The 115,343-nt window shown below is 25.9% G+C and carries 112 protein-coding genes, 2 tRNA genes and 1 riboswitch (1 of these 115 running past the window's edge); of the genes, 48 read left to right on the top strand and 66 right to left on the bottom strand.

Features of this window, described 5'->3' with window-relative positions; translation table 11 throughout:
- The 8 genes from rplM to IGS63_RS05225 all read right to left on the bottom strand — a co-directional run.
- Positions 1–98: the start of a 50S ribosomal protein L13 gene (gene rplM / locus IGS63_RS05260; protein WP_190615953.1), read on the bottom strand. Its footprint begins 349 nt before the window's first position; 98 of the gene's 447 nt are visible here — the first part of the coding sequence; its start codon is at positions 96–98; the stop codon falls past the left edge of the window.
- 15 nt (positions 99–113) lie between these two features.
- Complete coding sequence (locus tag IGS63_RS05255) at positions 114–689, bottom strand: ECF transporter S component (protein WP_190615952.1); 576 nt, start codon at positions 687–689, stop codon at positions 114–116.
- On the bottom strand, positions 689–949 hold the full coding sequence (gene rpmA, locus IGS63_RS05250) for a 50S ribosomal protein L27 (RefSeq protein WP_190615951.1): 261 nt from the start codon (positions 947–949) through the stop codon (positions 689–691). Before rpmA ends, IGS63_RS05255 begins: the two co-directional genes overlap by 1 nt.
- Before the next feature lie 3 nt (positions 950–952).
- On the bottom strand, positions 953–1,240 hold the full coding sequence (locus IGS63_RS05245; RefSeq protein WP_190615950.1) for a ribosomal-processing cysteine protease Prp: 288 nt from the start codon (positions 1,238–1,240) through the stop codon (positions 953–955).
- The gene (gene rplU / locus IGS63_RS05240) at positions 1,237–1,551 is read right to left on the bottom strand and encodes a 50S ribosomal protein L21 (RefSeq protein ID WP_190615949.1); all 315 of its coding nucleotides are present in this window, start codon (positions 1,549–1,551) and stop codon (positions 1,237–1,239) included. Before rplU ends, IGS63_RS05245 begins: the two co-directional genes overlap by 4 nt.
- Positions 1,552–1,684: 133 nt before the next feature.
- Positions 1,685–2,176 carry a hypothetical protein gene (locus IGS63_RS05235; RefSeq protein ID WP_190615948.1) on the bottom strand — a complete coding sequence of 164 codons (492 nt, stop codon included), beginning with the start codon at positions 2,174–2,176 and terminating at the stop codon, positions 1,685–1,687.
- Positions 2,173–2,952 (bottom strand): hypothetical protein, encoded by a 780-nt coding sequence (locus IGS63_RS05230; protein ID WP_190615947.1) that lies wholly within the window; start codon positions 2,950–2,952, stop codon positions 2,173–2,175. Before IGS63_RS05230 ends, IGS63_RS05235 begins: the two co-directional genes overlap by 4 nt.
- Positions 2,952–5,042 (bottom strand): transglycosylase domain-containing protein, encoded by a 2,091-nt coding sequence (locus tag IGS63_RS05225; protein WP_190615946.1) that lies wholly within the window; start codon positions 5,040–5,042, stop codon positions 2,952–2,954. Before IGS63_RS05225 ends, IGS63_RS05230 begins: the two co-directional genes overlap by 1 nt.
- A gap of 56 nt (positions 5,043–5,098) precedes the next feature.
- On the opposite strand from IGS63_RS05225, the gene IGS63_RS05220 reads away from it, so the two are divergent.
- From IGS63_RS05220 to IGS63_RS05180, 9 genes are read left to right on the top strand one after another with little or no spacing between them, the layout of a single operon-like run.
- Positions 5,099–5,644, top strand: coding sequence for a TIGR03936 family radical SAM-associated protein (locus IGS63_RS05220; protein WP_190615945.1), 546 nt, complete (start codon positions 5,099–5,101; stop codon positions 5,642–5,644).
- 23 nt (positions 5,645–5,667) lie between these two features.
- A complete protein-coding gene (locus tag IGS63_RS05215) occupies positions 5,668–6,027 on the top strand; it encodes a response regulator transcription factor (RefSeq protein WP_190615944.1) in 360 nt (119 codons plus the stop codon).
- 1 nt (position 6,028) lies between these two features.
- The gene (locus IGS63_RS05210; protein WP_190615943.1) at positions 6,029–7,429 is read left to right on the top strand and encodes a SpoIIE family protein phosphatase; all 1,401 of its coding nucleotides are present in this window, start codon (positions 6,029–6,031) and stop codon (positions 7,427–7,429) included.
- 17 nt (positions 7,430–7,446) lie between these two features.
- Entirely contained in the window at positions 7,447–8,196 is a 750-nt protein-coding gene (locus tag IGS63_RS05205; RefSeq protein ID WP_190615942.1) for a YebC/PmpR family DNA-binding transcriptional regulator, read from the top strand.
- Between the two features lie 55 nt (positions 8,197–8,251).
- A complete protein-coding gene (locus IGS63_RS05200) occupies positions 8,252–8,998 on the top strand; it encodes a hypothetical protein (RefSeq protein WP_190615941.1) in 747 nt (248 codons plus the stop codon).
- A gap of 21 nt (positions 8,999–9,019) precedes the next feature.
- Positions 9,020–9,832, top strand: a complete 813-nt coding sequence (locus IGS63_RS05195; protein ID WP_190615940.1) for a CheR family methyltransferase — start codon at positions 9,020–9,022, stop codon at positions 9,830–9,832.
- Positions 9,833–9,835: 3 nt separating this feature from the next.
- Positions 9,836–10,267 (top strand): signal peptidase II, encoded by a 432-nt coding sequence (lspA, locus tag IGS63_RS05190; RefSeq protein WP_190615939.1) that lies wholly within the window; start codon positions 9,836–9,838, stop codon positions 10,265–10,267.
- On the top strand, positions 10,260–11,165 hold the full coding sequence (locus IGS63_RS05185; protein WP_190615938.1) for an RluA family pseudouridine synthase: 906 nt from the start codon (positions 10,260–10,262) through the stop codon (positions 11,163–11,165). Before lspA ends, IGS63_RS05185 begins: the two co-directional genes overlap by 8 nt.
- A 4-nt stretch (positions 11,166–11,169) precedes the next feature.
- Complete coding sequence (locus tag IGS63_RS05180; RefSeq protein ID WP_190615937.1) at positions 11,170–13,560, top strand: DNA polymerase III subunit alpha; 2,391 nt, start codon at positions 11,170–11,172, stop codon at positions 13,558–13,560.
- Positions 13,561–13,586: 26 nt separating this feature from the next.
- On the opposite strand, the gene IGS63_RS05175 is transcribed toward IGS63_RS05180, so the two are convergent.
- From IGS63_RS05175 to IGS63_RS05150, 6 genes are all read right to left on the bottom strand, one after another.
- On the bottom strand, positions 13,587–14,231 hold the full coding sequence (locus IGS63_RS05175; protein WP_190615936.1) for a hypothetical protein: 645 nt from the start codon (positions 14,229–14,231) through the stop codon (positions 13,587–13,589).
- A gap of 117 nt (positions 14,232–14,348) precedes the next feature.
- Entirely contained in the window at positions 14,349–15,896 is a 1,548-nt protein-coding gene (locus IGS63_RS05170; protein ID WP_190615935.1) for a diguanylate cyclase, read from the bottom strand.
- A gap of 1 nt (position 15,897) precedes the next feature.
- Positions 15,898–16,845 (bottom strand): transporter substrate-binding domain-containing protein, encoded by a 948-nt coding sequence (locus tag IGS63_RS05165; protein ID WP_190615934.1) that lies wholly within the window; start codon positions 16,843–16,845, stop codon positions 15,898–15,900.
- Positions 16,846–16,939: 94 nt separating this feature from the next.
- Positions 16,940–17,140, bottom strand: coding sequence for a heavy-metal-associated domain-containing protein (locus tag IGS63_RS05160; protein WP_190615933.1), 201 nt, complete (start codon positions 17,138–17,140; stop codon positions 16,940–16,942).
- A 13-nt stretch (positions 17,141–17,153) separates the two neighbouring features.
- Entirely contained in the window at positions 17,154–19,322 is a 2,169-nt protein-coding gene (locus tag IGS63_RS05155; protein WP_190615932.1) for a heavy metal translocating P-type ATPase, read from the bottom strand.
- A gap of 72 nt (positions 19,323–19,394) precedes the next feature.
- Complete coding sequence (locus IGS63_RS05150; protein WP_190615931.1) at positions 19,395–19,667, bottom strand: metal-sensing transcriptional repressor; 273 nt, start codon at positions 19,665–19,667, stop codon at positions 19,395–19,397.
- Positions 19,668–19,867: 200 nt separating this feature from the next.
- Between IGS63_RS05150 and IGS63_RS05145 the strand changes: the two genes are divergently transcribed.
- The 9 genes from IGS63_RS05145 (at position 19,868) to IGS63_RS05105 (ending at position 28,568) form a co-directional block, all read left to right on the top strand.
- Positions 19,868–20,449 carry a hypothetical protein gene (locus tag IGS63_RS05145; protein ID WP_190615930.1) on the top strand — a complete coding sequence of 194 codons (582 nt, stop codon included), beginning with the start codon at positions 19,868–19,870 and terminating at the stop codon, positions 20,447–20,449.
- Between the two features lie 73 nt (positions 20,450–20,522).
- Positions 20,523–20,691, top strand: a riboswitch (Lysine riboswitch).
- Between the two features lie 66 nt (positions 20,692–20,757).
- A complete protein-coding gene (locus IGS63_RS05140; protein ID WP_190615929.1) occupies positions 20,758–21,729 on the top strand; it encodes an aspartate-semialdehyde dehydrogenase in 972 nt (323 codons plus the stop codon).
- Entirely contained in the window at positions 21,722–22,945 is a 1,224-nt protein-coding gene (locus IGS63_RS05135) for a diaminopimelate decarboxylase family protein (RefSeq protein ID WP_190615928.1), read from the top strand. The genes IGS63_RS05140 and IGS63_RS05135 overlap by 8 nt, the downstream gene beginning before the upstream one ends.
- A complete protein-coding gene (gene dapA, locus IGS63_RS05130; protein WP_190615927.1) occupies positions 22,938–23,810 on the top strand; it encodes a 4-hydroxy-tetrahydrodipicolinate synthase in 873 nt (290 codons plus the stop codon). The genes IGS63_RS05135 and dapA overlap by 8 nt, the downstream gene beginning before the upstream one ends.
- Entirely contained in the window at positions 23,807–24,460 is a 654-nt protein-coding gene (locus IGS63_RS05125) for a 4-hydroxy-tetrahydrodipicolinate reductase (protein WP_190615926.1), read from the top strand. Before dapA ends, IGS63_RS05125 begins: the two co-directional genes overlap by 4 nt.
- On the top strand, positions 24,457–25,146 hold the full coding sequence (gene dapD, locus IGS63_RS05120; RefSeq protein ID WP_190615925.1) for a 2,3,4,5-tetrahydropyridine-2,6-dicarboxylate N-acetyltransferase: 690 nt from the start codon (positions 24,457–24,459) through the stop codon (positions 25,144–25,146). The genes IGS63_RS05125 and dapD overlap by 4 nt, the downstream gene beginning before the upstream one ends.
- A 7-nt stretch (positions 25,147–25,153) precedes the next feature.
- A complete protein-coding gene (locus IGS63_RS05115) occupies positions 25,154–26,338 on the top strand; it encodes an aspartate kinase (RefSeq protein WP_190615924.1) in 1,185 nt (394 codons plus the stop codon).
- Positions 26,335–27,468, top strand: a complete 1,134-nt coding sequence (locus tag IGS63_RS05110) for an aspartate aminotransferase family protein (protein WP_190615923.1) — start codon at positions 26,335–26,337, stop codon at positions 27,466–27,468. Before IGS63_RS05115 ends, IGS63_RS05110 begins: the two co-directional genes overlap by 4 nt.
- Positions 27,465–28,568, top strand: a complete 1,104-nt coding sequence (locus tag IGS63_RS05105) for an amidohydrolase (RefSeq protein WP_190615922.1) — start codon at positions 27,465–27,467, stop codon at positions 28,566–28,568. Before IGS63_RS05110 ends, IGS63_RS05105 begins: the two co-directional genes overlap by 4 nt.
- A 20-nt stretch (positions 28,569–28,588) precedes the next feature.
- Here the strand turns inward: IGS63_RS05105 and IGS63_RS05100 are convergent, their stop codons facing one another.
- The 26 genes from IGS63_RS05100 to IGS63_RS04975 all read right to left on the bottom strand — a co-directional run bounded on the left by IGS63_RS05100 (position 28,589) and on the right by IGS63_RS04975 (position 52,415).
- Complete coding sequence (locus IGS63_RS05100; protein ID WP_190615921.1) at positions 28,589–29,914, bottom strand: sensor histidine kinase; 1,326 nt, start codon at positions 29,912–29,914, stop codon at positions 28,589–28,591.
- Positions 29,901–30,563: a response regulator transcription factor gene (locus tag IGS63_RS05095; RefSeq protein ID WP_190615920.1), complete on the bottom strand. Its 663-nt coding sequence runs from the start codon at positions 30,561–30,563 to the stop codon at positions 29,901–29,903. Before IGS63_RS05095 ends, IGS63_RS05100 begins: the two co-directional genes overlap by 14 nt.
- Positions 30,564–30,646: 83 nt before the next feature.
- The gene (locus tag IGS63_RS05090; RefSeq protein ID WP_190615919.1) at positions 30,647–31,255 is read right to left on the bottom strand and encodes a hypothetical protein; all 609 of its coding nucleotides are present in this window, start codon (positions 31,253–31,255) and stop codon (positions 30,647–30,649) included.
- A gap of 115 nt (positions 31,256–31,370) precedes the next feature.
- Positions 31,371–31,736 (bottom strand): DUF6672 family protein, encoded by a 366-nt coding sequence (locus IGS63_RS05085; RefSeq protein WP_190615918.1) that lies wholly within the window; start codon positions 31,734–31,736, stop codon positions 31,371–31,373.
- A 13-nt stretch (positions 31,737–31,749) separates the two neighbouring features.
- Entirely contained in the window at positions 31,750–32,844 is a 1,095-nt protein-coding gene (locus IGS63_RS05080) for an ABC transporter permease (RefSeq protein ID WP_190615917.1), read from the bottom strand.
- Positions 32,841–33,887, bottom strand: coding sequence for an ABC transporter permease subunit (locus IGS63_RS05075; protein WP_190615916.1), 1,047 nt, complete (start codon positions 33,885–33,887; stop codon positions 32,841–32,843). The genes IGS63_RS05080 and IGS63_RS05075 overlap by 4 nt, the downstream gene beginning before the upstream one ends.
- Entirely contained in the window at positions 33,884–35,479 is a 1,596-nt protein-coding gene (locus tag IGS63_RS05070; RefSeq protein WP_190615915.1) for a sugar ABC transporter ATP-binding protein, read from the bottom strand. The genes IGS63_RS05075 and IGS63_RS05070 overlap by 4 nt, the downstream gene beginning before the upstream one ends.
- Before the next feature lie 47 nt (positions 35,480–35,526).
- Positions 35,527–36,705, bottom strand: a complete 1,179-nt coding sequence (locus IGS63_RS05065) for a DUF3798 domain-containing protein (protein ID WP_190615914.1) — start codon at positions 36,703–36,705, stop codon at positions 35,527–35,529.
- A gap of 294 nt (positions 36,706–36,999) precedes the next feature.
- Positions 37,000–38,973 (bottom strand): methyl-accepting chemotaxis protein, encoded by a 1,974-nt coding sequence (locus IGS63_RS05060; protein WP_190615913.1) that lies wholly within the window; start codon positions 38,971–38,973, stop codon positions 37,000–37,002.
- A gap of 84 nt (positions 38,974–39,057) precedes the next feature.
- Positions 39,058–40,425: an aspartate ammonia-lyase gene (locus tag IGS63_RS05055; protein ID WP_190615912.1), complete on the bottom strand. Its 1,368-nt coding sequence runs from the start codon at positions 40,423–40,425 to the stop codon at positions 39,058–39,060.
- The gene (hydF, locus tag IGS63_RS05050; RefSeq protein ID WP_190615911.1) at positions 40,415–41,617 is read right to left on the bottom strand and encodes a [FeFe] hydrogenase H-cluster maturation GTPase HydF; all 1,203 of its coding nucleotides are present in this window, start codon (positions 41,615–41,617) and stop codon (positions 40,415–40,417) included. Before hydF ends, IGS63_RS05055 begins: the two co-directional genes overlap by 11 nt.
- 11 nt (positions 41,618–41,628) lie before the next feature.
- Positions 41,629–42,687 carry a [FeFe] hydrogenase H-cluster radical SAM maturase HydE gene (hydE, locus tag IGS63_RS05045; protein WP_190615910.1) on the bottom strand — a complete coding sequence of 353 codons (1,059 nt, stop codon included), beginning with the start codon at positions 42,685–42,687 and terminating at the stop codon, positions 41,629–41,631.
- Between the two features lie 42 nt (positions 42,688–42,729).
- Positions 42,730–42,951, bottom strand: coding sequence for a hypothetical protein (locus IGS63_RS05040; protein WP_190615909.1), 222 nt, complete (start codon positions 42,949–42,951; stop codon positions 42,730–42,732).
- Positions 42,938–44,362, bottom strand: a complete 1,425-nt coding sequence (hydG, locus tag IGS63_RS05035) for a [FeFe] hydrogenase H-cluster radical SAM maturase HydG (RefSeq protein WP_190615908.1) — start codon at positions 44,360–44,362, stop codon at positions 42,938–42,940. Before hydG ends, IGS63_RS05040 begins: the two co-directional genes overlap by 14 nt.
- An 11-nt stretch (positions 44,363–44,373) precedes the next feature.
- Positions 44,374–44,622: a TM1266 family iron-only hydrogenase system putative regulator gene (locus tag IGS63_RS05030; protein WP_190615907.1), complete on the bottom strand. Its 249-nt coding sequence runs from the start codon at positions 44,620–44,622 to the stop codon at positions 44,374–44,376.
- A gap of 193 nt (positions 44,623–44,815) precedes the next feature.
- Positions 44,816–45,391 carry a LysO family transporter gene (locus IGS63_RS05025; RefSeq protein ID WP_190615906.1) on the bottom strand — a complete coding sequence of 192 codons (576 nt, stop codon included), beginning with the start codon at positions 45,389–45,391 and terminating at the stop codon, positions 44,816–44,818.
- A complete protein-coding gene (locus IGS63_RS05020) occupies positions 45,388–45,654 on the bottom strand; it encodes a LysO family transporter (protein WP_190615905.1) in 267 nt (88 codons plus the stop codon). Before IGS63_RS05020 ends, IGS63_RS05025 begins: the two co-directional genes overlap by 4 nt.
- A gap of 40 nt (positions 45,655–45,694) precedes the next feature.
- Positions 45,695–46,240, bottom strand: coding sequence for a metal-dependent hydrolase (locus tag IGS63_RS05015; RefSeq protein ID WP_190615904.1), 546 nt, complete (start codon positions 46,238–46,240; stop codon positions 45,695–45,697).
- Positions 46,233–46,904, bottom strand: coding sequence for a redox-sensing transcriptional repressor Rex (locus IGS63_RS05010; protein WP_190615903.1), 672 nt, complete (start codon positions 46,902–46,904; stop codon positions 46,233–46,235). The genes IGS63_RS05015 and IGS63_RS05010 overlap by 8 nt, the downstream gene beginning before the upstream one ends.
- On the bottom strand, positions 46,904–49,396 hold the full coding sequence (gene leuS, locus IGS63_RS05005) for a leucine--tRNA ligase (protein ID WP_190615902.1): 2,493 nt from the start codon (positions 49,394–49,396) through the stop codon (positions 46,904–46,906). The genes IGS63_RS05010 and leuS overlap by 1 nt, the downstream gene beginning before the upstream one ends.
- Before the next feature lie 143 nt (positions 49,397–49,539).
- Positions 49,540–50,151, bottom strand: coding sequence for a hypothetical protein (locus tag IGS63_RS05000; RefSeq protein WP_190615901.1), 612 nt, complete (start codon positions 50,149–50,151; stop codon positions 49,540–49,542).
- Positions 50,148–50,762, bottom strand: coding sequence for a sigma-70 family RNA polymerase sigma factor (locus IGS63_RS04995; protein ID WP_232521306.1), 615 nt, complete (start codon positions 50,760–50,762; stop codon positions 50,148–50,150). Before IGS63_RS04995 ends, IGS63_RS05000 begins: the two co-directional genes overlap by 4 nt.
- A 14-nt stretch (positions 50,763–50,776) precedes the next feature.
- A complete protein-coding gene (locus IGS63_RS04990; protein ID WP_190615899.1) occupies positions 50,777–51,526 on the bottom strand; it encodes a class I SAM-dependent DNA methyltransferase in 750 nt (249 codons plus the stop codon).
- A gap of 45 nt (positions 51,527–51,571) precedes the next feature.
- A tRNA-Gly gene (locus IGS63_RS04985) sits at positions 51,572–51,646 on the bottom strand.
- Positions 51,647–51,649: 3 nt separating this feature from the next.
- Positions 51,650–51,726 (bottom strand) — tRNA-Thr (locus IGS63_RS04980).
- Positions 51,727–51,833: 107 nt separating this feature from the next.
- The gene (locus tag IGS63_RS04975; RefSeq protein ID WP_190615898.1) at positions 51,834–52,415 is read right to left on the bottom strand and encodes an HD domain-containing protein; all 582 of its coding nucleotides are present in this window, start codon (positions 52,413–52,415) and stop codon (positions 51,834–51,836) included.
- A gap of 139 nt (positions 52,416–52,554) precedes the next feature.
- Here IGS63_RS04975 and IGS63_RS04970 point away from each other — a divergent pair, with 139 nt between their 5' ends.
- The 5 genes from IGS63_RS04970 to pduL all read left to right on the top strand — a co-directional run bounded on the left by IGS63_RS04970 (position 52,555) and on the right by pduL (position 56,920).
- Positions 52,555–53,835, top strand: a complete 1,281-nt coding sequence (locus IGS63_RS04970) for a PhoH family protein (protein WP_190615897.1) — start codon at positions 52,555–52,557, stop codon at positions 53,833–53,835.
- A gap of 66 nt (positions 53,836–53,901) precedes the next feature.
- The gene (locus IGS63_RS04965; RefSeq protein ID WP_190615896.1) at positions 53,902–54,159 is read left to right on the top strand and encodes a DUF4911 domain-containing protein; all 258 of its coding nucleotides are present in this window, start codon (positions 53,902–53,904) and stop codon (positions 54,157–54,159) included.
- Positions 54,134–55,213, top strand: a complete 1,080-nt coding sequence (locus tag IGS63_RS04960) for a YqeG family HAD IIIA-type phosphatase (RefSeq protein WP_190615895.1) — start codon at positions 54,134–54,136, stop codon at positions 55,211–55,213. The genes IGS63_RS04965 and IGS63_RS04960 overlap by 26 nt, the downstream gene beginning before the upstream one ends.
- Entirely contained in the window at positions 55,203–56,306 is a 1,104-nt protein-coding gene (gene yqeH / locus IGS63_RS04955; protein WP_190615894.1) for a ribosome biogenesis GTPase YqeH, read from the top strand. Before IGS63_RS04960 ends, yqeH begins: the two co-directional genes overlap by 11 nt.
- 23 nt (positions 56,307–56,329) lie before the next feature.
- Positions 56,330–56,920 (top strand): phosphate propanoyltransferase, encoded by a 591-nt coding sequence (gene pduL, locus IGS63_RS04950; RefSeq protein ID WP_190615893.1) that lies wholly within the window; start codon positions 56,330–56,332, stop codon positions 56,918–56,920.
- A gap of 32 nt (positions 56,921–56,952) precedes the next feature.
- Here pduL and IGS63_RS04945 read toward each other — a convergent pair whose 3' ends face one another.
- Genes IGS63_RS04945 through IGS63_RS04930 form a run of 4 tightly spaced genes read right to left on the bottom strand, consistent with a single transcriptional unit; the run spans position 56,953 to position 59,701 of the window.
- On the bottom strand, positions 56,953–57,771 hold the full coding sequence (locus tag IGS63_RS04945; RefSeq protein WP_190615892.1) for a metal ABC transporter permease: 819 nt from the start codon (positions 57,769–57,771) through the stop codon (positions 56,953–56,955).
- Positions 57,764–58,510, bottom strand: a complete 747-nt coding sequence (locus IGS63_RS04940) for a metal ABC transporter ATP-binding protein (RefSeq protein ID WP_190615891.1) — start codon at positions 58,508–58,510, stop codon at positions 57,764–57,766. The genes IGS63_RS04945 and IGS63_RS04940 overlap by 8 nt, the downstream gene beginning before the upstream one ends.
- Positions 58,486–58,863, bottom strand: coding sequence for a Fur family transcriptional regulator (locus tag IGS63_RS04935; RefSeq protein ID WP_190615890.1), 378 nt, complete (start codon positions 58,861–58,863; stop codon positions 58,486–58,488). The genes IGS63_RS04940 and IGS63_RS04935 overlap by 25 nt, the downstream gene beginning before the upstream one ends.
- The gene (locus tag IGS63_RS04930) at positions 58,838–59,701 is read right to left on the bottom strand and encodes a metal ABC transporter substrate-binding protein (RefSeq protein ID WP_190615889.1); all 864 of its coding nucleotides are present in this window, start codon (positions 59,699–59,701) and stop codon (positions 58,838–58,840) included. The genes IGS63_RS04935 and IGS63_RS04930 overlap by 26 nt, the downstream gene beginning before the upstream one ends.
- Before the next feature lie 253 nt (positions 59,702–59,954).
- On the opposite strand from IGS63_RS04930, the gene IGS63_RS04925 reads away from it, so the two are divergent.
- The 12 genes from IGS63_RS04925 to IGS63_RS04870 all read left to right on the top strand — a co-directional run bounded on the left by IGS63_RS04925 (position 59,955) and on the right by IGS63_RS04870 (position 70,578).
- Complete coding sequence (locus IGS63_RS04925; RefSeq protein WP_190615888.1) at positions 59,955–61,364, top strand: cobyric acid synthase; 1,410 nt, start codon at positions 59,955–59,957, stop codon at positions 61,362–61,364.
- A complete protein-coding gene (gene cbiB, locus IGS63_RS04920) occupies positions 61,361–62,269 on the top strand; it encodes an adenosylcobinamide-phosphate synthase CbiB (RefSeq protein ID WP_190615887.1) in 909 nt (302 codons plus the stop codon). Before IGS63_RS04925 ends, cbiB begins: the two co-directional genes overlap by 4 nt.
- Entirely contained in the window at positions 62,197–63,150 is a 954-nt protein-coding gene (locus IGS63_RS04915) for an aminotransferase class I/II-fold pyridoxal phosphate-dependent enzyme (RefSeq protein WP_190615886.1), read from the top strand. The genes cbiB and IGS63_RS04915 overlap by 73 nt, the downstream gene beginning before the upstream one ends.
- Positions 63,151–63,331: 181 nt before the next feature.
- Complete coding sequence (locus tag IGS63_RS04910; protein WP_190616107.1) at positions 63,332–64,192, top strand: RnfABCDGE type electron transport complex subunit D; 861 nt, start codon at positions 63,332–63,334, stop codon at positions 64,190–64,192.
- A complete protein-coding gene (locus tag IGS63_RS04905; protein ID WP_190615885.1) occupies positions 64,189–64,794 on the top strand; it encodes an FMN-binding protein in 606 nt (201 codons plus the stop codon). Before IGS63_RS04910 ends, IGS63_RS04905 begins: the two co-directional genes overlap by 4 nt.
- Complete coding sequence (locus IGS63_RS04900) at positions 64,791–65,393, top strand: NADH:ubiquinone reductase (Na(+)-transporting) subunit D (RefSeq protein ID WP_190615884.1); 603 nt, start codon at positions 64,791–64,793, stop codon at positions 65,391–65,393. Before IGS63_RS04905 ends, IGS63_RS04900 begins: the two co-directional genes overlap by 4 nt.
- Positions 65,390–65,983 (top strand): electron transport complex protein RnfA, encoded by a 594-nt coding sequence (locus tag IGS63_RS04895; protein ID WP_190615883.1) that lies wholly within the window; start codon positions 65,390–65,392, stop codon positions 65,981–65,983. Before IGS63_RS04900 ends, IGS63_RS04895 begins: the two co-directional genes overlap by 4 nt.
- A 9-nt stretch (positions 65,984–65,992) precedes the next feature.
- Entirely contained in the window at positions 65,993–67,090 is a 1,098-nt protein-coding gene (locus tag IGS63_RS04890) for an NADH:ubiquinone reductase (Na(+)-transporting) subunit F (protein WP_190615882.1), read from the top strand.
- Between the two features lie 12 nt (positions 67,091–67,102).
- On the top strand, positions 67,103–67,561 hold the full coding sequence (locus IGS63_RS04885; protein WP_190615881.1) for a hypothetical protein: 459 nt from the start codon (positions 67,103–67,105) through the stop codon (positions 67,559–67,561).
- 2 nt (positions 67,562–67,563) lie between these two features.
- A complete protein-coding gene (locus IGS63_RS04880) occupies positions 67,564–68,061 on the top strand; it encodes a ferritin family protein (RefSeq protein WP_190615880.1) in 498 nt (165 codons plus the stop codon).
- Positions 68,062–68,292: 231 nt separating this feature from the next.
- Complete coding sequence (locus IGS63_RS04875; RefSeq protein ID WP_190615879.1) at positions 68,293–68,982, top strand: hypothetical protein; 690 nt, start codon at positions 68,293–68,295, stop codon at positions 68,980–68,982.
- Between the two features lie 63 nt (positions 68,983–69,045).
- Positions 69,046–70,578 (top strand): ATP-binding protein, encoded by a 1,533-nt coding sequence (locus IGS63_RS04870; protein WP_190615878.1) that lies wholly within the window; start codon positions 69,046–69,048, stop codon positions 70,576–70,578.
- Between the two features lie 313 nt (positions 70,579–70,891).
- Here IGS63_RS04870 and IGS63_RS04865 read toward each other — a convergent pair whose 3' ends face one another.
- On the bottom strand, positions 70,892–71,809 hold the full coding sequence (locus IGS63_RS04865) for an AEC family transporter (protein ID WP_190615877.1): 918 nt from the start codon (positions 71,807–71,809) through the stop codon (positions 70,892–70,894).
- A 128-nt stretch (positions 71,810–71,937) separates the two neighbouring features.
- Here IGS63_RS04865 and IGS63_RS04860 point away from each other — a divergent pair, with 128 nt between their 5' ends.
- Positions 71,938–73,233 (top strand): FAD-dependent protein, encoded by a 1,296-nt coding sequence (locus tag IGS63_RS04860; RefSeq protein WP_232521303.1) that lies wholly within the window; start codon positions 71,938–71,940, stop codon positions 73,231–73,233.
- A gap of 102 nt (positions 73,234–73,335) precedes the next feature.
- Positions 73,336–73,776 (top strand): hypothetical protein, encoded by a 441-nt coding sequence (locus tag IGS63_RS04855; protein WP_190615876.1) that lies wholly within the window; start codon positions 73,336–73,338, stop codon positions 73,774–73,776.
- 25 nt (positions 73,777–73,801) lie between these two features.
- On the opposite strand, the gene IGS63_RS04850 is transcribed toward IGS63_RS04855, so the two are convergent.
- Positions 73,802–75,322, bottom strand: coding sequence for a sensor domain-containing diguanylate cyclase (locus tag IGS63_RS04850; RefSeq protein ID WP_190615875.1), 1,521 nt, complete (start codon positions 75,320–75,322; stop codon positions 73,802–73,804).
- A 186-nt stretch (positions 75,323–75,508) separates the two neighbouring features.
- Here IGS63_RS04850 and IGS63_RS04845 point away from each other — a divergent pair, with 186 nt between their 5' ends.
- The 4 genes from IGS63_RS04845 to IGS63_RS04830 all read left to right on the top strand — a co-directional run bounded on the left by IGS63_RS04845 (position 75,509) and on the right by IGS63_RS04830 (position 81,263).
- The gene (locus tag IGS63_RS04845) at positions 75,509–76,243 is read left to right on the top strand and encodes a metallophosphoesterase family protein (protein WP_190615874.1); all 735 of its coding nucleotides are present in this window, start codon (positions 75,509–75,511) and stop codon (positions 76,241–76,243) included.
- 1 nt (position 76,244) lies between these two features.
- Entirely contained in the window at positions 76,245–78,122 is a 1,878-nt protein-coding gene (locus IGS63_RS04840) for a BMP family ABC transporter substrate-binding protein (RefSeq protein ID WP_190615873.1), read from the top strand.
- A 76-nt stretch (positions 78,123–78,198) separates the two neighbouring features.
- Positions 78,199–79,923: an adenine deaminase gene (ade, locus tag IGS63_RS04835; protein WP_190615872.1), complete on the top strand. Its 1,725-nt coding sequence runs from the start codon at positions 78,199–78,201 to the stop codon at positions 79,921–79,923.
- 14 nt (positions 79,924–79,937) lie between these two features.
- The gene (locus IGS63_RS04830; RefSeq protein WP_190615871.1) at positions 79,938–81,263 is read left to right on the top strand and encodes an NCS2 family permease; all 1,326 of its coding nucleotides are present in this window, start codon (positions 79,938–79,940) and stop codon (positions 81,261–81,263) included.
- A gap of 45 nt (positions 81,264–81,308) precedes the next feature.
- On the opposite strand, the gene IGS63_RS04825 is transcribed toward IGS63_RS04830, so the two are convergent.
- Positions 81,309–83,057 carry a M3 family oligoendopeptidase gene (locus tag IGS63_RS04825; RefSeq protein ID WP_190615870.1) on the bottom strand — a complete coding sequence of 583 codons (1,749 nt, stop codon included), beginning with the start codon at positions 83,055–83,057 and terminating at the stop codon, positions 81,309–81,311.
- A 126-nt stretch (positions 83,058–83,183) separates the two neighbouring features.
- On the opposite strand from IGS63_RS04825, the gene IGS63_RS04820 reads away from it, so the two are divergent.
- On the top strand, positions 83,184–84,218 hold the full coding sequence (locus IGS63_RS04820) for a GGDEF domain-containing protein (protein ID WP_190615869.1): 1,035 nt from the start codon (positions 83,184–83,186) through the stop codon (positions 84,216–84,218).
- Between the two features lie 254 nt (positions 84,219–84,472).
- A complete protein-coding gene (locus tag IGS63_RS04815; protein ID WP_190615868.1) occupies positions 84,473–88,237 on the top strand; it encodes a J domain-containing protein in 3,765 nt (1,254 codons plus the stop codon).
- Between the two features lie 21 nt (positions 88,238–88,258).
- On the opposite strand, the gene IGS63_RS04810 is transcribed toward IGS63_RS04815, so the two are convergent.
- The 5 genes from IGS63_RS04810 to IGS63_RS04790 all read right to left on the bottom strand — a co-directional run bounded on the left by IGS63_RS04810 (position 88,259) and on the right by IGS63_RS04790 (position 91,487).
- Entirely contained in the window at positions 88,259–88,996 is a 738-nt protein-coding gene (locus IGS63_RS04810) for a substrate-binding periplasmic protein (protein WP_190615867.1), read from the bottom strand.
- A 74-nt stretch (positions 88,997–89,070) separates the two neighbouring features.
- Positions 89,071–89,796, bottom strand: a complete 726-nt coding sequence (locus IGS63_RS04805; protein ID WP_190615866.1) for an ATP-binding cassette domain-containing protein — start codon at positions 89,794–89,796, stop codon at positions 89,071–89,073.
- An 8-nt stretch (positions 89,797–89,804) separates the two neighbouring features.
- Positions 89,805–89,960 carry a hypothetical protein gene (locus IGS63_RS04800; protein ID WP_190615865.1) on the bottom strand — a complete coding sequence of 52 codons (156 nt, stop codon included), beginning with the start codon at positions 89,958–89,960 and terminating at the stop codon, positions 89,805–89,807.
- A 160-nt stretch (positions 89,961–90,120) separates the two neighbouring features.
- Complete coding sequence (locus tag IGS63_RS04795; RefSeq protein WP_190615864.1) at positions 90,121–90,798, bottom strand: thioredoxin family protein; 678 nt, start codon at positions 90,796–90,798, stop codon at positions 90,121–90,123.
- A 20-nt stretch (positions 90,799–90,818) separates the two neighbouring features.
- Positions 90,819–91,487 (bottom strand): cytochrome c biogenesis CcdA family protein, encoded by a 669-nt coding sequence (locus IGS63_RS04790; RefSeq protein ID WP_190615863.1) that lies wholly within the window; start codon positions 91,485–91,487, stop codon positions 90,819–90,821.
- A 196-nt stretch (positions 91,488–91,683) separates the two neighbouring features.
- Between IGS63_RS04790 and IGS63_RS04785 the strand changes: the two genes are divergently transcribed.
- The 4 genes from IGS63_RS04785 to IGS63_RS04770 are packed head-to-tail and all read left to right on the top strand — an operon-like array spanning position 91,684 to position 94,689.
- Entirely contained in the window at positions 91,684–92,097 is a 414-nt protein-coding gene (locus tag IGS63_RS04785) for a hypothetical protein (RefSeq protein ID WP_190615862.1), read from the top strand.
- 55 nt (positions 92,098–92,152) lie between these two features.
- Complete coding sequence (locus IGS63_RS04780; protein ID WP_190615861.1) at positions 92,153–92,746, top strand: hypothetical protein; 594 nt, start codon at positions 92,153–92,155, stop codon at positions 92,744–92,746.
- Between the two features lie 42 nt (positions 92,747–92,788).
- Positions 92,789–94,201 carry a GGDEF domain-containing protein gene (locus tag IGS63_RS04775; RefSeq protein ID WP_190615860.1) on the top strand — a complete coding sequence of 471 codons (1,413 nt, stop codon included), beginning with the start codon at positions 92,789–92,791 and terminating at the stop codon, positions 94,199–94,201.
- Positions 94,198–94,689, top strand: a complete 492-nt coding sequence (locus tag IGS63_RS04770) for a hypothetical protein (RefSeq protein WP_190615859.1) — start codon at positions 94,198–94,200, stop codon at positions 94,687–94,689. The genes IGS63_RS04775 and IGS63_RS04770 overlap by 4 nt, the downstream gene beginning before the upstream one ends.
- A gap of 42 nt (positions 94,690–94,731) precedes the next feature.
- On the opposite strand, the gene IGS63_RS04765 is transcribed toward IGS63_RS04770, so the two are convergent.
- The 8 genes from IGS63_RS04765 to IGS63_RS04730 all read right to left on the bottom strand — a co-directional run bounded on the left by IGS63_RS04765 (position 94,732) and on the right by IGS63_RS04730 (position 103,810).
- Complete coding sequence (locus IGS63_RS04765) at positions 94,732–96,714, bottom strand: sodium-translocating pyrophosphatase (protein WP_190615858.1); 1,983 nt, start codon at positions 96,712–96,714, stop codon at positions 94,732–94,734.
- Between the two features lie 121 nt (positions 96,715–96,835).
- Positions 96,836–97,876, bottom strand: a complete 1,041-nt coding sequence (locus IGS63_RS04760; RefSeq protein WP_190615857.1) for an AfsR/SARP family transcriptional regulator — start codon at positions 97,874–97,876, stop codon at positions 96,836–96,838.
- A 19-nt stretch (positions 97,877–97,895) separates the two neighbouring features.
- On the bottom strand, positions 97,896–98,747 hold the full coding sequence (locus IGS63_RS04755) for a hypothetical protein (RefSeq protein ID WP_190615856.1): 852 nt from the start codon (positions 98,745–98,747) through the stop codon (positions 97,896–97,898).
- Positions 98,744–99,868 (bottom strand): type II secretion system protein GspD, encoded by a 1,125-nt coding sequence (locus IGS63_RS04750; RefSeq protein ID WP_190615855.1) that lies wholly within the window; start codon positions 99,866–99,868, stop codon positions 98,744–98,746. The genes IGS63_RS04755 and IGS63_RS04750 overlap by 4 nt, the downstream gene beginning before the upstream one ends.
- The gene (locus tag IGS63_RS04745) at positions 99,865–101,358 is read right to left on the bottom strand and encodes a COG1470 family protein (RefSeq protein ID WP_190615854.1); all 1,494 of its coding nucleotides are present in this window, start codon (positions 101,356–101,358) and stop codon (positions 99,865–99,867) included. The genes IGS63_RS04750 and IGS63_RS04745 overlap by 4 nt, the downstream gene beginning before the upstream one ends.
- Before the next feature lie 150 nt (positions 101,359–101,508).
- Positions 101,509–101,817, bottom strand: a complete 309-nt coding sequence (locus IGS63_RS04740; RefSeq protein ID WP_190615853.1) for an STAS domain-containing protein — start codon at positions 101,815–101,817, stop codon at positions 101,509–101,511.
- Positions 101,818–101,829: 12 nt separating this feature from the next.
- Positions 101,830–102,834 (bottom strand): alpha/beta hydrolase, encoded by a 1,005-nt coding sequence (locus tag IGS63_RS04735; RefSeq protein WP_190615852.1) that lies wholly within the window; start codon positions 102,832–102,834, stop codon positions 101,830–101,832.
- Entirely contained in the window at positions 102,824–103,810 is a 987-nt protein-coding gene (locus tag IGS63_RS04730) for an alpha/beta fold hydrolase (RefSeq protein WP_198423087.1), read from the bottom strand. Before IGS63_RS04730 ends, IGS63_RS04735 begins: the two co-directional genes overlap by 11 nt.
- Positions 103,811–103,903: 93 nt before the next feature.
- On the opposite strand from IGS63_RS04730, the gene IGS63_RS04725 reads away from it, so the two are divergent.
- A complete protein-coding gene (locus IGS63_RS04725; protein ID WP_190615851.1) occupies positions 103,904–104,782 on the top strand; it encodes a hypothetical protein in 879 nt (292 codons plus the stop codon).
- A gap of 29 nt (positions 104,783–104,811) precedes the next feature.
- On the opposite strand, the gene IGS63_RS04720 is transcribed toward IGS63_RS04725, so the two are convergent.
- From IGS63_RS04720 to IGS63_RS04695, 6 genes are all read right to left on the bottom strand, one after another.
- The gene (locus IGS63_RS04720) at positions 104,812–106,092 is read right to left on the bottom strand and encodes a Glu/Leu/Phe/Val family dehydrogenase (protein ID WP_190615850.1); all 1,281 of its coding nucleotides are present in this window, start codon (positions 106,090–106,092) and stop codon (positions 104,812–104,814) included.
- A 200-nt stretch (positions 106,093–106,292) separates the two neighbouring features.
- Positions 106,293–106,742, bottom strand: coding sequence for a SoxR reducing system RseC family protein (locus IGS63_RS04715; protein ID WP_190615849.1), 450 nt, complete (start codon positions 106,740–106,742; stop codon positions 106,293–106,295).
- 29 nt (positions 106,743–106,771) lie between these two features.
- Entirely contained in the window at positions 106,772–107,332 is a 561-nt protein-coding gene (locus IGS63_RS04710; RefSeq protein WP_190615848.1) for a sigma-70 family RNA polymerase sigma factor, read from the bottom strand.
- A gap of 117 nt (positions 107,333–107,449) precedes the next feature.
- Positions 107,450–112,645, bottom strand: a complete 5,196-nt coding sequence (locus tag IGS63_RS04705; RefSeq protein WP_190615847.1) for an Ig-like domain-containing protein — start codon at positions 112,643–112,645, stop codon at positions 107,450–107,452.
- 11 nt (positions 112,646–112,656) lie between these two features.
- Positions 112,657–114,438: a hypothetical protein gene (locus tag IGS63_RS04700; protein ID WP_190615846.1), complete on the bottom strand. Its 1,782-nt coding sequence runs from the start codon at positions 114,436–114,438 to the stop codon at positions 112,657–112,659.
- Positions 114,439–114,548: 110 nt separating this feature from the next.
- Positions 114,549–115,313 (bottom strand): N-acetyltransferase, encoded by a 765-nt coding sequence (locus IGS63_RS04695; RefSeq protein WP_190615845.1) that lies wholly within the window; start codon positions 115,311–115,313, stop codon positions 114,549–114,551.
- Positions 115,314–115,343 lie beyond the last annotated feature (30 nt).

Below are 115,343 nucleotides of genomic sequence, written 5' to 3'. Positions count from 1 at the left end.
CTTCCTAATGTTTTACCTTCTGCATCTACTAGATACCATTTTCTTTCTATTTCCGTTGGCTTTGCCACATAAGTCTTTTGTGTCATTTTGGAAGCCATTATTCCTTCCTCCTTTCATTTCTCAAGTATATTTTTAGTTTTTCTATAAATAAAATGTGCGATAATCGAGTCTATCGTAAACTTTATAAAATTAAATGCCATTAAAAATTCAAAAAAAGTAAGTATATCCATATAATATTGTTTTTTAAATTGAACAGCAATATCTCCTATACTTTTAACATCATTTAACCAAAATGGTAATGCTACAAAATAATTGAAAAAACACATAACAAGACCAACAGTCAAAGATGTAATAAGATATAAAAAATAACTTTTTATTTTTTTCTCTTCATTAATTGATTTCTTTACAAAATACAAGCCTGAAATATAAGCAAGTCCAGCAGAAAATCCCATTAAAATACCTATTGGTCCTCCACTACCAGCCTTTAATAAAAATAAAATACTTTTTACACTCAAAGTAAAAAAAGCCGGTATCCATCCATAAAGTAAAACAACTAATGCAATAAGAGAATCACTTGGATCAAATTTTAAAAAACCTACTGCAGGAAATATAGGGAATTCTATAAAAGTCAATAAAAAAGATAATCCTGCAACTATACCTGAAATCGCTAATTTTTTAGAGCTATTCATTATTCTGTTATTATACTTACATACTTTCTGTTATTTTTATCAAAAAACTTTACTTTTCCATCTGCTGTAGCAAATATTGTAAAGTCTTTTCCAAGTCCAACATTTTTACCTGGATGGATTTTTGTTCCTCTTTGTCTCACAATTATACTTCCAGCTTTAATGAATTTTCCTTCTGGACTCTTTATACCTAAATATTTAGGATTACTATCATGTCTATTGTGGTCAACACTTTTAGCAAAAAGTTGCAAATTCATTTTCATTTATTATTTCACCTCCACTTTCAAATGTTTCGGATAATCTTCTTCGATTCCCATTAAGGCTTCTTTCATGTACTTTACAAGTTTTATAGTCATTTCATCATTAGATATTATTTTTATCTTTAAATAACCTTCTTTGATTTCACAATTAGCTGTTTTTTCTTCTAACAAAATTTGAGCTACAAATTGAGTTATTGAACTAACAGCACTGCAAACTATATCTTGTCCTACGTTTGCGTACATTGCATGACCTTTTACTAAAATTTCATTTCCTTTAAAAATAGCTTTTATCATCCAACAATTTTTGTTATTTTTAAAGCTGTATAATTTTGTCTATGGCCCATTCTTCTTCTATACATTTTTCTTCCTCTAAATTTAACAACTAAAATTTTGTTGTCTCTTCCGTGTTCAACAACTTCTGCCTTTACACTTGCACCTTCAACAAATGGTTTTCCCATTTTTGCTCCATCTTCGCTCTTTAGGAATACTACTTTGTCAAAAACATATTCTGATCCTGCCTCTATACCTTTTACTGTTTCGGTATAAAGAACTTGACCTTCTTCTACCTTGTACTGCTTACCACCAAAGTCAATAATAGCGTACATAGTGTCACCTCCTGTTTTATGGAATAATAAGTTGGGACTAAAGGTACCAAAAAAAATTGGATTTAAAACCACAGTCCACTCGCTAATTCTATCATATTAGAAAAACAATTTTTATGAAAAATATGTAAATTTTTCATTGTTTTATCTTGTACACATCATCCACTAATTCAATTTTTTCTTCATTTATTAAATTCTCTATTCCCATATCTATTTTTAATTCATCTATAAATTGCTTTGGTATACCTTTTATTTTTCCAGAATTCATTTTTATCTTTTTTAAACAAAAATAAAATACTTTTTCTTTCTTTTCATTTGAAAAAGCGAGTAATTCTAGCATTTGATTTTTAAGCATCTTTTCAAACTTATCAGATTCATTTTCATTCTTTAATTGACTAAAAAAATCAGTATCTTGAATAATTTCATACTCAAAATCATCTAGTCCATAATAATCTATTATTCCTATATTATAATAAAATTTATCTATACCAATTATATCCCCTTTAGTATAAACCATTATAATACTTGAAGAATCTTCTGAAAATATTACTCCTATCGCTATACCAGATTTTATTTTATAAACTCCATCTATTTTAATTCCAAAATTTTCAATTAACGAATAATTCATTTGTTAGCCTCCGATAAGAAAATCTTATTATTCATATAGCTCATAGCATAATCCAACCAATTATTTTTACCATGAAATCTTAAAACCTCCCAATTTTTCTTTAAAAACTTGTTTATTATTTTTACATCATTAAATTTCATAGCAGCTATATAAACAACATAAAGCATTAAAGCTCTATCTTCCATAGTTATTATTCTATCAAACAACTCTAATAACATTGGTTCCCACTGTTCTTCTTCAAACTCATTCAGTGCTGATTTTAATAAATTAACAAATTTCATTATTGAAAACTCTTGTAAATATTGTTTTAAAAGACTTTCAAATTCATCAAATTTTTTTGGAACTTCAACTTCTTCTACATTCATTAAAAAATCAAAATTATCAATAAAATCTATAACATCCTCATCATCTTCAACTGCATATTCTTTTTCAGTTTTTCCAGATTTACATAAAAATACTTCTTCGGGATTTGGGAATTTTTTAGTTAATCCATAATATGCTAATGATATATAATTTTTGGATATATCTTTTAAAAGAAAATTCATATTTTCTTCTGATATATCAGAAATTTTTTCATATTCTTCATATTCAATATCTTCAACTACTTTATACGATGAAATTATTGGTATTTGTAATAAAAATGGAATAAACCCTATAAAATTATTAGAAGAATATTTTGTTTTTGAATCTGAAACAATCCCAGATTTTATATAAATAAATTTTTTTGGAACTTCATTTTTTTTCAATAAAGTTTTTCCTTTTTTTAATTTATTCATTATTTTTTCTCCTTTAATTTTAAAAATAAATCTATCTTTTTTGCAATATCTGGATAAAGATCTTCTAATTGTGACTTGACCTTTATCAATTTATCTTTTAATTTTTCAGTCCAAACCATTTTATTTAAATAATCATCTATATCATATCCATTTTGTATAAAAACAAAAGGATTATTTAAAAAATCAACTAAATTTTTATCTTTCCACTCGTTCAGATTTTTTGCAATGTCTGGATAAAGATCTTCTATTTGAGATATAACTTTGTTTATTTTTAGTTTAAGTTCATTAATATTGAATTTAAGTTTAGCATATTTCAAATATTGAATAACATCAAACCCTTTTGAAATAAAGGTTATTGGATCATCAAAAAAATCTGTTTTTTGAAAAACGTTTTTTACATTTATATATAATGGAACTTCAAAATTATTACCAATATATATAAAATTTTTTATTATTCTTGAAGCAACTGGTACTGATGAAGTTGTAGATAAAAGCCCTTTACCATCAACTCTAACCGAAACTCCTTTTGAACCAGTAAATCCAGTAAACCAAGTTGCATATTCTGCAGTACCCGTTTTTCCATGTATATCAATTCCATCAACATTGGCTTTTTTTCCACTTCCATTTTCAATAACGCCTCTTAAAAGTTGATTCATAGTGGAATAAGTTTCATTTGAAATGTTTACTTTTTTTTCTATTTCTGGATATTTTTTATAAATTAAATTTCCTTTTCTATCATATATTTCTGAAATAGAATAAATTTTAGGTATCAATCCATAATTTGGGAAAATACAAAAAGCTCTAACCATATTGTATGGATTACTTTCAAGTGTTCCTAAAGCTAAAGTTAAATCTGATGTATACTTTCCTTTTAGATTTATATTATTTATTAAAAAATTTTTTATTTGATCAATTGATTCTGTTGGAGAATTACCTATATGAGTAGCTAAATATATAGAAGGAACATTTAAAGAATGTATTAATGCATCTTTTAATTTAACTTCGCCTCTAAACTTATTATCAAAATTTTGTGGAGACCAACTACCAAAATTAATTGGTTTGTCTGGTAATATTGTATCTGGAGTATATCCTTTTTCAATAGCAAGTAAGTAATAAAATGGTTTTATATTAGACCCAATTTGTTTTAAAGACATAAAATTAGAGTATTGACTTCCCCAAAAACTTAATATTTTTCCATTTTTATTATTTATAACTATAGAAGATGTACTTGCATTTAAAGTAACTGATTCATAAACATCTTTATTAAAGGTAGTTTTTATTGTATATCCACCACCTTTTAATCCTATCTTACTTTCTTCTGATTTAGCTTGATATATAAAATTTAAATACTCTTTCTTATAATCCAACGGATATATTGTCATTTCATTTATTCTTTTTTCTATCTTAGCCTTATCTTTTATAAATGGGTTATTTTCTATAGAATATAAAAGTTTTATGGCTTGTTTTTTTGCTCTATCTGGATATCTATAAGGATTATAAAGTTCTGGACCATTTATTATTCCTACAAGAAGTAACATTTCTTCTGTATTTAATTCAAAAATATCTTTTCTAAAATATCTCATTGATGAAGCACCAAAACCAGATATATCATTTCCTTGATAAACACTATTTATATATCCTTCTAATATCTCATCTTTTGAATAAGATCTTTCTATAAAAAAAGCTAACATCATATCTAAAATTTTTCTTTTAAAAGTTTTTTCGTGTGAAAGATAAACAGTTTTAGCCAATTGTTGAGTTAGTGTACTTCCACCTTGAGAAAAGTTTTTTTCTTTGATATTTATGTAAAAAGCTCTTAATATAGCTTTTGGATTAACTCCAAAATGTTCAAAAAAATTTCTGTCTTCGGACCATATCAAATAGTATATTAATTCTTCAGGCACGTTCTCTAATTTAACATATTTGTATTTTGTTGGTAAAATCATCTCATTATCATCAAATAAATAGGTGTTATAATTTGAATTGACAAAAAATATAGATTTTGTATTTTTATAAAAAGAATTTGTATAAAAAAATATTATTAAAAAAGATATAAAAGTTAAAATAAAGCCACTTATAAAACTTTTCAAAATAATTCCTCCATTCACTAAAAGTCTAAAAATATTATACCATAAAGGAGCCTAAAATGAGATATTTATTAAAAATTAAAAAGCACGGAAAGTTTATTTATACATCACATCATGATACTAATAGAGCAATAGAGTATACCTTAAGAAGATTAAATTGTCCTATGAAATTTTCAAAAGGGTACCATCCAATACCTTCTTTTTCATTCTCTCCTCCAATACCTCTTGGATATATGGTTAAAGAATTATACATTGCTGTTGATACAATAAAAAATTTTGATTTTTCTAATTTTAATAAAAAATCTCCAAAAGGTTTAACTTTGATGGACGCAAAAATAGTTGATGATAAATATACTCCAGTAAATGAAATCAAAGGTTATTACATAACCGCTTATTTATCTAAAAATATGTATGAAAAATTATTAAAAATCAATCCTGAATTTTCAAATTTAAAAGCTTTCAAAAACAAAAAAAATATTTTTGTGATAGAATATTATAGAGATATAAAAAATTTTCATAATATTTTAAAAGACTTAAAATATGAAGAATATCAAAGAGAATTTGTTTATTTAATCTGTAAAAAAACATTATTAAAAAATAATTAAAACAATTATTTGGAGGGATCTATATGAAAAAAGTTCTTGTTGTTGATGATTCTGATGTTCTTAGAAAAATAATAACCTTTAATTTAAAAACCGCAGGTTATGAAATTTACGAAGCAACAAATGGAGAAGAGGGCTATAATAAAATAAAAGAAATAAAACCAGATGTCGTATGTTTAGATATAATGATGCCTATAATGGATGGCTTCACTGTTTTAAAAAAATTAAAAGAAGAAAATATAAACATTCCTATAATTGTTTTAACAGCTAAAGGCGGAGAATCAGATGAGGTTTATGCTATTTCTTTGGGTGCAAAAAAAGTAATGACAAAACCTTTTAGTCCAAAACTTTTATTAGATACAATAAAAGAAATCGCAGGTGAATGATGTGATAAATATTATTGATATATATTTAAAATTAAATAATATTCTAAACATTTTCAAAGATGATATAAAAAATATTTCTAATGAAGAAATTTCAAATAGAATAAATACTTTAATAGATAATTACATTGTGGAAATGAATAATTATAAATCTCAAATTGAAGAAACAACTATGATCTTACAAGCTCAATTCGAAGAAATATCAAGAACATATGAAGAACTCACAACCATATTAGATATAAGTAAACTCATTTTTTCTGTTAAAGATCCAAGATTAACTATTGATAAAATTGTTAATAGATTAAAAGATATAGTTGATTTTGAAAATGTAGTAATAGGAGAGTTTAACAATTCTACATTAGATCTTTCATTTAAACCTTTATTTTTAGAATTAACAACAACTGGTTTTGAAACTATCCCTAATTTAATAAATTATTTTTATAAAGAAAAAAATTTCAAAACAATTTTATCTGAAACCGATCCTTTAAATAAAAGCGAAAAATCTATATTATTAATTCCTATAAAATCAGATGTAAAAATTTGGGGCTTTGTTTTATTATATGGAAAAAAAGATAATTCTTTTTTCTTGGCTTCAGATAAAAAAATAATGGAATCAGTTACCGAACAATTATCTTTTGGATTTGATACAATGGATTATCTAAATGATCGAATAAAACAAGAAAAAATTTCAAATCAATTAAAATTTGCAAAACAAATACAAGAATCTCTTTTACCTCATGAAATTCCTAAATTAAAAAAAATAGAATCGTCAGCATTTTATCGTTCTGCATTTGATGTTGGAGGAGACTATTATGATCTTATAAAATTGGATGAAGATAGACTTTTTGGAATACTTGCCGATGTATCTGGAAAAGGTGTTCCTGCTGCATTAATAATGAGTTCCGTTAAAGCTGTTTTAAAAAGTCGTATAGAAAAAAGCGAATCAATAGAAGAATTAGCAATATATTTAAATCATTATCTTTCTCAAAATATTCCCGATGACACTTTTGTAACAGCAATATTTATCCTATTGAACTCTAAAGAAAAAAGTGTTAAAATAATAAACGCAGGTCATAATAATACTCCAATATTTATAGATGGAGAATATAAAATTTCAAAAGCATCTGGATTACCATTAGGCATCATCGAAGAAAATCCTTTAATAGTTGAAAATTACAACTATAAGGATTCGTTTTTGTTTGTAACTTATACAGATGGAATAACAGAGGCAAGAAATGGTGCTGGTGATGAATTTGAATATGAAAGACTTGAAAAATTAATAAAACAGAAAACACAAGAAAATATGGATGTAATAGTTAAAAGTATAATAGAAGCAGTAGATGATTTTGTAAAAGAAGCACCACAACACGATGATACTACTTTGTTAGCAATAAAAAGTTATTAAATATAGGAGGGATTCACATGTCAGGACATAATAAATGGTCCAACATTCAACACAGAAAAGGCGCACAAGACGCTAAGAAATCAAAAATTTTCACAAAGCTCATTAGAGAATTGACAGTTGCTGCAAGAGAAGGTGGCGACCCAGAATCAAATGCAAGATTGAGATCAGCAATAGAAAAAGCAAGAGACGCTAATATGCCAAAAGATAAGATTGAAACTGCTATAAAAAAAGGTACTGGTGAATTAGGTGGAGAAGAACTTTTCGAACTCATGTATGAAGGATATGGGCCAGAAGGAGTTGCATTAATAATTTCTGTTGTTACAAACAATAAAAATAGATCAGCTCAAGAAGTAAGACATATTCTTTCTAAACATGGTGGTTCATTAGCTGAAAGTGGTGCTGTTGCTTGGAACTTTGAAAAAAAAGCTTTAATAACTATACCAAAAGAAGAAATTGCTGATATGGATGAATTCATGATGGAAGCTATTGAAGCAGGAGCAGAAGACGTTGATGATTCAACAGATCCAGTAGAAATAACAGCAGCTCCAGATGCTCTTGGTACAGTAAGAGATGCTTTAAAAGATAAATATACAGTAAAAGCAGATTTAACTTATAATCCAAAAACAACTGTAAAATTAACAGGAAGCCCTGCTGAAAAATTATTTAAACTTTTAAATGCATTAGAAGAAAATGACGATGTACAAAATGTTTATGGTAATGAAGATATAGATGATGAAGAAATGGAAAGAATTGCAGAAAATATGTAATTAATAAAAACAAAAGGCGGGGACATTCCCCGTTTTTTTACTATTGGGGGATAAAATGATTAAAAAAATTATTTTTATTCTTTTTACTATAATAATTACACTATCCTTTTCTAATAATAATTCTAATAAAATTTTTTTAGTTCAAGACTACGGAAAAACTTTCAAATATTCTTTTGATTTTAAATTTAAATTAGAAGATATTTATTCAGCTTCTATAAATTATGAATTCAAATTTATAAATAATACTGTTGAAACATCAAAAATTAATGATATAATTAAATATGTGGAATTTTCACAACCAGGATTTGAAATAACTTATAGAAAATTAAACAGTATAACCTCTCCAGATTTTTTTAAAAAAAATTTTTTTGGCTATACAATCGTTATGGATAATTATATACTTTTATCTTTGAATGACCTTTATGCTGGAATAAACTTCCAAAAAGGCTTATTTCACACTTCTTATTGGATAAATACACAAAATTTTGAAAATTCCGAGATAAATATTGGTATAAATAATAATGAAATTGGAATTGATTTGAATTTATTTAATATAAACAAAAAAATAACCTTGTATTATAAAGGGTTATATATTACTATGTTAAAAGATAATTATGAACTTTATATTTTAAATAGAGACTTTAACTTCTACTTTAATAAGAAAAATAACACTTTAAATATAAATTCAAAATTTTTCTCTATAAATGAAAATAAATTCAATATTAGATTTCCTCTTATTGAAAATATTTATTTATTATATTCAAATAATGGTTTTGGACTTTCATTTTATTTAAAAATTTAAAAATAAATACGGAGGTGTCATATGAACGAAAGCTTAATTTACAAATCACCTTACAATGACAAAGATTATGAAAAATTATTAAAAGATTTAAATACGTATTTTGAAGTTGATTTGAGTGGATACAAACAACACAGAGTACGCAGGAGAATAGATATGCTCATGAGAAAACATTCATATAAAACATATGGAGAATATATGAATAATCTCAGAAAAGATACTAAACTTTGGGATGAATTTTTAGATAAATTAACAATAAATGTTACTGAATTTTTTAGAAATCCAGAAAAATGGGAATATTTAAAAAAAGAAATACTTCCTAAACTTTTAAAAGAAAATCCAATGAAATTTAGAGCTTGGAGTGCTGGATGTTCAACTGGTGAAGAACCACATACTTTATCTATTGTTTTAGATCAAATTAATGCTCCTTCATCTGCAAAAATATTAGCTGCAGATTTTGATAAATTTGTTCTAAAAAAAGCACAAGAAGGTATTTATGATAAAAGAAGTTTAATTAATTTTTCTCCATCTGATATTGATAAGTATTTTATGAAGCTTGAAAACGGAAAATTTAAAGTAAAACCACAATATAAAACAAGAATAACCTTTAAAAGGTTAAATCTATTAATGGATACATTTGATAAAAATTTTGATTTAATTATTTGTAGAAATGTTGTTATATACTTTGATACAGACGCAAAAGATATGTTGTATAGAAAATTTGTAGATGCTTTAAAACCTGGTGGTGTGCTATTTGTAGGATCAACTGAAAGAATATTTAATTATAGAGAATTAGGCTTAAAAACAATAGCGCCATTCTTTTATCAAAAGGTATAAGCTATGACTTGGATAATTCCAATATCAATATTTCTTGATCAAATTTCAAAAATTTGGTCAAGAGATTTTTTATCTTTAAACCCTATAAATATTTGGTTTATTAAACTAACCTATGCACAAAACACCGGAATGGCTTTTGGAATGTTTAAAAATAACGCTTTTTTATTAGGTATTTTTTCAACATCTGCAATATGTATTGCACTTTTATTTAGAGAATGGTATTTAAAAAAAGAAAAATCAAAATTATTTGATTTAGGAATAAACATGGTAATAGGTGGAGCACTTGGTAATATGTATGATAGAATTAGAATAGGATATGTTGTAGATATGGTATATGTTCCTCATTTTGCAATATTTAATGTAGCAGACTCTTTTGTAACTATTGGTGGAATAATATTAGCAATATATTTTCTTTGGAGAAGTAAACATGATTGAAAAAATAGAATCAAAAGATTCTGGCAAACGCTTAGATTTATTTATAAAAAGTATTGTTCCAGATTGGATATCGAGAACACACATACAAAAATTTATAAAAGATAAAAAGATCTTGATAAATAATAAAAAGTCAAAACCCTCTTATAAATTAAAAGAAAATGACATTATTTATATTGATATACCAGATAAACCAGAACCAGTAGAAGTACTAGCTGAAAATATACCTTTAGATATAATATATGAAGATTCAGATATAATTGTAGTTAATAAACAACCAAATTTAATAGTACATCCTGCCTACAGCATTGTATCAGGAACACTCGTAAACGCCTTATTGTATCATTGTAAGGACTTAAAAGGCATTGGCGGAGAATTGCGTCCTGGAATAGTTCATAGATTAGATAAAAATACCTCTGGAACAATAGTAATAGCAAAAAATGATATTGCAATGAACTCACTTGCAAAACAATTTAAAGATAGAGTAACAAAAAAGACCTATTTAGCTTTAGTAAAAGGACATCCCCAAAAAGAAGGAAAAATAAATGCTCCTATTGCAAGGCACCCAACAATAAGAATAAAGATGTCTGTTGTTGAAGATGGAAAAAATTCACTAACTCTTTATAAAAATATAAAATCTTTTAAAGATGGTTCTTTAATGTGGATAACTTTAAAAACAGGAAGAACACATCAAATACGTGTACATTTTAAACATATAGGTCATCCTTTATTTGGTGATGAAGTCTATGGAAAACACGATAATGAATTAGGGATATACAGACAAATGTTGCATGCATTTACTCTTGGATTTTACCATCCACGATCTGAAAAATGGATGAGATTTGTTGCTAAATTACCAAATGATTTTAAAAAAGCAATAATAACTTTAAATTCAAGGTGATAACATGGCTATATTAGGACCAGTTTCAACAAATAAAAGTAATTCTTATATACAAATAAGAGATTTATTTAATTTAGCAAAAAAATATAAATTTAATACGATAATACTTTGTGAACCTCATCCAAAATCTTGGATGAAGTTTATTTATTTTTCAAAACAATACAACATAAAACCAATAATTTTGTATAAAGTACATAACACAAAATATATTATAAAAAATGAACAAGATATTTTAATTGCAATAAAACATTATAATAAATTAAAAAAAGATTTAAATCTTGAAGAAATAAAATTTAACTTACCAACAATTTTTTATCCTACAAAAATACTTAAAAATTTATTAAAAGATGATAAAAATCTTTCAATTTCTGAAGGGCATTTAAACTCTGAAAAATTAAAAATATTTGAAAATATAAAGACAAATTATAACTTAAATATTTTTAATATAAATATTCCTAATTTTGGAGGATATCAAAAATTAACTGAACTATTAAATAAAAAAAAATATACTGAAAAAGAATTAAATAGATTAAAAAAAGAATTATCTCTAATAAAAGAATTAAATACATCAAATTATATATTAACAGTAAAAAAAATAATAGATACTGCAAAACAAAAAAATATAACTATTGGACCAGGAAGAGGATCTTCGGTTAGTTCTTTAGTTGTAAAATCTTTAGGAATAACTCAAATTAACCCTTTAAAATATGATTTATTATTTGAAAGATTTTTAAATAAATATAGAAAAGAACTGCCAGATATAGACATAGATATAGATGCTGAAAAAAGAAATGAATTAATACAAGAATTAGAGAATGTTTTTGGAAAGTATCATGTTGCTCAAATAAGAACCACATCAACAATGAAAAAAAAATCTGTATTAAAAAAATTAACTGAACTTACTAAAGTAAAAGAAATCCCTAATATGACTGCTCCTATAAGATCAAAAGAAAATTTAATGAAATTTAAAAAATTATCTAAAGATAAAAAAATATTATACAACATATCTTATTATTTAGAAGGACTTGAAACAGCTGAATCAGTTCACGCTGCTGGAATAATAATATCTGATAAAGATTTAAGAGAATATTTACCATTAGAGTATAGAAAAATTCCTGTAATAGAATGGGATATGAATGATTTGAAATTATTAAATATAGAAAAATTTGATTTATTATCCTTAGATACTATAAGTTTCATGAATAAATTAAACATAGAATATCATTATGAAAACTTAAATAATAAAATCGTTTATGAAAATATATCAAAAGGATTAACAAAAGGTATTTTTCAACTGGATTCAAAACTTGGTAAAATCCTTTCACAAAAAATAAAACCTTCAAATTTTGAAGAATTAATTCTTCTTCTCTCAATAAATAGGCCGGGGCCTTTAGAATCTGGGATGATAGATGAATATATAGAAAAAAGTTCTCCTAATTACTTAAAAAAATTATTTCCAGAAACGAATGGAGTTTTAATTTATCAAGAACAAATAATGAAACTTGCACAAAATACAGCAAAATTTACGCCAGAAGAGTCAGATGAATTAAGAAAGGCACTTTCTAAAAAAAACAATGAAAAGTTGCTTCCATTAAAAAACAAATTTATAGAAAATACAACCTTACCAGAACCACAAATACTATTTGAAAAAATAGAAAATTTTGCAAAATATTCATTTGTAAAGTCTCATGCAACCGCTTATGCTCATATAAGTTATTGGCTTGCTGAAAAAAAATTTACAAACCCAGAAAAATTTTTTCTTGAATACATAAATTCAAAAGGATTAGATATTAATATAATAAATGAATGTAGTATTTTAAATATAAAAATAATATCTCCATCAATTGAATATTCAACTGGAATTTATAAAAAAAATGAAATACTTCTTCCACTTCATACAATAAAAGGAATTGGAAAAAATATATCAAAACTATTATTTAATAACAAAATAAAAACCTTAGAAAGTTTTGTTGAATATTGTAAAAAAAATAATATTAATAAAGGTATAATGGAAAATTTAATAAAAAGTGGAAGTCTTGATTTTATAAATACAAATAGAAAACAAATGCTTAGAAGTTTAACTAAATTAATTCAAGGAGAACTGTATGACTTAAAAGAAATACAGAATAGTATCTTTGGAAATAATGAAAAAGAAGATAAAAAAGTAGAAACAACAATAGAAGATAAATTGCTTTATGACTGTGAAACAATTGGATTTCCAATAACAGCTTTAACTATTAAAAAATTATCTAATACTTTAATAAAAAAATATTATAATAATGACCAAATTCACTTTAATGGATATCAAATAAAAAATTTTTTAGTTGATAATTCATCAATAATTGAAGTAAAAACATATTCAAAAAAAGCTAAAAGAATTTTAACTACATTATAAAAAAATACCTCAAAAGAGGTATTTTTTTAATATCCAAACAATAAAGAAACTCCTAAATTATATGTATTTAAATAATTTGATTCATCAACATCTACTTTATTACCATTAGAATAAATCCAACCATTTTCTGTATATCCAAAAATATATCTTGCTTTTACATTTAATGCAAAAAAATCAGTAAAATGTAAGTACAAAGATGTATAAGGAGAAGCAATGTAATAATCTATTTTCATACTTGAAACACCTGATGAATGTCCAGTTAAAAAGTCATTTATTGTATCTCCACCCAATAAATTTCTTGAAATTCTAATTGAATACGTTCCAATACCAAAACCTGCATCTAAAACAATTGTATCAAATATATTTATTAAATTTCTTCCTATATCAAAAGTTCCATATTCAAAAGAAAATGTTAAAGATGTTCCAGAAACTGTAAAATCTTTTTTTCCAGTAAATCCATCACCGCCAATATAAAAATCATTAAAAATGCCTCCATGACCTTCTCCACCAAAGCATAAAACTCCATCATCTATTTTAAAATTTGTATCAGTAAATGGGGAAATTATTTGAACGCCAGGAATATAAACTATTTTTGATCCTCCAGCACCAAAGTTAAATGAAAACGAAATAATTGTAACCGTTAAAATTAAAAAAAGAAATAATTTTTTCATTATAATGCCTCCTTAAGTTTCTTAATTCAAATATATTATAAAATAAAAATCGTATATTAAACTTTTAAAATGATAAAACGTCATTTTTTTAAAATTTAAAGGTTTAAATAAAGATAATCAGTTTTTTCTTAAAATAATTCTATTCCTACCTTTTTCTTTTGCATCATAAAGAGCTTCATCAGCTTCCTTTATAAATTTTTCATAAATATCTTCATATTTAGGTTTTGCTATACATGCTCCAATACTAATTGTGACCTTTATCTCTAATTCATTTATTATGCATTTACTTTCTTCTACTTCTTTCCTTATTTTTTTCAATAATTTTTCAAAATTTTCATTTTTATTTGAAATATCATAAAAAACAAATTCTTCTCCTCCATATCTAAACGCCTTATCTGTATATCTTTTTAAATTTTCTTTCAATATTGTTGTAACACTTTTTATACATTCATCACCAATAAGATGCCCATATGTATCATTTATATTTTTAAAATGATCTATATCTATTATACACATTTGAAAGTACATACCATTTCTTTTTGCTAATTCAAAATCCTCTTCTACTTTTTCATTAAAATATCTTCTATTGTATAATCCCGTTAAACCATCTCTTACTGAGGTTTCTTCTAATTTTTTATTAATTTTTTCTAATTCTTCATTTTGAGTTTCAAGTTCTTCATTTTGAGCTTCTATTTCTTCAGTTCTTTCTGCAACCAATTGTTCCATATTTTTAGTAAATATTTCTATCTTTTTAGACATATTATTAAAAGCACTTGAAAGTTCTTTTATTTCATCCTCATCATCTTCATTTGGAATAAATTGTTTAAAATCCCTTGAACCAATACTCTTTGAAAAAACCATGAATTTATTTAATGATCTCACTAAATTATTTGATAATTTATTTGAAACAATTATTAACATTAAAATTGAAAAAAGAAAAAGAAATATAAAAATAAAAAAAATCCAGAATAATAAATTATTGATATAATTTTTTGAAAAAATTATATTGAATTCTAAATTTTTAGTAACGGAACTCGAATAAAATCTATCTTTTAGAAATAAAAAATTATTAATATTTTCAAGTTTACTCATTTCATTCATGTTTAAATTATAAAATTCATTATCCGTTTTAATTAATAAATAATAATACTTATTATCTTTCAAATTATTAATAAAATTTTCATAAAATTTTTTTAAATTAAACAGTAATAATAACTTTCTATTATTATCAGACTGCAAAACTTTTTCTATTTGTATATATGGAGTATCATTCTTAATAAAAAAATTTGTTTTATTTTCTTCATAATCTCCAACAATAGTTTTACTGTTTTGAATTAAAGACATATTTTCTATACAATATTTTGAATCAATTATTTCATTAAATTTCTTATTCAAAGTTTTCTTAGCATAACCACTTATTATAGGATTATTATCAAAAACAAAAATTGTGTCATTATTTTCTAAAATGTTTTTTAAGGTTTTTTCAATATAAGAAAAACACTCTTCAAAAGAATTATTCAAAGAGGTATTCACTAAATAAATATTATTTAAAGTAGATCTTTTTAAATTACTTATAAAAAAAATTAAAAATAAACTTGAAATTATTATTATTATTATTAAATTAATGCTCAAAGTATATTTAAAGATCTTATGTTTTAACTTCAAATTAGTCACCTACATTAAGTATATTTTTATAATCATTATAACCTATTCCTATATATTTTTCAAATAACAAGTTATATTTATCTGTTTTTTTCATGAAAGATATAAAATTACTCAAAGATTTATTCAACTCCTTTGTTTCATACGATGTACAAAAAGACAAGTAACCTATTTTATCTCTTTCTGGAAAAAGTGGTTTTAAATTTTCTTTAAGAGAGTATGTATTGAACCACTTTGGAAAAAAAGAAAAGGAATCTAAAATGCTAACATCTGTATTTTTTAAAAGAACTTGATAATAAAATCCAAACTTTGGTATTGTATAATCTTGAGGAATCAATAATATATTGACTTTATCTTTAAAAAATACATTGTTTTTTTCAAAATAATGAAGTGAATTATCTTTTTCAAAATAAACCTTATTGAATCCATACCTTATACTTCTCTTTTTTAATTCATCAATAAAAATTGTATAAAATGACATACTTTCTAAAAGAAGTACTTTTTTCCCCTTTAAATCTTCGTATTTTTTTATATTTGATTCCTTTCTACCAAACAATAATTCTGTATTTTCTGCAAAGGGAATCATATTCACATATTTTTTCCTTTTATCTGTAACTGTTATAATATCTGCAACAATATCTACTTTATTATATATATCCGGCGTAACATTTTTATCACTTTTAAAAATTAATTCACCATCTTTTTTCCAATAATCAGAAAACAAATTTACAATATGAACCTTTAATTTTACATTTAAATAATCAGCATATGTTTTAGCAAGTTCATAACAAAAACCTGGATTTTCTTTGTTTTCAGGCTGATATATTGTTGAAGTACGTAAATTTCTTATACCTATAATTAAGTATCCAGAATCAATAATTTCTTTTAAAGTCCTTGCTTGAAATACTTGAGATAAAAATAAAACAACAATAATGAATAATACTTTTTTCATAAAATCACTCCTCTCCAATCTTTATTATAATTATAACATTTTTAACAAAAAATTTATAATTTATATAAATAATAAAAGCATCCGAAGGATGCTTTTATTTTATTATTGCAGTATATCCAATTTCATCAATAATTGAAACTATTACATTTTCTGAAAGTTCCGAATCAACCTCCACTATCTTATTCTTTAAATCAACATTAAAACTTTTTATATCTTCTGCTTCACTTAATGCCTTTTCTATCCTCATTTTACAATGATTACATGTCATATCTTCAACTTTAAAAATATACTTCATTTACACACCTCCATCATTTAAAAATTTTATTTATTCTCGAAGAGTTCATAATTACATTTATTGAACTAAAAGTCATTGCTATTTCAGCAATAGCAGGATGTAAAATTCCACTCAATGCAAGAGGAATTGCTATTATGTTGTAGAAAAATGCCCAAAATAAATTTTGTCTTATTTTTTTAAAGGTAACTTTTGAAATTTCAATTGCATCAAATACTTTTGATAATTTTCCTTTAACTATAACAATATCAGCACTTTCAATTGCTAAATCAGTTCCAGTTCCTATTGCTATACCTATATCTGCTGATTTAAGTGCAGCTGCATCATTTATACCATCTCCTACCATACCAACCTTTTTCCCGTTAATTTGATACTCTCTAATATTTTTAACTTTTTCGTGTGGTTTTACACCAGATATAAACTTATCTATTCCAACACTATTAGCCACTGCTTTAGCTGTAATTTCATTATCTCCTGTGAGCATAATTGGTTGTATACCTGAATTTTTTATCTTTTTTATTGCATCAATGGTATCTTCTTTTATAGGATCAAAAATAGAAATGTATCCAGCTACACTTTCATCAACACTAACTTCTATAACTGTATGACCTTTTTCCATTAAGTTTTTGTATTTATTAGAATCTTTTGACTTACCAATATAGTATTTTTTGTTATCCAAAACACCAATTACTCCACTTCCAGAAATTTCTTCTATACTATCAAAATCATAATTTTTTATTGAATTTTTCCTTTTTGCATAATTAACTACAGCTTGAGCAAGAGGATGAACTGAATTTTTTTCTATCGAAGCAACTATTTCAAATAAATCATCACTTATATTTGTTTCAACAACTTCTGGTTTTCCCTTTGTAATTGTTCCTGTTTTATCTAAAAATAAAGTATCTATGTCTTTTGCAAGTTGTATTGCTTCTCCATTTTTTATTATTAATCCTTTTCTTGCAGCAACTCCACTTCCAGCAACCAACGCCATTGGTGTTGCCAATCCCAATGCACAAGGACATGCTATTACAATAGAAGCAACAAAAACAAATATTGACGTAGACAAAGCTCCAGCATTTGGATTTACCCAAGGTATAACATTAGACATTGAAACTAAAAAACTTTGTAAGTTATCATAATTAAAGTACCAAATCAATGCACCAATCAAAGATATAAAAAACACGACTGGTATAAAATACATAGTTACTCTATCTGCAAATCCTTGTATAGGAACTCTGGAAGACTGAGCTTCTTCAATTAATTTTATCATTTGACTTAAAAATGTATCTTCTCCAATTTTTTCAACTTCAACCTTAATGACTCCTGAATTTAATATTGTTCCACCAATAACCTCAGCATTAATATTTTTTTCTACTGGTATTGGTTCGCCAGTAATCATTGATTCATCAACAGAACCTTTACCTTCTATTATTTTTCCATCAGCAGGAATCTTTTCACCCATTCTAACTATAACTATATCTTTTTGTTTTAAAGTTTCAGTTGGAACTGATACTATTTCTTCATCAATTACAAGATTTGCATTTTTTACTCGCATTTCTAATAAACTTCTTATATCTTTTGAAGCTTTAAACTTTAATTTTGATTCAATGTATCTTCCCGTAAGTTGAAACCCTATTAACATTGCTGCTATTGTACCAAAAGAAAGTATATTTAAACCAAGAATTGCAAATACAGTAGTTATCCAAGCAGCAATAGCTCCTAAAGATACAAGAGTATCCATGTTTGCATGAAAATGAGTAACTGCTATTTTAGCTCCATTTAAAGTTTTTCTACCAGTAAAAAAAACTACAAATCCACCAAAAAATAATTCTATCCATTCAAAGTATGGGATTTTTACACCACTCATGTTAAAAATCATTAAAACCATCAATGGAATTGTGATATAAAGGGCTAATTTCATATTTTTAAAATCACTTTTAAACCTTTCTTCTAAAATATCAGAAGTTGGTATTTCTTTTGACATCTTATACCCAGCATTTTCTACTGCCTTTTTAAAATCTTCTTCATTAACACTATCATCAGATATTATAAAAGCTTTTTCAGTAGCTAAATTAACAGATACATACTTTACACCATTTATTTTCTTTAAATTCTTTTCAACTATTCTAACACAAGAAGCACAAGTCATCCCTTTTACTGCAAATGTAGAATTTTTTTCTTTCATGATTCACCTCCGATAATTTTTATCGTATTTAAAAATTTGATTATCATTAATTATATTAAAAATTATTTTTTATTATAAAGGTTTATTTATATATTCAATCACTTCTTCTAATTCTTTTATTTTTGTTTCAATTTCAGATGTATTATTTGAATATGCAGCATCTCTAACACAAGTTTCAAGATGTGTTTTTAATATTTGCGTATGAGCTTTTTTTAAAAGTGCTATTGTAGCCAATAATTGTTTTGAAATATCAATACAGTATCTTTCATCTTCAATCATTCTTATCGAAGCTTCAATTTGACCTTTTGCTGTTTTTAAAACATTTAAACTCTTTGAGTGTTTCATCTTTACCCCCTCCCATATACGGGTGCTTATCTATATAAATAATAACTCATATTTATTTCAAAAATAAATATAAAATGTTAAATTTAAATATTTTTATTTACAATTTTTCTTAATATTAGATTTACATAATTTTATTTTATAATTAACAAGATACTTGTACAATTACAAGTGATTGTATAATTTGGAAAGGAGATGATGGTATGACTAAGATTGAACAAGTTAGAAACAATTGGATAGAAATTCTAAAGTTATTAAATTCAGGTAAATCTTATGAAGAAATAGTGAAAATATTTGAAAATAAAAGTATTTATTTTGATACAAGATCATTAGAAAAAGTAAAAAAAGAATATGATAAACTTTATGAAAAGGAAGCAGAAAAGGAAAAAAAATTAAAAGAATATGAAAAACAAACAAATGAAGAATTAATGAAAAAAATAAAAAAATTAGAAAAAAAAATGATTGAATTTGAAGAAAAAACGAATAAAAAAATAATCGAAATAGAATATGAATTGGCACCAGAAGATAAAAAAGATACAAGTAGTAATGATTATTTAGAAAAAACATTTAAAAAACCTTATAGAGAATCTATTTTAAAAGAAAATGCAACTTTTAGAATCCCAAAAGAATGTCGTGATATATTAAAAAAATATTGTGGTAATGGTATTGGAAAAGAAAAAGAAAATGGAATTTTAAATATTTCAAGAAATGAATTTATTACGGGATTAATTTTAGAATTTGATAAAAACTTCAAAAAAAATACCTCAGAAAAGAAATCAAATTAACAATAAATTATTAATTAAGCAAAGTTTTTTTTACTTATATATGTTATTTTTGTTTTAAAATTAAATAACACACTCAACAAACGGAGGTGCAACCAAAATTAGTAACTCATTTATCGCCTGGGTAGGCTTGGAATGAGTGAAAGGTGCGGTTGCCGAAGGAATTAAAGCTTACCCACTTTAATTACCTGGTTGTATGGGAAATACTCATATGACTGTCGCATATGCGGAGAGCCGTTTGAAATATGTTTATAAAAAATATTTCAAAAAGTCTTCCGTATGGAAGACTTTTTCTTTATGGAGGGATAAAAATGAAAATTGGAATTGTTGGTGCAACTGGTGAAGTGGGTAGAACCATGGTCAAAGTTATTGAAGAAATGAATATTAATATAAAAGAATTACATTTATTTGCAAGTAAAAAATCTGCTGGTACCCACATAAAATTTAAAAAAAATGAAATAATAGTTGAAGAATTAACAGAAGATTCTATGAAAGAAAAGTACGATTATTTATTATTTTCTGCTGGTAGTGAAATATCTAAAAAATATGCTTTAATTGCTCAAAATCATGGGAATATCATAATAGATAATTCTTCTGCCTTTAGACAAGAAAAAAATATTCCTCTTGTAATACCAGAAATAAATTATCAAAAATTGAAAAATTATAAAGGAATAATAGCAAATCCAAACTGTTCTACTATTCAAATGTTGCTTGCATTAAATAAAATACACAAACAATTTCAAATTAAAGATATTTATGTAAGTACCTATCAGGCAGTTTCTGGAGCTGGGAAAAAAGGAATGAATGAACTTTTATTCCAACAAAATGGCTCAAAAGCTGTATCTCATTTTCCAACAATAATTTCAAACAATGTAATTCCTGTAATTGGAGATATTGAGGAAAATGGATTTACAACTGAAGAAATGAAAATGATAAATGAAACACAAAAAATATTTGAAGATAATTCAATAAATATATATCCAACTGCTGTTAGAGTTCCTGTTTTATATGGACATTCAGAAAGCATTCTATTTAAAACAAATAAAAAAACAACTTTAAATAAAGTAAAAGAATTACTTGAAAATTCTGAAAATATAATCTATACAGATGAACTCATTACGCCACTTAAAGTTGAGTCAAGTAATATGACATATGTATCAAGATTAAGAAAAATGAATGATTCATTTTTAATATGGGTTGTTGCAGATAATGTTAGAGTTGGTGCTGCTACAAACGCAGTTAGAATTTTATTAAAACATAAAGAGTTGAATAACATTGAATAAAATTATTCCATTTTCTTTAAATGAAATTAAAAAAATAAAACATGATACTCCTTTTTATATATACGATGAAAAAGGGATAATAAGTTCACTGAATGAATTAAAAAATTCTTTTAATTGGTGCAAATTTAAAGAGTTTTTTGCTGTTAAAGCAACTCCAACTCCATATATATTAAATTTGTTAAAAAAAAATGAGTGTGGAATGGATTGTAGCTCTTTAACAGAATTACTTTTAGCTCAATGTATTGATTCAAAAGATATAATGTTTACTTCAAATAATACACCTATGAAGGAATATCAAAAAGCAAAAGAATTAAATGCAATAATAAATTTTGATGATATAGATCACATAGATAAATTCAATAAAAAATTTGGAATGCCTAAAATCGCATCTATACGATATACACCAAACAATATTTATGGAAATAAAATAATAGGTTTTTCTGAAAATTCAAAGTTTGGAATGCCTCTTGAAAAACTATTAATTGGCTATCAAAAATTAAAAAATCTAAATGTAAAAATTTTTGGATTACACGGAATGCTTGTTTCTAATTCTCTTAATGAAATAGAAATAATAAAAAATATAGAACTTTTATTTAAAACAGCAAAAAAAATAAAAGATGAATTAAACATAAACTTGAAATTTATAGATATAGGTGGAGGTTTTGGTATTCCTTATAATCCTAAAGAAGAACCATTAAATTTATCTTTAATTTCAAAAGAATTAAAAAAGTTATACAAAGAGATATTAGAAAAAAATAATATATTTCCAGAAATATATTCAGAAAATGGCAGGTATGTAACAGGTCCACATGGATATTTAATAACTAAGGTTTTACATATAAAAAAAAGTTACAAAACTTATATTGGCGTTGATGCAAATATGGCAAACTTAATGCGTCCAGGAATGTATGGTGCTTATCATCATATAACAGTATTAAATAACTCAAAAAAATTAAAAAAATATGATGTAGTAGGTTCATTATGCGAAAACAATGATAAATTTGCAATTGATAGAGAGTTACCAGAAATAAATGAAGGTGATTACTTAGTAATACACGATGTTGGAGCTCATGGACATTCAATGGGATTTAACTATAATGGAAAATTAAGGTCTGCAGAATTTATTTATTCTAATAATGAATTTAAATTAATAAGAAGAGCTCAAACAATAGAAGAGTATTTTTCAACAATAAAAGGAGATGATATTTATGTTTAAAGGCGTTGGTACAGCTATAATAACTCCTTTTGATTCCGAATTAAATATTGATTATGTTTCATTAGAAAAATTAATTAATTTTCAATTAAAGTATGTTGATGCATTAATCGTTCTTGGAACAACAGGAGAAGCTCCAACAATAACAGAAAAAGAAAGAGAAAAACTAATTAATTTTGTAATTGAAAAAACTAATAAAAAAGTTCCAGTTATAATTGGAACTGGAAGTAATGATACCAAAAAAATTTTAAAATACAATAAAATTTCAGAAAAAGCTAATGCTGACGGACTTTTAATAGTAACTCCATATTATAATAAAACAACCCAATTTGGCTTAAAAGAAAATTATAAGTATATTTCAGAAAGAACTTCTCTTCCTATTATATTGTATAATGTTCCTTCAAGAACAGGTGTTAATATTTTACCAGATACAGCAATAGATATATTCAATAAAAATAAAAATGTAATTGGAATAAAAGAAGCTAGTGGAAATATTTCTCAAATAAATACATTAATTTCAAAAAAGCCGAATAATATGTTAGTTTACTCTGGAAATGATGATCAAGTAATTCCTATAATGTCTCTTGGTGGAGATGGCGTAATTTCTGTAATATCTAATATACTCCCAAAAATAATGAAAAATCTTACTACTTCTATTTTAAATAACGATTATATCACAGCAAAAGATATAAATAAAAAATATAATGAATTAATGAATAAATTGTTTATAGAAGTAAATCCAATACCAATAAAATATGCAGCATCAAAACTTAATTTGTGTAAAAATAAATTAAGGCTTCCTTTAGTTTCATTGAGTTCTGAAAATCAAAAAATATTAGATGAATTATTAAAGGAGATTAAAATATGAAATACGGATTAATAGGAATAAATGGAAGAATGGGAAGAGAAATACAAAACTTATTTGATGAAAATAATCATGAATTAGTTTTTTCATATGATAAAAATGGTGAATTCTTTAAAGAAAATCCAGATATTTTAATAGATTTTTCTCTTCCTAAGGTTTTTAATACAACTATAGAATATGTAAAAAAGTATAATACTCCATTAATAATCGGAACAACTGATTTAGATGAAAAAAGTTTTAATGTTTTAAAAGATATATCCAAAAAGGTACCTATAGTTCAAAGTTATAACTTTTCAATAGGAATACAAATCCTTTTGAAGTTAGCAAAATTAACTAATGACTTCTTACCTAATTCAGATATAGAAATAATAGAAACACATCATAGATTTAAAAAAGATAAACCATCTGGAACTGCTAAAATGATAAAAAATGAATTAAATAAAAACATAAATATTTCTTCATTAAGAATAGGTAATATACCAGGAGATCATAAAATAATATTTGGTACACTTGGTGAAACAATTGGAATATCTCACAGAGCACTTTCGAGAAGAGCTTTTGCAGAAGGTGTTTTAAAATCAGCATTATTTTTAAAGAAAGTTTCAAAATCAAAAATATATACTTTTTCAGAAGTAATGGAGGGAAAAATATGAATTCACAAGAAATAATAAACTATATAACAACTTCAAAAAAAGAAACACCAATAAAAGTTTATTTAAAAGGAAGTTTAAAAATTTTATTAAATAATGATAATTTTTTTGGCAATGAGTATTTTGGAACATTGTTTTGTACACTCAAAGAGTTTGAATTATTAAAAAGTAAAATTATAATAAAAAATTATAAAATTGAGATTGATAGAAGAAATTCTGCAATACCACTTTCAAATTTGGAAAAGTTTAATGCTAGAATAGAACCCGGAGCATTAATAAGAGAAAAAGTTGAAATAGGAGATAATGCTGTTATTATGATGGGAGCAGTATTAAATATAGGGGCAAAAATTGGTAAAAAAACTATGATAGATATGAACGCTGTAATTGGCGGAAGAGCAATTATTGGTGAAAACTGTCATATTGGAGCAGGTGCAGTTATTGCTGGAGTTATAGAACCCCCAAGTGCTAAGCCAGTAATAATTGGTAATAATGTATTAGTAGGTGCAAATGCAGTAGTTTTAGAGGGCGTTGAAATAGAAGATGATACTGTTGTAGCAGCAGGCGCAATTGTCACAACAAATGTAAAAAAAGGAACAGTTGTTGCTGGATCACCTGCAAGAGTAATTAAAAAAATTGATGAAACAACAAAAGAAAAAACTAAATTAATAGATGATCTAAGAAAATTGTAGGTGATATATGAATATAATAGTACAAAAATATGGTGGTTCCTCAGTTTCAGATAAAAATAAAATAATAAAAGTAGCTAAAAAAATAAAACAAAAAGTTAGTTTAGGATTTAAACTTATTGTTGTTGTATCAGCAATGGGAAAAACAACAGATAATCTTTTGAACCTTGCAAAAGAAATATCTAAAAATCCCAATCCACGTGAATTAGATATGTTATTAACTACAGGAGAACAAATGTCTGTATCGTTATTAACAATGGCACTTCATGAAATTAATATAAAAGCTAAATCTTTAAATAGTTTCCAAGCCGAAATAAATACATTAGGTAATCACAACAATGCAAAAATAAAAGATATAAAAAAAGATAAAATAATAAAATTTTTAAAAGAAAATGATGTTTTAGTTATAACAGGATTTCAAGGAATAAATCCCAATGGTGATTTAACAACACTTGGAAGAGGCGGATCTGACACATCAGCAGTTGCACTTGCTGCAGCTTTAAAATCAAATTGTGAAATATATAGTGACTATCCAATATACACAATAGATCCAAAATTATATAAAAATGCTAAAAAAATAAACAAAATAACTTATGATGAAATGCTTGAAATGGCAAGTTTGGGTTCAAATATACTTCATAGTAGAGCCGTTGAAATAGCTAAAAAGTTTAATGTAAAACTTTATTGTGCATCCACATTTTCTAATGAAGGAGGAACTTATGTGATTTCAAATACAATAGAAAATCCAGTTGTTACTGGAATGAGTTTGATGAAAAATCAAACTAGAGTAAATATTACAAACTTACCAGAAAATCATCCTTTATTACATGGAATATTTGAAAATTTATCTCAAAAATTTAATGTAGACATGATATCTTTGATAAGCATTGATAATAAAATAAATGTATCTTTAAGTATAATAGAAGAAGAAATGAAAGACTTTGATAAATACCTACAAAAAGCTCTTCAAAATATTGACAATAGTAAAGTGAGTTATGAACATGGATATGTAAAACTTTCTGTAGTAGGAATTGGTATGAAAACAGAAAAAGGAGTAGCTTCAAGATTTTTTAAGTCACTTCAAAATATTCCAATAAAATTAGTAACAACATCAGAAATAAAAATATCTTGTTTAATAGAAAAAGAAAATACCGCAAAAGCTATTGACTGTTTAGTAAAGGAGTTTGACTTATGAATCTAATAAAAATGTATAATAATTATAATTTTAAAGTAACAAAAGCTAAAGGTATTTATATTTATTCAAATGAAGAAAAATATATAGATACTTTTGCAGGAATAGGCGTTATGTCATTTGGTCACTCCTATGAACCTTTAAATAAAGTTCTAAAATTTAAAATAGATAAATACACACATCTTTCAAATTTTTTTATAGATAAAGATGCTGAATATGTAGCAAAAAAACTAATAAACTTTACTGAAACTGACGGAAAAGTTTTTTTTACAAATTCAGGTACAGAATCAACAGAAACCGCTTTAAAAGCTATTAAAAAAGTTTCATCTATTAAAAAAAATAAAATAATATACTTTAAAAATGGGTTTCATGGTAGAACAACAGGTGCATTATCAATAACTGGTTTTGATAAATTAAAAGATCAATTTTTACCGTTGTTTCAAAATACTATAGAATTAAAATTCAACGATGAAAAACAATTTGAAAATTATATAGAAAATAACTCTGAAAATGTTATTGCTGTTTATTTAGAAGGAGTTCAAGGTGCAGGCGGAGTTGTACCAATGACAAAAGAATTTGCTGAAACCATTAAAAATTATCATGAAAAACTTAAATTTATACTAGTTTGTGATGAAATACAAGCAGGACTTGGTAGAACAGGAAAAATCTTTTCTTATCAACATTATAACTTAAATCCTGATATTGTAACTGTTGCAAAATCACTTGGAGGCGGCTTACCTCTTGGTGCTGTACTCTTTTTAAATCAATTTCAAAACATATTAAAAAAGGGAGATCATGGATCTACTTTTGCTCCCAATCCCATATCTCTTGCTGGAGCTCATTTTATAGTTGATAATATAGAAAATATCTTAAGTGAAGTTTCAGAAAAAGGTCTTTATTTTATTGACAAATTAAAAAATATAAAATCAAATAATATTAAAGAAATTAGAGGAAAAGGATTAATGATAGGTATAGAATTAAAAAATGCTCAACCAAATTTAAGAAATAAAGCGCTTAAAAAAAATTTATTGATAAATATTTTAGCTGATAAAGTAATAAGATTATTACCATCATTTACTATATTTTATGAAGAAATAGATAAAATATGTAATATTTTGGAGGAAATATTATGAAATCACCAATTGAACTAAGACATTTACTACATCAAAACCCAGAAACATCATTTAATGAAGTTAAAACAACCAAACTTCTAATAGAATCCATAGAAGATTTAGCAAAAGAGTATAATATAAAATTAAATGTATTAACACCATTAAATACTGGTTTAATTGTTGTTTATAATCCATCATTTCAAAACTCATATACTTTATTTAGGGCAGATATAGATGCATTACCTATAAAAGAACAAACCAATTGTGATTTTTCATCTAAAAATGATAATATGCATGCATGTGGTCATGATGTACACATGTCTATTTTATATGGATTTATGAAATATATATTTGAAAATAAAATACAAAAAAACTTTATTTTTTTATTTCAACCTGGAGAAGAAGGTGGTGGAGGTGCCAAGTTAATCTTAGACAGTAAAGTATTAGAAAATTTTGATATAAAAAATGCCTATGCACTCCACGTAACAGACGAATATTCTATTGGAACTATTGCAACTACAAAAGGAGTTCTTTTTGCATCTGCCATGGAAATAGATATAGAGTTTTATGGAAAAGCTGCACACATAGCTTTTCCTCAAGATGGATTGGATTCTTTTAAGGCAGCAAGACTTTTTTTTAATGCGGTAGAATCACTTCCTAAAAATCCTATTGAACCCTTTGTTTTTGGTATAGGAAAAGTAAAAAGTGGTAATGTTAGAAATGTTATATCTGATTATACTAAACTAGAAGGAAGTATTAGAACATTAAGTATGAAAAAAGCTGAAAAATTTAAAAACAAATTAATAAAAATATTAAATGGAATAAAAGATATAACAAATGTAGATTTCAAAATAAGTATAGGATCTTTTTATAAAGAAGTAATAAATGATGATAATATGTACAATAAGCAAATTGATAAAATTAAAAATTTTAAAATAATAGATTGTGGATACAAAATGACAGGTGAAGATTTTGGTTTTATAGCGGAAAAATACCCTTCATTAATGTTTTGGCTTGGAACAGGCGGAAAAAAAGTAGGGCTTCATTCACCAAAATTTTTACCAAATGATGATGTAATAGAAATAGGAATTAATTTATTCAAAAACTTAATAAATGAATAGGTAGCATAAAAATTTTTATGCTACCATTTAATTTCATATTCCACTCCATCTTCTTTATTTATTATTTCTATGGTACCTCCATGTATTTCTATTATACGTTTAACTATTGAAAGTCCTATACCATTTTCACCATTTTTCCCTTTTTTAAATGGTTTAAATATTTCTTTTAAAGTATCTTCTTCTATTTTTTCTCCATCATTAAAAATTATTATTTTATTTTCAATAAATTTGATTTTTATCTTTGTATTTGCATATCTTAATTGATTATCTAAAATATTTTCAAAAACTATTTTTATTTGATTTTCATTTCCTTCTATAAAATAATCATGCAAATCTAAGTCAAAGTTTATTCCGCCTGGTTTATTCAAACTTTTAATAACATCAAAAATTATATTTTTTATATTTATTGTTGTTTTTTTATTTTCGTGTTTAGACAAATAATCTAATTTAGAAAAATAAAGTAAATCTTTTATTCTTCTTTCTAATCTTAATGTTTGTTCGTCTATTGTTTTTAATGAACTGATTAAATTACCTTCTGGAAATATTCCATCTTCAATAGACTGTAAATAACTTCTTATTATCATAACAGGTGTTTTTAATTCATGTGAAATAAATTGTAATGATTCTTGCTGACTTTTATCTTTTTTTATTAATTCTTTTCTCATTTTCTCAATAGTAATTGCAAGTTCTCCTATTTCATCATTTCTTACAACTTTTACTTCTTCATTCCAGTCATACCTAGAAATTTTATTTACACTATCCTTTAACTTAACTAATGGCAATGTAAGTTTTTTTGAAAATCTAATGGAAAAAAATATAGATCCCAAAAATGATCCAATTATTATTATAATTACTTTTAATAACAAATTATTTTCAATCTCTTTTTTATATGTATTCCACATAAATGAAGTTAAATAAATATTTTTATTTATTTTTCTTATTACAACAAACAAATCTTCATTTTCAAAAGTTATTATGTATTTTTTTATACTTTCTTTTTGTTCAAAAGCAATTTTTTTTATTTTATCTAATATATTTTTATCAACAGTTGGTCTTTCCATCATTTTAATTCTCAATTCATTTTTATCTTTTATATAAATTCCATGTTGAACAATTCTAATATCTTGAAGCGTTTGAGATAATTCCGGATTATTTAAATTATTCTTCATATCATTAATATCTTTTGTTAATACAAATTTTTGAGCATTTTCAATAGTTTTAAATGCTTCTTCTTTAAAATAATTTTTTAATGTATATATATATAAAAAAGAAGATATTATTGTAATAACAAGTATTATAGATATAAAGGTTATCCATATTTGAAAAGACAAATTATTTTTCTTCATTTTTTATCATCCTATATCCAAAACCATAAATAGTTTCAATATTTATTTTAGGTATTTTTTTTCTTATTCTTCTTATAGTATCATCTACAACTCTATCACTACCAAAATAATCATCTCCCCATACTTCATCTAATATTTGTTCTCTTGAAAATGCAAAATTATTTTCTGAGAGTAAAATCAATAAATCAAATTCTTTTGCAGTAAAATCTATTTCTTTTCCATTATAATAAACTGCTCTCTTTTTTTTATCAATTGTATACGGAAATAAATTTATTTTTTTATTTCCATAATTTCTTTCTAAAAGTTTTTTAACTCTTATTATTAACTCTCTTGGAAGAAAAGGTTTTGGTATATAATCATCACTTCCCATATCAAGTCCTATAACTCTATCTATTTGTGCATCTCTTGCAGATATAAAAATAACAGGTGTTTTTATATCATATTCCTTTATCTTTTTTATTAATTCAAATCCATCTATATCAGGAAGCATTATATCAAGTATCCATAAATCTGGTTTATCTTCTATCACTTCTAATGCAGTTTTTCCATTAAAAAAACTTTTAACTATCCAACCTTCATTTTTTAAATAAGAAGTCAAAACATTGTTTAATTTTTCTTCGTCATCAACAAGATATATTTTATAACTCATAAAAACACCTCCATCCATAATAATTATAAATCATTTTTTTAAATAAACAAAGAGCCTTTAGGCTCTTTGTTTATTTAAAAAATTTATTTAATTGATTTTAAAATTTCATCATATGCATTTTTAATATTAGTATTCATATCTTTTTCAAGAACAAGCATTTTATTTAATATGTTTTTAATCATATCTGAATCATCATACTTTATTGCAGTTATTAAATCATTTTGATATTCTCTCATTTTTTCAATGTTTCCATTATCAAACTTACTTCTAAAGTATTGAATTTTTCTTTGATCTTGTGAATACATTACTTTTTCTCTTAATTCTTGTATTTTTTCATCGCTTCTAATAGTATCAATTAATTTTTCTCTATCTATAAAAATTGTTTTCCATTCATTAGAAGTATCTGGTGTATATTTTTCAGCTAAAAGTTCTATAAATTCTTGATTCTTAATTTGTGCATCTTTATTACCAAAGTTCATTCTTTCACCGTTCATTCTTTTATTATTTCTTCTTCCTCTTTGTTGCATTTGCATATTCATTGGTTGATTATTCCAGTTTTGACCACCTTTTCTGCCATATACTCCATTTGGATTTGTTTGAGGTTGTTGATATCCATATCCATTAGCAAATGATGAAACTGAAAAAACTATCAATACTGCCACTAAAGTTATAATGCTTAAAATCTTTTTCATAGTATCGCCTCCTAATTTATGATTACACTAATAGTATAATAAACAAATGTCGTAAAATTATAATAAAATTATGTGAAATTGTGTGATAAAAAAATCAAAAAATGAGGCTTTCGCCTCATTTCTTCTGTTGCCAGTTTTCGTAACCATCTATTAATTCGGGAAGGTTCACAATTACAATTCCATTTAAATCTAACTTTAAATTTTTTTCAATAGTTGTTTTAGTTCCATCTTTTGTATATTCTACAATAATCTTATGATAAGGACCTTTTGCATAAAGAACCTTTCTTCTTCTACTTCTAACAACTGTACTTTTTCCATCTATTTTTACAGTTACTGATGGGTATGATGCATATTCAACATTATTTACAGTAATAGATTTATTGTCTAAATATACCTTATGTTCTTTACCATATATAAAAAGAAATATAGCAAAAATTATTATCACAACTATTAAAGTACTTTTTATTAAAAAACCTCTCAAAACTCTCACCTCATTATTCAGACGTGTGTCTAAATTGCATTCTTGAAGCTTCTTTTTCTTTGTGTCTTCTCCATTCATGAAGAACAAGAGAAATAGCTATTATTCCGTAAGATACAAAAACTCTGAAAAATTCTCCAAGTTGAGCTTGACCTATTAACTGTTTTCCAGCCATTGGTGATACTATAAACATAGTATGGAAAAGCATAATACCCAAGAAAACATTTGGAATTGTTGCTTTTGCTGCAGTTGCTCCACCTATTAATATGGCTGCTATTGCAAACATCCCTATTTGTTCATGACTATTATATGTATTCATGGTACCTATGTTTTGTAAAAATATTATTTGTCCGTATCCTGCAAGAACCGTAGATATAACTATTGATAAAATTCTTGTTCTTTCTACTTTTATACCTGCAGATCTTGCAACTTCCATATTTTGCCCTATAGCTCTCATATCTTGACCTAGCTTTGTTTTTCTAAACCAAATTATTATTAAACACATTATTCCTATAACTATAAAGGTTAGTACTGGAATAGTAATCGAACCTATTTTTATTTCAAGCATTCTATCCATTACCATTCTTATACCTTTTAAATCAATTGCATTTCTTATTCCATAACCTCTTGGTAAAACTATTTTATTGTTTGTCATAGGTATTACATTTCCCATTGTATATAAAACTATAAATTGATAAACACCATTTATAAAAAAACCAAGTATCATGGAAGTAATCATTTCTCTACCTTTTGCTCTATTTAACACAACACCACCAAGTATTCCAAGAAGTATTGAAAGTGGAGTTGACAAAATCATAGCAAGTAACATTCCATGCATACCAACAATTCCCCAGTCTGTCACAAATATTAATCCAATTTGACCTGCCATTGCTCCCAATACAATTCCAAAGTTCAATCCCATTCCAGCAATAATAGGGATTATTAAGGATAGAACTAAAAATGAATTCCTTGCTAATCTCGTTATAACTTGTTGTATTAAATAAGTTCCACTATATCTAGATGCTGGAACTGCAAAAAGTAACAAACCAACAAACAATACAGGAACTATATTTTTAGTTAAAAAACTCTTTATATTATTTTTTTCACTCATGCTTTACCCTTCTCCCTTCTTGTAAGAGCATAGAGTATCATACCATTAGATACTATTATTCTCATAACTTCTGACATATCTGTTTTTATAATATTGTTTATTACAGAAGGCGTCATTGTTAATATACCCTGAAACAAAAATGTTCCAATAATAACATTTGTTATTGTTGCCTTATGAACAGAAGCTCCACCTATTAATATAGCTGCTACCGCTGGAAAAGCCATATAAAATGGACCCATATAAAGTTGTATAAAACCAAAACTTTGTTCATATACTATAATTCCTATTGCACCAAGTATAGTAGAAAACATTACTGATTGAACTCTTACTTTATCTATATCAACTCCTGAAGCTTTTGCATATTCTGGATTAGATCCAACAGCTGACATAGCTGTTCCTGCTTTAGTTTTGAAAAATAGCCAAACTAAAAAGGCCATAAAAGCAAAAAACAACAGCATTCCAGTAGGAAAGATAAAAGTTTCACCTATTTTTATTTCTAAAAAATTATTTAAAGTATGAATCCAATATTTTTCAACACTTATTGTTGTTCTAAGTCCACTTCCGCCATAAGCCCAAACCATATCAGGACTTTTGTATGGAATTAAAAGCCAAACCATAGACATAAAAGCAACGGAAGAAAAACCTACATACGTTGCAATCATCATTTCTCCGCCCTTAACTTTATTTAAAAGTTTTCCATATCCATAGCCAAGTATTGCTGCTATTGGTATAGCTATTACTAAAGCTGTTAAAAATCCAGAAAAACCACCGATTTTTAATTCAATACTTGTAATTGCACCTAAAAGTCCTGCTATTATACCAAGTGGAAGTCCAAAGTTCAAACCAGTTCCAGCTTGTACCATTGGAACCATTGCAAGAACCAAAACTCCATTCATTCCAAATCTAATTATTGTATCACTTATTGAAGTACTGAGTTTTACACCAACAAATGGAGCTATTATGTAAAGAGAAAGCAAAAACAAGAATATTATTATTCTTGGCCATCCAGCTTTCTCAATAAAAGTGTTTATATTTGACTTCATTTTTCCACCTTCTCTAAATCTTTTTCACCAAGCATTAATTTTCCAAATTCCACTGAGTCAGTTTTTGCTGGCAATATTCCGGCTATTTTTCCTTCGCTAACTATAGCAATTCTATCGCTAACAGAACGCAATTCTTCGAGTTCTGAAGAAGATATAACTATTGTAGTTCCATACTTTTCATTGTATTCTTTTAAAGTATCTAAAACTATTTTTTTTGCTCCAACATCTATTCCACGTGTTGGTTCAGATACAAATAATAGTTCTGGTTCAGTTGTAAATGCCTTTGCCAAACAAACTTTTTGTTGATTCCCACCAGATAATTCTTTTGCTTTTTGTTTTTCACTAACACATCTTATTTCTAATTTTTCTATATATTTTTGAGCATTTTTAGATATAGCCTCATCATCTCTTAATCTTAATCCAAAAACTTTTGTCAAAAAATCATTTTTTACTTGAATTGCAGTAAAAGCAATGTTAAAATCTATTGGTTCGTCTAATAATAAACCAACTCCACGTCTATCTTCTGAAACAAAATTAATTCCCATAGATAAAGCAGACTTTGGATTATTTAACTCTATTTCTTTTTCTTTAAATTCAACCTTTCCACCTGCTGCATGTAGTCCCATTATTCCATTTGCAATACCAAGTTTTCCTTGACCAGCAAGTCCTCCAATTCCAAAAATTTCACCCTTTTTCACTTCAAAAGAAACATCTCTTACAGTTTCTCCAGGCATATCAACCCAAAGTTTTTCAACTTTTAATATTGTTTCATTAAATTTTTTATTTTCATCTCTCTCTTCAGCCTTTTCTAATTTTCTTCCTATCATCCATTCTGTAATTTCTTTTGCATTTGTTTTACTTGTTTCAACCTCTTGAATTAAGTTCCCATCCCTTAAAACAACAACTTTATCACAAACTTCAAGTATTTCAGCAAGTCTATGCGTTATAAATATTATTGCAATACCTTGCTTTGAAAGTTTTTTTATTGTTTTTAATAAAACCTTTGCTTCTGATTCTGTTAAAACAGCCGTTGGTTCATCAAGTACTAAAAGCTTTGTATTACTTCTTTCTATTTCACGAGCTATTTCTGTAAATTGTTTATGTCCAACTGGCATTTCACTAACTAACATATTAGGATCCAGAACAACTCCCAATTCTTTTATTGCTTTTTTAGCTCTTTCTATTATTTTTTCTCTATCTATTTGTTTAATTCTTTCACCAAATATATCTACAAGATAGCTCTTTTTTAATGACTCTCTATTAAAAACTATATTTTCTGTTGCAGTAAATCCAGGAATTAAAGAAAATTCTTGATGTACCATTCCAATACCTGCATCTAAAGCATCAAATGGGCTTTTAAAATTAACCTCTTTTCCATAAATTTTTACTTTTCCTCCATATCCTCCAGTTTCTCTTATAACATCCATACCAAAAATAATTTTCATCATAGTTGATTTTCCAGCTCCGTTTTCTCCAACGAGCCCAATTATTTCTCCCTCTTTAACTTCTAAATTTATATTTTTTAAAACTACATTTCCAAAAAAATCTTTTGAAACCCCTTCTAAGGTTAATAGTGTTTTTTTCTCTTTCATTACTTCACCTCGTACAAAAATGAAAGGGGGACAAGCCCCCTTGCCTATTATTTTATGTTAAAATATTTTTCTGGTACAGTTAACTTGGTCATTCCAAGGAAGCCTTTTCCAAATATGTAAGTATCTTGATAAATCATTAAAAAATTATCTCTTTCAACACCATCAGCATCAACATAATAATTACCATTCCAGTCTGCACCTGGTGTATATTTCTTAAATGCATCCATTATATCGTCTTTATTTAAAAGTTCAGCATCATGAGTTAAAACTCTTATTGCATATTCGCCAAGAGCTGCTGTTGTTGTATAACCAAAAGAATAAGCCCATGTTCCAAGTCTACCTGCTCCACCTCTTTTAACGACTTCATTTTCTACTTTTTTAAGTATTTTTGGCCAATTACCTTTTTCATCTTCTGTAAAAGTTATACCCAAAGCTCCTGGATAGCCCATTGTAGGAGATGGTAAATCTGCTTCTATAAAATAACCGCCAAGTTCTGCTACTTCCTTTATTAATGGTTCTGTATGTGCATCATTTGTACAGAAAAATGCTGTGTCTTTTCCATATTCTTTAAGCCATGCAGGAACTTTTTCTAAGATAAACTGTTGTGCTCCAGCAATACCTATATCGCTTACAGGATCTGGTGAACCCATGTTTATAAATTCTAAACCAAGATCTTTTGCTGCTTCTGCCATAATATCTCTTCTTCTTGACAATAATTCATAGCTCATATGTCTTGGGAAAGATATGTGCATGAATTTTTTTGCGCCAAGCATTTGTGCTGCTTTAATTATTAAGTATCCTCTTGCAACATTATCTGGATTGATTGCAAGATCTGCAACATCAGAAATCATAACAGGATCTTCTGCAGGTGCTCCACAGAAAAGTAATATTTCAGGTCTTTTTTCTCTTATTCTTCTAAAAGCTTCAACTGTTCCTGGTACTGCTTGATTAACAATTATAGCTTTGATCTTTGGATCGTCTGCAAGACCAACTATTTGAGAAATAGTTGTTTCCATTTCTTGCATAAAGTTGTCTGGATATGTAACGTGTTGAATTAATCCACCATGTGCAACATCTCCATACTCTTTTATGAGAGCTTCTGCTCCTCTTAAATCATCTTCAGACTGTGAAACTGTTCCAGTAACAACACCTATATGAAAAGGAAATGCTGAAAAACTAACTAGAGCAGCAAAAACAACAAATAACACAAGTAATACTTTTTTCATAAACCTTCCCCCTTTATTAAGTTGTGTAACCTAATTACATTGAAATTATAACTTACTTAAAATCGTCATTAACTTTAAAGTAACTTTATTTACTTAAAAGTAACTTTAAAACTTTGGAATAAGAAATTAATAAATTCACAACACTTTATTAGAAATTAATCTTTTTATTAATTTTATTATAACATATTCTTTTTTTATTTTTACATTTTAACATTTATTTTATTACAAAATTTGTTTTTTAAATAAAAAAATAGTAATGGATATTATCCATTACTATTTTTTGTATAATTGTAATTAAAATTTAAATTTTTTAACTTCATTTACAAGGTTCTTAGAAAGTATTGAAAGTTCATCTGCATTTGTCGTTATGTTTTGTGTTCCTTCTGATACATTGTTTATTGCTTCGCTTGCATCTGATACTTGATCACTTATCTCTGATACTATTCTTGCCACATTGTCCATTGCTGAACTCATCTCTTCAGCTGATGCACTTTGCTGTTCTGAACTTGCTGTTAGATTTTGTATTCCACTGTTCATTCCATCTACTCTTTCTTTTATTACTTCGAACTTTTCTATTAATCCTTTCATTGCTCCATCTATCTCTTTATTTATATTTACTATCTTTTCTGTTGCTCCTGCTGTTGTTTCTGTTCCTGTTTTTATTTCTCCTAAAATTACTGCTATCTTTTCTGTTGCATTCTTTGATTCTTCGGCTAACTTTCTTATTTCTTCGGCTACTACTGCAAACCCTTTTCCTGCTTCTCCTGCTCTTGCTGCTTCTATTGCTGCATTTAATGCCAATAAGTTTGTTTGTTCTGTTATACTGTTTATTGTATCTACTATGTTCTCTACGTTTGCTGCATTTTCCGAGAGCTTATTTACTTCTTTGTTCGTTTGATCTGATTGCGTTAATGCTTCATTTATTATCCTTTGTACATCACTTATTAATCCTGATCCTTCATTTGCCGCTAATGATGATTCTTCCGCTGCTTCACTCAACTCTTGTGCTGAACGCGATATTGCTTGTGCACTTGCTGCTACTTCTTGTACCCCTGAACTTACCTCTTCTACATTTGCTGCTACATTTTCTGCATTGTCTTTTACTGAACTCATTTGTGCTGTTAATTCTTCGGCTGTTGCACTCAATTCTTCTGATACACCAGAAAGATCTGATGCTGCTATATCATTTTTATTTCCAGCTTCATCTATATTTTTTATTATTCCTCTTAAATTATTACTCATATCATGTAAACTATGAGCCATATCTCCTATTTCATCTTTAGAATTTGCTTTAAACTCTACTAACAAATTACCTTTTCCAAATTCTACTATTTTTTCTGATAATTTTTTCAAAGGAACCGACATAAACTTATTTGCAAAATAAATTCCAAATATTAGAACAAGAACAATTATAATAATAGATATGATTAAAGAAGTATAAAAGTGCTTCATAGGAGAAGCTAAAACTTCTTTTTGATCTACTACCGTATAAAATATCCATCCTGTATCTTTATCTTTTTTATAATAAGCAAGCTTTTTTACTTTATCGTATGTATATTCTATTTTCCCTTCCTCATTAACTGCTTTTTTAAATAAATCATCATTTGAAATATCTACTCCTAATTTTTCAGGATCAACATGAAATAAAGTTATTCCCTTTCCATTTAAAACAAATGAATAAGCTGTTTTATATGGTAAATCCGGTTTCATTAATTTAACAAATTCATTCATTTTTAAATCTAATCCAAATACACCTATTAATTTTCCATTTTTTAAAACTGTTTTTGCAATAGTCATTGTAACTTCTCCTGTACTGGCATCTGCATATGGATCAGTTACAACCGCCTTACCACTATTTTCAACTGCAAGAGTATACCATGGCCTTGCTCTTGGATCGTATGTTGATGGTATTTCCCAATAAGGCTCTATTATGTAAACACCATCTTCGAGTCCTATATATGCATAATTTAAGTTTGTATAAGCATCCGTTATTTTTTTAAATATTGTATCTGCTAACTCTCTTTCATTATTTTTATTTTCAAGTGCATTTATTAAAACAGGACTTTCAGTTATATAATTTTCAAATAAACACATATTTCCAACAAAATTTTGAAAATATGTATATACATTTTCTGTATAGAGGTGTAAATCCTTGTCAACATCATTTTTTGTAGTTCCAAAAGATTTCAAATCAAGGTTTATAACATAAATAACAAAAGGTAAAATAACCATAAGTATCATTAATGCGTTTTTCCATTTTAACTTCATACTATCACCCCTTTTTAAAAATTTATTTTTTATTAATATAATTATAACACAAGTAAAGATAAAAAAAAAGTAAAATCAAAGATTTTACTTTTTTCCAAGCCCAGTTATATTCTGTATATCAATTTTTTCAATGACCTCTTCTTCTGTTAAATTAAAAGTTTTAGAAACTTCTTTGATTATATCTTTTAATACATAATCATTGCTTTTTATTATTTTAGATAATTCATCATGCCCAAACTCCTCTATCAATGGAGTTAATAACGATGTCGATTTTTCTAAATTTTCTCTACACTTCTTTTCATTAACCTTTATTAATTTTATGTATTTTGTTAATGATTCTAAAGAGTTAATTAAATACTTAAAACTTTTTAAAGTATGATGAACTATAGTTGGAGATAAATGATTCAATTCTAAAGTTCCATTTGCTGTACAATTTGTTATCATAGAATCGTGTGCAAAAACAGAATAACAAAGTTGTATAACATATTCAGGTATAACAGGATTTATCTTCCCAGGCATTATAGAACTTCCACCTTGAATCTTTGGTAAAATAATTTCTCCAATCGATGTATTTGGTCCACTTCCTAAGAGTCTTATATCATTTGAAATCTTTAATAAATTTACAGAAAGAGCTTTTAATAAACCATGAACTTCTACAAAAACATCTAAATTTTGTGTGTTGTCTATTAAATTTTCTGCTTTAGCAATTTTTACACCAGATACTTTTTTTAATTCATCCACTATTTTTAAAATATAATCTCTTGGTGCACCAACTCCATTTCCAACGGCTGTTCCACCTAAGTTTATACTTCTTACTCTTTCTTCTACTTTATAAAGTCTCCACCTATCTCTTGAAAGAGCATCAGCCCATGCTCCAAATGTTTGGCCAAATAAAATTGGCACTGCATCCATTAATTGAGTTCTTGCAATTTTTTTTACACTATAATACTCTTTTTCTTTTTTCTGTATTTCATTTTGAAGTAATATAACCTTTTCTACTAAAGTTTGTAAATTTTTTATCACTGCCATTTTTCCTGCAGTAACAAACGTATCATTCGTCGATTGATGCATATTTACATCTTGTAATGGATCTACAATGTATTCACCAAGTTTTCCACCTAAAAGTTCTGTTGCTCTATTTGCTATAACTTCATTTACATTCATATTGACTGAAGTTCCAGCTCCACCAGACAAAGGATCTACAATTATATATTCATACAAAAATTTTTCATCACATGCTTTTTTTATTGCTTTACTTTTTTCATTTGAAAGATATCCAAGTTTATTATTCAATGTAGTACATGCTTTTTTTATTTGAAAATATGATTCTATAAAGTATTCATCAAATGTTTCATTTGTTCTTGGAAAGTTTTCAGTAGCTCTGATTGTATGAATACCATAATAAGTATCTTCTATTTCTTTTTTTCCTAAAAAATCTTCTTCAATCCTCATAGCACACCTCATTAAAAGGTTCTAATGCTCTTTCGAGTACACCATGCAAGTAAGAAATTAATACACCATAATTAACTATTGGAATACCTAATCTTGTTACTGTTTTTATTCTTCTGAGCATCATTTTTCTTGTGAGTGTACATCCACCACAGTGAATTACTAACTTAGCATTTTCAAGTTCTTCTGGATCTGGAAATTCTTTTCCAGATATGAATTTAAAGTTCAAAGACTTACCAGTATGATTTGTAAGCCATCTTGGAATTTTAACAGTTCCTATATCTTCAGTTAATGGCCTGTGTGAACACCCTTCCATGATAATAACCGTATCATTATCTTCAAGTCTTTCCACTACTTTTACACCTTTTACTAAGGTTTGTAAATCTCCTTTATGCCTCGCCTCAAGAACTGAAAAAGTTGTTAAAGGAACTTCTTCTGGTACATCTGAAGCAACTTTCATAACAGCTTGTGAATCTGTTACTACTAATTTGGGAAGTTCTTTGAATTTATCGAGTGTATATCTCAATTCTCTTTCTTTAGTTGCAACTGCAATGGCTTCTTTGTCTAATGTTTCTCTTATTGCAACAATTTGAGGCATTATTAATCTTCCTTTTGGTGCTCCTAAATCTATTGGTATAACCATAACAACAACATCTCCACCATCTATATTATCTGGCAAAAGAGATATTTCTTTTTCTTCTGGTATTAAGTTTACAATTTCTTTTTTAAATTCATCTATATTTATTTTATTTTTTGCAGAAAATCCCATTACTTTCACATCATAGTTGTTTTTATAATATTCAACTATATCTTCTTTATCTTCATCAATTTTATTGACTGCAATTAAATAAGGAATATTCATATCTTCAAATTGTTTCATAATAAAAAATTCATGCTCATTTGGTAAATCATCAACAATTAAAACTGCTACATCTGCTTTATAAAATGCTTTTTTTGCCCTTTTAATTCTCATTTCTCCAAGTAATCCTTCATCATCAATACCTGGTGTATCTATAAATGTAACTGGTCCAATTGGTTGCAATTCAAAAGCTTTATAAACCGGATCAGTTGTAGTTCCCGGATGATCAGAAACTATCGATATATCTTGATTCATTATAGCATTGACCGTTGAAGACTTTCCTACATTTCTTTTTCCTGCAATAACTACGTAATTTCTATATCCACCAAACCCCATAATCTCAGCTCCTAATTACTTTTTATAATTGCTTTTTCTGTTATCGGTGATAATTTAAAACCTAAATTCTTTATTTTACTTATAGTTTCAAAAAATTCTACTTTTCTTTTATTATCATAAATATTATAATTTTTTCTATATATATCTGGTGTAATATTAACCATTATTACATTACATCCAGCTTCAAAAGCTTTAAATTGAAGTTCTTCTGATATCGTTCCAAGAGCAGTTGTAGTTGGCAATTGAACTCTTGGTATTGCAAATCTGGTTGCTGCATAAGCATTTAAAGTTATGTCAGCGCTCCCAATTTTATAATTTTCTAATGGAGTATTTTTAGATGGAATCAATGGTCCTATCCCAATCATTTTTATTTTTTCATCTCTCATAAATATTATGTCATCTGCTATATCTTCAATCGTTTGTTTTGGTAATCCAATTATATTTCCAGATCCAGCAACATATCCCAATATATTCATATACCTCAATAAATTTATTCTATTTTCATAATCTTTATCTGGATGAACTTCATCAAAAATTTTTTTGTTTATTGCTTCATGTTTTAAAAGTGATCTTATTGCACCAGCTCTTTTGAATTTTCTATAAGATTCTAGCGGTCTTTCTCCTATTGATATGGATACAGGTAACTTTGTTTCTTTTTTTATTTGTTTTATTATACTTATCATCATATCATCAGTGAAGAATAAATCTTCACCACCTTGAAGAATTATTGTATCAAGACCCCATTTAGCTGCATTTTTTGATGTTTCAATAATTTCTTCAATAGACATTCTATATCTATTTATATTTTTATTTTCTCTTCTTATTCCACAATACGTACAGTTTTTTTTACAATAATTAGTAAATTCAATTACTCCTTTTACACTTATATATCCAGATGTATATTTATTTTTTATTATTTCTGAAGCTTGAAAGATTATTTCTCTTTCTCTTACTTCTTTTAAATTTAATATGTATATTATATCTTCTTTTTCTATTGTTTCATTTTTAGAAAAATTATCTAAAATGCATTTTATTTTTTTATTTGCATTTTCATATATTTTTGAAAACATATTTTCTCCTTTACAAGTCTTTTATTTTTTATATAAGACTTTTTACCATTCATTCATTATTGTTTTACACAGTTCTTCACTTGCTTCAACAAAAACAATATACTTTTCATCTTCATAAACCTTAGTTGGAGAAAGATTGAATCCATCACCTTTTCCATAGATATAACTAACTCTTTTTTTGATCTTCTCAGTCAAATAAGCTTTGACTGAGAAGGTATCATAAATATAATCTATTTTATTTTTCAAATCATCAAAAGTATACATCTCTAACTCCATCTTTCACCATATCTATATATTTTAAAAGTTGCTGTTTCATTTCAGATTCAGGCATTGCGTCTAATTCTCTTTGAATTTGTATTTCACAAGATTTTTTCGTTTCAGGAGAAGCATAATCAACAACATATTCCATTAAAGTAGTTACTGCATTTGGAGTACAAAATCTTTTAACGAATCCTGGAACAGAAAATTCCATAAAGTGTTCTCCAGTTCTTCCAAGTCTATAACATCCTGTACAAAAAGATGGAATAAATCCATGATCTGTTAATTCTTTTATTACTTCATCTAAACTTCTTTGATCACCTAATACAAATTGACTTTTTTTATAATTTTCCAAGTCATCATGAGAATAAGAACCTATTCCTATACTTGAACCAGCATCTATTTGTGATACACCAAATTTTATTACTTCATTTCTTATTTCAAGTGGTTCTCTTGCTGTTAATATCAAACCTGTATAAGGAACTGCAAGCCTTATTATTGCAACTAATTTTTTAAAATCTTCATCAGAAACAAGATGAGGTGGTCTTTCTGCTATTGGTGTATTTATAGCGGGTTCCAATCTTGGGAATGAAATTGTATGCGGACCAAAACCAAATGTATTTTCAAAATGAATTGTATGATACAAAAGCCCCATAACTTCAAATTTCCAATCATAAAGTCCAAACAATGCACCAATTCCAACATCATCAATACCAGCCTTTATTGCTCTATCGAGTCCATACAATCTCCAATTAAAACTTGATTTTGGACCTCTTGGATGAACTTTTTTGTATGTTTCAAGATGATATGTTTCTTGAAAAATTTGATAAGTTCCTATTCCTGCATCTTTTACAGTTTTAAATTCTTCTATATTTAAAGGAGCTGCATTTATATTTACTCTTCTTATTTCTCCTCTATCTTTTTTTACTGTATAAACTTTTTCTACTGTCTTTGCAATAAAATTTGCATCATATTTAGGATGTTCTCCATAAACCATTATTAATCTTTTGTGTCCTTTATCAACTAATGATTCTACTTCTTTTTCTAATGTTTCCATTGTTAAAGAATTTCTGTATATTTCTGAATTTGATGTTCTAAAACCACAATATTGGCAATCATTTATACATTCGTTTCCAACATAAAGAGGAGCAAAAAGAACTATTCTATTTCCATATATTTTTTCTTTTAAAGTCCTTGCTCCTTCAAAAATTTCTTCTAAAAGATCTTCATCTTTTACATTTAAAAGAGTAGCAACTTCAACAGGTTCAAGACGATTTTTATTTAAAGATTTTTGAATTATTTCTCTAACATATTTTTTATCTGGTTCTTTTGTGTTTTCTAACAAATCAAGTATTTCATCATTTGGTATAAATGATTCTAATTTTTCAGCTTCTTCTATTTCTTTTGCATAAAACATATTTTTTCCTCCTAAATTTTTAATGTGTGTGATTTTACTTTTACACCATTTAACTGACCTAATTTACCATTCAATGCTCCAATTTCATCTGTTGTACCTTCAAAAATAATAAAAATTATTGCAACATTTTTTTCAGTCATTGGATATCCAACTCTAAGATTTATCTTTTCTCTAAAATTGTGAAGAATTTCGTTAACCTGTAAATAAGAATTTTTTCTATCCGTTATTGCTATGGAAATCATGGCAACTTTATTTTCCAATAAAAAACACCCCTTTTCTCATACACTGAGAAAAGGGGTAGATTACCCGTAATTTTACCCCTTCCCTCAATGTTAGATTTTCATCCTTCATCTTAGGAAGATATTAACTTGTTATTTTTTTAACATCACTCATATAATAGCACTACTACTTTAAAAAAATATTTCATTTTTTTTAAAATCAAACGATTAAAAACTAACTAAAAATTATACTTATCAATAACGGAACAGTAATTGACAATACAACACCTTGTCCAAAAGCTACCAATGTATTTTTTTTATTTGTATTTTTTGAAATTATTCCCAAAAGAGTATCCATACTTGTTGCACCACCTATTGAAATTGCACCAAGTTCTGAAAACTTTGAAACTATGGGAATCAAAAGAATGCCCAAAACTTCTCTTATTACATTTGATGTAAAAGAAATAGCTCCAAGAACTGGAGAATACATACCACTAATCATAACTCCAGACAATGAATACCATCCTAATCCGGAAGCTGCACCAATTGCTTCTTTAACTGTTAAAGAAGTAAAAAAAGCAACAAATCCACTAAAGGTTAATGTCCCTAAAATAGTTAGTATAGATTGAATAAGTATAGTCTTGATACTAGCTTTTATTTTTTGAAGTATATTTTCTTCAAGTCCTATATCAACACCAACAGTAAAAACCAATATCATTAATAATACAGTAATTAAATTTCCAGAAATACTAAAACCAGAAAAAAGTCCAAATAAAATTCCTAAAATAACAGCAGATAAAAGTAAAATCATTTTTTATCACTTCTTGCTTTCTCATATATCATAGTAAATAAAATACTACCTATAATAGAAAATATAGCTATAAAAAAAGCTAATAGACCTATTTTAGGAAGTTGAGATATTAATGATTTATTTGCACCTATATCCATTCCCATAAAAAATAAAAGCAAAACAGTAATATATGTTACTGGTTTATATTTTTTTAAAAACCTTAACTTACCTTTTATACCTAATGTTAATCCTGCTATAAAAGAAAAAAGAATTAAATATAACATATTATCACCTTCAAAAAATGAGAGATGAAAATCTAATCTCTCATTTTAATTTAAGTCCATTTTTTCCTTCTTGAAAAAATTTATCTAAAAATAAATGTAGTATATCTCCAAATAAAAAACTAATAGAATAATATACTTTTGCAAAAGACCTATAATTTAAAAAGTATATTAATATACTCCAAAATATGGCCATAAAAATAGAATGCCAAATACCTCTATGTTTTGTTGTCTTATTAAAAATATATCCAATTACTATTCCAAATACAATTGATAAAATTAATATTAAAGTACTTTCAAATAAAAATGGAAGTTTAATGTACTTTAAAAAAAACATTTTATTATCAAACGCATAATAAACAGAAAAAATTAAAAGCAATATTCTAAAAACCTTATTTATTAAAGCGTTTTGATGATCAACATCAGGAAAATCACTACCAAGTATAAACAAAGAAAAACCTAAAGTTATTTGAATTGCATTAAAATGAAAATAATATCCTGTAATGACTTTTCCTAAGTACAAAAATAACAAATAAAATACTGGAAAAGTTATTACTCCGCTCGAAATGTGTGTTTTGAAATTAGGCATTGTTTCTTTTTTCTTGTTCTTTTTTTTCTTGTTCTCTTGAAGTTATTTCAAAAGTCAATGCCTTTAATGAAATTACAAAATCAACATCTTCTATTGATACATTTTCAGGAGCTGATAAAGGAACTGGACAAAAATTCAATATTCCTTTTATTCCATTATCTATAACTTTGTCTGCTACATCTTGTGCAACATTTGCAGGAACAGTTAATATTGCTATTTCTATATCTTTTTCCTTAATTTCTTTTGAAAATTCAGAAAATCTTTTTATAGTTACACCAGGAAGTATTACATTGCCAATTTTCTTTTCATCAATATCAAATGCAGAAACCACTTTAAATCCATTTGCTTCTAATCCTGAATAATTTGCTATTGCAAAACCAAGATTTCCAGATCCAACTATTGCTACATTCCATAACTTTTCTAAACCCAATATTTCTCTTAACTTAAACGAAAGTTTTTCTATATCATAACCTACTCCTCTTTTACCAAATTCCCCAAAATATGATAAATCTTTTCTAACTTGAGAAGCTTTTATACTAAGCCTTTCTGCAATTTCTTTAGACGAAGTTTTTTCAATTCCATCATTACTTAACTTTGTTATACATCTAAAATATACAGCAAGTCTTTTTACTGTCGGTTTAGGTATTTTGCTTCTTTTTAGCATTATTTATCCCCCTTTATAACTATGCTAACAAGCTTTTTAGGAACATAAATTACCTTTACAATATTTTTACCTTCTATAAATTTTTTTACTCTCTCATCATTTAAAGCAATTTCTTTTACTTTATCTTCTTTTTCATCTGGAGAAATCATTATTGTGTTTCTTACCTTTCCATTTACTTGAACTATTATCTTTAATTCATCAACTTCTAATGCTTTTTTATCAACCTTAGGCCACTCTGCTTTTAAAATTGTTTCATTGTTTCCCATTAAACTCCAAAGTTCTTCTGATAAATGAGGAGCTATAGGTGAAATCATTATTGCAAAATCTCTTCCAACTTCTTTTAAAAGTTTCAAATTCCAAGATTCTTCTTTTACATTTTTTAAATAATGTGAAAGTTCATTTGTTATTTCCATCATACCACTAATTGCTGTATTAAATTGAAAACTTCCTTCTATATCTCTAGTTATTTTTTCTATCATTTGATGTAATTTTCTTCTTAGATTTTTTTCTTCTTTTGTTTTTACTTCTACTGTATTTAATTCAATATCTCTTATCTTTTCAATGAATTTAACATAATTATTCCATACTCTATTTAAAAATCTGTATATTCCATCTATACCGCTATCATTCCATTCAGCATCTTTTTCAGGTGGACCTATAAACAGTATATAAGTTCTAAGTGCATCTGTGCCATATTTTTTTATTATGTCTTCTGGAGAAACCACATTTCCTTTTGATTTTGACATTTTTGCGCCATCTTTGTAAATCATTCCTTGAGTAAATAATTTAGTAAATGGTTCATCAAAATCTATTAATTCCATATCGTTCAAAACTTTTGTTATAAATCTAGAATATAGCAAATGAAGAATCGCATGCTCTACTCCACCAATATATTGATCAACAGGAAGCCAATTATTTACATCTTTTTTGTCAAAAATTTTATCTGTCATCTTTGGATTTATATACCTTAAATAATACCAAGATGAATCAACAAAGGTATCCATTGTGTCAACTTCACGTTTTGCCTTTCCACCACAAACTGGACAAGTTGTTTCAACAAATTCTTTGTTCCCTACCAAAGGACTTTTTCCAGTTTCATCAAATTCAACATTTTTTGGAAGTTTTACTGGTAAATCTTTTTCAGGTACTGGTACAGCTCCACACTTTTCACAGTATACAATTGGAATAGGTGCTCCCCAATATCTTTGTCTTGAAATTAACCAATCTCTCAATTTATATTGAGTTGTCATTTTTCCAATTTTTTCTTCTTCTAACCATTTTGCAATTTCTTTTAATGCCTCTTTATTTTTCATTCCATTGAACTTTCCTGAATTCAACATTATTCCTTCAGCAACATGTGCTTCAGTCATTTCTTTCGCATTCAAATCTTTTCCTTCTGGCAAAATAACAACTCTTATTGGTAAATCAAACTCTTTTGCAAATTCAAAATCCCTTTGATCATGGGCAGGAACAGCCATAATAGCTCCTGTACCATATTCAAACAAAATATAGTTTGCAACGTATATTGGAATCTTTTCACCATTCACTGGATTTATTGCATAGCTTCCAGTGAATACTCCGTCTTTTTTTGCACCTTCAGCTATTCTTTTAAATTTATCTTGTTGTGAAAGTCTATTCATAAAATTTTTAACTTCTTCTTTTTGTTCTTTTGTTGTCAAAGTTTCAACAAGTGGTGATTCTGGAGCAAGCGCCATAAAAGTAACACCAAATAATGTATCTGGTCTTGTTGTAAATACTTTAAAAGTTTCATTTGAATTTTCTATTTTAAATTCAACTTCTGCTCCATAGCTCTTTCCTATCCAGTTTTTTTGCATAGTTTTTACATTTTCAGGCCATCCATCTAATTTTTCTATTCCTTGTAATAATTTTTCAGCATAATCTGTAATTTTAAAGTACCATTGTTCAAGTTGTTTCATTTCAACTTCTGTTCCACATCTTTCACATTTTCCTGAAACTACTTGTTCATTAGCAAGAACTGTATTACAACTTGGACACCAATTAACAGCTGCTTTTTTCTTATAAGCAAGACCTTTTTCATAAAATTTTACAAATAACCATTGTGTCCATTTATAATAATCTTCTGAACAAGTCATAATTTCTCTATCCCAATCATAACTTATTCCTAAGTTTTTTATTTGATTTCTTATAATATCTATATTTTTATAAGTCCATGTTTCTGGATGAATATTTCCATTTTTTATTGCAGCATTTTCTGCAGGTAATCCAAATGAATCATATCCAAAAGGATGTAAAACATTAAAACCTTTCATTCTTTTGTATCTTGCAATAACATCCCCTATAACATAATTTTTTACATGTCCAACATGCAATGTTCCAGATGGATACGGAAACATTATTAAGTTATAAAACTTTTCTTTTTCTGAATATTGTGGTGTTTTAAAAATCCCTTCATCTTCCCATTTTTTTCTCCATTTTTGTTCAAATGAACCGGGGTTGTATTCTTTTTCCATGCTTTTCCCTCCAGTCATAAATTCTTATTGTTAATTATAACACATTATCCTTAAAAAATATCAAAAAAAATTTTCACTTCATCACAAAGATTATACATTAAGAAACTTCTTTTTTCAAGAGTAAAAAAATAAGGGCTATGCCCTTATTTTCCTGTTATTGTTGGTATGTAAAGATTTAAAGCTTTTGTTATATTTTCAATTTTTTCTTCAGGATGCTTTTTGATTCTAGATTGTCCAGGTTCTTGAATCAAAAAGTATACTTTATCCATATTACCTGTTTTAAACGAAGAACAATAATCTATCGTATAAGTATACTTTGTATTTATTGATGGTGACTTAAAAAAATAAAATTTTTCTGGATTTAATCCTGGATTTAAATTTCCTTGAAAAATATATTTACCTTCAGGATTTTTAAATGCACACCAAACATTTTCAGAACCAATTATATATATTTGTAAGTATCCCGTTCTTGAATTGCTTTGAAAATCAGTTAAAATTTTGTCTAAATCATCCATATTTTTTTTCAAAAAATTATTTGAAATTATATATTTTTCAACTATTCCATTTGGTTCAAAGTATACTTTTAAATCATTTAATTCTTTATTTACATCTGATAATTTCGAATTAGTAATTTCACTCAATCTATTCATTTGTTTTTCCATAGATCTTTTAAAATTTAACATTCTTATTTCAGTTCCAATTGCAAGTAAAATAGCAACTATAGCAATTGTAAATAAAATAATTTTAGATTTCATTTTCCACCTCCAAAAAAAGTTTGTACTTTATAATAAACACTTTCTTTTTTTGATAAAATTTTTTTTAATTTTTGAATAGTATTGTCTATCTTTTTATTTTTTATTTTAAGTTTTTTAGAAATTTCAGAGTAACTATAACCTTTTCTCCAAAGATTTATCATTTCTTTTTCATCATCTTTTAGAGTTTCAATACTCGAATCAATTATATACGATACAAGTATATTTTTAAATTCATCTTCACCTGTTTCAAAAAAACTTTCTCCATTTTCAGATGAATCATCAAGTGTATTATCTATATCGATAGCTTCTGTTAAAACCTTATTTTTTTGTCTATTCAAATAAGTAATAAAAGACTTTATTTCAGAAGAAATATTTAGATATGCAAATGTAGAAAACTTTGTATTAGAAGTTTCTTTATAATTATAAACTGCTTGTATTAATCCAACAAATCCAACTTGAACAAAATCTTCAAAGTCTGCCCAAGTTCCATAATATTTTGCAGAAACAGATTTAGCCATAGGTTCAAATTTCTCAAGTATCATTCCCATGGCTTCATTATCTCCTATTTGTGCATATTTTATTAGTTTATATATATTCATTCTTCGTAACATATATATATTTCTTTTCATTTTTTACAGATAAACATTAAATGTTCGGCATTGTTTATGTGATTTTTATCATTCATAAAAACTTTTTCAAGTTCATAGATTTCATATGAATATTTATACATTTCCACATCATTTTCAAATGGAAAAACCATTATCCCTTTTAATTCTACTTCATTAAAAAAAGCATTCAATGTAGATTCTAATTCATTAACTGTATAGAGTTTTGAGTCAAAAGACATTTTTTGAGAAAGTCCTATTTGTACACTTTTTTCTCTTTTCATTTTTTTCATAAGATTAAATTCCTTTTGAATAAAAGCATCTTGAATGAATCTTGTCAAATTATCAACAGTTCCAATAAAAAGTCCATCTTTATTTAAATGTTTTCTAACCTCTTCAATTCCTTTTAAAGGATCTTTTGCATAACTCAAAATATCTCCTATTGCAAGTATAACATCAAAAGTTTCTTCAAATTCAATATTTTCTATAAATCCAACCTTTATATTTTTATTTTTCTTTAATCTTTTTTGAGTTATATTAACCATATTTTCAGAAGGATCTATAGCATAAACATCAAATCCAATATCTTTTAAAAGATTAGTCCAAATACCTGTTCCACAACCAATATCTAACGCTTTTTCCCCTTCAAGATTTAAAACTTTTTCCATTATAACTTCTCTTATGAGTTTATTGTGTAATTTCCAATAAACATCTTCATACATTGAATCATACTCATTAGAAATTTTATCATAATATTCATAAGATTTCATAACATCGCCTCCGTAAAAAAAAACTCCGGTTAAAACCGGAGCATATGGAGCGAAAGACGGGGTTCGAACCCGCGACCCCTTGCTTGGCAAGCAAGTGCTCTACCGCTGAGCTACATTCGCACATGGAGCAAGAGATGGGATTCGAACCCACAACCTCTGCCTTACCAAGGCAGCGCTCTACCGGTTGAAGCTACTCCTGCTCGTAAAATCATGTATATTATACTATAAGATTTTTTATTAGTCAAGAGTTTTTATTTTATCACTGTTATTGCATTATATACTTTTAACTACATTTATTTTAAATTAATTAAAAAGTATACTTATTGTTTAATTCTTCTTCTAATCCTTTCACAAATTCTAAAACAATATTATGTTTTTTTTCTGCTATATTTTTTGCGGTTTTAGTATTCATTGTGTCTTTTAACTTCAAAATTTTTTCATAAAAATGATTTATTGAATTTTCTAATGGCCTATTACTATCATGTATTAATGTTCTTACAACACCTATTCTTCCAAGTGCATCCAATCTATCTGCATCTTGTAAAATTCTTGCTTCTAAAGTTTGAGGAATTATTCCTTTTTTGTATCTATGCGTTTTTATACAATAAGCAACTTCTTCGTATTTTTCATAACCTATTTCTCTTAAAAATTTTTTTGATATTTTTGCGCCTTCTTCAGCATGACATGAAATTTTTCCAGATAATTCTAAATTTCTTGCTATATCATGTAATAAAGTTGAAAGAACAATAATTTCATAATCTCCTCCCTCTTTTTTTTGTATATCTACAGCATTTTTTAAAACTCTTAATGTATGATCTAAATTATGTGATCCTTCTTGAAATGAAATCTCTTTTTTTATAAATTCATAAGTTTTTTTTATGTAATCCATTTTTACCTCCTTGCACTTATATTGAATTTTTTAATTGTACCATACTTTTTATTAAATAAAAAACATTAATGAATGTTAAAAAAAAGTGAATAATATGGTATAATTATATTGAAAGAACTTTAATTTCGGAGGTGGTTTTATGGTAAAAAATTATGTACTTGACACCAATACTTTAATACATGATCCAAAAGCAATTTTTAATTTTCAAGATAATAATGTTATAATCCCATTTCCTGTTTTAGAAGAAATAGATAAATTAAAAACCAGACAAGATAAGGTTGCTAAATCAGCGAGAGATGTTAATAGAATCTTAGATAAACTTAGAAAAAAAGGTAATCTTCATTCTGGAATTAAATTAGAAAATGGTGGCATATTAAAGATTATGACATTAAATAAAAATTATGATAATGAAATTCCTAGATATTTAGGAAAGAGTATGGATGACTTTATAATTTTTTATGCTCTTTATTTACAAAAAACAGACCCTGTAAAAACTATAATAGTTAGTAAAGATTTAAATTTAAGAGTAAAAGCTGATGCAATGGGCATTGAAAGTCAAGATTATTTAACAGATAAAGTTGATATGGAATTACTACCCAAAGGATATATATCTATAAAAAATGAAAAACTAGATATAAAAAAACAAAAATATATAAAAGATGATATTTTAAAAGATACTGAACTATTACCAAATATGTATATAAATTTAAATGATATTTTATTTAGATATAAAAAAAGTACTAATGAGTTAATACCCTTAGTAGTTGATCTAAATACCGAAATATTTGGAATAACTCCTAAAAATATTGAACAAGTATTTGCAATTGATGCTCTATTAAATCCAGATATACCTTTTATAAGTCTTATTGGAATTGCTGGAACTGGAAAAACTTTAATTTCAATAGCTGCAGGATTAGAAATGATATTTAATTTAAAATTATATAAAAAAATATTAGTGTCAAAACCTGTAATACCTATGGGAAAAGAAATTGGATTTTTGCCTGGAAATGTTGAAGAAAAAATGAAACCATGGCTTCAACCAATATATGATAACTTAGAATTTTTATTTGAAGGAAAAGGTAAAAAACCTGATGAATTTTTAATGAAAAAAGATATTTTAGAAATAGAAGTTTTATCTTATATAAGAGGTCGTTCAATTCCATCACAATATATGATAATAGATGAAGCACAAAATCTTACACCAGCTGAAATAAAAACTATAATAACAAGAGTAGGAGAAGGAACAAAGATAATTTTAACTGGAGATCCATATCAAATAGATAATCCTTATTTAGACGCTTCTTCTAATGGATTAGTATATGCAACAAATAAATTTAAAAATAGTGAACTATCTTCACATGTTATAATGGTAAAAGGTGAAAGATCAAATCTTGCAACAGTTGCTGCAAAGATACTATAAAGTTATATAGTTTTAAAAAAATTGAGTTATAATTAAGGGAAAATTTATATTGTTTTGGAGGAAAAAATGGAAAAATTAGAAAAAAAAATTGATATGGAATACGATGTTTATTTAAAAATAAACAAAGAAGATGTTCATCTAATAACATATTTATTAGAAGCAGAAGATCATGTAATGAGTGTTAGAAATAGAGTAGAAAATGGATATATTAAAATAATAGTTCCAGGAGGATTAGTTGATGAAGCATTAACTTTAATAAATTCATTAAATGAACAGGTTAAATTGGAGGTAGTAAAAATTGAGCCACACAACGGGATCGTTTAAATACATACCTCTACCAAGAGAAAACCAACCAGATATTTATTCAATTGATTATAAAAAATTAAAAAAGTACGGATTTAAAACACTTTTTTTTGATTATGATTTTACTGTAACTGTATGGAAAGAAAAAAAATTAAATAAGAAGACGCTCGAACTCTTCGAGCGTCTTTTAAATGATGGATTTAATATTGCAATAGTTACAAATGCAAACAAAAAAAGAGTTGAACATGTAGAAAAAATATTAAATGGAAAAATAAGTGTTTATTCAAAAATGAGAAAACCTGGAGTTAAAAAATTAAAAAAAGTAATTAAAGAAATGAACGCAGAAATAAATACCACAGCAATTATAGGTGATTTATTTATGACTGATATACTAGCTGGAAATAAACTTGGACTCTATACAATCTTAATAAATCCATATACTTATGGATTAGATCATGGATTTAAAAAAACTATGGCTATTGTATCGAGAGTATTATATTTTTTATTTTTTTATACAATAGGATGGTTTTTTAGAGTTATGGATTTAGCAGTTCCAAATGAATTTAAAAAAAATATATTTGAAATTGATTATGAAAAAATAAAAAATACAAACCACAAACTTATTATTTTTGATTTTGATAACACACTTGTTCCTTGGCATACATCAACTCTAAGTAAAGAAGTAACTGAACTGTTTAAAAAAATACAAAACTTAGACATGAATATATTAATAGCTTCAAATGGTGGAGCATATAGATTTGATGAAATAAAAAAAGAATTAAAAAAATTAAATATAAGTGTAATGAATATGAGTTTAAAACCATTAAACTTTAAATTATTAAACAAAATAAAAGAGTATGATTACAAATCTAATGAATGTGTTTTAATTGGAGATCAGCTTTATACAGATATTATAGCAGGTAACTCATGTGGAATATATACAATAAAAGTAGATCCTTTAAGTAAAACTGAAGGAAAATGGACAAAATTTGTGAGAAGATTTGAAAAAATAAGTATAAAAATGATGAGAAAAAAGCCTACGTTACTCAAGGAGGAAAAATCTAATGAAATGTAGTGGATGTGGAATTGAAATACAAACAAAAGATAAAAACAAACCTGGATATTTACCTGAAAATATATTACAAGAAAAGCAAATAACTGGCGAAAAAATAACTTGTCAAAGATGTTTTAAATTAAAACATTATAATCAACTTTTACCAATAACAGTAAAATCTGACTTTTATCCACAATTAGATAAAGTTCTAAAAGATTTTAAAAATATAATTTGGGTTATAGATGTTATGGATTTTGAAGGAACGTTTAGAGAAGACATTTCAAAAAAATTAAAAGAAAAAAATATAATGCTACTTGTTAATAAAATAGACCTATTACCTAAAACTTTACCTCTTGCAGAGTTAAAAAAATGGATATTTGATAGAGTTAAAGATAAAATAAATATAAAAATAGAAAATATTAGAATGGTAAGTGCAAAGAAAAAATTTGGTATGAATAGGATTTTTAGAATTTTAAATGAAAAAAATATAAAAAAAGCTTTGATAATGGGTGTTACAAATGTTGGTAAATCATCATTAATAAATTCGTTTTCTCATAATGATGTTACTATAAGTTCTTACCCAGGAACAACATTAAAGATGATAAAAACTAAAATAAAAAAGTATGATATAGAAATTTATGATACACCAGGAATCGAACCAAAAGATAGAGTTTGCGATATGTTTGATATTTTTACACAAGTAAAAATAATACCAAAAAAAGAAATATCAAGAAAAACATTTAAAGTAGAACCAGGTAGAATTATTTTTATAAGTGGTTTAGTAAAATTTAAAGTTTTAGAATTAGCAAAAGAAGAGTTAAGACCTGTATTTCTTGTATTTGCACCAGAAAATATAAGTATCCATGATACAAATAAAGAAAAAGCAAAAGAACTAATCAACAATAGAAAAGTTTTATATCCACCATTTGAAAATAATTTTAACTTTGATGAAATAGAATTTGAAACAAAAAAGTATACAATAAATGAAGGTTATGATCTTTCAATTCCAGGATTGGGATGGATATCTGTTAGAAGAGGACCATTAGTAATTGAAATAACAAGCCCTAAAAATGTTAAATTATATATAAGAAAATCAATGGTATCACCAAAATAGTTTAGCTTCTTGGAGGTGTAATAATGAAATTAAAAGAATCAGGTATAGTAGTTGGGGTTTCAAACAGACATTTACACTTGTCTCAAAAAGATTTAGAAATTCTTTTTGGTAAAGATCACGAATTAAAAAACATAAAGGATTTAAAACAACCAGGACAATATGCAGCAGAAGAAGTAGTAACATTAGTTGGACCTAAAGGAAAAATGGAAAGAGTTAGAGTACTTGGTCCAGTTAGAAAAGAAACACAAGTAGAAATTTCAAAAACTGATGCATTTAAACTTGGAGTTAACCCTCCAGTTAGAGATTCTGGAGATTTAGATGGAACACCTGGAATAAAAATAGTTGGACCTAAAGGAGAAGTTGAATTAGAAAAAGGATTAATTCTTGCCAAAAGACATATTCATATGCATACAAAAGATGCAGAATTTTATGGAGTAAAAGATAAAGATATAGTTTATGTTATGTGTAATACAGATGGAAGAAAAACTATATATGGAGACGTTTTAATAAGAGTAAGTGAAAAATATGCACTTGAATTTCATGTTGATACAGATGAAGCAAATGGAGCTTTCTTAAAAACTGGAGATGAAATAAAAATAGTAGAAGAACTATAAAAAAATGGCGATAATCGCCATTTTTTTATAGTTTATTGCTTTTTCAATAAATTTATACTTAACTTTAAAATATATGAAAGTACAAAAAATCCAAACATAGTAACTACAATTGAAGGACCAGATGGTATATTAAAAAAGTACGAAAAAATTATTCCCAAAAATGAAGATACTATGCCAAAAATTGAAGATATTACAATCATTTCATTTAATGTACTTGCCCACATTTTTGCCATTACACCAGGTGTTATTAATAATGTTGTTATTAAAATAATCCCAACTATTTTAACAGATGTTACAACTACAATTGATACTATTATTAGAAATAAAAAATTTATTATATTTACTGGAACACCATAAATCTTAGCCATTCTTTGATTAAATGTATAAAATTTTAATTCTTTATTAAAGAGTACTACAGCCAAAATAATTATAGTTAACATTACAAATAAAGTATTTAAATCACTTTTATTTATCATTAAAATATCTCCAAACAAATAACTCGTTATTTCTGGCGTATATCCTTTTTTTAAAGATAAAAAAATTATACCAAGAGCCATTGAAAGAGATAAAAGCATTCCAATTGCACTATTTTCTTGAATCTTTTGTTTTTCTCCCATAAAATATATTGAAACTGCAAATATTATAGCCGTTAATATACCAAATAAATTTATATTTAATCCTAAAAGTATAGCTAAAGCTATGCCTCCAAAGGCTGTATGTGCTGCTCCATTTCCAATAAATTCCATTTTTTTTAAAACTATAAAGTTAGAAAGTATAGCACAACTAAATCCAGATAATACACTTCCTATTATTGCATAAATCATAAAATCATATTGAAAGATCTCAATCATTTTTACTCACCACTTTCAAAGGTTTATCAATGTGAACTAGCATTTCTAAACTTTCGGAGTATATTTTTTTCAAATCATCCGCAGTCATATCAGCTGTACTCTTATGGCAATGGAGTGAATGATTTAAACACATAACCTTATTAGTTTCTTTAAAAACCATAGAAAGATCATGAGAAACCATTATTATGGTCATATTTTTATTCAATTCTTTTAAAGTTTTATAAAATAAAAGTTCTCCTTTTTTATCAACACCTGCTTCTGGTTCATCCAATATTAAAATTTCAGGATTTGAAGCAAGAGCTCTTGCAAGCATTAACCTTTGATACTCTCCTCCTGAGAGTTTCCCAACTTTTCTATCATATAAATAATCTATTTGTAATAACTTTAATAGTTCATGTACCTTTTCTTTATGGTATTTTTTATAATGTTTAAATATTCCAATTTCTTTATACATACCCATTAAAACTATTTCATATGCTTTTATTGGAAATGATTTATCAAAATAATCATGTTGTGGAACATAGCCTATTTTTTTATAAATATTAACCTTCCCTTGATATTCTTTTATTTCATTCAATAAAATTTTTATTAAAGTTGTTTTTCCTGCACCATTTGGACCTATTATTCCAACAAATTCATTTTCATAAATATTAAAGCTTATATTTCTTAAAATTTCATTATTTTCAACTTTATAATTTAATTGGTCAACTGACATTACAATTTTTTTTGATTTTTGCATTTTTTACACACTCCTTCAAAGTACAGAACATGATCACTTACTGAAAATTCAAGTGTATTTTTTAAATAATTTTCAAACTCTTTTTCATAACATAAATTTATTTTTTCAAAATTTTTACAAACATTGCAATATACAAAATGAAAATGTCCAACTCCAGAGTAATAATATTTAATCTTATCCGAAAAAACCATTGAACGTATTATTTTTTTATCTTCAAAATAAGATAAATTTCTATAAATTGTAGAAAGATTACACCTTTCATGTACTTTTTCATATATTTGTTCTGCACTCAATGGATAATTTAAATTTTTAAATATATTTAAAAGTTCAATTCTTATTTTTGTTAATTTCATAAAAATCAACCTTTTTTAAAATTTCAAACATATTATTTATATAAAGCTCATCTATTTTTTTTATTTCAAAACTTCCTATTGGATCAAGAATACCTTTATTAATTTTTAAAGTTTCTGATATCTTTCTTGCTGACTTTCCATTTAATTGTGGTTCAGTAAAAATGGCCTTTACACCTTTAGCATTTTTAGATAACTCCTTTAATTGTTTTGCTGAAGGTTCTACACCAGGTGAAGTTTCTATTATTCCTGCAATTTTTATACCATATCTTTGTGCAAAATAATCAAAAGATGGATGAAATGTATATATTGAACCATTTATATTGTTGGATAAATTTAAAAGATATACATCTAATTTTTTCAATCTTTCAATTAATTTTTTTGAATTTTTTTCGTAAAGATTTTTTTCTTTAGGATTTAAAATAATTAATTTCTCTAAAATATTTGGAATAATATATTCATACATAAACTTTGGATTCAACCAAATATGAGGATTTATTCCTTCATTTTTAACATTTATTAATTCTTTTTTAGGTATTGAATCTCCACATAAAAGAACTTCAATATTTTTTTTCTTCAAATTAGATAATAATTTTTCAATAAAAGTTTCCGCATTCAAACCATTTCCGATTATAATATTACTTCTATAAACTTTAGCCATATCTTTTGGAGTTAATGCATAAGTATGTGGACTTTTTCCTGGTTCTACAATTAAATTTATACTATCTTTTGGAGCTATTTCTTTTAAAACAAGATAATAAGGATAGATAGTTGTTGAAATGTTTAAAGAAAATGCAACCATTGAAAATAATAAAACAATCATTAAAATAAGTTTTTTCATAAAACACCCTCCTTTTCAAATGCAAATCATTTGCATTTGAATTATAACAAAAATAATATTAAAATAAAAGATACTATTGTAAAAACTAAACCAAATTTTTTATACTTTAATTTTGAAATATATATAATCAAAAAAATTGAAGGTTAAATTAATTTAATATATAATTTATCTCATATAACAAAGAAAAACAAAAATTTAAAATTTTTAGAAAGTATGATAAAATCATACTATTGAATAAAGGGTTGGTGAAAAAATGGGAAAACCAATAATGATTGTTGGAACATCTTCTGGAGCAGGAAAGTCTTTAACAGTTGCTGCTATTTGTAGAATATTAACAAATAAAGGATTTAATGTTGCACCATTTAAAATGCAAAACATGAGTTTAAACTCTATGGTCTCCATAGAAGGAGGAGAGATGAGTGTTGCACAGTATGTTCAATCAATAGCTTGTAAAAAACCACCTTCTGTTGTTTACAATCCAATATTATTAAAACCAGAAAATGGAAAAACATATATCATTTTCAAAGGTGAATTCGTAGATAAAGTAAAACCCGGATCTTACATGATGGATAAAAAAATGAAATACTTTAATGAGGGGATAAAAGATTTAAAAAAACTTTTAAGTGAAAATGATTATGTTATTATAGAGGGTGCTGGAAGTCCTGTTGAAATAAATTTAAAACCATATGACATAACAAATATGGCTGTTGCAAAAGCTGTAAATGCCGATACTATTATTGTTACCGATATAAATCGTGGTGGTTCTTTTGCATCAATAGTTGGAACAATGGAACTTTTAGATGAAAATGAAAAAGATTTAATAAAAGGATTTGTATTCAATAAATTCTTTGGAAGCAAAGATCTTTTAAACGATGGATTTGACTACTTAGAAAAAAGATATGGTGTAAAAACACTTGGAGTAATTCCATACTTTAAACATCAAATACCAGAAGAAGATTCAATGATTGAGTGGGAACAAAAAACTGGAGATTTGGATATAAGAATAGTAAAACTACCAAGAATATCTAATTTTTCTGATTTTATGCCATTATCTTGGTACAATGGTATTAAATACATTGACTCAGCCAATGAAGTTGGTGGAGATATTTTAATAATACCAGGAAGCAAAAGTACTGTTGAAGACTTAATTTGGATGAAAGAAAATGGAATTTATGAAAAAATTTTAAATGCTCATAAAAATAAAACCTTCATAGTTGGAATATGTGGTGGATTTCAAATGTTTAGTAAAAAAATATTTGATAATGTAGAAAGTAATAAAACAGTAGAAGGATTTGGATTCATTCCTTATGATACCCATTTTAATGAAGAAAAAAGATCTGTAAATATAAGTGGCAATGTTCTTTTTAATAACAAAAAATATGAAGTTAGTGGATATGAGATAAGACACGGAGAAACTTCAATAAAGGAAAATGAATTTGGAACTTTTGATGGTAAAAAGAGTGGATATTTAAGCAATAAAGTATTGGGTACATACTTACATGGAATATTTTTTAATACTAAATTTACTCAAGAATTCTTAAATTATTTTAGAGAAAGAAAAGGATTAAAACATAAAGATTTTTCTACAATTTCAATAGACAATGAAATAAATAATTGGGCTAATTTTGTAAGTAAAAATATTAATTTGGAGGAATTACTTTGATTTCTTTTATAGCAGCCATTTTTTTAGATATTTTATTTGGAGAACCCAAACCGTTTTTTCATCCAGTTGTATGGTGTGGTACTTTAACTAATTTTATTGATAAAAAATTAAAACACAACATATTAAATGGAGTTTTATTGGTGAGTATAGTATTGATTTTTTCACAATTATTAGTATATTTTGTTAATATTCTTCCATTAATATTCTCAATTATCTTATCTATATTTTTTATAAAATCATCATTTTCTATTTCAAGTCTTTATGAACACGTCAAAAAATGTGATACAGATGATATTAAGAAATTAAAGCATTCAGTTTCTATGATAGTTAGCAGAGATACAAGCAGTTTAAAAAAAGAAGAACTTTATTCTGCTGCAATAGAAACACTTGCTGAAAATTTTGTTGATGGTGTTGTATCTCCATTTTTTTATTACCTTTTATTTGGTTTAAATGGAATAATTTTTCAAAGATTTTCAAATACAATGGATGCAATGATAGGATATCATAATGAAAAATATGAAAAATTTGGAAAATTTGCTGCAAGGCTCGATGATGTTTTAAATTATATACCCGCAAGACTGAGTATTTTTTTCTTTTTTCTTTTTAATCCTAAAGGAGTACTGAATAGCGTAAAAAAATATGGTGGAATAAAATTAAATGGAACTTGGTCAATGGCTGCAATGGCAGGATTATTAAATATTAAACTTGAAAAAAAAGGTTTTTATTCTATAAATCCTAACAAAAATTTTCCAAATAGGCTAGATTTAAAAAAAGCATTGACTTATTATATCTTTATTAGTTTAATAATTATTTTGATGGAGGTACTATTACTTTGCACAACTTTGAAAATGTTAAACATGGAGGAAATGTTCCACTTTCGTGGATTGATTTTTCAATATCTGTAAACCCTTACAAACCAAATTTTTTAAATAGTATTTTGAACAATTCTGAAAAATATGTTGATAAGTATTTATATTACGAAGAATTAGAAGAAAAACTTTCTAATAAACTCAATGTCAACGCAAAACTCACAGCAGGAACAACTGAAAGTTTGTATCTTTTATTTTCTGTATTTAAAGGAAATTTACATATAAAAGATACATCTTATGGGGAATATGAAAGAGTTGCAAAAATATTCAATAAAAAAATTTATAAGTCAAAAGACCCATTAAAAACATTGAAAAAAAACGATTTAATAATTTTAAACAATCCTGAAAACCCAACAGGAAAGTATTATTCAAAAGATTATGTAAAAGATTTTATACATAAAGTTTTAAAAAAAGGTGGCATACCAATAATAGATGATGCTTTTATGGATTTTGTAGAAAATATAGAAGATAATTGGGAAACCACACACACCTATGAAAATACTATACATTTAAGAACATACACAAAATCATATGGACTACCTGGAATAAGAGTTGGATACTTTATAGATCCATACAATAAAATGAAAAAAGTAAAAATGCCTTGGTCTTTAGGAGCTATCGGTGTTTCTTTTATGGAAGAAATTTTAAAAGATAATAGAAAATTTTTGAAAAGTTCCATGAAATTAATACACATGGAAAGAAAAAAATTTATTCAAAAGTTAAATATAAAAACAGATGTAAACTTTTTTTTATTTAAAACAAAAAATAAGAGAAGTTTAATAGAAAAACTATCTAAAAATAAAATGATGATACGAGATTGTACCTCATTTGGATTAAATAACACAGTTAGAATAGCAATAAGAACTGAAGAAGAAAATATAAAATTAATAGATATTTTATTAAAAAGTAGTGTGTAAATTTTTACACACTACTTTTTATTGTATTCTAAGAATTTTTTTGTTAGTGTTTTTATTTTTTATTTTTTATTTTTTTATGTTAAAATATAAAATGAGTTATTAAAAATAAAGCCTCATCTTTTATAAAATGTAAATAATTAAATAAATTTAGGGGGGTGGATTTGTGTTTCAAAAACAACCTATGATGAGAAAGGTTATTTATTCACTTATTCCAATTTATCTTTTTTCTTTTTATTTGTATGGATTAGATTTAATAAGACTTTCAATCTTTGTGTTTGGTTTTGGAATTTTTACTGAATACATAATGGAAAGAAAAAAGAAGAAAAAAGTAAGTGAAGCTATTTTAGTTACAAATTTACTATTTGTATTATCATTACCACCTAAAACTCCATTGTGGATAGCATCAATCGGTATCGTTTTTGGAGTTTTGTTTGCAAAAGAAGTTTATGGCGGTTTTGGAAGAAATATATTCAATCCAGCAATAGCAGGAAGGTTGTTTATATACATAGCTTTTGCAGGAGTAATGACGAGTGGTTGGGCAGAACTAGGATTTTTTAATGATGTAGTAACGACTGCCACTCCTTTAGATCTTTTAAGAAATGGACAAAATATATCTTTATATAAGTTATTTTTTGGTTTTAGAGCTGGATCTATGGGTGAAGGATCAATACTTTTAATTTTATTAGCAGCAATTTACTTAATAAAAACCAAAACTGCAAGTTGGAGAATAATAACTTCTACTTTTTTGAGCGGATTAGTGTTGACTTCAATACTATTTTTTATTGGTATAAAATCAGCATTACCTCCAATAAGTGGATTGATGTCTGGTAGTTTTATGTTTGTTACTATTTTTATGGCTACCGATCCAATAACTGCACCCAAAAAAGCAAAAGCACAATGGTTTTATGGTTTTATAATAGGAATTACTGCTGTTTTAGTAAGAACTTTTTCTCTTTTTTCAGAAGGAACAAGTTTTGGAATTTTAATGGGAAATACTTTTGCTTCTTTATTAGATGAATATGCCAAGAAGGTGAAATCATGAAAAAAGATGGAAAAATTTATACTATATTTTTTACCTTTATTGTAACTTTTATATTTGTCTTCGTACTATCATTAGCAAATGATTTTACAAAAAACAAAGTTGAAAAAAATAAAGAATTATTTAAAATAAAATCTATATTAAATGCAATGAATATTGATTATAAAGATTCAGAAGATGCTTATAAAAAATTTAAAAATGAAATAATAGTGAGCAAAAAAAACAAAGCTATTATTTATAAAAACAAATCTGAAAATATTCTTGCTATTGAATTTAATGGTAATGGCTTGTGGGGAAATATAAATGGAATAATTTCAGTTAATAAAGATTTAACAAGAATTATAGGAATAGATTTTATTTCTCACAGTGAAACACCTGGACTTGGTGGAAGAATAGATGAAGAATGGTTTAAAGAACAATTTAGAGCAGAAAAAATAATTAATGGAAAGATACTGATGAAAGTTGGAGGAAATGGAGATAAAAACAAAGAAAATGGATCTTTTGATTCTATAACAGGAGCAACAAGAACATCTCAATCAGTAGAAAAAATAATTAATGATAATTTAAAAACACTCTCTAACATACTGGGGGTAGATAAAAAATGAGCTATGGAAAGGTTTTAAAAGAAAATCTTTGGAGTAACAATGGAGTTTTTGTTCAAATTTTAGGAATATGTTCTACTTTAGCAGTTACAAACAATCTTACAAATACTTTTATCATGACTCTTGGCGTAGTTTTGGTTACGGGATTTTCTAATTTTACAGTATCTTCCTTAAAATCATTCATTCCAAGAAAAGTTAGAATGATAGTTCAAACCTTAATTATAGCTTTTTATGTAATAATAGTAGATATAATTTTGAGAGCTTATTTACCAGAAGTTAGTAAGTCTTTAGGACCTTATGTTGGTTTGATTATAACAAACTGTATAATAATGGGAAGAGCAGAAGCTTTTGCTCAATCAAATACTCCTGTAATATCATTTTGGGATGGAATTACAGCGGGTCTCGGTTATATGTATGTTTTAATGACAATAGCTTTTTTTAGAGAAATTTTAGGTTTTGGAACACTGTTTGGCATAAAAATTTTGCCAGATACTTTTATGAAATGGACAATTATGGTAATGCCTCCAAGTGCATTTTTTATGTTAGCAATATTTATTTGGATAGTAAAAAGTAAAATGTTAAAAGAGGAGGTTAAAAAATGATACCAAATATAAACCCTTTTATACTATTTTTCGCTGCTATTTTTACAAGTAATATATTGTTGGCAAACTTTCTTGGTATGTGTTCTTTTATTTCTGTATCCAAAGATGAAAAATCTTCAAATGGATTAGGAATAGCTGTTACCTTTGTTATGACAATAACAACAACTATAAATTGGTTTGTTTATAAGTATATTTTAGTTCCTTTCAAATTAGAATATCTAAAGTACATAGTTTTTATAATAGTTATAGCTGCAATCGTTCAAATATTAGAAATGTTAATCGAAAGAGTATCCATAAACTTATATATGGCACTTGGAATTTTTTTACCTTTAATAACTGTTAATTGTGCTATTCTTGGTGTTGCACTTTTTATGCAATTGAGAAATTATTCATTGATACAAACTATATTTTATGGAACAGGATCTGGCTTAGGGTGGTGGTTAGCAATAGTATTACTTTCATCAATTAGAAAAAAAGTTGATAAAGCACCTGTTCCACCAGCATTAAAAGGACCTGGTATAACTTTAATTACTATAGGATTTATGGCTATGGCATTCATTGGATTTTCAGGTATGCTAAATGTACAGTGAGGTGATTTTATGAATATATTAACAGCACCTATTATTGTTGCCGTTCTAAGCGCAATTTTAGCTACTATTATAGTAATAATTGATGGAATAGTAAATAATTATGGCGAAGTAACCATAAACATAAATGGAAAAAAAGATCTTAAAGTAAAAGGCGGTTCTAAACTTTTAACAACTTTATCAGAACAAAAAATATTTATTCCATCAGCATGTGGTGGAAGAGGTAGCTGTGGAATGTGCAAGGTTAAAGTTATATCAGATGTTGGACCAATTTTACCAACAGAAGCACCACTATTGAGTAAAGAAGAAATAAGTAAAAATATAAGACTTTCTTGCCAAATAAAAATAAAATCAGATATAAAAATAGAAATACCTGAAGAATTATTTTCTGTAAAAAAATATAAGGGAAAAATCGTGTCAATTAAAGATGTTACTCATGATATAAAAGAAGTTAGAATTGAATTACCAGAAGAAATAGAATTTAAAGCTGGTCAATATGCACAATTAATAATTCCACCTTATGACAAAATAAAAGAAAGTGTTCAAAGAGCTTATTCAATAGCTTCAAAACCATCTGAAAAGAATATAGTAGAGTTTTTAATAAGATTAGTTCCAAAAGGAATAGCAACAACTTACGTTCATACCAAACTAAAAGAAAATCAAAATATTGATTTAATAGGACCATTTGGAGACTTTTATGTTAGAGAAACAAATGCTGATATGATATGTGTTGCTGGTGGATCAGGAATGGCACCAATAAAATCAATAATATATGATATGTATGAAAAGAATATAAAAGATAGAAACATATGGTACTTTTTTGGTGCAAGAAGCTTAAAAGATTTATTTTATTTAGAAGAATTAAGAAAAATAGAAAAAGAATTACCTAATTTTCATTTCATTCCTGCATTATCTGAACCATCACCCGAGGATAATTGGAAAGGTGAAGTAGGATTAATAACAGATGTTTTAAATAAATATTTAAAAGAAAATCAAAATCATAAAGAAGGATATTTGTGCGGAAGCCCTGGAATGATAAATGCTTGTGTAAATGTAATGACTAAAAATGGTATAAAGCAAGAAGAAATTTATTATGATAACTTTGCTTAGGAGGTGTTTTATATGAAAATGACACCAGAATTAATTAAGGCAGAAAAAAACATGAAACCAGGAGTTATTGTATCAACAGGATTTTTAGGTGAGGATAACAGACATTTATCAGATATTATTGAAAGTGATGAAGAACTTATAAATGAATTAAACTTAAAAATACCAAATTTAGTAGAAAAGATGAAATATTTATTAAAAGAAGGAGAAAAAGGCTTAGGTGAACCTATAACAATTGATAAAATTTTCGAAGTAATGGTTTATGAGGCAAGAGGAGTTATACCCTGCCCTTTTGAAGATGGTGTATTTAAAAAAATAAATGTCAAAGTTAAAAATAAAAATAGTGGAAAAGAAATATTATACAGCGATCTTTCAATACATTTAATAGAAAAACATCACTTTTTTCAAGGTAAAGGCTCTGACTTTAGACTAGATCCAGAAAAATTAAAAGAAACTTTAGAATTGGAGGAATAAAAATGAAAGGAATAGTAGGAATTTTAAATTACGCTTTATCAAAAGAAATAGAAGGAAGGAATTTTTATAAAGAAAAATCAGAAAAAGTGAAAACAAAAGAACTCAAAGAAGTTTTTACTGATTTAGGAGAAATGGAAGCTTCACACGTTGAATTTATTAAAAATTTAATAAGTAACTATGAAAAAAATAATAGTTTAGATATTGAAGTTCCAGAAGAAGATGATAGTATTTTTTTTAAAAGAGAAAAAATAGATACAATTACAGGAAAAGCAGAAGATTTAGCACTTGATTTAACTGTTTTAAAGATGGGATATTTAATAGAAGAAGACTTTATGAACTTTTATAAAAATGCATCTGAAAAGATTGAAGATTTAGAAGCAAAAAATGTTTTTAATATGCTTTCAAAGTGGGAAAAAGTGCATAGAGACGTTTTGTATAATTTATATAAACAATTATCTGACGAATATTGGGATGATATGGGATTTACCCCCTTGTATTAAAAAGTAATAATAAATAAATTTATATTTAAAATACTTCATATTTTTTATACATTATATTTTAATATTAAAATTTAGTAAAAAAAGCAAAAAAATATTGATTTTTTGCTTTTTTTATTATAAAATTTTAATAAATATATAAGTTATTAAAGAAAATAAATGTTTTTAGTTATTAATATATTAATTTTATACTTTATAGTATATTTAAACAATAAAATATAGGAGGAGAAAAAAGTGAAAAAAACAAAAAGAAGAAGTTCATGGTTAATATTGTTTGCTTTTTTATTAGTCATAACAATAATTGGTTTTGCAGAAAAAAACAAATTAGCAAATATGTTTTATCCTAAAGTTATTTATAGAAGGAAATATTGTTTAGAAGAATGGCAAATAAATACTAAAAAAGAAAATGAATACACTCAATGGAAAGATGTAAAACCAACAAATTTAAAACTGTTATTTATAGATATTAACAAAAATTATAATATAAAACTTGAAGTTAATGGAAGTATAGATATAGCAAAAAAATTAGGTATTGCTCCTTCTATTAAAAGAAATCATTCTGTTAATGTAAGTGGACAATATACTTTTAAAAATCCAGAAAGAAAAAACTATGTTTGGGGATATTATTATCATATTATTGAACACAAGTATAATTTTATAAGATGGGGATATATTATTAAACAAAAATTTAACTATCAGAAAAAAGTTTGGGAAAATGTAGAATATGAAGACATAATGGATACTAGTAAATCATTTAGCTATACAGAATTTAAATATGGGGGAATTTGGGATATGCCGGAAGATGAATATAGAACAAAATACTATGGGAAAGTTTCTTACTTTGAACATGAATATACTTCAAAATGGCCAAACCCTAAGAGAACATACGAATATGTTCAAACTTATTATAAAAAAGGATGGTAAATTTAATAAAATAAAAATAAATAAAAAAAACCTATGGTATAATAAAAATTAGAGGTGATAAAAATGAAAAAACTACCAATAGGAGTACAAGACTTTAAAGAATTAATAACAGATTATATATACATAGATAAAACAAAATATTTATATGAATTAATAACAAGTGGAAAATTTTATTTTTTATCACGCCCAAGAAGATTTGGAAAGAGTTTAACGATATCAACACTGTACTATCTATTTAAAGGAGAAAAAGACTTATTTAAAGGAACGTATATATATGATAAATGGGAGTTCAAAGAGTATCCAGTGATAAGAATAAGTTTATTGGATACAACAAATGATACAGAAGAAGAATTAAAAGATGGATTATTGAGAATAATAAAAAGAGAAGCAAGAAAGTATGGAATAAAAATAGAAAGTGACCATTATAAATATGCTTTTGATGAATTAATATTTGAACTATCAAGAAAAGAAAGAGTAGTAATATTAGTAGATGAATATGAAAAACCAATATTAGACAATATAAACAACAAAGAAAAAGCAGAAAGATATAGAGAAATATTGAGAAATTTTTATGTTAGTATAAAATCAAATGATGAATACATAAAGTTTGTATTCATGACAGGAATAACAAAGTTCACAAAAACAGGAGTATTTTCAGCATTGAACAACTTAAATGATATATCATTGAATAAAAAATACGCGCAGATATTGGGATACACACAAGAAGAGTTAGAAAGAAACTTTAAAGAACACATAAAAGAAACAGCACTTGAAATGAATATGAAAGAAAAAGAGTTATTAAAAAACTTAAAGATGTACTACAATGGATTTTCATTTGATGGAGAAAGTAGTGTATACAATCCATTTTCAATATTAAGATTTTTTAATGAAAGAAAGTTTCAAAACTATTGGTTTGAAAGTGGATCGCCATCATTTTTATATGAATACATAAAAGGGAAGAAGATAAGATATGAAGACTTAGTGAAGTATCCAGTGAGCGAACTCGATTTTTCAACACGAGAAATAGAAGAAGCAAATGCAAGTATATTCTTTACACAATCAGGATACTTAACCTTTAAAGGGAAAGAACAATATGGAATGGAATATGAATATTTATTAGATTATCCAAATATAGAAGTAAAGAATAGCTTTTCAAAGATAATATTAGAAGCGAACTATGAACTTGAAAGAGGAAAAATAAAAGAAATAAATAAAACGATATGGAAAGCAATAAGAGAAAAAGACATAGAAGGAATAATAAAAGAAATAAAAAGAATAATAAGTGCAATCCCATACAACTTACACAAAAAAGAAGAAAGCTACTATCATTCATTGATATACACAATACTCGCATCAACAGGACTAAACGTAACAGCAGAAGAATTAACGAACTTAGGAAGAAGCGATATAGTAATAGAGGAAGACACTATATACATAATGGAAATAAAGATAGATAAGAGTGCAGAAAAAGCCTTGAATCAAATAAAAGAAATAAAGTACTATGAAAAGTACAAAGGAAAAGAAATTTATATAATAGGAATAAATATAAACTCAGAAAAAAGAAACATAGACGAATACAAAATAGAAAAGATATAATCCCAGCGATGCTGGGATTTTTTATTACATTAATATATTAAATAATATAAAAAAAAGGCGGTTCAAAAGAACCGCTAAAGAGGAGATTTTTGTGAAAAATAAGCTTCACTAACTTTATTATACCATAACCTCTTCTTTATTGCAAGTAAAAAATATGTTATGTAGATTTTAATTTTAAATTCACAAAATCTTTTTTTATAATTGAAAGAAAAAATGAAAAAAATTTTTTTTAATACAAGAAAATAATTATAAAATATCGTAACTTTAAAGCAATTATATTTTTATATTAGATTTTTTTTATAAAAATGTAATTCTAATTTGTAATAAATAGTTTAACAATAATTGGGATAGTAATTATTGAAAAAAAAGTAGAAATAAAAACTACTTTTGAAGCTAATTCTGCATTTCCTTCATACTCTTCAGCAAGAATTGCACTATTTGCTGCAACTGGCATAGAACTTATTAAAATTGATATACCTAACATTAAAGGATCAGTAATTATATTTTTTAATATAATCCAAATAAAGAATGGAACAAAAAACAATCTTATGAATGTTATTATATAAATTCTCCAATTAGTAAATATTGTATTTAATTTGTTTTTAGCTAATAAAGATCCAATTACCATCATAGATATTGGTGTTGTTACTGATCCAATCATATCTATTGTCATCTTTATTGGTGTAAAAAGTTTTATAGAGAATAAAAACATAGTAAAACCAATTAATACTGATATAATTCCTGGATTTAAAATAATTTTTTTATTTAATCTTATATCTTTTGAAAGAAACATTATTCCTATTGTAAATATCAATAAATTAAAAGGCAAATTATAAATTGCAGTATAAAATAATGCCTTTTTTCCAAACACAGCATTAACAACTGGATATCCCATAAATCCTACGTTTGAAAACATAATAGAAAACTTATAAACACCAATTTCTTTTTCATTTGATTTTAAAAGTTTTGGCAATGTTATAGAAAAAATAAAAATCACAGCATAAACTATTAAAGAAAGTAGTATAAAATTTCCACTTTTTATAAGAACAGAAATAGAAAAATCCATTTGCATTGATGAAATTATTAGTGCTGGTAAAGTTAAATTTAATACAATATCAGAAAGTGTCTTAGTTTTTTCATCATTTAATAAATTAAATTTTCTTGTAAAATACCCCGTTAGTATCAATAAAAAAAGTACTGAAACTTGATTTAAAATATTAGTGTAATTCATTTTTTACCTCCAAGAATAAATATCATTAAATTATAACATAATAAATAACATTTATTATTTAATTTTATCTTCATACTTTATATGGTATAATAAAAATTGTTCACACATTATTTTGGAGGTGTTGTACTTTGAAAATTGCTGTTATAGGTTTCGGAGCGGCTTCTATTGGTTTTATAAAAGGTATGGTAGATTCAGGTAAAATTGAAAACTCAACTATTGATGTTTTTGAAAGAGGTAAAAGTATAGAAAAATCTGGTTTTGGTGGTTTAAAGTACGATGGAAAAATATTTGTTTCAAAAGAAATGGGTGGAGATTTAGATGTTCCATTAAATATTCAAAGAGAAATAGTAAATTATTATCTTGAAAAATCTAATTTAGCAAAAAAAGAAGGAAATAAATATATTTATTCAAACGAACTTGAAAGAGGTTTGTCCTTTAAAGATGAAGAATTTTATAAAAAGTTTTATTCAAAAGGTTTTCAACCTATAAAATCTGAATTTTATCATATAGGAACAGACGAACTTGGAAATACTGTAAACAATATTTATCAAAGTTTTAAATCACATAAAAACATTAATTTTTTCTTTGATAAAAATATAAAAAAAATAGAAAAAGATGAAAATGGTGCATATGTTGTTATAGAAAACAAAAAGATAAAGTACGATAAAATAATAATTGGTGTTGGAAGAAGCGGTCATAAACTTGTAAATAATTTAATTTCCAATAATAAAAACTTAGTACTTTCAAACAATATGGTTGATTTGGGTGTAAGATTTGAATTACCAAATCACATTGTTGAAGAATTAAATAAAAAAATGTATGAATTCAAAGTTAGATTAAAAACTAAAACAGGTTATACTGTTAGAACTTTCTGCAACAATCCTTCTGGTGAAGTTACAATAGAAAAATACGATGATTTTGTAACAGTAAATGGTCACGCAAATGCTTCCTATAAGACTTCTAATACTAATTTTGCTATACTAGTTTCACATTCTTTTACTAACCCATTTAATGATCCAATAGGATATGGAACTCACATGGCAAAACTTTCAAATATTTTAGCTGGTGGAGAAAAAGTTATCCTTCAAGCATACGAAGATTTTAAAAATACAAATAGAACTAAAAAACTTGGAAGAGTTGAACCAACTTTAAATTTTAACAATTATATTTTAGGTGATTTAAACTTAGTTTTTCCAAGAAAAACTATAGATTCAATTATTGATTTTATGGAAAAATTAAATGAAGTAATACCTGGAATTACTTATGCAGATAACCTTTTATATGGTGTAGAAGTAAAATTTTATGGAAATAAAATAGATAACAATTACTTTGAAGATATAAAAATAATTGGAGATGGAAGTGGTTGGACTCGTTCAATAACTTATGCATCTTGTCATGGTTATATGGTAGCTACAAGCCTTTAATATGTACTGTTTATACCCATATATTGACATAATAATTCATTTATTTTTATAATACATATTGTGTGATATAATTTTAATATAATACAATATGGAGGTGAGTTTATGAAAAAGTTTTTCGGTATAACTTTGCTTTTAATATCTATTCTTTTTGTTAGTTGTGGTGCTCCAAGAACAGCAGATGATTTAATAAATACTCCAGGAGCAAGAGATAATTCTCAATATATGGAGTTTAGAGGAGAAGGAATTGTAGATACAACAAGATTTCCTAATCCTGCACAAGCAAAACTTGCTGCAAAAGAAGCTGCTCTTGTTGATGCTCAATCAAAAGCCATCGAAACTATCTTTGGATTAAAAATAGAAGGTGGAAAAACAGTTCAAGATTTTGTACTTCAAAATAAAAATATCGATGCTCAATTTCAAGGTTATATAAGAGGTCTAAAAGAAATTGGTTCTGGTATTACTGAAGATGGAGTTGCTTGGGTAATCCTAAGAATTTCTAAAAAAGATGTTGAAAAAATATTGGGTGTAAAATTAAATGATTAAAAAAGCAGAGTTTAACTCTGCTTTTTTAATCATTATAAACTTTAATTGTATCTCTTCCAGAATTTTTCCCTTCATATAGTGCTAAATCTGCTCTTCTTATTAAATCATCTATTTCTATATTTTTATCATTATAAACACTTATACCAAAAGTCATTGTTAAAGGTAAATGTTTATCTCTATAAATAAAATTTTTTTCTTTTATTTTATTTCTTATTCTCTCTGCTAAAATTTTTGCATCCTTTTCGGTTGTTTGAGGTAATATCAATAAAAATTCTTCTCCACCCCAACGACCAATTATATCTATATCCCTTGTTTCTTCTAAAAAGATATTTGATAATTCTTTTAAAACAAAATCTCCGGCTTCATGCCCAAAAGTATCATTTATATCTTTGAAAAAATCTATATCACACAATATTATAGAAAAAACAGTTCCATATCTTTTAAATCTTTCTGATTCTATAGATAAAGCATTTAATAATGTTCTACGATTTACTAATTGAGTTAATGGATCCGTTTTTGATAAAATTTCTAAACTTAATGTTTTCGATTTTATCGCATTATAAAGTTTTTTCATTTCTATTGCGTATAAAGTTATTATAATTATTCCTGTACTTAATATCATTAAAAAGGATAATAAGTATTTATTTAATATTTCATTATAATTTATCATAAAAACAATGTACCAACTGTATTTTATTTTATTGGAGTCTATATCTACTTTTTTTGAAATATAAAGCTTTTTTTCATTGTCAAATTTGTCCCAAAAAACAGTTTCATTGTTTTTTATTCTTTTAAAAACATCATTTACCTTATCTTGTATAGAATCATTTAATATAAAATCTTTATTTGGATGTGCTATTAATAAAGGTCTTTCATCTATTAAAACTAAATGACCTGTTTTTCCAACTTTAATATTATTTATAAATTTATCTGTAAAATAATTTATCTTTGGAGACAATAAAACTATTCCTACAAGATTTCCACTTAAATCTTTAACAGCTTTTGAAATGACAAATATTGGATTTCCTCTTAAAATACTTGGATAAACCTCACTTATAAAACATTCTTTTCCATTAAAAATTTCACTTATATAACTGTAATTTAATCCACCTTTTCCTATCGTTTTTCCGTTTACTGTATCTGTAAAAAACGTACCTTTATTTATTTTTATTTTATTGCCATTTTTCAAAATAACTAAATTTTTTTTGGTTGAAATAAGAGGCAAATTTTCATAATATTCATAATTATTATAAATTGAAAAAAGCAATTCATTTGCTTTTTTCACAAAAATGGGATTGTCTGGATATTTACAAGCATTAATTATTCTTTCATCTTTAGAAAGTGTGTTCAATAATTTTAATTGTTCAGATAGCCAAGATTTAAGCATTGATGAAGTATTATTTGTAATAGTTTTTCCCATTTCTGTTATTTGATTTATTGCAGCTTTTTTTTCTATATTAATTACTCCTATTAAAAATACTATAAAAATTAAAATAATTATTATAAAAGTGCGTTTAATTAAATTAAAAGTTTTTTTAGTTTCCATAAAAACCACTCCAATTTAAATTGAATTTATACTAAAATTATATCACCTTTATATTTAATAATAAGTATAAATTTAGTATCAAAACAAATATTTATAAAATATAATCATTAAAATATAAATATTTCGATTCATTAAAGCAATTTAAATAAGAGTGATATAATTGTATTAAATAAAGGAGAGATTAAAATGATAAAAATCTTGGCAGTTAGTGATGTTGAAAAAAATTTAATTAATAAAAAAAAGGAAAAAGTAGATTTACTTATAAATTGTGGAGACTTATCTCCTGGATATACTGATTATCTTATAAATGAATTTAAAGTTAGCTTTGGAGTTATGATTCATGGAAATCATGATAAAAGATATTACAAAAATTCTGTTTATGATGAAGAAAATTTAAAATTTTCAAATATTTATAAAGGATTTTTAGTTTTAAACTATGGATATATCAATTTAAAAAATTATATAAATAAAAATATAAAAATAGCAGGATTTTCTGGAGCATTGTCACATGGCGAAAAACCATTTCATTTTAAAGAAAAAGATGTAAAATTAATAAAAAACAAATTATGCAGTAAAGTTTATGGAAATAAAAAAATAGATTTTTTTATTTCTCATACACCACCAAAGTTGATAAATACAATAAAAGACTATGATGATTATCATAAACCTTCATATAAGCTCGGAAGATTATTTCAAAAAATTTTTCCAAATGTATGGCTTTATGGTCATATCCATAAAAATTATACAATTGATTTATTAGATTTTAAAATAAATGGGAAAAAAATAAGTTATCTATTAAATACAGTTCCTTACAAATTTATTGATTATGATGAAGAATTAAAAAGAATAATAAAAATAAAAGATGTTACTGAATGTAAATTAAAAGAAGTGGAGTTTATAAAGCTTTTAAAGGAGGAATAATATGCTTTATGATAGAAATAAGAGTATAGAAGATTATGAAAAAGCTTTAAAATTAGGTAAAAAAGAATTTTTAAAAAGCGTATCTTCTGCTAAAGGTGGCTACTTAAATTCGCTTGAAGAAATTATAGAAAATGCTGAAATTTTGTCTGAAAAAAATTTAGGAACAATAGAAATACCTTTAAAAAAAGTAATTGGAACTTATTATCATTCAAGATCTTTATCTTTTTCACAAAATTTTTATCCATTAATAGAAAGAGATACGGAATTTTCATCAAAATGGTGTAATCTTTTAGAAATACAGTATAATGAAGGAATAAGAGATGCAATAGAAGTTTACGAATATTTAAATTGGTTTTATGTTGTTGAAGGAAATAAAAGAGTTAGTGTTCTAAAATACTTAAAAGCTCCAACAATTATGGGAAATGTAAAAAGAATAATCCCAACTTATGATAAAAATGATATAGAAATAAAAATATACTATTCTTTCTTAGATTTTTATGAAAAAACACATATAAATTCCATATGGTTTTCAAAGCCAAAATCTTTTGAAATATTGTATGATTATATGCAAGAATACAAACCCGAATCATATATAGACTTATTAGATTTTGAAATATATAAAAGTTTTTTATATGAAATATATGAACCATTTAGAAAAATTTATAAAACATTTGAATCTTCAAATAACACAGTAACTACTGGAGATTCTTTTTTAAAATACTTAGAAGAATTTGGTGTTTCAGAATTAAATGATGAAAAAGAGTTAAAAAAAAGAGTTAAAAAAATTATTAGGGAAATGAATTATACTGAGAAAACAAAACAACCTTCACTCTTAATACCTGCATTTTTTAATGAAGAAAAATTAAAAGTTGCATTTATTTATAATAGTGATATAAAAGAATCAGCTTGGACATATTCTCATAATCTTGGAAGAAAATATATAGAAGAAAAGTATAAAAATCAAATAATAACAAGAAGATTTGAAGGAATTACTAGTACAGAAGAATATGAAAAACTTTTAAAAAAATTAGAAAGAGAAAACTACAGCGTTATCTTTTCAACGAGCTTTGACTTTATTTTAGATGAAAAATTATCCAAATTCCACAATGTAAAGTTTATGTATTTTTCAGGATATCAAACTGATAAAAATGTAAATACTTACTTCGGAAGAATGTATGAACCAAGATTTTTATCTGGAATAATAGCTGGATCTATGACTAAAAGTAATAAAATAGGATACGTAGCTCCTTTTGGAATTCCAGAAGTAATAATGGGAATAGATGCATTTGCTCTTGGTGTAAAAACTGTAAACTCAAATGCAATAGTAAATGTTGGATGGACAAATGAATGGCATAATAAAAAATATGAAAAAGATGTAGTCAAATATTTAATAAAAGATAAAAATTGTGATGTTTTATCTCATCATCAAGATTCAACAACAGTTGTTGAAGAAGGAGAAAAATATGGAGTCTACACAATAGGTTATCATCATAACATGAAAAAATATGCACCAAATACAATGCTTACTTCTGTAGTTTGGAATTGGGGTATCTACTATGAAAAAATAATACAAAATATTTTAAAAGGAAGTACTTTTTCATTTTTAGATTTATTTGGAAACAACAAAGGTATAAGAAAATTTTGGGGTGGAATGGATTCAGGAGTTGTTGATATCGTTACTCCTTCAAAACTTGTAAATCCTCAAATTAAAAATCTTATGAAACTCTTAAAAGCTTCTATAATAAATGATGATTTTCAAATATTTAAAGGTCCAATTTATGATATAGATGGAACTTTAAAAATAAAAGAAAACTTAGTAATTGATGATGATGAACTTTTTGAAATTGATTGGTTTATAGACAACATTCGCCTTGATTAAGTTTTTCATTCAAACTTTATAACATTTTTTGTATAATTTGTTAAAATATGGTAAAATTATTATAAGAGGTGGTAGTATGAAGATTAAAGATATTATTCCAGTAGCTCTTGGTAAAGAACTTCCAGATGTATTGCTTAAAAATTTAAAATTAGTTAATGTTTTCACTGGAAAGATAGAAAAAACAAATATTGCTCTTTATAGAAAGAGAATAGCGGGAATTGGTGACTATCAAGAAGGAAAAAAAATCATAGACCTTGGAGGAAAATATGTAATACCAGGATTGATTGATGCCCATATGCATTTAGAAAGTTCAATGTTATCTCCAAGACAATTTGCAAAAATAGCTTTAAAAAATGGTACAACAACAGTGATTGCAGACCCACACGAAATAACAAATGTCCTAGGAATAAGTGGTATAGAGTACATGATAAAATCAACAGAAGGAATACCATTAAATGTTTATATTGCTATTCCATCTGCAGTTCCAGCAACTGGCATGGAAACATCTGGAGCAAGACTTGGACCAGAAGATATAGTTGGGTTTGTTGATAGATATCCAAGAAGAGTAATTGCTTTAGGAGAGGTTATGAACTTCCCTGGAGTTTTAAACTGTGATCCAGAACTTTTAACTAAAATAGAAATATTAAGGCACAAATACAAAAAGATAGATGGACATTCACCATTTTTGAGTGGAAAAGAATTAAATGCCTATATAGATGCATTTATACGTTCAGATCATGAATGCACAACCGTTCAAGAAGCCCTTGAAAAAGTAGGGAAAGGTATGCAAGTTTTTATAAGAGAAGGAACTGCAGCAAAAAACTTTGATGGTTTAATAGATGCTGTTGATGAATACAACTTCCCATATTTTTCATTTTGTACAGACGATAAAGATCCCAAAGATATATTAAAGGAAGGTCATATAAACTATATAGTAAAAAAAGCCATAAAACATGGATTAAACCCTATAACTGCAATAAGAATGGCAACAATAAATACTGCAAGGCACTATAATCTTAGAAGTATGGGTGCAATAGCTCCAGGTTATAAGGCAGATATTCTTGTTGTTGATGATTTAAGTGAATTTAATATAAGTATGGTAATAAAAGATTCAAAAGTAGTTGTAAATAACAATAAATTAGTAGATCCTATTGAAGGAGTCTTCAATGAGCTTCCAGAAAGTGTGGGAAAGGTAATACTTCCAAAAATTTCTGTAGAAGATTTAAAGATTAAGGATAAAAATAAAAAAATAAGAGTAATTGAAATGTTTGAAGGTTCTTTAATAACAAAAGAGTTACATTTAGAACCAAAAACAAAAAACGGATACATAGTGGCTGATTCAGAAAGAGATATAGCAAAAATAGCTATTTTAGAAAGGCACACAGGAAGCGGATACTCACTTGGTTTTATAAAAGGACTAAGTGTAAAAAATGGTGCTGTTGGTACAACCGTTGGTCATGATGCTCACAATATCGGAATAGTGGGAACAGATGATGAAGATATGATAATTGCTGCAAAAGAACTCGAAAAAATGAATGGGGGACTTGTAATAGTAAAAAATAAAAAAGTAATATGGAAACTTGGGCTTCCAATAGCTGGTTTAATGACAAATGAAAATTATAAAACTGTTGTTGAAACTTTAGAAAATCAAGAAGATGCCTTAAAGAAAATTGGATGCGAAAAGGATATTTTTATGACACTCGCCTTTGTTCAACTTGGAGTAATACCAGAAATAAAAATAACAGATAGAGGCATAGTAAATGTTGCAAAACAAGAGTTTGTCAGTATATATGTTGAATAGATTGGGGGGATACTATGGATAAATTCTTTAAAATAACTGAATCTGGTAGCACCATAAAAAAAGAAATTTATGGAGGAATATTATCTTTTTTAATGATGGCATATATCATTATAGTTAATCCAGCAATACTTGTAAATGCTATTCCTGGAGCTATGGGAAATGTTAATATTTATAATCAATTTTTTGGTGCTATAATGGTTGCAACAATACTTGGTGGATCAATAGCTTCCATAATAATGGGATTATTTTCAAATTATCCATTCGTACTTGCTCCTGGAATGGGATTAAATGCATATTTTACTTATACTGTTGTTTTAAAACTTGGAATGGATTGGCAGATGGCTCTTGGAGCAGTTTTTATTGCAGGCTTTATTTTTATGATAGTTATCATAACCGGTGTTAGGGAAATAATTTCAAAAGCTCTTCCAGATTCAATTAAGTATGCTATAGTAGGTGGAATAGGAATATTCATAGCTTTTCTTGGTTTGAAAAATTCTGGTATTATTGTATCTAATCAAGATACTTTAATAGCTCTTGGAAATATTAAAAATGATGAAGTTTTAACCTCTATTTTCGGTTTATTTTTAATATCAATATTGTATGTTTTAAAAGTTCCTGGATCAATTCTTATTGGAATAATAGGTGCAACAATATTTGGATTATTTAATGGAGTTACTAATTTTAAAGGAATAATAGGTCCAATACCGAGTTTATCTCCAACCTTTTTAAAACTCAAATTAGAACCAAGTATATTTAAAAATGCCGATTTTTGGATTGTTGTAATAACTTTTTTCTTCGTAGATTATTTTGATACAACTGGAACAATTTTTGGGCTTGCACGTTCAAAACATACAGATGAAACTAAAGATGTTCCAAGAGCATCAAGAGCATATATGGCTGATGCTACTGGATCAGTAATTGGAGCTTTATTTGGAACTTCTACAATAACTACTGTTGCTGAAAGTGATGCAGGAATATTATATGGAGCAAGAACTGGCTTAGCATCAATAGTAGCTGGTGGAATGATGCTTTTAATGTTGTTCTTTGCACCACTTGCTACATCTATACCTACAGCAGCAACGGCACCCGCTTTAATTTTTATAGGATCTTTAATGTTAAAAGAAATTGGAAAAATAAAATGGAATGATTCAACTGAAGGATTACCAGCATTTTTAACCATAATATTAATGCCATTAACATATTCAATAGCAATGGGACTTGCTTTTGGAATAATAACTTATCCAATTTTAAAACTATTTAGCGGAAAATCAAAAGAAGTTCATTGGATGTCTTGGATTCTTTGCTTTATCTTCATTGTATACCTTGGATTCTTAAAATAATACAAAAAAGTGTTTGACTAAGTCAAACACTTTTTTGTAAAAATATTACATTATTTCTTTTATCAATTTTTCAACATAATCAAATCCTTTTTCCCAAAACTCCTTTTTAGTTATATCTATTCCAAGTTTCTCTAATAAAATATTTGGATAATCATTTCCACCACTACTTAAAAGCTCTTTGTACTTAGGAACAAAATCTTTACCTTCTTCAAGATATTTTTCATATAAAGCTATTACTAATAAATTTGCATAATTATAAGCATAAACATAAAATGGAACATTAAATATATGTGGAATAGACGCCCATTCATACTTGTATTCTGGAGTAATTTTAACAGAATTCCCAAACATAATTTTCAATTCTCTTTCATATAAATCACTCAATTCTTCCCACGAAGCCATTCCATTTTCTTCTATCATTTTGTGAGCTTGAACTTCAAATCTTGCAAACATATTTTGTCTAAACATTGTTGCAAACATATCTTCTATTTTTGAAGCTATAAATAACTTTTTATCTTCTTCGTTTAATTCATTTAATAACTTATCCATAACTAACATTTCGCCAAAAACTGAAGCTACTTCAGCCATTGTAAGAGGAGTATGATAATTTAACAAGTTTTGTTTTGAAGATAAAGTTCCATGAATTCCATGTCCTAATTCATGTGCAAGAGTCATTATATCTCTCATATTTCCAGTATAATTAATTAAAACAAATGGTTTTTTATTTGGAATATAATAAGAACAAAATGCTCCACCTCTTTTTCCCTTTCTTATTTCTGAATCTATTCTATTTTCATCAAAAAAAGATTTAGCAATATCTCCAAATTCTTTATCAAATTGATAATATGAATCTAAAACAATTTTTTTTGCTGATTCAAAATCATATTCTTTATTTACAGATTTAAGTGGTGCATAAATATCTGCAAGAGTTATATCAGTCTTTAACTGTTTAGCTTTCCATTCATAATAACTATGAACAATAGGAGTTTTTTCTGTAGTTACTCCCATTACCATTTTTACTATTTCATCATTTACTTCATTTTTTAAATTTTTCATAGAATTTGGCTCAGGAAAATTCCTAAGTTTACTTTCAGTATCATAATGTTTTACTATAGAATTATAAGTATGTTCAAGTGTAATTTTATCTTTTTCATATCTTTCAAAAAACATCTTCATTGCTCTACTTCTAATATCTGGATCAGGATTTAATCTCATAGATCTTAATTGTGGACCAGTTATAGTTTTTACCTCTTCACCTATTCTAAACTTAAATTCATACGAATTAGTTAGTCTTCCATATAGATCTCCAAAAGCTTCCCTTGAAGAACTACTTAATGCTGTCATCACTTTTTCTGCTTCTTCACTCAATGTATGTTTTTTTGAATCAACTAATTTTTCCATAACATGTTTGTATTGTATTAATTCCTTTGATTCTTTTAGCTCAGTTAATTTTTCTTCACTGAGTTTTAATAACACTGGTGACCAAAAAGAAGTTATAATAGAAGCTTTAGTAAAATAGTCTTGAACCATTGCTCTAAGCTTTTGTGCTTCTTGATCTAATGTATTTGATGCAAACAATAAATTAGAATACTGAGATGGATAATATCCTTTTTGTTCGAATTCTTCTAATTTATTAAAAAATATTTTTAATTCAATGGGTGAAAGATTTTCATTACCCAATTTATTGTAATATTCGTTTTTTAATTCTTGAGCCATATTTAGAAATTCATCTAAATCTTTTTTTATTTTTTTAGATGATGGTGATTCATAAAAAAATGTTAAATCCCAATTCAAAATGATCCCCTCCTAATTTTTATGTTGTATAAAATAATTATACTTTAAAAATAATTAATTCTCAAGTTTAAAAAAAAGTAAAATCATGGTATAATTATTTTATAGAATAACTCTAAGGAGAGAAATATGTATAAAAAAAATAATCTTGAAGATAGACTATTTAGTATAATATTGATTGTATCTTTTATATTATCTTTTATTTCAATTGTTGGAAATATACTTTTACACTTTCCATTTTATGTTAATTTAAAATGGATGATATTTATTATATTAATTTTATACACTTTTTTTAAAAGCCAAATAACTTATAAAATTAAAGAAAAATTTATTTTTTTCTTTTTTGTTATTTTTATAATGATACCTTATGGTTGGTTTGACTCTGGTGGGAATCAAAACAATACCATTGCTTACTTTTTTTTAATATTAATATGTATCTCTTTTTTATTTTATGGTAAGTCACGAATTTTTTTAATAATATCATTAGTTTCAATATTTATAACTTTACAATTTCTTGGACATTATTTTCCAAATTTAGTAAAAATTTATGATGAACAAAACCAATTCATGGATAGAATAATACAAATTCCAATTACATTAATAACTTCTTTTTTATTATTAAATCAATTTTCAAATGAATATAGAAAAGAAAAAACAGAATTAAAAAAAGCTAATGAAAAATTAAAATTTTATGCTCAAAAAGATTCTTTAACCGCCTTATACAATAGAAGAATTTACGATGAAAAATTAAAAGAAATATTGAATAAAAAACTTTCAGAAAAAGTTACCATCTTTTCTATACTACTTGACATAGATAATTTTAAAAAAATAAATGATAATTTTGGTCATGATACAGGTGATTTAGCAATTAAATTAGTAGCCAATGAATTAGAAAAAATATTCAATAAAAGTTTTGTAACAAGATGGGGTGGAGATGAATTTGCTATACTATATTTTGATGAAACTAATTCATTATTAGAAAAAATAAATTTATTACAAAAAAATATTAAAAATAAATCAAAAAAATTAAATACAAAAATAACTTTGAGTATTGGAATTACTAAAATAAAAACAACAGATAACGAAAAAACACTCTTAAAAAGGACAGACAAAGCATTGTATCTTTCAAAAGAAAACGGCAAAGATCAATACAATATATTATAATAATGTATACATAAATAAGATATGTATATTAAATAGTAAGTGATCTATTTCAAAAAATGATGAAATTATAACTTAGATTAACTCAAATTCTACGATTTCAATCAAAAAAATGAGGTTTAATTATCTCATTTTTTACTTTTAAATATTAATATTATATGGTATAATTTGATATAAAAGGTTATTAGAAAAAAGCAATTTAGTAAGTTAAGTATCAAACTTAACTTGCGTTTTTATACAGCAATAGGGGGAGTGTTATGGGAAAGAAAAACTATTATGATCTTCTTGGGGTTAGCAAAAATGCGAATACTGAAGAAATAACAAATGCTTACAAAAAGATTTTGTCTGAATATTATGACAAACTCACAGAATTAGAACAAACCGAAGATAGTGTCGATACAGAAGAATATAAAGAAATAATACAAGAGATACAACAAGCTTACACAACACTTTCTGATCCTGATAAAAAAAAGACTTATGATAAATATTTAGAACTCTTAAGTCAACACGAAGAAAAACAAAATAAAAATATTATAAGTAAAAAAAATATTGCTATAACTTTATCAGTCATAGCGAGTATTTTTTTATTTATTTTTATCTTTTATTCTTTAAAAGTAACTCCCCAAAAAATTGAAAACACTGTAAAAAAAGGTAATCTTATAAAAGGAACAGAAATGTTAATTAAATTAAAAGATATGAATGAAAGATACAATGCCTTAACAACAGTTACCAAATTTGTTTTTAAAGACCCTCAAAATGTAGAATTCCCAACACTATTGAATAACTTAATTTTAATATCAGAAAAATTTCCAGATATTGACTATAAAAATAGAGCTTTAATACTACTATCTAATAAAAATTTTGAAATTAAAAATTACAAAGATGCTTTTTATATAATAGAAAAAATCAATCAAGACAATTATAAGTATGTAATTTTGAACTCTATCATAGACAGCAAAGATTTTTTCAATGAAACTTATGTTTACAACAGAACTATTGAGTTTATAAATTCTTTAAAAGATGAAAAGTTGAAAACTAACATTATTTCTGATGTATCTTATTCTTCGTTTAAAGAAAAAAAGTATGAAAAATTAACAGATTCTATAGAAAAACTATATAAAGACAAAGAAAAATATCTTGCAATGGAAGAAGTTTTGAGTAATTTTATAAGAGATGGAGTATATGAAAATTATAATATACTATTTTCTAATTACGCAAAAATAGCAAAAGATATAAAAGATAAAAATATTTCAGATAAAATATTAGTAGATTTAATAAATAACTATATAAAATTAAATGACAGAGTAGGTGCAATAAACCTAATAAATGATTTATCAAATGATGAATCTAAATATGCTCTATTATTAAAAACAGTAAAAGAAAATAATATACAAGATATTGAAAAATCTAATACTTTTTATGACATTTCTTTAAAAGTAGCAAGTTCTTTAAAAAATTCTGAATACAAAAGAAATGCAATAAAAGAAATATTAAATAAAGTTTCAAGTAATGGAGACTTTGACAGATCAAAATCAATGAGCGATTTAGCTCAAAGATACTTAAAACTTGGAAAAATAGAAAGAGCTTTAACTTTAACCTATAGAATTGAAGATGATGATTACAGATTTGATACTCTGCAATTAGTTATAAAAGAGTACATAGAAAAAAATAAATTAGATGAAGCTTTAGCAATAATCGAAAGTTTAAAATCAAATAATTTTCCTAAAATTAATCCTTCTATTATTGTATTATATAAGTATAAAATAATGAGTACATTAGCTCAAGCTTATGCTGTATCTAAAGACTTTAAAAAAGCCGTATATTTAGCAGAAATAGTTAGTAAGGGTAGCGAAAATAGTTATATTACTTTAAGTTTTATAGTAGAAAAATATGTTGAAATGAAAAGCTTCAATGAAGCATTAGAAGTAATTAAAATGATTAAATTAGATAAAGATAAGTCCGTACAATTAAATAATGTAATTGGAATATATGTTAAAGAAAAAAACTATAAAAATGCAGAAAATATATTCTTAAAAGCCATTCAATCTGTAGATTCAATGAAAAATCCAGCATATAAATCAAAAGCACTTATAAATATATTAAATAATTACTTTAAAACTTCAAGATTTGATATTATGAATGAAATTATTTTAAACTCTCTTGACAGTATTAAAAATATAAATGATGATGTTGAAAAACTATCTGCATTAAATTATGTATTTGAAAAATATATGAAAGTAAAAATATTTACCGAATCAGACATTATATTTTCAAGATACTTAGACATAGTAAATAGTTTTGAAATGTATGAATTGAAAGCAAAAACATTAAATACTGCCTTGGATAATTACTTTGAAATTAAAAATTTTAAAAATTCAAATAACTTTTTCTCAAAAGCTTTGAGCATATTGGAGAACTTTAAAGTTGATACTGATAAAACTCAAATTTTACAAAAAATAATCAATAAGTATATGAATATAGGCAACTATGAAAAATCAAAAGAAGTGTTTATGGAAGGCTTTAATGTTGTAAATGGAATCGAAAAAAAATCTGAAAATATTTTATTTCTTCTGAATAATTATATAAAAACAAATAATTTAAAAATAAACTCTGAAATATTTTCAAAAGCTTTAGATGTTGTAAAAACAATAAAATATAGCGAAGAAAAATACTTTACACATGAAAAAGTTATGCAATTATACATGAATATAAAGGATTTCAAAAATTCTGACGATGTTATACTTAAATCATTGAATACAATTGAAAATATAGAATACAGTGAATATAAGTTTAAAGCTTTAAATACATTAATAGATAGATACATAAAAATAGGAAACTTTACTAATAACAGTTTGTTTTTTTCAAAAGCTTTAAATATTGCAAAAAATATAAAATTTGATTCAGACAAATCCGACTTTATAATAATGATATTAAATAAATATCAAAAAACAGGGTACTTTGAAAATACGAAAGATATTTTTGTAAAAAGCCTTGAAATAACAAATGAAATACTAAAAATAAACAATAAAATAAATACATTAAATTTTATTTTAGATAAATATTTGACTATAAATACTAATAAAGATTCAAAATATATCTTTATTAAAGCTATTGAAATTACTGGAAATATAAAGGATGAAGAAATAAAATATAAATCTCTTTCTGGAATAAACAATAAATATGTTAGTGTTGGAAATAAAAAAGATGCAAATTTGGTTTTTTCAGCCTCGTTAAACATTGCAAATTTAATAAGAAATAGCTATTTTAAATCTATGGCACTTCAAAATATATCTCAAAACTATGTAAAATTAGGAAATTTAAATGGTGCAATTGAAATTATAAATAAAATGAATGATGAAAAAGTTAAGTTTGAATCTTTAAATAACATTATAGAAAATTTCTATCTTTCAGTAAATGTCAATGATCAATACAAAGAATATTCAAGCATTCTTTTAAAAACATTATCATTTATAGAAAATAAAATTTCCGATGAATTCAAACCATTAGCTTTAAACTCATTTATGAATAAATATATGATTACAGGTATATACAAAGATTCAGACTTAATATTTTCAATAATATTAGATACAATTTCACCATTAAAATCTAAATATGACATATTAAATAAAACAATAGATAACTACTTAAAATTAAAGAAGTTTGATAAAATAAATGACTTTTTTACAAAAGCACTGTCTATAACAAATACTTTAGAAAAAGAAGAACAAAAAACTGCTATGTTAGAAAAAATAATTAATAAGTATATGATAACCGATAAAATTAAAAATTCAGATAGCTTTTTCATAAAAGCCTTTGATGTATCTTATAAAATAAGAAACAGTGAAATGAAATTTAATAGTATTAATACAATAATAGATAAAATAGCTTCAACAAACAGTATAAAAGATACAGAAAAAATTTATTCTAAAGCTGTTGATGTTGCAAACAGCATTTCAGATATAGATTTAAAGTTTAGTGCTTTAACTATAATAGATATAACTTTTGAAGATCTAAAAAAATAATCCGGCTAAGCCGGATTATTTTTATTTCATACCATGTTTTTTTAAAATTTTATCATAAGTTCCATCTTTTTTAATCATTTGAAGTCCTTTATTAAAATCTTCAACTAACTTTTTATAGTCTGGAATAGCCTTTGAAAATGCATTATATACATTAAATGTCTGTAATGGTGGATTTATTATATCTAATGTTCCAACAAAATCTTGATATTTTTTATTTAAAAGGTCTAATATTGTTTCTTTAGAATCAACAAGAATATCTATTCTTCCAAAAATTAATTTTTTTAAGTTTTCTTCAGAATTATTGGCATTTTCTTTCATTAAATAATCTGCTTTATCAAATTCATCAGTGTTTTTATAACCTCTTACAACACCAAACGTATATTTTTTTAGGTCTTCAAATGTTTTATAGTTGTTTGGTATATCTTTTCCCTTTTTCTTAAAAAAAACTAAGTTTGAAGTAGAAACCACATCTGTAAAGGCATAATACTGTGCTCTTTCATCTGAATAGTATATTGTAAATAATCCATCATATTTTCCAGAACGAACCATATTTAAAGCTCTTTGCCATGGAACAAACTCTATTTTTACCTCATATCCCATTTTTTTCATTGCAGCAATTGAAATTTCTGAATGAAATCCATAATTATCCAATGTTGGACCAGTAAAAGGTGGCCAATCTATAGCTGCAAAAGTAACTGTCCTTGAAAACATTGAAACAAAAATCAATAATCCTAAAATAAGAAACAATACCTTTTTCATAAAAACACCTCCCTTTTAATATAATATCAATATAATTATAACATATATAAATATAAAATAAAAATCCCGAATATTCATTCGGGAAAATTAATCATAAAATTATCTTTTGAACCATGAAACTTTATACTTCCTTTATCTAAAAGGATAACCTTATCACATATATCAGAAAACAATGAAAAGTTACGTGTAGAAATTATTAAAGTTCTTTCTTCCTTTATTTTTAATAAAAGATTTTTAACATCTTTTAAAACAAAATCATCAAGATGATCTAAAATACAATCAAACATAAAAACACTTGGATTCCTTGCAAGAGAAATAAATGTAATTAAAGAAATTTTTTCAGCCATTGACCAACTTGAAAGATTATCATACTTTTTTAGCATATCTAAATCAGAAAAATAATGTGCAATATTCAACTTTTCAAGCATATCAAAATGTTCAGTTGTTATTTCATTTATTTTCAAGCCTATTGAAAGTTGTAATATTTCATGTAAAGTTAAAAAATTAAGATTTTCAACAAATGAAGTATCTGAATAAATTATCAAAGAACGTAGCAACTTTTTATCTATTGTTCTTACATCTTTATCCTCAAATCTTATCTCTCCAACACCTACAACTTTATTAAATAATTCTTCGTTCAAATGAACAAAAGACCTCAATAATGCTGATTTACCAGAATTTCTAGGTCCATATAATAAAATAGTTTCACCAGAAAAAATTTCAAGATTTATATCATTTAAAATTTTTTCTTCATTTATAAAAAGATTAAAATTAGACATAGTTATTACATTTTCTAACATAACATCAACTACTTTACTTTATTACTTGTATTTTCTTTTACATTACCGCGTCTTAACTTAGCTATTTCTTTTACTTCTTTATAATCATTACTATGTTTTATAATTTTTATAAATTCGTATTGCGAAGAAAGTTTTGGATTAGAAAAACTAAATATGTCTTTCATTTTGAACCACCTCTCTTATTGTATATAATAATGATACATTTCTTTTTATACAAAATCAGTATATATTATTACAATTAGTTTATAAAATAAATAAGAAAAGTGTTATTTTTTTATATAAAAAAATGTTATCTTAATACAAGATAACATTTTAAAATATTATTTATTTTTTACTTTTTTCTTTTATAATAATAAAATTTTTATAATTATTATTTTCATTGTCTACAACAACATTTGTATAATCATCATAAGATTTATTATATATTTTAGTATTTGGATCTATTTTTAATAAAGTTTCTATATCTTTCTTATTTAAATTTAAACTTCTTTTTCTTATATTTATTCCATAATCTTTTTTTATGAAGTCTTGAAATTGAACCTTTGTATTATCTTTAAACAAAAGATATTTCAACAAATTTTCAAATGTATTAGCTTCAACATATCCTGGTATAGAACCCAAAAAATTATCTTCATCCTCAAAAAAAACAAAGGTTGGAGTTCCTCTAACTCCAAATGCTCCAAAAAGTTGTGGATATGTATACTTTTTATTTCTAAAATCAGCCGTTCCATCATTTTTAGCAGTTATTTCTGCAAATACAAATTCTGTTCTCAACCATTTTTGAACATCTTTATTGGTTAATATTTCTTCTTCAAACTTCTTACAATAATAACATTCTTCTGAAGAAAACATTATAATGACTTTCTTTCCTGTTATTTTGGAAACTGTAAATGCATCATTGAAGTTTCTTAAAACAAAATTGTTTAATGGAACAGAAAAAATACTAATAGAAATAATTAGCATAACAAAAATTGAAAATTTAAAATTTAATAATTTTTTCATTTATCTTTCCTCCTAAAATTTTAAAAAATTTTATTGAACAATCCAAATAAAATAAAAACTCCTATTAAAATCAATAAAATGCCACCAATATACTTCAAATATCTTTGCCATTTAGGTTCTCCCAAACTCACCTTTGAAACTATTTTACTTATAACTCCACTAAAAAACAAAAAGGGAATTGATATTCCAAGAGAATAAACAAACAATAATACTGCTGCTTTAATAATATTGGTATTAGTAGCAGCCATACTTAAAATTCCTCCTAAAATTGGTCCAGAACACGGAATCCAAACAATAGATACAGCAAATCCCATAAAAAAAGAAGATATAAATGATGAGTCTTTAAATTTATTTAAATTCACCTTACTTCCTTTAAATACTTGCTTATCCAATAAAAACACAATTCCAAAAAATATCGTTATACTTCCAGCTATTATATTTAAAACCCATTTATAAGAATAAAACAAAAAGCCTATACTTCCTGAAATAACCCCAAGTATAGTAAAAAAAATCGAAAGCCCCAAAAAAAATCCTATTCCCCTTTTTATTACAATAGAGGTTTTATTAATATCAGGAATCAAAATAGCAAAAATAATTGGTATTAATGGTAAAACACACGGACTAAAAAAAGAAAGAATTCCACCACCAAGTGCAGTTATATATCCAATAGATGGTTGTAATAAGTTCAAATAATCTCCCTCCTTATACCTATATATAGTATTATATCATATTAATATTACTCAATTTAAAAATTTTTAGCAAACTTTGAGTATTTTTTGATTGTTTTTTGAGTAAAATTTTAGTATTTTTTTATTTTCAATGTGTAAAATATACTTGTAAAATCAAATTTGGCAAAAGCCAAAAAAAAATTGGGAGGTAGATTTTATGAAAAAACTTATCGTTTTAGTACTTGCTTTAGTTATGGTTGTTGCTATGGGATTTGCTGCACAATCAACTGCAACTGGAAATATCCCTGTTAAGGTTACTGTTTTACCACACGTTGTTGTAACTCCTTCAGTAGAAGCTATTAATGTAAATTACGATCCAGAAAATAAAACTTTAGGAGACACATCATTTTCTTTAGAAGTTAAAGCTAATTTCGCTTATAAGGTTGATATTGATTTTAATAGTGACAGCAATGAAAAATTAGCTCTTGTTGATGAGAATGTTTATGCTAATCAAACAGGTAATGACACATGGGATTATTCAGTAACATTTGCTAATAATGGTGATAATTTCTGGTTAGATAATGCTGCTGATTATACTGGTACAATAGTATACACAGTTTCTCAACAATAATCAAAAATAAAAAATCGGGGCTTTTAAAGCCCCATTTTTAAAAGAAGGTGAGTAAATGAAAAAATTACTATTCATTATTCTAATTTTGAGTTTATTAACTATATCCTTTGCAAATAAACCTGAAGATAATGGAAGTATTAATGTTAATGTTACTGTCTTACCTCATGTCACAATGTCTTTCAATCCATCAGATCAACTTCTCGACTCATGGAAAAAAATAAATGGTGTAAATGAAAAGGTAAATGAAATTGATCCTTCATTGAGAGCTGTAAGGTACTATGCAACTGGTGTTAATGCTGAAATAAAAACAAACACAAATATTGAAATAAAATCATCATTTGTTGTTAATCCAGAAGCTATGGATCCAAGTTTTTATAATCCTGCAACTGGAGTAGTAAATCCAGAAACAATAACAGGTGGTATATCTGTTATAGAAGATTCAGATGAAGTTGGTTCTTATCCACTTGCTATAAGCGCTAATGAAGATCCAAAAGTATATACAACTATAACTCATGATTATGATGGAACATCTGGATTTAATATTCAATACAGTATGAACTTAAAATTCACAGATGATAATTGGTACAAAATAAAAGCTGGGACAGTAACTATAGGTCATATAGAAGTAATTGTTAATGCAGTAAATTAATTAAAACGGGCATAAGCCCGTTTTTTACCGAGGTTGATGTTAATGAAAAGAGAAGTTTCTGTAATGTACAATATAATCAGTTCTGAAATACAAAAACAAATTAATACCTTTTTTCTTAAATACTATAATTCTGGTATAAAAGATTATTATGTTTCTATTTTATTTTTTGTCATTAATAATAGTTATGAAGAAACAAATATTGAAAAATATATAAAAAAAACATTATTTTTTATAAATACAAATCTTGGAACAAACTTTAAACTTACTAACAATGAAACTGAAATAAAAATAGGAAATTCAAATGAGTTTTATGGATATTTAGATACTGGAGACTTTGTCGATTATTCTTTTTTAAAAGTTTTTTCTGATATTTTTTACTTATCATTAAAAAGAGTCAATTTAAATAAAAACTACAAAGAAACATTAAACTTTTCTCAATTTATTTTAGACAATATAGAAAATATAATTATAGTTTTAGACGAAAAGAAAAATATAATAAACTACAACTTACAAGCTCTTACTCATTTTGGAAAAAAACTAATAAATTCAAAAATTTTTGATTTAATTGGTATTAATAAAAATATATTCAATTTTGAAAATCAATTAGACAAAAAAGAATTTGATTATTTTAATTATGATTATTATTATAAAATACGTATTTCATCTTATAAAAACAAAAAGTATATAGTGGATATATATCCTCAAAAAATATTTGATTACTTAAAGTCCAATGTAACTACAAATAATAATTTTAAATTTGAAGAATCTGATTTATTAATTAATTATTCAAATGAATTGAAAAAAATATTTGATTCTAATGTAAGTATTACTGTATATAACTTTAATAAAAAGATATTCTTTTACTCTACAAAATCATCTTTTTCATCTAAAATAAAATATTTAATTGAATTAAATGAAAATTATAAAGTTTACTTTGAATTTGATTCCATCATAAAAACAAATTCTACAATATTAAAAGAAATAGAAAATACTTTAAATATAAATTTCAAGGTAAAGAGAGATGCATTGACAACTCTTTATAGAAAAGAAAAATTATTTAAAGAAGTACAAAACGTAATTTCAAATAAAAAAGATGCTTTATTAATGATAATTGATATAAATGATTTTAAAAATTTCAATGATAAAAATGGGCATATTTTTGGCGATATTATTTTAAAAAAATTTTCAGAAGCACTTATTTCAAGTTTTAGAAATAATGACATTATTTGTAGACTTGGAGGAGATGAATTTGGAATTTTAATGTTTGGTCAATACTCTGGAAAAGAAATAAAGTATATAAATAGAATTAATAAAAAGCTAAAAGGAGTTATTGAATTTTCTTATGGATGTTCTAAAATAAATGGAACAAAGGATACATTAGAAGAATACTTTGAAGAAGCTGATAAAAACATGTATTTAAATAAAAAAACCACAAAAAGGAGGGAATTTTCATGAAAAAGTTTATTGGTTTAGTACTTGTTTTATCTTTATTAATTGTTATTAGTTTTGCAAATCAAACAACTGTATCAAGCAACATCCCAGTTAATGTTACTGTTTTAAAACATGTTGTTCTTGAACTTCCAACAGATGCCTCTTTTGATTTAACTTATGATCCTGAACATACAAGTGATGTATCAAGTGATTCTGTTGATTTTACAGTTAAATCAAATTACAATTATTCAATCACAGCAGAATATAACTTACCAGCTGGTGCTACTCCTCCATCTGAAATAAATATTACTGATTATTATACAATAACTCTTGATAACAATACAGGAAATGCTGGAGTTAATAATCATACAGTAACATTTGCTGTTGATTATTCAAAAATGGAAACTGATGCTGAAACATTATCTGGTAAAAGTGATGTTTGGACATATGTAGAAGCTTCATCAGAAGCTTATGCTGCAGGAACAGTAACTTTAACTGTAACTGCTGATTAACTTAAAAATAAAAAATGAGAATCACAATGTGATTCTCATTTTTTATTCAAAAAACTTTATTAATATTGGTATTATTACAATTGATACTATTGACATTAATTTTATTAAAATGTTTATAGCTGGCCCTGCTGTATCTTTAAAAGGATCTCCAACAGTATCTCCTATAACAGATGCTTTATGAGCCATAGATCCTTTTCCACCAAAATTATTTGCTTCTATATATTTTTTTGCATTATCCCAAGCACCACCAGAATTAGACATAAATATAGCAAGCATAACTCCTGCTACTGTAGTTCCCGCTAATACTCCTGCCACTGCTGTTTTCCCTAACACAAAGTAAATTAATATTGGAGATAAAACAGCAAGTAATGATGGAAGTATCATCTTTTTCAACGCACCTTTAGTTGCAATAGAAACACACTTTTCATAATCTGGCTTATTCTTTCCTTCCATTAAACCTGGAATTTCTTTAAATTGTCTTCTAACTTCTTGAACCATTATATCTGCTGAATCTCCAACAGCTTGCATTGCAAAAGCAGAAAATAAGAATGGAAGCATTGCCCCTATTAAAGCTCCTATGAATACAGTTGAATCAGTTAAATTAACTGATTTTATTCCAGTTACATTTATATAAGAAGCAAAAAGAGCAAGAGCTGTTAAAGCCGCTGATCCAATTGCAAATCCTTTACCTATTGCAGCTGTTGTGTTACCAACTGAATCAAGTAAATCAGTTCTTTCTCTAACTTCTGGATCTAAGTGAGCCATTTCTGCAATTCCACCAGCATTATCTGCAATTGGTCCATAAGCATCTATTGCAAGAGTTATTCCAAGTGTAGATAACATTCCAACTCCAGAAAGTGCTATACCAAAAAGGCCCATTAATTTATAAGACACAATAGTAGCAGCAGCAATTAATAAAACTGGTATAGCAGTTGATTCCATACCAATTGCCATTCCATTTATTAAAATTGGTGCAGCTCCAGATGTTGCTGTATGTGCTAATTTTTTTATAGGATTTTTTGCAGTATAATATTCTGTTATGCTTCCTATTAGAATTCCAACTATCATTCCAAGCAGTATGACTACACCACTATTAAAATCACCAAAAATGTACTTTGAAAGTATAAAAACACTTATTAATTCTATTATATTTGCAATATAAGTTCCAAAATGAAGCATCTTAGATGGATCAATACCTTCTTTTGATTTAACCGTTAAATTAACTATTATTATTCCAATTATTGCTGATATAAGCCCAAATGATACAACTAAAAATGGAAATATAGCTCCTTTAACAGAAAAAGCCAATGCTCCTAAAGCTGATGCTGAAAAAATAGAACCTACATAAGATTCAAATAAATCTGCACCCATACCTGCAACGTCTCCAACGTTATCTCCAACATTATCAGCAATTACGGCAGGATTTCTTGGATCATCTTCTGGAATACCTGCTTCTGTTTTTCCAACTAAATCTGCTCCAACATCAGCAGCTTTTGTAAAAATACCTCCACCAACTCTTGCAAAAAGTGCAACAAATGAAGCACCCATTGCATAACCACTCATAATTAATGTATCTTCACCAGAAATAAAAAAAACTAATCCAAGTCCAAAAACTCCAAGTGAAGAAACTGTCATTCCCATAACAGCTCCACCATTAAATGCTACTTTTAAAGCACTTCCGAGTGAAGAAATAGCAGCATGTGTGGTTCTAGTATTTGCTCTTGTTGCAATTGTCATACCAAAAAATCCTGCCAAAACTGACATAGTTGCACCAAAAACAAATGCTATAGCCATTCCCCAAGAGTTAGCAATACCAAGAAATAGCGCAAATAATCCAACTATCATATAAAGTATCTTGTACTCTGAAATTAAAAATGCTTTTGCCCCGACCTGTATTGCTTTTGATATTTCAATCATTTTTTCATTTCCTGGTTCTTTTTCTAAAACTTTAAAAGTCAAAAACACAGTAAATATCATACCTATAACACCGGCAATAACTCCAGACAACTGATAAACAATTCCCATAATCGACCTCCTCTTTTATTTTTATACTATTTCTATATTTTATCATATATTATAATAAAATTCAAATAAAAGTATCTCCATATAAATATAAAAAAGTAGCTAAGCTACTTTTTTATATTTATTAATCTTCTACTTCAATTAATTGATAATTTTCATTCTTTAAAAAACTTTTTATTTTTTCTTTTATGCTATCTTTAGCTAATTCTTTGTTTTTTATTTCTCTAAACATTATATATATTTTATCTTTTTTAGTCATTATGACATCTACTTTTCTTATTTTTTTAGTTAATATATTTAGTGAATTATCAAATGAACTCCTTTTATTAAAAGATAATTCTAATACAAAAAAATCTTTTTCTCTTTTATTTTTTTCGAGAGCAATCAACAATTCAAAATCTTCTTCACATAAAATTGTTGCTCCTTGTAAAACCTGTACATTATTTTCTTTTTTATTTGTATACATATCTTTTATATTTCCTATAAAACTCAATTCTGAATTTCCAAAGAGTTCTTTATAATCATTATAAAGTTTTTGAGAAGCTATATAATTTTCTGCTTTAATATTTAATGCTATTTGTTTTAACCAGATATCATCTCTGTTTTTATCATATTCAAACCCTTTTTGCAAATATTTTAAAGCCCTTGTTAAATCATTTTTTTCTTCAAATAAATCTGCTAATTCTGATAATATATCTACATAAATTTTTTTTATATACTGCCTTTTGTATTCAACCCACATATCATATATATTCTCACTCAACAGTTCATCTTTATATAAATTAACAGCTTTTTTTAACAATTCAATTTTCATTTCTACATCTTCTTCACCTTGTGCTTTTTCATAGAACATCAACATATCATTCATATCCGTATTAAAACTTTTTGGAGAAAAAGTACAATAATTATAATGAGTATACAATTCTTCTTTAGTTATTCCAAGTTTTTTTCTTATAAGATATAAGGTTGAATTTAAGTTTGCTTTAGCAGAATCTTCATCAAAATTTTCCCAAAATATATTGTAAATATCAAAGGTAGATATTTTTTTATTTTTATTTAATATCAAGTATTTTAACAATTCTTGTGCTTTTCTGGACCCAAAATTTTTTATTAATTTTTCATTTTTTTTTATAGTAAAAACACCAAATAAATTAGCATAAATCACTTCAATGCCCCCCATGACGTTAATAAATATATTCAAGTTTAGCTTCAAAAGAATACTTGTTTTCTAAAATATTGTAAAACAAATCCGAACTTACTTTAATATCATTAAAATTAAAGTTTAAAAATAGTCCACTACTAAAAGTAAAATTATAATCAACCATACTTATATTTGTTTCTATTCCAAGAAAATCATATATTAAATAATTTATTTTTGAATTAAATTCTGGTGCAAACATTATTTTTTTATCTTTATAGATTATAGGATAAAATTCTGCATTTAATTTTAAGTTATCAATGTTTGTATTATCTACTATTGAAGCTTTAATTTCTGTGCCATTTGAACTTATTTTTAATAATGAATTTTTATAATAAAATCCAATACTTATTGTTTTTAAAGTAGAATAATTTAAATATAACTTTCCTAACTTTGTACTAAATACAACTTCATTATTTATACTTTTATACTTTATTGAATTGAAGTTTTTTTCTTTTTTTGTTTCAAAATTTATATTTTTTATTCCATTTACAATGAGGTATATTTCAAATTTTTCATTATTTAAGTCTTTTGCTTTTAATAAATATTTTTTTTCTCCTAATTTAGAGTTAACTGTATTTTCAAACAAAAAAGTTTTTGAATTAATTTTTATTTTACTCGTTACAACTTTTTTCGTTGTATTAACTGGAGTTATTTCAAAGTCTGACTCTATTATTCCATTTGTGCTGTACTTAAATGTATAGCCTTCAATTACCGATATATTGAATAATGTTATTTCTTTATTTTCTCTCTTTATAAAAATTGAATAAGAATATATATTTGCAAATACTTGAAGTGAAATAATACTTAAAAATATCAAAATAAAAAGTTTTTTCATTTAATTTCACCCCCAACAGCATTTACAAATATCATCAATCTTTTATTCCCTTCACTATTTAAGTTATTTGAAAATAAAAATCTTAATATTGGTATTTCTCTTAATAAAGGAAATCCACTTTTTGTATCTGAAAATTGATTCATATCAAGATTTGCTATCATAATCATTTCATTTGGATTCAACGAAACTTTAGTTTGTAAAATTGATTTTGTTGTATCATAACTATTTCCTGATACTCCTAAAAGTTTTGAAATTTCAGAACTTATTTCTAAATCTATTTTTTTATTATAATACGTTGGAAGTATTGAAATTGATATTCCATTGTTAACAGTTTTTATTGAATCTTTTCCATCAATATTCATTACTATATTTTTATTATTTAGAATGTTTATATTCAAAGTTTTTCCTGGTTTTATGTAAACGCTTTGATTTGATACTAAATTTGCTAAATTTTCACTTTCGAACATTTTTAATTGTGCTTGAAATAAGTTATTTACAGAAAAAGATACTGTTTGATTAGTATAAGAAAAGGAATCACCTAAATTTTGATTAATTGTACTTAAATTTCCAGATAATAAACTTGAATATTGTTTATCCACTTCTAAAACATAGATATTCAATTTTATATCAGTTTGTGGTTTGTCTACTTCTTTTATTATTTCTGTTAAATACTTTATTTTTTCTTCTGGAGCATAAAAGATCAAACCATTATCTATATAATTTATTTTTATATAACTTAAAAACGAATCTGGTACTAACTTTATAAAGTCTTCTGGAGATATATAATTTAATTTTATAAATTTTTTTTCTGCTAAATAAGAAAAAGTTTTACTTCTAGGATCAGCAAGTCCAACAAAATAAGTTTTATCGTTTATTTTTTTAAAAGAAAATCCACCAGGCATTAACAGAGTTGTTAAAACAGATGCAACAGGTGTATCTGTAAAATCAGCACTAATAATTCCATTTACATATTCATCTGTTAAAATAGTAACTTCTGCTTGCATTGCAACTTCATTCAAAGCTTCAGTTAATTGCGAATTATAAAAAGTAGCGGTTATTAATGGCTCTGAAAATATAATTGTACCTACAATTAATACAAGTAAACTCAGTATTTTTTTCATTGTTTTTCACCTATATCCAATATTCCAGAATACTTTGTCAAAATTTCATCACTATTATAAATATTTATAGAAAAATAATACTTTCCCTTTTCAAGTTTAACTGTATCTCCAAACAATATTGTCGATTCTCCATTCATTAACCATCTACTTTCACTTGTTGAAGATAAACCAAAATTTCCTATAGATTCTCTTTTTTCATTAGAAATATTCAAAGTTGCTTTTGGTAATATATATCTATCTCCAGTATTCTTTATTTTAATGGAAAAAGATCCAGAATCATTCATTTCCTTATAATTATAATTCAAAACCGTAGCATTTGTAGTTGTATTTCCTATTAAAACTTCACAATTTACTATTTCTTGAGTTAAGAATGTTGAGTCCTTAGTATATGAATTCAACAATAATTTTCCATAATAAGCTCCGTCTTCTACATTTTTTGGAACTCTAATAGTTGTTATTAAATTGGTATGTCTTCCAGCATTTAATATAATTGGATTTTTTGTTTTTAAACTTATCCATTTTAACATTGATTTATCCTTTGAAATAGGAAATTCTGCTCCCCCAACTTTTACCTTTGTATTAAAGTCACTAAAATTTTCTAATCTTATTGCTGAAGTTTTTGCTGCTCCCGGATACAGTTTATAAGATAAAAAATTTGGATTTAATTTTAATGCAAGTTCTTTTCCAGATGCAAAAGAAAATACATTTTTAGGTATTTTTATTTTCGAAGTATAAATTTTTTGATTATCATCATAGTTTAAAAAAACATCTACTCTATACTCACCGGCAGAAACCAAATACTTTGAAGTTCCATAAAACTGAACTTCATTTTTAGATAATATTTTTTGTTCATTTTTAGAATTTTTCATCATATAAGCTGTTTTTAAAGGTATTTTTTCTATAATTTTACCTTTTATATTTCTTATTATTGCATTAACAGATGTTTTTAAATCAAAGTCAGATGAATTCAATACAGTTGCTACTATAGTTGGTTTTTTATCTTGATCTGGAATTATATTTATATTTTTTAATTCCACTTTTTTTCTACTAATACCACTAACATTCAATGAAATTCTAACTGCATACCTCATAACTATTGATATACCAGTTTTAGCTTTAACCGTTTCTGGTGTCATCATTAATATAAAGTTATAAGTTCCTGGTTTTGCATTTAAAGGTACCTTTATTTTCACATTAGATATTGTATTTTTCCCAGCTGGTACTAAAATTTTATTTTCATAGTTTATCCAATTAATTTCTGGAAAAACATCTTTATCCGCTTTTAAAAAAGAAAATTCTCCATTTTCATTTTGAATAAATTGATATAATTCAACATTTACATTTTTATCGATCATTTCTGGATCTAAAAATATCTCTTCATTAATTGTATCTCCTGGTTTTGCATTAACTTCAAATAACATAGGTCTTATTCCAACTGAAAAAGATAAAAAAGATACTGTCAAAAATAAAAAAATTAATAGTTTTTTCAAAGATATTCCCTCCTAAAGTTTTTTTATCATGAAAAATTATACTCTAATTATGTTAAAAAAAGATTAAAAAAATTAATTAATCATGCGATTAATTAAAAAAATAAAAAAAATAATTGCTTTTAGCAATTATTTTTTTTATTTAAATATATTTCAATATTTTATTGGTAATGCTTTATCTAAATTAGTCATTTTCAAAACTTTAAATACATTTTCATTAAAATTAGAAAATATTAATGTAGATTTAAGTTTTTTAGCTTCTCTATAAACAGAAATTAAAAAGCCTATACCAGTACTATCTATGTAATTTACTTTAGACATATCAATATCAAATTCTTTTCCTTCATATTGCTTTAATTTTTCAAAAAAAAGATTTTTATTCATTGTAGCGCCCATTACATCCATATCTCCAATAATTTTCACTTGAACTCTTCCATTAACTTCATTAAAGTTAAAATCCATAACTTCACCACCTTAAAATTCTTCGTCTATTTTTTGTTTTTCAAGAAGTCTTGCTTTTAATTTTAAATCTTTTATATTTAATTTATTCATTATGTATTGAGCTAACATATATTGAAATGGAAGCCACGAAACATGTCCAATTGGAATTAAATAATGATTACTCTTTTTAAATTCTTTTAATAATTTTTTTCTACTTTTCCTTGATAATGTTCTATCAAATATTGCTTCTATAAAAGTAACTCTATTTGCATCTAATAAATGTGCATAAGATAATGGATCTATCTTAAATAGTGGATGTATCTCGTTTGAAGTTATTATTTCATTAGCTGTCATATATTTTACTATTTGAAATTGTTTTTCGTATATATCAAACATTTTTTCCGGTTCACTCAAATTATAATCTGATTTAAACCCCTTTTTTATTAATCTTCTTATAAATTTAGTAGCTGGTGAATCATACATTATACTTGGTAAGTGTCCACCTACAGTCATTAAAATTAAATCTTTTATTCTTTTATCAAATGCTGAAGTTATTGTAGAAACCATACCTCCAAGGCAATAACCCAATACACAATTATTATCCTTTTTCCATAGATTTTCTTGTTCAAGAAAATCTATGGTAGACATAACATCAACCACTGAGTTTTCCCAAAATTGCTTCATAACATTCATTTGTGGCCAAAGATAATTTCTCCCACTAACAGATTTATTATCTACTCTTGTATAATTTCCAGGGAGTATTAATATTGTAGCATTTATATCTACAGAAGCCAAATGACTTCCCATCCATAATAAAAATTTTATATTGGCACTTCCAAGCCCATGAAGTATTAAAACAGATGCTGAACTTTTTTCTTTTGGTTTATAATTATAAATTTCTACTGTTTCCGTACCAATTGCAGGATTTCTATACAATGTTGGAAATCTTATATAATCACATCTATAATGTCTTCCTTTAAATATATATCCAGATATATATTTTATTTTTTGTTTTTCATAATTAAAATCAATTTTCATCTTTAAAACACGCCCTTATAAATGCTACAGTTTTTTTTACTATTTTAACTGTATGATAGTCATTCATATAAAATTCAAATGTATGACCCCCATTTTTATGTACTAAAACTTCATGTTTTATATTTTTTTCTTTTAATTTTTTTACAACTTTCAACATACTTTCAAATGGAACTACATCATCTTCTTTTCCATGTACAAGCAAAACAGGTACCATATTACAATTTATCCATGATATTGGTGAATAATATATATATTCTCCTTTTATCTTTTGAGGAGAACCTTTTAATGTAGTCGTTACTGCAAATTTTGAAAATAAAGATTTAACATTTTTTTCAAATAAATCATTTAAATCTGCTGGAGTATAATAAGAAACAACACCTTTAATACCTGCCATTTTTTCTTTATCTTTTATATAAGAATTATGTGCAGCATATAGCATAGCAAGATGTCCTCCTGCAGAAAGACCCATTAAAACTATATTTCTTTTATCTAATTTAAGTTTATTAGCATTAGTTTTTAAAAATTCTAAAGAGTCCGTATAATCTTTTAATATTTCTTTCATAGAGTTTTTAAAACCAAATCTATAATCTATTGAAACAACTGCAAAACCATTTGATGCAAGATATTTACACCAAGAAACATTATTGGGTTGATTTCTAAATCCCGAAATCCATCCTCCACCATGAGAAAACAAAATTACAGGATGTATTTCATTAATATTTTCTGGATACCATATATCTAATTTTAAGTTTTCTTTATAAGTATATGTTTTTTTTTCTCCTTTATATTCAACATCAAGTGGTAATTTTCTTTTTAGAATATTTATAATATATATAAAACTAAATATTATAAAACTATAAAAAATTACTATCCATCCATTAAAAATACTTAAAATAAATAAAACAAAGACTATTATTTCTCTAAATATATGTCTTGATTTTATAAAAAATGCCATGAGTTTATTATATTTTTTCATTTTTTACTCCTTTAAAATAGTGTTATAATTATATTATACAATGCTATCAAGGTAAAAGTATAGTATTAAAATAATAGGAAGGAGATTATTTTTATGAAAAAAGCATTAATATACTATGGATACCCTTCTTGTATCAATGAATATTATGATATTAATAAAGCTATAAATTCTTTTAAAAATTATGATTTAATAGTATTTCCAGGATCAAAAAGATCTTTTAAAAGTATTGAATTTGAATCACATGAAGATCATGAAAAATCTAAAACAATTATTAAAAATTTAAAAAATGAAAGTTTTGGATATATTGCATGTGGGAATAGAGATTTTGATTCTCATTGGACTTTAAAAGAAATAAATAAGTTAATAAATCTTTGGAAAGAAATGGGAGTTTATGGAATATTTTTAGATGAATTTGGAAATGATTATGGAAATGATGATGATAGAAGAAAACAAATAATAGATTTAGTTCATGAAAATAAGTTATCAGTAATAATGAATGTTTGGAATCCAGATGATGTATTTAAAAATTTAAAAACGTCTACTTGGAAAAGTGATTATTATTTATTAGAATCTTTTTCATTTTATGCAAATGGTGAAGTTACTTTATATCAAACAGAAGAAATGATTTTTGAAAGAATAATAAAGTTACAAGAATACAAGAAAAAATATGATTTTCAAATTTTGGGTATTGATACTTTTGGGTTTGATTTCGAAATAATAAAAGAAGAATTTTTAAACACATCATTAAAACTTGCTAATTTTTTATCTTTAGACGCTTATGGTGTTTCAAAAAAAGATTATCATATTTTAGATACAAAATTAATTGATTTTAACTTAAAAAATATGAACTTCAATAAAACTTTTAAACTTAAAAAAAGTTTTGGAAAATACAAAAGAACGGATTTAAAAGGTAAATATATAAAATGGAAAAATGGAAAATTTGGTGGAATTCCAATTGAAATTAAAATATAAAAACGGGCCTAAGGGCCCGTTAATTATTGTTATGGATAGATACCTCTTAATCTTGTAGCTGTTGCTACTCTTTCAATTGCAACTATATAAGCTGCTGATCTCATATCGATATCTAAGTCATATTTTTTCATTGTATCAATTACACTGTGGAATGCATTTCTCATTTTTTTGTTTAATGCGTCTCTTACATCTTCGAGTGACCAGAAGAATGATTGTAATCCTTGTACCCATTCAAAGTAAGAAACTGTAACTCCACCAGAATTTGCTAAGAAATCTGGAACAATAAAGATACCTTTCTTTTGAAGAATTTCATCAGCTTCTGGAGTTATAGGACCATTTGCTGCTTCAACAATTAATGTTGCTTTAACTTCATTTGCATTCTTTTCTGTTATAACATTTTCAATTGCTCCAGGAACTAAAACATCTACATCTAAAGTAAATATTTCATCATTAGTTATTGTTTTAAATCCAGGATTAATTTCTGCTAAACCTGTTTTTCTTTCTGTTGTTTTTTCAACAAGATCTTTCAATTCTTCTACTGTAAATCCTTCTTCTTTATAAAGGCCACCTGTTACGTCTGAAACAGCTACAACCTTCATTCCAAGTTCTTCAGCTGTCAAAACTGCTGTATAAGAACCAACGTTACCAAATCCATGAATAGCAACCTTTAATTCACCATTTGCTTTGTTGATTTTACCTTCTTTTCTTAAGTATTCAACACCTTCTTCAATACAGATTCTAACTCCTCTACCAGTAGCTTCTGGTCTACCAAGTGATCCACCAACTTCAAGTGGTTTACCTGTAACGATTCCTAATGTTGTTGCACCTTTGTTCATTGAATATGTATCCATAAACCAAGCCATTATTTGACCATTTGTATTAACATCTGGAGCTGGAACGTCTTTATTTTCACCAACTATTATTTGTATTTCAGAAAAGAATCTTCTTGATAATCTTTCAAGTTCACCATTTGAAAGTTCTCTTGGATCAACAGTTACTCCACCTTTTCCTCCACCATATGGAATATCTGCAACAGCACATTTCCATGTCATCCAAAATGCAAGTGCCTTAACTTCATCAAGAGTTACATTTTGATGATATCTAATTCCACCTTTTGCAGGTCCTCTTGCAATATTGTGTTGTACTCTGTGACCAGTAAAAACTTTTATTGAACCATCATCCATCCTTACTGGAAAGTTAACTGTTAATTCTCTTTTTGGTTTTGAAAGTACATCGATTAGATCTGGTTCTAAGTTCATAATTTTTGATGCTTTTGTAAATTGTCTTACAGCATTTTCGTATAAGCTCATGGCTTTACCTCCCAAAATGAAAGTGATTGATTTATTTTTGTTACACCATTATTGTAGTCCTAAAAAAATAAAAAATAAAGTCTGATTTTTTTAAAATAATTATACTTATAATTGATTAACTTAAATTAAATAGTTTATTCTCTCACATTCTCAACCTATGAAATATTTTTCACGAAAATTTTTTCATAAAAAAACCCGAACTATACGTTCGGATTAATTACTTTAAAAGTAGTTGGTGTATTTATTTTATCTATAATTTCTGGAAAATAAGAATCTTTTAATTTTTTTCTATCATATATTGCAATTCCAGTATATGTAATAGCCATAGAAGTTAAACCAAATAAAAAAGATTTTACATCTCCAAATCCAAGAAGATAAAAGAGTATGGTAAATGACAAAAATACTATAAGTGGTAATCCATAAACAACAAAAGACATTTTTGTTATAGAAACTTTAGGCAATTCCACAACAACTGTATCTCCTTCTTTTAATTCTAAATTTTCATTTCTTTTTGCTCTTATTTTAAGATCTGGTCCTCCTGTAATACTACAAGCACCATGAAGTTCACAACTATCACATTCACCTGCTCTTTGAGTTAATAAATAAACATATTTATCCTTTACTTCGATAACAGACATTATTTCTCTCATTTTTTCACCTCTTAATAATTTCTATTTTATCAATACTTTTCTTTTTCTAATAAATTTTTTAATTTTTTTCTAGTATAAAATATTCTACTCTTTACAGTTCCAATAGGAATATTCATTATATGCGCTATATCTTTATAAGAAATTTTTTCTATTTCTCTCAACATTATCAATGTTTTTTCATCTGGTTTTAACTTATTAATTATTTTTAAAATCAATTCATAATTCAATTCACTTATTATTCTTTCACTAACATTAATTTTAGATATTGGTTGATAAAAATAAGTGTTTTTTTCATCATTTTCTAAATCCATAGATTGAATTTTTTCATTTTTATATTTTTTTAAATAATTTTTTCCAACATTAACAGAAATTCTATATATCCATGTTGATAACTTTGATTCACCTTTGAAATTATGAATGCCTTTAAAAATTTTTAAAAAAACTTCTTGAACAGCATCATCCATTTCAGATTGCCTAACATAATGTGAAAGTACACCAGAAATTTTTTTTGTGTACTTTTCATATAATTCATTATATGCTATTTTATCTTTATTCTTCAACTTATTGATGAATTTTTCTTCATTTTTCATAATTCACCTCTTGATAAAAGAAATTATATCATACATTTATTATTAATTTGTAAAAATATTACTAAATGTATTACATCAATATTTAAAAATTGGAGTGTCATAAACACTCCAATTTAATTATTTCTTTATATACAAAGTTTTTGTAACTTTATTTCCTGCTAAATCTGTTATTTCTATATCTAATTGCTTATCATTTCCATCACTCAAATCCAATGACGAAACTTCTATAGCCTTATATCCACCATCTGATACTTCAGAATAATTTATTTTATCGCTTGTTGCATCCGCTGTTGCACCGTCATCTCCAAATTTTATAACAACATTTGAGGTTGAATATTTAAAGTTTGTTTCTGTAAATAATATTTTTAAAGCTATTGTATCTTCACTAAGTGAAATCCTTTTTCCAACTTCATCTGCAGATATTATATCGGTACTTTCTGTCGAAGTTAAACTCCTCATTGCCTTTACTTCTGCAAGATATGGATCAGTTAAATCATAAACCATTGTAAGTTTTCCAGTATTAGAATCAGATTCATGACTGGATTTATCAATTGCTTTAACTCTCATAGAATGAGTTCCTTCAGATAATCTTATATCTGAAATTAACTGAGATATTGCTTCATTTCCAACATTGCTTGCAGGAACAGTATGTGGAATTCCATCTGATAATATTTGCACAGAATTTAAATTAGATTCTGTTATATCCCAATTAAAATTCTTTGAAGTATTTGCTGCATTTACATAATAAACATCATCCGATTTAGGTACCGTTGCATCAATATTAAAGTCATTTATAATTGGACTTTTAGTATCTATTTTTAATTTTAAAACTCCATTTACTGCATTACCCGCAAGGTCTGTTGCTTGAACAGTTAAATTAAATATATCTTCTAATCCACTTTGTAAATTTGAAAGCGTATAAACCCAATCAGTTGCGCCAGTCCCTTCTTGCATCTGTTCATTTTCAACAATATTTACTGTATCTGCTGCATCTTTTAAACTAACTATTTGACATTCTCTAACTCCAACATTATCAGTTACATCAACTACTATCTTTTCATCTCCAACGTTATTTTCTGAAATAATTTCAGCTGCTGTTGGATTAGTTAAAATTGGTGCTTGTGGCGCAGTATCATCTTTATAGATATAACCTTTATATGTTTTTCCATTTGAACTATTATCAACAAGAGTAATAAATATATTGACATGATCTCCATCGGTTAAATTAGAATTTAAATCATAAGAACTTCCATTTTCCTTTAAATTACTTTCAAGAATATTTGCTGTTTTAGAATCAGGGTTTACTTGATAATAATACTTATAATCAGTTTCTCCTTTTTTTGTAATACCAGCTATTATTTGATAAAGTTTATCATTATCACTTGCAGTAAAACTAAAATTATTTATATCTGCTCCTTTATAGGCCATTTTATTTTCTTGCCTTCCTGTATGAGTCCAATTATTTCCCAATGTTGGTGCTTCTTTTTCAATAGTTATTGTTTTATCTGTACTGTTGACAACATTTCCTGCATAATCAGTTACTTTAACTTTAACAGTATAATCTCCAGAAGCTAAATCACCTGTTTCAGCAAAGTATACATCTCCTGCATGCTGAGCTGTAAAACTATTGACCAAGTTTCCATTACTGTATAGATCCATCTTTACTTCTTTTATATCGTATTCTTTTACTGTATCTGGTCCAACATGAGCAACTATTATAGTTCCCAATGATGGATTTCCAGAATCTCTTGGCTCAACCGTTACTTCGTTTATTTGTGGTGGTAATTGATCTACAATAACTTGTATTTTCTTTGATACAACATGCATCTTTGTTTTTAATGTATCAAATTCAATCCAAAGTTTACCTGGACCATCTATATCAGAAGAATTTAAAGTCATTGCTGCAGTAATATACTTTTCTCCTTCTTTACTAGTTGATGGAGTAAAAGTTTTTACCGTTCCATCTGCAAGTTGCAGCTTCACAACTATAGTTTCTCTTTTTATTTCATCATATTTATCTTGAATATTCGCAGATACAGCAAATGTATTTTTTATCATTTCTATATTATCAGGTGTATTTTCTCCAACAACTTCTAGTTCTATTGCAGGAGGAGTATAATCAATTACTGTTATTGGTATTCTTTCAAGTATTTTATTACTGTCATTAACATTTCTATTCAACTTTTCTGTATATGATTTCAATGATGTTCCTTCTGTTTCCACATACCACTTGTCGTCAACTTCAAGTAATATTGTATAATTCCCTGGATCACTTGGAACATTCCAAGAGGTTATTAAATCTGAACCAAAAACCGTGTTAGCATTTTGTTCTGTAACTTCTGGATAATCAATAGCTGCATCCCATTGTTTTATTAAAGTTTGATTACCAAACTGATCTTCGAGTATCATTTTAAATCTACCAACTGCAGTATCATCTGTAAGTTTTGTATTTGAAAAAGTAACATTGAACCCTTCTCCCGTAGGCACTTCATGTGTAGCTCCATCATCTTTTGAAATAGTTAATGACGTAGAGTTACCACTCAATGCCATATCATAACTTTCAATTGTAGGTTTGTTGAGTTCTATTCCAACCATATTAAATGAGTAATCAACTTTATTTGAGTTTGGTTGTGCAGAATCCATAATAGTTACATTTATTACTTTGCTACCTTTTTTTACTTTTGTTTTATCTAAAACTCCTTGATACTCATCTTCTCTTCCTAAAGATTCTACTTTATTTAAAGCTACTGTTTCATTATCATACTTAAGTTCAACACTATTTATACTTCCATCATCAGACACTCTTAAATTAAAAATTATATCTGTATTATTTGTATTTCCACTAAAATCAAGCCCTGAATAGAACTTTTCTCCATTTGAACTAACTTCTTGTGTATCTGGAAAGTTTTCTGTTAACCCATCCGATTTTATCTTTAAATATTCCAAAACAGGTAATTTCATATCTCTAAGTGTAATATCAGTATATGAAGAACTGTGTATTGTTTTGTCTTCTGTTGATTCAACATCAACTCTAAACCTGTATCTTCCAGGTTCTGGGAAAACTGCTGAGTTAGTTGTTAATAGTTGACCTGTATATTTATTGACTGTTGTATTATATTCACTTAAAAATTCTAAAGATGGATTAGACAATGCAATTTGTGTCATAGTTGCTGGATTTGTAGAAAAATCTCCATCCTTATCAGAATCAAAGATTATCGTTACAGTACCTTGTATCCCTATCATTGTTTTAACTTCATAATTTATAGGAGTATTTTCATCATCTAAATTAAAAACTTTTCCGTCTGCAGGATTAACTATATCTAAAGAAATACCAGAAACTGTAAATGTTGCATTTTTAGTTGACGTTATTCCTAAAGAATTTTTTGCTGTTGCAATGGCAACATATGTTCCTGCTGGAGTTGCTGTCCATTTAACATTTAATGTAGCCGTTTTACCTTGAGGATAATCTAAGGTATATGGTTTTACTCCATCACTTATTGAAACTATACTTCCATCTGATTTTATCTTTTTTATTTCAAGCTTTACTTCATCTAATTTTCCATCATCAGCAAATTCTGCTCTACTTTCTACCGAATCATACAAATTAGCTAATATAGGATTTACTATTAAACTATCTATCTTTGGTTGATATACTTCTTGTACGCTATCTTGAATAATTAATGTATTCCCTGTAATAGTAGTTCCGATATTTTCAGTATTCGTTGCAGAAACATCAATACTCAAAATAGTAGATGCCAATGTTGGAGCAGCATCAAAAAGCTCATCCGAATAAAATATATTTGGTCTAATTGTACTTCTTACAGTAGTAATATTTTGACCATCAACCTTAAACTCAACTTCCTTTACATCACTTTCGGCATCAGAAACATTTGCATAAAACCTAATTTTATCTCCAAAAGCTACTCCAAATGTTGGTTGACTGTGAATTTCTCTTTTTTTAGTATCATTTCCTCCAACTAATGTTTCAATATATACTTCACTTATTATTGGAGCTGTATTATCTTTTGTTTGTATATTTATACTTGACTCACTTTTTTTATTGTGCAAATCATAAACTTCAAGTTTCATAACGTGTTTTCCTTTTGATGCCTTTGTCCACGTTGCTGTTTTTGTTAAAGTTCTTCCATTATTTTGAAATGATTCTTGACCAAACTCAGCTATTTTTGTACTATCAACATAAAGTCTAACTGTACTCAACCCTATATCATCAACTATATCAAAAGATGCTGTAACTGGTGCATCTTGACTTGGATTATCTGTATCAATTGAAAAACTTTTAATTACTGGTGGTGTATTTACAGCTATAAAAACATCAAATTTAGTTGAACTTTCTTTTCCAAATAAATCTTCAGCATAGGCTGTAAATGTTTTTTTTGTTGGTTCAGTTGGAGCTTTTAAAGTAATAGTTTTATTTACTATTGGTTGAGATGGAGATATTGGAAAATTCATTTCATTTAATTTTACTTTTTGTATATAACTTGCATCTGATGCGGAAATAGTAATTTGATAATTTTCACCAGGTTCTACATATGGTGGATAATTAACTTCTATTACTGGCAGATCTGTATCAGATGTTGGTGAAATCATAAATTCTCTTGTACTTACAGTTCTTTTTCCAGTATTATCATAAGCTTCAATTTTTATAGTATGTTTACCATAACCAACTGAATTTAATTCAAGATTCAATAATCCACTATAACTATAACCTGTCTTTTCTGTATAGTAATAATAATTTTCTACTCCCGTTGGCTTTGTATCAGAAATTTGAATATTATAAGTTGCATTATCTACAAAAACTCTTATTTGTTTTAACCCAGATCCTATATCATTTATATTAGAGGTTAAAGTATAATCATTTATCCCTTTATCTAAATTTTGTGTTAAATTAACATTAAGTATTTCAGGACTTGATTTGTCTGGTGTTCTAAATTTTTTATTTAAATTTCTATAAGAAGAATTACCGCTTGAATCGGTAACTTTTATTAAAACATCATAATAAGTTTCACCATAAGGCATAAGAGAAGATAAAATTTCATCTCTTATTGTTGATTTATCATATATTTTAGTAAAAAAAGGTGTTGTTTCTCCAGATTTAAAAAATTCTATTTTGGTTATTTTAGTATCATCTACAACATTTAATTTTACTTGTAAAGTATCTCCTGCTTTTTCTGGAATTGGATTCAATAGCTCTGGCATTTGAATAAACTTTGGTGGTTCTTTATCATCTAAAAAACAACCTGTAAAAATGAATAAAAAACTAAATAAAAGAATAAATAAAAATATTTTTTTCAATACACTCACCTCTAATTAACTACATTTAGTGTAAAGCTATAATCAACAACATTTCCATCTTTATCTTTTTCTATATTTCCGTTTGCATCTGTTATAGAAGAACCTGGTATTCTAAACTCATATTGACCCGTTCCAAATGATATAACATCAATTGTTGTCGTATATGCAATACTTTTGTCTGTTACATAATTTCTATCAACAGATAATTGTTCAAAGTTATCTGTTGTTCCATTTCCATCTATATATAGTGAAATATCTTTAGAATATGAAATTGCTGATTTATCTCTAAAGTATACCTTTATTGATGGAGTTTTATTTTGTATAATAGAATTTGTTATTGTTGCAATCGATGAAGGATTATCCTTATCATAAATTTTATATACTTTTGAGTCTATTGTCATTTCTGCTTTATACAGTTCTGGCGCAGTAACATCTTGAACTTGAATGAAAGCTCCGCTTCTTGCAACTAAATCTCCGCCATTTACAGTAACTTCAAGTTGTATTGTATTTTCTCCTTCTTCTATTTGTGTTGCTGGTGTTGTTACACTCTTTTGTAATGTATTGGAAAATGTCTCATCATAAAGAATTCTATTTGTAGTTAAATTCTTTAATAAATAATGATACGTTGCTGGTGTTGATTCTAACGTTTCAGCATAAACATTTAAATCAAAAAATACAAAATCATCATTGTTTAAAATATCTGTTGACTGTATAATATCTCCACTGTTATTTTTAGGGGTTACAGTTGCTTTTATATCTACTTTTTTTACTTCAACACTATACGTTTTATCATCACTATTTCCAGCTAAATCTTCAGCATACAAATAAACTGTGTGAAGACCTGTTGAAAGATTTATAACTGCTGAATCTTTTGATTGTCCATTTTGAAATAATCCATTATGAACATCTGTTCCATCAACACTAATTTTAGTTTTATATAGTCCTATATTATCTAAATTTTTATCTTCAATAAAATTAACAGAAAATGGTATTGAATTAGAATAAGTTTCAAGATTTATTTTATTCTTTGTTATTGTATAGTCTAAATCAAATGTAGGACTTAATAAATCATTTGTAACTATAAACTGTATCTTTTGTGGTTCATTAAACACAGCTAAATTATTGTTTAATGAATCATACAATTGAATTAAGTACTCATATATTCCTGTTGTTAATGTTCCAAGTTCTATATTATTCATATCAGTTACTATTTGTATATTTTGTTGATTTGTACCTATTCCTATTTTTAATCCATTCATTGCTGAAGCATCTAAACTAATATTTAAACTTGGACTAACATTTGGTTTTACTACCGCTCTAAATATATAATTTTCATCTTTATTTAATACTTTAACATCATTTAAATTATTATTTATACTAATATTCAGTATCTTTGGAAAATCCTCACTGCTTACTCTTATATACTTTATTATCTCATTACTTTCATATTCTTTTGTTGAACCTAGACCCATAAATTTTGCTTTAAACTTATAGTTACCATTTTTATTTGGTGTATATGATGCAATATATTCACTAGAGTTTACTCTCGTTGCTGATATTGTTGTTTCATCATTATCTGGCGAATCTACTGACGTAACTATAAGCGATGCAGCTGATCCTTTAACCCCATATGGAAGATTCAATTTTATATTAAAGGTTATTGGTTTATTAGTAATAAACTTCGTTTCAACTGTTGATAAGCTTACTCTTATATCATTGTTTTGTGTTGCTATACATCCATTTAATAATAAGAACATAATAAATATTATAGATAAAAGTATCATTCGTTTCACATTAATCCCTCCAATGAGAAATATTTTTTTAATTACCTCTTTATTTTTCTATTTGAAGGGCATCATATCCTAAAAAACAAACAGTCGATATAAATATATCGACTGTTTGTTTATTTATAATAACTTTGATTTTTTAAAAGTTGTTCTTCTGGAACATTTCCAAATTCTTTTGCTGGTACTCCTGCATAAATTTTTCTTGGAGATATATTTTTTGTAACAACCGCTCCTGCTGCTATTAAAGAATCTTCTCCTATTACTATACCAGGCAAAAGTGTTGCATTTGCTCCTATTCTTGCTCCTTTTTTTATAGTTGGTCCTTTAAAATATTTTTTTCTTTCTTCTGTTCTTCCTAAAAAATTATCATTTGTAAAGGTAACTTCTGGAGCTATAAAACAATAATCTTCAACAGTTGAAATTGCAGTAACATAAGCTTCAGTTTCTATCTTTACAAATTTACCAATAGTTGTTTTATTTTCAACCGTTACGCCTTTTCCTATTATAGTTTTTTCTCCTATAACAACATCTTCTCTTATTGAAGCTAAATCTCCAACAAAAACACCATCTTCAAGTTTTGCCCCTCTATAAATTACACAATTTGCACCTATAGTTACGTACTCTCCTATAACAAGCGGTTCTAACTTTCTCTTTTCTGTAGTTGCAGAATTACTTGCTTTAAATGGCTCTTTCCCAAGAACTGTATTGTCTGCTATCACACTTCCAGCTTTTATTATAGTACCTTCTTTTATAACTATATTGTGACCAATTTGAACATTCTTTTCTATAACAACATTATCTTCTATAATAACATTGTATCCAAACTTTACAGTATCACTTATCTTTGTATTTTTTCCAATAAATAAAAATTTTTTTATCATTATATTCTCTCCTTTAAAAATTATTTTATA

This window comes from Tepiditoga spiralis (genome assembly GCF_014701195.1).
Lineage (GTDB): Bacteria > Thermotogota > Thermotogae > Petrotogales > Petrotogaceae > Tepiditoga > Tepiditoga spiralis.
Note: the sequence above shows the minus strand (reverse complement) of the source record. Positions and strands in the feature narration are given on the sequence as shown.

Excerpts from the sequence above, each read along its gene's own strand:
- IGS63_RS05255 (WP_190615952.1), bottom strand. The coding sequence starts at position 689 with ATGAATAGCTCTAAAAAATTAGCGATTTCAGGTATAGTTGCAGGATTA.
- rpmA (WP_190615951.1), bottom strand. The coding sequence starts at position 949 with ATGAAAATGAATTTGCAACTTTTTGCTAAAAGTGTTGACCACAATAGA.
- IGS63_RS05245 (WP_190615950.1), bottom strand. The coding sequence starts at position 1,240 with ATGATAAAAGCTATTTTTAAAGGAAATGAAATTTTAGTAAAAGGTCAT.
- rplU (WP_190615949.1), bottom strand. The coding sequence starts at position 1,551 with ATGTACGCTATTATTGACTTTGGTGGTAAGCAGTACAAGGTAGAAGAA.
- IGS63_RS05235 (WP_190615948.1), bottom strand. The coding sequence starts at position 2,176 with ATGAATTATTCGTTAATTGAAAATTTTGGAATTAAAATAGATGGAGTT.
- IGS63_RS05230 (WP_190615947.1), bottom strand. The coding sequence starts at position 2,952 with ATGAATAAATTAAAAAAAGGAAAAACTTTATTGAAAAAAAATGAAGTT.
- IGS63_RS05220 (WP_190615945.1), top strand. The coding sequence starts at position 5,099 with ATGAGATATTTATTAAAAATTAAAAAGCACGGAAAGTTTATTTATACA.
- IGS63_RS05215 (WP_190615944.1), top strand. The coding sequence starts at position 5,668 with ATGAAAAAAGTTCTTGTTGTTGATGATTCTGATGTTCTTAGAAAAATA.
- IGS63_RS05205 (WP_190615942.1), top strand. The coding sequence starts at position 7,447 with ATGTCAGGACATAATAAATGGTCCAACATTCAACACAGAAAAGGCGCA.
- IGS63_RS05200 (WP_190615941.1), top strand. The coding sequence starts at position 8,252 with ATGATTAAAAAAATTATTTTTATTCTTTTTACTATAATAATTACACTA.
- IGS63_RS05195 (WP_190615940.1), top strand. The coding sequence starts at position 9,020 with ATGAACGAAAGCTTAATTTACAAATCACCTTACAATGACAAAGATTAT.
- lspA (WP_190615939.1), top strand. The coding sequence starts at position 9,836 with ATGACTTGGATAATTCCAATATCAATATTTCTTGATCAAATTTCAAAA.
- IGS63_RS05185 (WP_190615938.1), top strand. The coding sequence starts at position 10,260 with ATGATTGAAAAAATAGAATCAAAAGATTCTGGCAAACGCTTAGATTTA.
- IGS63_RS05180 (WP_190615937.1), top strand. The coding sequence starts at position 11,170 with ATGGCTATATTAGGACCAGTTTCAACAAATAAAAGTAATTCTTATATA.
- IGS63_RS05175 (WP_190615936.1), bottom strand. The coding sequence starts at position 14,231 with ATGAAAAAATTATTTCTTTTTTTAATTTTAACGGTTACAATTATTTCG.
- IGS63_RS05165 (WP_190615934.1), bottom strand. The coding sequence starts at position 16,845 with ATGAAAAAAGTATTATTCATTATTGTTGTTTTATTTTTATCTCAAGTA.
- IGS63_RS05160 (WP_190615933.1), bottom strand. The coding sequence starts at position 17,140 with ATGAAGTATATTTTTAAAGTTGAAGATATGACATGTAATCATTGTAAA.
- IGS63_RS05155 (WP_190615932.1), bottom strand. The coding sequence starts at position 19,322 with ATGAAAGAAAAAAATTCTACATTTGCAGTAAAAGGGATGACTTGTGCT.
- IGS63_RS05150 (WP_190615931.1), bottom strand. The coding sequence starts at position 19,667 with ATGAAACACTCAAAGAGTTTAAATGTTTTAAAAACAGCAAAAGGTCAA.
- IGS63_RS05145 (WP_190615930.1), top strand. The coding sequence starts at position 19,868 with ATGACTAAGATTGAACAAGTTAGAAACAATTGGATAGAAATTCTAAAG.
- IGS63_RS05140 (WP_190615929.1), top strand. The coding sequence starts at position 20,758 with ATGAAAATTGGAATTGTTGGTGCAACTGGTGAAGTGGGTAGAACCATG.
- dapA (WP_190615927.1), top strand. The coding sequence starts at position 22,938 with ATGTTTAAAGGCGTTGGTACAGCTATAATAACTCCTTTTGATTCCGAA.
- IGS63_RS05125 (WP_190615926.1), top strand. The coding sequence starts at position 23,807 with ATGAAATACGGATTAATAGGAATAAATGGAAGAATGGGAAGAGAAATA.
- dapD (WP_190615925.1), top strand. The coding sequence starts at position 24,457 with ATGAATTCACAAGAAATAATAAACTATATAACAACTTCAAAAAAAGAA.
- IGS63_RS05115 (WP_190615924.1), top strand. The coding sequence starts at position 25,154 with ATGAATATAATAGTACAAAAATATGGTGGTTCCTCAGTTTCAGATAAA.
- IGS63_RS05110 (WP_190615923.1), top strand. The coding sequence starts at position 26,335 with ATGAATCTAATAAAAATGTATAATAATTATAATTTTAAAGTAACAAAA.
- IGS63_RS05105 (WP_190615922.1), top strand. The coding sequence starts at position 27,465 with ATGAAATCACCAATTGAACTAAGACATTTACTACATCAAAACCCAGAA.
- IGS63_RS05100 (WP_190615921.1), bottom strand. The coding sequence starts at position 29,914 with ATGAAGAAAAATAATTTGTCTTTTCAAATATGGATAACCTTTATATCT.
- IGS63_RS05095 (WP_190615920.1), bottom strand. The coding sequence starts at position 30,563 with ATGAGTTATAAAATATATCTTGTTGATGACGAAGAAAAATTAAACAAT.
- IGS63_RS05090 (WP_190615919.1), bottom strand. The coding sequence starts at position 31,255 with ATGAAAAAGATTTTAAGCATTATAACTTTAGTGGCAGTATTGATAGTT.
- IGS63_RS05080 (WP_190615917.1), bottom strand. The coding sequence starts at position 32,844 with ATGAGTGAAAAAAATAATATAAAGAGTTTTTTAACTAAAAATATAGTT.
- IGS63_RS05075 (WP_190615916.1), bottom strand. The coding sequence starts at position 33,887 with ATGAAGTCAAATATAAACACTTTTATTGAGAAAGCTGGATGGCCAAGA.
- IGS63_RS05070 (WP_190615915.1), bottom strand. The coding sequence starts at position 35,479 with ATGAAAGAGAAAAAAACACTATTAACCTTAGAAGGGGTTTCAAAAGAT.
- IGS63_RS05065 (WP_190615914.1), bottom strand. The coding sequence starts at position 36,705 with ATGAAAAAAGTATTACTTGTGTTATTTGTTGTTTTTGCTGCTCTAGTT.
- IGS63_RS05060 (WP_190615913.1), bottom strand. The coding sequence starts at position 38,973 with ATGAAGTTAAAATGGAAAAACGCATTAATGATACTTATGGTTATTTTA.
- IGS63_RS05055 (WP_190615912.1), bottom strand. The coding sequence starts at position 40,425 with ATGAGGATTGAAGAAGATTTTTTAGGAAAAAAAGAAATAGAAGATACT.
- hydF (WP_190615911.1), bottom strand. The coding sequence starts at position 41,617 with ATGGGGTTTGGTGGATATAGAAATTACGTAGTTATTGCAGGAAAAAGA.
- hydE (WP_190615910.1), bottom strand. The coding sequence starts at position 42,687 with ATGTTTTCAAAAATATATGAAAATGCAAATAAAAAAATAAAATGCATT.
- IGS63_RS05040 (WP_190615909.1), bottom strand. The coding sequence starts at position 42,951 with ATGTATACTTTTGATGATTTGAAAAATAAAATAGATTATATTTATGAT.
- hydG (WP_190615908.1), bottom strand. The coding sequence starts at position 44,362 with ATGTTTTATGCAAAAGAAATAGAAGAAGCTGAAAAATTAGAATCATTT.
- IGS63_RS05025 (WP_190615906.1), bottom strand. The coding sequence starts at position 45,391 with ATGATTTTACTTTTATCTGCTGTTATTTTAGGAATTTTATTTGGACTT.
- IGS63_RS05020 (WP_190615905.1), bottom strand. The coding sequence starts at position 45,654 with ATGTTATATTTAATTCTTTTTTCTTTTATAGCAGGATTAACATTAGGT.
- IGS63_RS05015 (WP_190615904.1), bottom strand. The coding sequence starts at position 46,240 with ATGCCTAATTTCAAAACACACATTTCGAGCGGAGTAATAACTTTTCCA.
- IGS63_RS05010 (WP_190615903.1), bottom strand. The coding sequence starts at position 46,904 with ATGCTAAAAAGAAGCAAAATACCTAAACCGACAGTAAAAAGACTTGCT.
- leuS (WP_190615902.1), bottom strand. The coding sequence starts at position 49,396 with ATGGAAAAAGAATACAACCCCGGTTCATTTGAACAAAAATGGAGAAAA.
- IGS63_RS05000 (WP_190615901.1), bottom strand. The coding sequence starts at position 50,151 with ATGAAATCTAAAATTATTTTATTTACAATTGCTATAGTTGCTATTTTA.
- IGS63_RS04995 (WP_232521306.1), bottom strand. The coding sequence starts at position 50,762 with ATGTTACGAAGAATGAATATATATAAACTAATAAAATATGCACAAATA.
- IGS63_RS04990 (WP_190615899.1), bottom strand. The coding sequence starts at position 51,526 with ATGAAATCTTATGAATATTATGATAAAATTTCTAATGAGTATGATTCA.
- IGS63_RS04975 (WP_190615898.1), bottom strand. The coding sequence starts at position 52,415 with ATGGATTACATAAAAAAAACTTATGAATTTATAAAAAAAGAGATTTCA.
- IGS63_RS04970 (WP_190615897.1), top strand. The coding sequence starts at position 52,555 with ATGGTAAAAAATTATGTACTTGACACCAATACTTTAATACATGATCCA.
- IGS63_RS04965 (WP_190615896.1), top strand. The coding sequence starts at position 53,902 with ATGGAAAAATTAGAAAAAAAAATTGATATGGAATACGATGTTTATTTA.
- yqeH (WP_190615894.1), top strand. The coding sequence starts at position 55,203 with ATGAAATGTAGTGGATGTGGAATTGAAATACAAACAAAAGATAAAAAC.
- pduL (WP_190615893.1), top strand. The coding sequence starts at position 56,330 with ATGAAATTAAAAGAATCAGGTATAGTAGTTGGGGTTTCAAACAGACAT.
- IGS63_RS04945 (WP_190615892.1), bottom strand. The coding sequence starts at position 57,771 with ATGATTGAGATCTTTCAATATGATTTTATGATTTATGCAATAATAGGA.
- IGS63_RS04940 (WP_190615891.1), bottom strand. The coding sequence starts at position 58,510 with ATGCAAAAATCAAAAAAAATTGTAATGTCAGTTGACCAATTAAATTAT.
- IGS63_RS04935 (WP_190615890.1), bottom strand. The coding sequence starts at position 58,863 with ATGAAATTAACAAAAATAAGAATTGAACTTTTAAATATATTTAAAAAT.
- IGS63_RS04930 (WP_190615889.1), bottom strand. The coding sequence starts at position 59,701 with ATGAAAAAACTTATTTTAATGATTGTTTTATTATTTTCAATGGTTGCA.
- IGS63_RS04925 (WP_190615888.1), top strand. The coding sequence starts at position 59,955 with ATGGGAAAACCAATAATGATTGTTGGAACATCTTCTGGAGCAGGAAAG.
- IGS63_RS04910 (WP_190616107.1), top strand. The coding sequence starts at position 63,332 with ATGATGAGAAAGGTTATTTATTCACTTATTCCAATTTATCTTTTTTCT.
- IGS63_RS04905 (WP_190615885.1), top strand. The coding sequence starts at position 64,189 with ATGAAAAAAGATGGAAAAATTTATACTATATTTTTTACCTTTATTGTA.
- IGS63_RS04900 (WP_190615884.1), top strand. The coding sequence starts at position 64,791 with ATGAGCTATGGAAAGGTTTTAAAAGAAAATCTTTGGAGTAACAATGGA.
- IGS63_RS04895 (WP_190615883.1), top strand. The coding sequence starts at position 65,390 with ATGATACCAAATATAAACCCTTTTATACTATTTTTCGCTGCTATTTTT.
- IGS63_RS04890 (WP_190615882.1), top strand. The coding sequence starts at position 65,993 with ATGAATATATTAACAGCACCTATTATTGTTGCCGTTCTAAGCGCAATT.
- IGS63_RS04885 (WP_190615881.1), top strand. The coding sequence starts at position 67,103 with ATGAAAATGACACCAGAATTAATTAAGGCAGAAAAAAACATGAAACCA.
- IGS63_RS04880 (WP_190615880.1), top strand. The coding sequence starts at position 67,564 with ATGAAAGGAATAGTAGGAATTTTAAATTACGCTTTATCAAAAGAAATA.
- IGS63_RS04870 (WP_190615878.1), top strand. The coding sequence starts at position 69,046 with ATGAAAAAACTACCAATAGGAGTACAAGACTTTAAAGAATTAATAACA.
- IGS63_RS04865 (WP_190615877.1), bottom strand. The coding sequence starts at position 71,809 with ATGAATTACACTAATATTTTAAATCAAGTTTCAGTACTTTTTTTATTG.
- IGS63_RS04855 (WP_190615876.1), top strand. The coding sequence starts at position 73,336 with ATGAAAAAGTTTTTCGGTATAACTTTGCTTTTAATATCTATTCTTTTT.
- IGS63_RS04850 (WP_190615875.1), bottom strand. The coding sequence starts at position 75,322 with ATGGAAACTAAAAAAACTTTTAATTTAATTAAACGCACTTTTATAATA.
- IGS63_RS04845 (WP_190615874.1), top strand. The coding sequence starts at position 75,509 with ATGATAAAAATCTTGGCAGTTAGTGATGTTGAAAAAAATTTAATTAAT.
- IGS63_RS04840 (WP_190615873.1), top strand. The coding sequence starts at position 76,245 with ATGCTTTATGATAGAAATAAGAGTATAGAAGATTATGAAAAAGCTTTA.
- ade (WP_190615872.1), top strand. The coding sequence starts at position 78,199 with ATGAAGATTAAAGATATTATTCCAGTAGCTCTTGGTAAAGAACTTCCA.
- IGS63_RS04830 (WP_190615871.1), top strand. The coding sequence starts at position 79,938 with ATGGATAAATTCTTTAAAATAACTGAATCTGGTAGCACCATAAAAAAA.
- IGS63_RS04820 (WP_190615869.1), top strand. The coding sequence starts at position 83,184 with ATGTATAAAAAAAATAATCTTGAAGATAGACTATTTAGTATAATATTG.
- IGS63_RS04815 (WP_190615868.1), top strand. The coding sequence starts at position 84,473 with ATGGGAAAGAAAAACTATTATGATCTTCTTGGGGTTAGCAAAAATGCG.
- IGS63_RS04810 (WP_190615867.1), bottom strand. The coding sequence starts at position 88,996 with ATGAAAAAGGTATTGTTTCTTATTTTAGGATTATTGATTTTTGTTTCA.
- IGS63_RS04805 (WP_190615866.1), bottom strand. The coding sequence starts at position 89,796 with ATGTTAGAAAATGTAATAACTATGTCTAATTTTAATCTTTTTATAAAT.
- IGS63_RS04800 (WP_190615865.1), bottom strand. The coding sequence starts at position 89,960 with ATGAAAGACATATTTAGTTTTTCTAATCCAAAACTTTCTTCGCAATAC.
- IGS63_RS04795 (WP_190615864.1), bottom strand. The coding sequence starts at position 90,798 with ATGAAAAAATTATTAAATTTTAAATTTTCAATTTTTGTTATGCTAATT.
- IGS63_RS04785 (WP_190615862.1), top strand. The coding sequence starts at position 91,684 with ATGAAAAAACTTATCGTTTTAGTACTTGCTTTAGTTATGGTTGTTGCT.
- IGS63_RS04780 (WP_190615861.1), top strand. The coding sequence starts at position 92,153 with ATGAAAAAATTACTATTCATTATTCTAATTTTGAGTTTATTAACTATA.
- IGS63_RS04775 (WP_190615860.1), top strand. The coding sequence starts at position 92,789 with ATGAAAAGAGAAGTTTCTGTAATGTACAATATAATCAGTTCTGAAATA.
- IGS63_RS04770 (WP_190615859.1), top strand. The coding sequence starts at position 94,198 with ATGAAAAAGTTTATTGGTTTAGTACTTGTTTTATCTTTATTAATTGTT.
- IGS63_RS04765 (WP_190615858.1), bottom strand. The coding sequence starts at position 96,714 with ATGGGAATTGTTTATCAGTTGTCTGGAGTTATTGCCGGTGTTATAGGT.
- IGS63_RS04755 (WP_190615856.1), bottom strand. The coding sequence starts at position 98,747 with ATGAAAAAACTTTTTATTTTGATATTTTTAAGTATTATTTCACTTCAA.
- IGS63_RS04750 (WP_190615855.1), bottom strand. The coding sequence starts at position 99,868 with ATGAAAAAAATACTGAGTTTACTTGTATTAATTGTAGGTACAATTATA.
- IGS63_RS04740 (WP_190615853.1), bottom strand. The coding sequence starts at position 101,817 with ATGGATTTTAACTTTAATGAAGTTAATGGAAGAGTTCAAGTGAAAATT.
- IGS63_RS04735 (WP_190615852.1), bottom strand. The coding sequence starts at position 102,834 with ATGAAAATTGATTTTAATTATGAAAAACAAAAAATAAAATATATATCT.
- IGS63_RS04730 (WP_198423087.1), bottom strand. The coding sequence starts at position 103,810 with ATGAAAAAATATAATAAACTCATGGCATTTTTTATAAAATCAAGACAT.
- IGS63_RS04725 (WP_190615851.1), top strand. The coding sequence starts at position 103,904 with ATGAAAAAAGCATTAATATACTATGGATACCCTTCTTGTATCAATGAA.
- IGS63_RS04720 (WP_190615850.1), bottom strand. The coding sequence starts at position 106,092 with ATGAGCTTATACGAAAATGCTGTAAGACAATTTACAAAAGCATCAAAA.
- IGS63_RS04715 (WP_190615849.1), bottom strand. The coding sequence starts at position 106,742 with ATGAGAGAAATAATGTCTGTTATCGAAGTAAAGGATAAATATGTTTAT.
- IGS63_RS04710 (WP_190615848.1), bottom strand. The coding sequence starts at position 107,332 with ATGAAAAATGAAGAAAAATTCATCAATAAGTTGAAGAATAAAGATAAA.
- IGS63_RS04695 (WP_190615845.1), bottom strand. The coding sequence starts at position 115,313 with ATGATAAAAAAATTTTTATTTATTGGAAAAAATACAAAGATAAGTGAT.